A 115343-nucleotide genomic window follows, 5' to 3' on the forward strand; every position below is an offset into this window, starting at 1 on the left:
TCGGGCATGCCGGAGTGATCCGGATGGCATTTGCCTGGGCGCTGCATGTGCCGCTGGCGCATGCCTACCGCATCGAAGTGGCGAATGCCGGGCTGACCCGTCTGCGTTTCGACGGCGATCGCGCGAGCCTGGTCTTTCACGGCGGCAGTCTCACCCCGCGGTGATCCGTCGCGGCTTCCTGGGTCTGTGCCTGCTGATAGCCGCGTCCGCGCAGGCCGCAACCCTTCGCCTGCACGACGATGATGGACAGACGCTTGAATTCAGCCGGCCGCCCCAGCGTATCGTCTCGCTGGCGCCGCATCTCACCGAGCTGCTGTTTGCCGTGGGCGCCGGATCGCAGGTGGTGGGCGTGGATGCCGCCAGCGATTATCCGAAAGCGGCACAGTCACTGCCGCGTGTCGGCGATTTCAGCCGCATCAACTTCGAGCGCATCCTGGCGCTGAAGCCCGATCTGGTCGTTGTCTGGGTGGGCGGCAACCGGGCGGCAGACATTCATCGCCTGAAACAGATGGACATTCCTGTATTGCAGACCCAGGCGGCCCGGCTCGATGACGTGGCACGCCTGTTGCGCCTGATCGGCCAGGTGAGCGGCCATGCCGGGGAAGGGGAGGCGGCAGCACGGGATTATTCGGCACAACTGGCGGCGCTGCGGGTCCGGCCCGGCCAGAAGCCGCCGGTCGGCGTGTTCTACCAGGTATGGGACCGTCCGCTGATGACGGTGGGAGGTACGCACTGGATCACCGATGCGCTGGCGCTATGCGGCGTACGCAACGTGTTTGCCGACCTGCAGGCGTTGTCGCCTGTGGTGTCGCGCGAAGCCGTGCTGCAGCGCGCGCCGGCGCTGATCGTGGGTGGCACCGATGCACCCGACATGCGCCGGGTATGGCAGCACTTCACGCGCCTGCCTGCCGTGAGAAACCAGGCTTTCGTCCGGGTGGATGCGGATCGCCTGCACCGTCCCACGCCGCGCCTGATCGAAGGTGTGGCCGAGCTGTGCGCGGCGGTCGAACCTTATGTCCGGTGACGCGACTCGGTTGGTTTGCGGTTGGGGCAGTTTTCCTTGATGCAGTCGGCGTAGATCTGCAGCGAATGGTCGTGGATGGCAAATCCCCGTTCCTTGGCGATGCGCGTTTGGCGTTTCTCGATTTCGCTGTCGTAGAACTCTTCGACTTTGCCGCACTGCAGGCAGACCAGGTGGTCGTGGTGATCGCCCTGGTTGAGTTCGAACACGGCCTTGTCGCTGTCGAAATGATGCCGCATCAGCAAGCCAGCCTGCTCGAACTGGGTCAGCACGCGGTAGACGGTGGCGAGGCCAATATCCTGGCCTTCATCGGAGAGCAGGCGATACACCTCTTCGGCAGTCATGTGTCGCTTGTTGCTCTGCTCGAACAAATCGAGGATCTTCAGGCGCGGCAGTGTGGCTTTGAGGCCGATGTTCTTGAGATCGGACGGATTGCTCAATGGGGTCTCCAGAACGGGAACGCGAATACGCTATGATACGTTTTCCAACCGCCCAAACCTTTCCGGTTTCCTGGCTATGCGTCAATTCCTGATTTCTGCCCTGCTTTTAAGCCTGCTTGCGGGCTGTTCCAGCCTTCACATCGGTCCCCACCACATCGATGTGCAGCAGGGTAATGCGCTCGACCAGGAAAACGTCGCGCGCCTGAAGACGGGGCTGAATCGTTCCCAAGTCCGCTTTCTTCTCGGTACGCCGCTGATCGTCGATCCGTTCCGTACCGACCGCTGGGATTACGTGTACCTCTATTACAAGGCAGGAAGACTGACCGAGCAAAAGCACATCACCCTGATCTTCGAGGGCGATACACTGGCACGCATCGAGGGCGACTTGCCTGAACCGTCGGCACAGCCCGCCCCGCCGGCCGTTGAGCCAGAGCGACAGCCCGCATCCATGCCTGCGGCGATGCCGGCCCCTGCTGCGGTGGCGTCAGCCGAAGAACCCGTAACCCGGCCTGCAGCAGTTGCTGCCCAGCCAGCCCAGGCACCGACCGCACCTGCATGGGTGGCCGCCGCGCCCGTCGCGGCGCCTGCCGCACAGGCGGCCCGGGCCGAACCCGAGCCACCGGCATCCGAAACCAGCATCGTGCCGCCGTTGCCGAGCCCGAAGGATGCACCGGCCTATGTCGATCCCCGTCCGGTTCCCGAACTGAGCCTGAAGTCGGAAACCGACGTGTCGCAGATCAAGCCGGATGCCGTACCGCCTTTTCCCGAGCCTCATGCAGCAGCAGCCAGCGACGATCCGGTACTGAAATCGGTGCATGCCTGGGCCGATGCCTGGATGCAGCACGACAGCGCAGCCTACTTTGCGGCGTATGACGCCAGCTTCGTTCCGGAGGGTGGCAGCCGTGCTGCCTGGGAGGCACGCAAGCGCAAGATGCTGAGCGGAACGGGCCGCATCGAGGTGAGAATCGATTCGCCTTCGATCGAACGGACCGGCGANGGGGCCGCCACGGTGAACTTCAAGCAGTACTACCGCTCAGGCACGTATCACGACACTACTGTCAAGCAGCTGCGCATGATCGAACGCGACGGCCGCTGGGTGATCGTGGAGGAAAAAGTGCTGTCGACCCTGAAAGGTGGCCAGCCGTGAGCGTGCGGATTGCCCTTGCCGGCGTATCCGGACGGATGGGGCGTGCCCTGCTCGAAGCGGTGGAGGCCGATCCCGGCTGTACGCTTGGTGCAGCCATCGACCGTCCCGGCAGTCCATTGGTTGGACAGGATGCGGGCGCCGCCTGGGGCGCGGCCAGCGGAGTGCGGGTGACGGATCAGCCCGCCGCTGCCCTGCACGGGATGCATGCGCTGATCGACTTCACCCGCCCCGAGGCCACCTTCGGTTATCTCGATGCCTGCGTCGAGGCCGGCGTGCCGCTGGTCATCGGCACCACCGGCTTCGACGAGGCCGGAAAAGCGCGTATTGCGGCGGCGGCGCAGCGGATTCCCGTCGTGTTCGCGCCCAATATGAGCGTCGGCGTAAACCTTCTGATGAAGCTGGCCGAACTCGCTGCCCAGGTGCTGCAGGATGGCTACGACATCGAAATCATCGAAGCGCATCATCGCCACAAGATTGATGCGCCCTCCGGTACCGCACTGGGCCTGGGGCAGACAGTTGCACGGGCGATCGACCGCGACCTGGCGAGTTGCGCCGTCTATGGGCGCGAGGGTGTCACCGGCGAACGCGACCCCAAGACCATCGGCTTCGCTACCGTGCGCGGCGGCGATATCGTCGGCGATCACACGCTGCTGTTCGCCGGCATCGGCGAGCGCGTCGAGCTCACCCACAAGGCCAGCAGCCGCGCCACCTTCGCCCAGGGCGCGCTGCGTGCCGCCAAGTGGCTGCAGGGCCGCGCGCCAGGCCTGTACGACATGCGCGACGTATTGAATCTGAATTAACCGCTTTAATTAGGAACGCACCATGAATGCCGTCAAGGTCTACAGTACCGGTACCTGTCCCATTTGCGTCAAGGCCAAGGCCTTTCTCGACAAGCGCGGCATCGGCTACGACGAAGTCCGCATCGATCTCGACCGCGAGGCGATGAAGGAGTTCGCCGTCGTCACCAACGGTGCGCGCACCGTACCGCAGATTGTCGTCGACGGCACCTGCATCGGCGGCTTCACCGAATTGACCGAACTCGACATGGATGGCGGCCTGGATCATCTGCAGCCCTGAACGGGGCGACAGGCGCGCGGGAAAGCGTGCTTAAGCATTGAAGCCGGGTCGCGAATCGACTATAATTGCGGCATTCAAGTTCAGGCGGGTTCGCGCAAGCGGCTCGCCTGAATTTTGTTACATACGTCGCGCTCATTCGTCTTGCGGAGTCCTCCTTGTCACGTGCCCAGCCCGCCATCCTTGTTCTAGCTGACGGTTCGGTATTTCGCGGCCTGTCCATCGGCGCCGACGGCATCACAACCGGTGAAGTGGTCTTCAACACCGCATTGACCGGCTATCAGGAAATTCTCACTGACCCCTCGTACTCGCGCCAGATCGTGACGCTGACCTATCCGCATATCGGCAATACCGGTGTCAATGCCGAGGACGTCGAGTCGGACCGCATTCATGCGGCAGGTCTGGTTGTGCGCGACCTGCCACGCCTGCATTCGAATTTCCGCGCCGGCCAGTCCCTGGCCGACTACCTCAAGAGCCAGAACATCGTGGCGATCGCCGACATCGATACGCGGCGGCTGACCCGCGTCCTGCGCGAAAAGGGGGCACAAAACGGCTGCGTCATGGCAGGCGCGGTGGACGAAGCCAAGGCGCTCGAAGCCGCGCGGGCCTTCCCGGGCCTGGCCGGCATGGATCTGGCCAAGGTGGTGAGCGTGTCGGAAGCCTATGAATGGAACGAGACCGAATGGAAGCTGGGGCGCGGCTACGGCCAGCAGGCCACGCCGCGTTTCCATGTGGTGGCTTTCGATTACGGCGTCAAGCGCAATATCCTGCGAATGCTGGCCGAGCGCGGCTGCCGTCTCACCGTGCTACCGGCCACGGCCACCGCTGCCGAAGCGCTGGCATTGAAGCCGGACGGCATTTTCCTCTCCAACGGCCCGGGCGATCCGGAACCGTGCGATTACGCGATCCGGGCGATCGGCGAACTGGTGGCGGCGAAGATTCCCACGTTCGGCATCTGTCTGGGGCATCAATTGCTTGCGCTCGCTTCTGGCGCCAAGACCGTCAAGATGAAGTTTGGCCACCACGGCGCCAACCACCCTGTGAAGGATCTCGAGAGCGGCCGGGTGGCGATCACCAGCCAGAATCATGGCTTCGCGGTGGATGCGGCGACCCTGCCGGCCACCTTGCGCAGCACCCACGTTTCCTTGTTCGACGGTTCGCTGCAGGGGCTGGCCCGTACCGATGCCCCCGTGTTCAGTTTCCAGGGCCACCCGGAAGCCAGTCCCGGCCCGCACGACATGAGTTATTTGTTCGACCGATTTATTCAGCTGATGGCTGACCATGCCCCAGTACACTAATTATGCCCAGGCGCAGTGATCTAAAAAGCATTCTCATCATCGGCGCCGGCCCCATCGTCATCGGGCAGGCGTGTGAATTCGACTATTCCGGCGCGCAGGCGTGCAAGGCGTTGCGTGAGGAAGGCTACAAAGTCATCCTCGTCAACAGCAACCCGGCGACGATCATGACCGATCCGGACATGGCCGACGTCACCTACATCGAGCCGATTTCCTGGCAGGTGGTCGAGAAGATCATCGAGAAGGAACGTCCCGACGCGCTGTTGCCGACCATGGGCGGGCAGACCGCGCTCAATTGCGCACTCGACCTGGCCAAGCATGGCGTGCTGGAAAAATACGGCGTCGAGATGATTGGCGCGTCGAAGGACGCCATCGACAAGGCCGAGGACCGTGAGAAATTCAAGGCGGCGATGACCAAGCTTGGGCTCGGCTCGGCGCGTTCGTCGATCGCCCATAGCATGGAGGAAGCGCTGCAGGTGCAGGCCGCCCTCGGTTTTCCGACCATCATCCGGCCGTCGTTCACCATGGGTGGTTCGGGCGGCGGTATCGCCTACAACAAGGAAGAGTTTGTCGCCATCTGCGAGCGCGGCCTGGAAGCGTCGCCCACGCACGAGTTGCTGATCGAGGAATCGCTGCTCGGCTGGAAGGAATACGAGATGGAGGTGGTGCGCGACAGCAAGGACAACTGCATCATCGTCTGCTCGATCGAGAACTTCGATCCGATGGGCGTCCATACCGGCGATTCGATCACGGTCGCGCCGGCACAGACCTTGACCGACAAGGAATACCAGATCATGCGCAACGCGAGCCTCGCGGTGCTGCGCGAGATCGGCGTGGACACCGGCGGCTCCAACGTGCAGTTCTCCATCAACCCGGCCGATGGCCGCATGGTGGTGATCGAAATGAACCCGCGCGTATCGCGCTCAAGCGCGCTGGCGTCCAAGGCGACCGGCTTCCCGATCGCCAAGGTGGCGGCCAAGCTGGCGGTAGGCTACACGCTCGACGAATTGCAGAACGACATCACCGGCGGCGCGACCCCGGCCTCGTTCGAGCCATCGATCGACTATGTCGTCACCAAGGTGCCGCGCTTCGCGTTCGAGAAATTCCCGCAAGCCGACGACCGTCTGACCACGCAGATGAAATCGGTGGGCGAGGTGATGGCGATGGGCCGCAGCTTCCAGGAATCGCTGCAGAAAGCCCTGCGCGGGCTGGAAGTCGGCGTCGACGGTTTCGATCCCAAGACCACCGACCGCGATGAGATCGAAGCCGAGCTGATGTCGCCCGGCCCCGAGCGCATCTGGTACGTGGGCGATGCCTTCCGCGTCGGTATGAGCCTCGCGGAAATCCATGCGGTGTCGAAAATCGACCCGTGGTTCCTCGACCAGATCCAGGGCCTGATCGAGCTGGAAACCTCGCTGGACGGACGGGCGCTGATTGACCTCGGCCGCGACGAACTGCGCGAACTGAAACGCGCCGGCTTCTCCGACCGTCGCCTGGCCCGGCTGCTGAATACCGACCAGCATGCGGTGCGTGCGCGCCGCCACGAACTGGCATTGCACCCGGTGTATAAGCGGGTCGACACCTGCGCGGCCGAGTTTGCTACGCAGACGGCCTATATGTACTCGACCTACGAGGAAGAGTGCGAGGCGCACCCGACCGATGCCAAGAAGATCATGGTGCTCGGTGGCGGGCCGAACCGCATCGGCCAGGGTATCGAGTTCGACTACTGCTGCGTGCACGCCGCCCTGGCGCTGCGCGAAAACGGCTTCGAGACCATCATGGTCAACTGCAACCCGGAGACCGTGTCGACCGACTACGACACGTCAGACCGATTGTATTTCGAGCCGCTGACGTTGGAAGACGTGCTGGAAATCGTGCACATCGAGAAGCCCTTCGGCGTGATCGTGCAGTATGGCGGCCAGACGCCGCTGAAGCTGGCGCGCGACCTGGAGCGCAACGGTGTCCCCATCATCGGCACCAGTCCCGACATGATCGATGCGGCCGAAGATCGTGAGCGTTTCCAGCAGATGCTGCACGATCTGGGCCTGAAGCAGCCGCCCAACCGCACCGCGCGCAATCCCGACAGCGCGATCCGCATGGCCGAGGAAATCGGCTACCCGCTGGTGGTGCGTCCCTCCTATGTGTTGGGCGGCCGCGCCATGGAGATCGTGCGCGAGGAGGCCGACCTGCGCCGCTACATGACCGAGGCGGTCAAGGTGTCGAACAAGTCGCCAGTGCTGCTCGACCGCTTCCTCAACGACGCCATCGAGGTCGATGTCGACGCGCTGTCCGACGGTGAGCAGGTGGTGATCGGCGGCATCATGCAGCACATCGAGCAGGCCGGCGTGCATTCGGGCGATTCGGCCTGCTCGCTGCCGCCGTACAGCTTGTCGCAGGAGGTGCAGGACGAGTTGCGCCGCCAGACGGTGGCGATGGCGAAAGCACTGAAAGTCGTTGGCCTGATGAACGTTCAGTTCGCGATCCAGGGCGACGTCGTGTATGTGCTGGAGGTGAACCCGCGTGCCTCGCGTACCGTGCCTTATGTGTCCAAGGCGATCGGCGCGCCACTGGCGAAGATCGCCGCCCGCGCGATGGCGGGGATCTCGCTGAAGACGCAGGCGTTCGAGAAGGAAATCATNCCCCCGTATTTCTCGGTGAAGGAAGCGGTCTTTCCGTTCCGCAAGTTCCCCGGTGTGGACACCATTCTTGGCCCGGAAATGAAATCGACGGGCGAAGTCATNGGGGTGGGCGACAATTTCGGCGAGGCCTTCGTCAAGTCGCAGCTGGCGTCGAGCTCCGAACTGCCCAAGCCGGGCGGGCGCGCGTTTGTTAGCGTGCGTTCGGGCGATCGTGACGCCGTGATCGAGGTGGCACAGATGCTGCACGACTTGGGCTTCAGCGTGGTCGCCACCCGCGGTACGGCGCAGGCGATCGAGTCGGCCGGCATCCCGGTGGCGATCGTCAACAAAGTCAAGGAAGGCCGCCCGCATATCGTCGACATGATCAAGAACGGCGACATCGACTTCATCGTCAACGTGGTCGAAGACAAGAAGGCGGTGAAGGATTCCTATGCCATCCGTGCCGAAGCGCTGGCGCGGCGGGTCGTGTACTTCACCACGCTGGCCGGCNNGCGCGCCGCCTGCATGGGCATGCAGCACGGCAACGAACTGAAAGTGTATTCCCTGCAGTCGCTGCATCAGCGGCTGCACTGATCTAGAGGCAAGCTTGTGAACAAATTTCCCTCACCGTCGTCGGCGCCGAGAAGCTGCGCGTTGAATTGCAACACCTGAAAAGTGTGGAACGCCCCGCTGTGATCCAGGCGATCGCCGAGGCGCGCGCCCAGGGCGACCTGTCGGAGAACGCCGAATACGACGCCGCCAAGGAAAAACAGGGATTCATCGAAGGCCGCATCGCCGAACTGGAAGGCAAGCTGTCGAACGCGCAGATCATCGACCCGACCACGCTGGATGCAGACGGCCGCATCGTATTCGGCGCGACGGTCGAACTGGAAGACGTCGAATCGGGCGAACCCGTCACGTATCAGATTGTCGGCGACGACGAGGCGGACATCAAACAGGGCAAAATTTCAGTCTCGTCTCCCATCGCCCGCGCGCTGATCGGAAAATATGCGGGCGACAGCGTGGATGTCCAGGCACCCGCTGGCGTACGCCAGTACGAAGTGCTGGACGTCCTGTACAAATAGCATGCGCCGTTTCTGGGACGGTCTTGCCGGCGGATTACTGGTCCTGTGGATCGGCGGCATGTGGGCGACCGGCTACGTCGCCGCGCCGCTAATGTTCGCCAATCTGGGCGACAAGCAGCTGGCCGGGATGCTGGCCGGCCGGCTGTTTGCGGTGATGGCGTGGATCGGTATCGCCGCCGCGGCCTACCTGCTGATCTACCGGTTTGCCCGCGATGGCGCCGCGGCGCTGAAAACCTTGTTTTTCTGGGCGGTGGCGCTGATGCTGGCATTGACGCTGGCCGGCCACTTCGGCATCCAGCCCATCATGCAGAGTCTGAAGGATCAGGCCATGCCGCATGCCGTGATGCAAAGCGTGTTTGCCGACCGCTTTGCCCGCTGGCATGGGGTATCGAGCATTCTTTATCTGATTCAGAGTGCGTTGGGGCTGTTGCTGGTCTGGCGCTCGGGGCTGGCGAAATAAGTCCCTTCAGACAGATTTCAACCCGGCAGGACGATCACAGGCTTGCCGGCAGAGCGATAAATCACCAATATCTTGCCGATCTGTTGCACCGGCGCGGCCCCTGTGGCTGTACAGATTGTCTCCAACCAGGCGCGACGCGTGTCCGGCTCGTCGCTGGCCGCCTTGATCTTGATCAGTTCGTGCGCATCGAGTCCGCGTTCGATTTCCTTCAATACGGCTGCGGTCAGCCCCTGGTTACCGATCATGACCACCGGCTGGCGGCTGTGGGCCAGGCCCTTGAGGAATTGCCGCTGGGCGGGCGTGAGTGGTTTCATTGCATCTTCCTTAAACTGAGCGCGGATTGTAGCCGATAGAGATGGTGCAGAAAGCAAAGCGAACCAAATCGGGCAGTGCCTGGATGCACGAGCACGTGACGGATCCCTACGTCAAGAAAGCGCAGCAGGATGGTTACCGTTCGCGCGCCGCGTATAAGTTGCTGGAAATCGACACGCGCGACCATCTGTTGCGGCCCGGCATGACGGTGGTGGATCTGGGTGCCGCACCCGGCAGCTGGTGCCAGGTGGCCGTGCAGAAGATGAGAAAGCAGGGCAGGGTCCTGGCAATCGATCTCTTGCCGGTGGCGCCGATAGCGGGCGTCGACACCCTGGAAGGCGATTTCACCGAACGGACGGCACTGGCTTGGCTGGAAGAAAAGTTGCACACTGGGCGGGTTGACCTTGTTTTAAGCGATATGGCCCCCAACATCAGCGGAGTGATGCTGCGCGATCAGGCGCGACATTATGAATTGTGCGAGTTGGCGCTTGATTTCGCGGTGAACTGGCTGAAACCAGACGGGGCTTTCCTCGTCAAAGTGTTTCAGGGGTCGGGTTTGAGGATTTTCGTGCCCGAATGCGACAGGCATTCGAACAGGTGCTGATCCGCAAACCCGACGCATCGCGCGACCGTAGTACCGAGGTTTATTTGCTGGGACGCCGCCCTGTTGCAGCGCGGGATGGCGAGTCGTGATGATGCCGTGACAAGCTGGCAGTATAGGGTTTAGAATGAGTCTAAACGTGCTGGATTCAGCACCAAGGAGTAAACGTGAACAATTTGTCCAAGAACATCGCCATCTGGCTAATCATTGCGGTCATCCTGATGACGGTGTTCAATCAGTTCGGAGCGCAGCGCACCTCGCAGTCGCAGATGCCGTACTCGCAGTTCATCGAGGAGGTGCGTCAGCAACAGATCTCCAAGGTGGTGATTGAAGGTAATGTGCTGAAAGGCGAGCGTAGCGATGGACAGCGCTTCACCAGCTATGCGCCGAGCGATCCGTGGATGGTCTCCGACCTGCTGAAAACGGTGTTTCAGTCGAGGCCAAGCCGGAAGAACAGCCCTCTTCCTGATGAGCCTGTTCATTTCGTGGTTCCCCATGCTGTTGTTGATCGGCGTCTGGATCTTCTTTATGCGCCAGATGCAGGGCGGCGGCCGTGGCGGTGCCTTCTCGTTCGGCAAGAGCCGGGCGCGCCTGCTCGATGAAAATGCCAACCCGGTGACCTTTGCCGATGTCGCAGGCTGTGACGAGGCGAAGGAAGACGTCGCCGAGCTGGTGGATTTCCTGAAAGATCCGTCCAAGTTCCAGAAACTGGGTGGACGCATNCCGCGCGGCGTGCTGATGGTGGGGCCTCCTGGTACCGGTAAAACGCTGCTGGCCCGCTCGATTGCGGGCGAGGCCAAAGTGCCGTTCTTCAGCATTTCGGGTTCCGACTTCGTCGAGATGTTCGTCGGTGTCGGTGCTGCGCGCGTGCGCGACATGTTCGAGCAGGCGAAGAAGAATTCGCCCTGCATCATCTTCATCGACGAAATCGATGCGGTCGGTCGCCAGCGCGGTGCCGGCCTGGGCGGCGGCAACGACGAACGCGAGCAGACACTCAATCAGTTGCTGGTCGAGATGGATGGTTTCGAGGCGAGCGTTGGCGTGATCGTCATTGCGGCGACCAACCGCCCCGACGTGCTCGATCCGGCGCTGCTGCGCCCGGGCCGTTTCGACCGTCAGGTCGTCGTCGGTCTNCCCGACATCCGTGGCCGCGAGCAGATCCTGCTGGTGCACATGCGTAAGGTGCCGGTGGCGCCCGACGTGCGGGCCGATATCCTGGCGCGCGGCACNCCCGGCATGTCAGGGGCCGACCTGGCCAATCTGGTCAACGAAGCAGCCTTGTTTGCCGCGCGCCGCAGCAAGCGTCTGGTGGACATGGAGGACTTCGAGCAGGCCAAGGACAAGATTTTCATGGGTGCCGAGCGCAAATCCATGGTGATCACGCCCGAGGACAAGAAAAAGACGGCTTATCACGAGTCCGGCCATGCCGTGATCGGCATGACGCTGCCGGGTTGCGATCCGGTGCACAAGGTCACGGTGATNCCCCGTGGTCGTGCGCTGGGTGTGACCATGTCCCTGCCTGAACTGGACCGTTACAGTCTGTACCAGGATCAGATGTTGTCGCAAATCTGCATGCTGTACGGCGGACGAGTGGCCGAAGAAATCTTCGTCGGCAGCATTTCGACCGGTGCATCGAACGACTTCGAGCGGGCAACCAGCATCGCCCGCGACATGGTGACGCGCTACGGCATGTCGGATGCGCTGGGCCCGATGGTGTACGGCGAAAACGAGGGTGAAGTCTTCCTCGGACGCTCAGTGACCACGCACAAGAACATGAGCGAGGCCACCATGCAGAAGGTCGATACCGAAATCCGCCGCATTCTGGATGAGCAGTATGCCCGGGCCACGAAGATCCTGACCGAGGGGCGTGACAAGGTTGAGGCGATGACCGCCGCCCTGATGGAGTGGGAAACGATCGATGCCGAGCAGATCAGCGACATCATGGCCGGCCGGCCGGTACGTCCGCCCAAGCCGGCGGCCACGCCCCAACCGCCGGCGAACGGGGGCGACAAACCCAGCGCGCCCGCTCCGACCGCCCAACCTGCCCAGGAAACCTGAGCGGGGACACAGCGTTACCCACTACAATAGAGGGGCTTTGGCCCTCTTTTATGTCTGTTCTCCACACCGGTTCGCATCGCCTTCTGCTCTCTCGCCCCCGCATCATGGGGTCGTCAATGTCACGCCCGATTCATTNNCTCGGACGGTGGGCAGTTGCACGATACGCAGGCTGCGATTGCCCATGCGCTCAAGCTGAGCGAACAAGGCGCCGATATCCTTGACGTCGGTGGGGAGTCTACCCGCCCCGGCGCGACAGCAGTACCGGTCGATGAGGAAATCGGGCGCGTGGTGCCGGTGATTGAGGCGCTTGCCCGCGAAGGTTGCCTGGTATCGGTGGATACCAATAAGCCAGAGGTGATGCGTGCAGCGCTCGCTGCCGGGGCGGGGATGGTGAATGATGTCGCTGCCTTGCGGGCGCCAGGTGCGATGGAGGCAGTGGCGGCGTCGGGAGCCGCCGTGTGCCTCATGCACATGCAAGGCGATCCTCAAAGCATGCAGCAGTCGCCCCGTTATGCCGACGTGGTGAATGAGGTGAAGCAGTTTCTGCGGGCCAGAATACAGGCCTGTGAAGCCGCAGGGATCGCACACGAGCGGCTGGTGATCGATCCGGGGTTCGGCTTCGGCAAAACCCTGCAACACAACCTGGCGCTGTTGAAGCATCTGGTAGAGTTGGCTGAGCTGGATGTGCCGATACTGGCCGGCTTGTCTCGCAAGTCGATGCTAGGCTCCCTGACAGGGCGTGCCGTGGATGAACGTGAATTCGCCGGCGTGGCGGCGCACCTGATGGCGGTGGCGCAGGGTGCCCGCTTGCTCCGGGTACATAATGTAATGGCCATGCGCGATGCATTGGCCATCTGGAATGCAGTGGAGGAATACGGGNNGATGGGACGTAAATATTTCGGTACCGACGGCGTACGGGGAAAAGTGGGCGAATCGCCCATTACGCCCGAGTTTGTGATGCGTCTGGGCTACGCCGCCGGTCAGGTTTTGGTGGCCGACCGTGGCAGCCTGCCACCGAACGAGCACCCAACCGTACTGATCGGCAAGGACACCCGTATTTCAGGCTATATGCTGGAAGCTGCGCTGGAGGCCGGTTTTACTGCAGCCGGGGTGAACGTGCTGATGACCGGGCCGATGCCGACACCGGCGGTAGCCTATCTGACTCGGGCACTGCGTCTGCAGGCCGGCGTGGTGATCTCGGCGTCGCACAACCCATTCGAGGACAACGGCATCAAGTTCTTTTCTGCCAGCGGCCAGAAGCTGCCGGATAGCGTGGAGGAGGCAATCGAAGCGCGGTTGGACAGTCCGATCGTGACCGTCGAAGCGCGCCAGCTGGGACGTGCCCGCCGCATCGAGGATGCTGCAGCGCGTTACATCGAGTTCTGCAAGAGCACCTTCCCCAACAACCTCGATCTGCGCGGGATGCGCATCGTGGTGGACTGTGCCAATGGCGCGACCTATCACATTGCGCCGCATGTGCTGCACGAGCTNGGGGCCGAGGTGATCGCCATCGGCAATGAACCGAATGGCTTCAATATCAACGACGAATGCGGCGCCACGCATACCAAGGCGCTGTCCGACTCAGTGCGCGCCCATCGCGCCGATCTGGGCATTGCGCTGGATGGCGATGGCGACCGGCTGATGATGTCGGACGCTCAGGGACGCGTGTATGACGGCGACCAACTGGTCTACGTCATCGCTCGTCATCGCATCCAGACGGGCTACATGAANGGGGGCGTGGTCGGTACGCTGATGACCAATCTCGGTACCGAACATGCATTGGCACGCATCCAGATTCCGTTCGAGCGTGCCAAAGTGGGTGACCGTTATGTGCTCGAGCGACTGCATGCCAATGGCTGGACGCTGGGCGGAGAAACCTCCGGCCACATTCTGTGTCTGGACAAGCACACTACCGGCGATGGGATTGTTTCAGCCTTGCAGGTGTTGCGCGCACTGCGTGAGACGGGCGAAACGCTGGATGCGTTTACCGCGGATCTGGAGACCTATCCCCAGGTGATGATCAATGTACCGGTGGCCAAGGGCTTCAAGCTGGATATGGCATCAGCGGTCAGCGCATCGGTCGCCGAGGCGGAGGCTGCATTGAACGGCAGTGGCCGGATTGTCCTGCGCGCATCCGGGACCGAGCCGCTGATTCGTGTGATGGTGGAAGGGCGCGACGCCGATCTGGTTCGACATACGGCTGAAACAATTGCCACGGCCGTCAAGGCTGCAGCCACGAGCGGGTGATTTCCCGTCCTGAAATATATCTGTAATATTCGCCCGTTAGTATGGCGACGTCGCCCCATGCGGCAACGTCAACTACTACCGGAGATATTACACATGCGTACACTCAATAAACTGGCTCAAGGGACGCTGGCTGCGGCCATGGGTCTGGCTTTCAGTGTGGGTGCCTTGGCTGCCGACATTACCGGCGCAGGCGCAACCTTCCCCTATGCTGTTTACACGAAGTGGGCTGAGGCATACAAGACCGCTACGGGCAACCAGGTCAACTACCAAGGGATCGGCTCGTCGGGCGGCGTCAAGCAGATCAAGGCCAAGACCGTTGATTTTGCCGGTAGCGACGCGCCGGTTCCGGTCGCCGATCTGGAAGCGAACCATCTGGTCCAGGTTCCCACCGTGATGGGTGGCGTGACCATCGTCATGAATGTCCCCGGTTTCGAGTCCGGCAAGCTGAAGCTGGACGGCGTGACCGCAGCCGACATTTTCCGTGGCGCGATCACCAAGTGGAACGACCCTGCCATCGCCAAACTGAATCCCGGCGTCAAGCTGCCGGATCTGGCCATTACCGTGGCACACCGTTCGGACGGTTCCGGCACGACCTATGCGTTCTCCAACTACCTGGCCAAGCAATCGATGGCATTCAAGCGTGATGTCGGTGCCGGCAACACGGTGAACTGGCCTGCCAACGGCGTGGGCGGCAAGGGCAACCCGGGCGTTGCGGCCAACGTGCAGAAGATCAAGGGTGCGATCGGCTACGTCGACATCGCCGACGCCATGAAGAACAATATGAACTTCGTGGCGCTGAAGAACCGTGCTGGCAATTTCATTGTTCCGAATCAACAGTCGGTTGCCGATGCCGCTGCGGGTGCCGACTTCCATGTCAAGGGCATGGCCCCCGATCTGCTGGATCAGTCCGCCAAGAATGCATGGCCCATCACGACGGCCACTTTCATGTTGGCCTATGAAAAGGGCGATGCCGCGAAGCAAAAAGGCGTAGTCGACTTCTACACCTGGTCGCTGAATAACGGCCAGAAAATGGCGGCTGAGCTGGGTTTCGTGCCCCTGCCGCCCAATGTTGTGAAGATGGTTGAAGCGGAAATGAAAAACATCAAGTAATGCATTAGGTTTGACCTGACTTGATGTTGGCCGGGGGCGTCTACCCCGGCTTTCTACGAAAGCGGCTGCTTCAGGCGGCTGTTTTCGCAGACAAAAATCGAATCGATAGGCACCCCACAGTGAGTGAGCCCAGCGCAACCGCCGGAATCGATCTGCACGCCAAGCAGGTCCGGAAATTTCGGCTGCAGGACAGGTTTTTCCATCATTCCACGCAGATTTTCGCCTTTGTTGTGCTGGCGGCGCTGGTGGGTATTCTGGTATCGCTTTCCATCGAAGCCTGGCCCAGCCTCAAGGCGTTTGGTCCGTCTTTTCTGTGGACCAACATCTGGAGCGTGCCAGACGATAAATTCGGCGCACTGGCTGCGATCTATGGCACGGTGACGACGTCTGTTCTGGCTTTGCTGATAGCGGTGCCGGTCAGTTTCGGGATCGCGCTGTTCCTGACCGAAACCTGTCCGCTCTGGCTGCGTCGCCCCCTGGGGACGGCGATCGAGTTGCTGGCCGGGATTCCCTCCATCGTATATGGCATCTGGGGATTGTTCGTGTTTGCACCGTTGTTCGCCGACCATATCCAGCCGCCTTTGCAGGCGTTGCTAGGCGACGTTCCGATCATCGGCGGCTGGTTCTCTGGCCCGCCCATTGGGGTCGGCATCCTCACCGCCAGCATCGTGCTGGCCTTGATGGTCATTCCCTTTATTGCGTCGGTGATGCGGGATGTGTTCGAGACCGTTCCGCATGTACTGAAGGAATCCGCCTATGGCATCGGCTGCACCAACTGGGAAGTGGTGCGCAACGTCGTACTGCCTTATACCCGTGTGGGCGTCATTGGTGGCATCATGCTGGGACTGGGCCGCGCGCTGGGCGAAACGATGGCGGTCACCTTCGTGATCGGGAATGCCAACCGTATCAATGGCAGCCTGTTTGCACCCGGTACCTCAATCGCGTCGACACTGGCGAATGAGTTCGGCGAGGCCACGCCCGGCCTGCATATTGCCTCTCTGTTCGCGCTGGGTCTGGTGCTGTTTGTCATCACCTTTATCGTGCTGGCCATTTCGCGCTGGCTGATCAGCCGCAGCATGGGCTCCGAAGGTCTGTAAGGCGCGCATGATGAAACTGTATACCCGTCGCATCTGGGTCAACCGCATTGGCATCACGCTGTCCATGGTTGCGATGAGCCTGGGGCTGATCGCGCTGCTATGGATTTTGTGGACGCTGTTTTCAAAAGGCTTTGCCGCCTTGAACTGGGACATGTTTACCCAGGACACGCCGGCGCCGGGCTCCGAAGGCGGCGGCTTGCGTAACGCCATCGTGGGCAGCGGTCTGATCCTGCTNTTTTCCATGCTGATCTCGACCCCGATCGGCATTCTGGCGGGGATTTATCTAGCAGAGTTCGGGCGCGTCTCCAAGTTTGCGTCGTTCACCCGTTTCATGACCGATATCATGCTGTCGGCGCCGTCCATCGTCATCGGTCTGTTCGTGTATGCGCTGTTTGTAACGACAACCGGTGGTTTCTCCGGCTGGGCAGGGTCGCTGTCACTGGCGTTGATCGCTATTCCAGTGGTGGTGCGAACGACCGAGAACATGCTGAAACTGGTGCCGACCAGCTTGCGCGAGGCGGCCTTTGCCGTGGGTGCGCCACGCTGGCAGGTATCGCTCAAGGTGACCCTGCGCGCGGTCAAATCCGGCGTGGTGACCGGCATTCTGCTGGCCATGGCACGGATTACCGGCGAGACTGCGCCGCTATTGTTCACCGCGCTCAACAACCAGTTCTTCAGTACCAACATGGACAAACCCATGGGCAACCTGCCTGTGGTGATTTACCAGTTTGCCTTGAGTCCGTACGACAACTGGGTCAACCTGGCCTGGGGCGGCGCACTGTTGATCGCNTTTTTGGTGCTGGCGGTCAACATCGGCGTGCGCGTGGTTTTCCGCAATAAAGACAAACGTTAATTTCCCCGGAGCTTTCTGATGCCCGTTCAAGCCATGCCTGCAGGCGAAAATATTGCTTTGCAAGTCCGTAATCTGGATTTCTTTTATGGCGATTTCAAAGGCCTCAGCAACGTCAATCTGGACATTGCCCACAAGAAGGTAACGGCCTTCATCGGGCCGTCCGGTTGCGGGAAATCCACGCTGCTGCGTACCTTCAACCGTATGTACGACCTGTATCCCGGACAGCGTGCCGAAGGCCAGATCCTGTTCCATGGCAAGAACCTGCTGGATAAAGGCCAGGATGTGAATCTGGTGCGTGCCCGGATCGGCATGGTTTTCCAGAAGCCGACGCCGTTTCCCATGACGATCTACGAAAATATTGCCTTCGGTGTACGGCTGTATGAGCGCATGTCGAAAAGCGCCATGGACGATCGTGTCGAATGGGCACTCAACAAGGCGGCACTGTGGGGCGAAGTGAAGGACAAGCTGCAGCAGAGCGGCCTGTCGCTGTCCGGCGGCCAGCAGCAGCGGCTGTGTATTGCGCGCGCGGTGGCGGTGAAGCCCGAAATCGTGCTGCTGGATGAACCGACCTCGGCGTTGGACCCGATTTCCACCGCCAAGATCGAGGAACTCATCAACGAACTGAAAAGCGATTACACCATTGCCATCGTCACCCACAACATGCAGCAGGCCGCGCGGATTTCGGATTACACGGCATTCATGTACCTGGGCGAACTCATCGAATTCAACGAGACCGGCACCATTTTCATGCGCCCGGGCAAGAAGCAGACGGAAGACTACATCACCGGCCGTTTCGGTTGATTGCGCCGCGCAGCTTAGGCCGAGCGGTTGACCGTCGGGCGCGTAGCGCTTACCATCGCGCACTTTTGTTTGGCAGATTCCTGCTGTGGATAAGACTATGCGCAAGAAGCTCGTAGCCGGTAACTGGAAAATGCACGGCAGCCTGGCTGAAAACGCCGCCCTGCTGGCTGCAATCAAACCCGCTTTGACCGGAATCGAGGCCGCGGTATGCGTGCCTTTCCCTTATCTTGGACAAGCGCAGGCCGCACTCGCCGGATCGTCGATTGCCTGGGGTGCGCAGAACGTGTCCGAACAAGCCAAGGGTGCATTCACCGGTGAAGTGTCGACCTCGATGCTGCTGGATTTCGGCTGCAAGTATGTGATCGTCGGACACTCCGAACGTCGCAGCCTGTATGGCGAATCCGATGAACTGGTTGCAAGCAAATACATGGCCGCGCAGGCAGCCGGCCTGACNCCCATCCTGTGCGTAGGCGAATCCCTGGACGAGCGCGAATCCGGCGTGACCGAAGCGGTCGTGGCGCGTCAACTCGATGCCGTGATCAAGGTCGCCGGTGTGGCGTCCCTGGCCCGGGCAGTGGTGGCTTACGAGCCCGTATGGGCGATTGGGACCGGCAAGACGGCCACGCCGGAGCAGGCACAGGCCGTCCACGCCTACATTCGTGCCAAAGTCGCAGCGCTCGATGCGGGCGTGGCGGCACAGCTGATCATCCAGTACGGNGGTAGCGTNAAAGCCGCGAATGCGGCAGAATTAATGGCTCAGCCGGATATCGATGGCGGACTGATTGGTGGCGCTTCACTGGTTGCCGACGAGTTCATCGCGATTTGCCGGGCCGCCGCCAAGTAAGCGTTGTCGAGTAAGAATCAAGCATGGAAACACTGGTCTGGGTCGTTCACGTTATTGTTGCCATTGCGCTGATCGCGCTGGTGCTCCTGCAGCATGGCAAAGGCGCGGACATGGGCGCGGCATTCGGCAGCGGCTCGTCGGGAAGCCTGTTCGGCGCCAGCGGCTCAGCCAACTTCCTGAGCCGGAGTACTGCGATACTGGCAAGCCTGTTCTTCCTGACCAGTTTGGGTCTGGCATATTTCGGACTGCAGCAGCACAAACCGGCTGCTAGCGTGCTTCAACGCGTGGTTGTTCCTGCGCCGACGCAGGCTCAGCCTGCAACGCCTGCACAGGTGCCGGGCAAGGATGCCGGTTCGAAAGCGGGGACATCCCGCAGTAATAAGCAGTACCTGTCTGGGCGCATGCCCTTGGCCGACGTGGTGGAATTGGTAGACACGCTATCTTGAGGGGGTAGTGACCTAGGTCGTGCGAGTTCGAGTCTCGCCGTCGGCACCATCAAATTTCCTGATTTGTTCATTAGCGTTTGCTATCGAATAAATTGTTGATTATTAAGATAAAAATACCAATTTTTCGGCTTGACAGTCGATGCTCTGCACTAATACACTCGGGTCATAATTACTCAACAGCCTGACACAGGCGTAGTTCGGAGGAACCCGGTGCTGGAGAATTACCTCCCATTCTGTTGTTCATTCTGGTCGGCTTGGCTTTTGGGATCGGCCCAATCATCGCTGGTGGCCTGCTGGCACCGCACCGCCCCGACAGCGAAAAACTCTCCCTTACGAGTGCGGATTCGAAGCGTTCGAGGACGCGCGCATGAAATTTGATGTGCGCTATTATCTAGTTGCCATCCTGTTCATTCTGTTCGACCTGGAAATAGCCTTTCTCTTTCCCTGGGCCATTGTTCTGGAGGAAATCGGTCTGGCAGGTTTCATTGCCATGATGGTATTCCTCGGCATCCTGGTTGTGGGCTTCGTCTACGAGTGGATGAAGGGTGCCCTTGAGTGGGAATGATCTGAATTATGGGTATTGAAGGCGTCCTCGAGCAGGGTTTTGTCACCACCAAGGCCGATCAGCTCATCAATTACATGCGTACCGGCTCGATGTGGCCGATGACTTTCGGTCTGGCCTGCTGCGCAGTGGAGATGATGCAGGCCGGCGCCTCGCGTTACGATCTCGACCGCTTCGGCATCGTGTTTCGCCCAAGCCCGCGGCAGTCCGACGTGATGATCGTCGCCGGCACCTTGTGCAACAAGATGGCGCCAGCCCTGCGCAAGGTCTATGACCAGATGGCCGAGCCGCGCTGGGTGATTTCCATGGGCTCGTGCGCCAACGGCGGCGGCTATTACCATTATTCCTATTCGGTGGTGCGCGGCTGTGACCGCATCGTGCCGGTGGATATCTATGTTCCGGGTTGCCCGCCGACAGCAGAGGCTTTGCTGTTCGGNCATCATCCAACTTCAGAACAAGATTCGCCGTACCAACACCATCGCCCGCTAACACANCCCCTCATGTCCACGAAGCTGGAGTCACTTTCCCTTTGTCTGCAAAATCTGCTTGGCGATACGCTCGTGCAAACTGTCGAGCGATTGGGTGAGCTGACGTTGATTATCAAACCGCAAGCCTATGCGGCCGCCATGCGTACCTTGCGCGATCATCCCGACTGTCGTTTCGAGCAATTGATCGATTTGTGCGGCATGGATTATTCCGATTATGGCGACGGCGCCTGGGAAGGTGCCCGCTTTGCCGTGGTGGTGCATCTGCTGTCGGTCTCGAACAACCAGCGCGTGCGGGTCCGTGTGTTTTGTCCCGACGACGACTTGCCCGTGGTGGCATCGGTGGTCAATATCTGGCCATCCGCCAACTGGTTCGAGCGTGAGGCCTTCGATCTGTACGGCATTGTCTTCGAAGGGCATCCCGACCTGCGGCGCATCCTGACCGACTACGGATTCATCGGCCATCCGTTCCGCAAGGANTTTCCGCTTTCGGGCAACGTCGAGATGCGCTACGACCCGACCCAGCAGCGCGTGATCTACCAGCCAGTATCGATCGAGCCGCGCGAGATCACCCCGCGCATCGTGCGCGACGAAAGCTACGGGGAAGGGCGCTGATGGCCGAGATCCGCAACTACACGATGAACTTCGGTCCGCAGCATCCGGCTGCGCACGGCGTGCTGCGCCTGGTGCTGGAACTGGACGGCGAGGTGATCCAGCGTGCCGATCCGCACATCGGCCTGTTGCACCGCGCGACCGAGAAGCTTGCCGAGCACAAGACCTTCATCCAGTCGGTGCCCTACATGGACCGCCTCGACTATGTGTCGATGATGGTCAACGAGCACGCCTACGTGATGGCGATCGAGAAGCTGCTCGGCATCGAGGTGCCGGAGCGCGCGCAGTACATCCGCGTGATGTTCGACGAAATCACCCGCATTCTCAATCATCTTCTGTGGCTGGGTGCGCATGCGCTCGACGTCGGTGCGATGACGGTCTTCCTGTATGCCTTCCGTGAGCGCGAAGACCTGATGGATTGCTACGAGGCCGTATCGGGTGCCCGCATGCACGCGGCCTATTATCGGCCCGGCGGCGTGTATCGCGACCTGCCGGATATGATGCCGCAATACCAGGCGCAGCACACCCGCAACGAAGCGGCGATGAAGTCGATGAACGAGAACCGCCAAGGCTCTCTGCTCGACTTCATCGAGGACTTCACCCGACGCTTCCCGACCTATGTCGACGAATACGAGACGCTGCTGACCGACAATAGGATCTGGAAGCAGCGCACGGTGGGCATCGGCGTGGTGTCNCCCGAGCGTGCCAAGGCGCTGGGCTTCACTGGCCCGATGCTGCGCGGCTCGGGCGTCGAATGGGACCTGCGCAAGAAGCAGCCGTATGAGGTCTACGACCGCATGGATTTCGACATTCCGGTCGGCACCAACGGCGACTGCTACGACCGCTACCTGGTCCGGATCGAGGAAATGCGCCAATCCAACCGCATCGTCAAGCAGTGTATCGATTGGCTGCGCAGAAACCCGGGCCCGGTCATCGTCGACAACCACAAGGTGGCGCCACCCGATCGCCTGTCGATGAAGCAGAATATGGAAGAGCTGATCCACCACTTCAAGCTGTTTACTGAAGGCATGCACGTGCTGGCGGGCGAGGCCTATGCCGCGGTGGAGCATCCCAAGGGTGAGTTTGGCATCTACCTGGTGTCCGACGGCGCTAACAAGCCCTATCGCCTGAAGATCCGCGCACCGGGCTACGCGCATCTGGCGGCGCTCGATGAAATGAGCCGTGGCCACATGATCGCTGACGTCGTCGCCATCATCGGCACGCAGGATATCGTTTTCGGGGAGATCGACCGCTGATGCTGTCACAGGAATCACTCGCGTTGATCGATGCCGAAATCGCCAAGTATCCAGCCGACCAGAAACAGTCGGCGGTGATGGGCGCGCTGCGCATCGCGCAGGCCGAGAAGGGCTGGCTGAAGCCCGAACTGATCGAGTACGTCGCCGACTATCTGGAGATGCCGGCGATTGCCGCCTACGAGGTGGCGACCTTCTACAACATGTACGACACGCAGCCGGTGGGCCGTCACAAGATCACCGTGTGCACCAACCTGCCGTGTGCGCTGATGGGGGCGAACGAGATCGCGGAACACCTGAAGCGGAAGCTCGGCATCGGCTTCGGCGAGACCACCGAGGACGGCCGCTACACGCTGAAGGAAGGCGAATGCATGGGTGCCTGCGGCGATGCGCCGATGTGCCTGCACAACAACCACAAGATGCATACCCACCTGACGACCGAGAAGGTGGACGAACTGCTGGACAAGATGGAATGAGCCTTCTCACGCCCACCCACCAGGTCTGCAGCTGGACCCAGGCGCTCGACGATCCGGCGTCGCTCGCGACCTATGTCGCCAACGGCGGCTACCAGGCGTTGCGCCGCGTGGTCACTGAACAGGTATCGGGCGACGCCATCATCGCCGAGCTGAAGACCAGCGCGCTGCGCGGACGAGGCGGCGCGGGTTTTCCGACCGGCCTGAAGTGGAGCTTCATGCCGCGCGCGTTCCCGGGCGACAAGTACATCGTGTGCAACAGCGACGAGGGCGAGCCGGGAACGTTCAAGGATCGCGACATCCTGCGCTACAACCCGCACCAGCTGATCGAAGGCATGGCGATCGCCGGCTATGTGCTCGGCGCGCGCGTGGGCTACAACTACATCCACGGCGAGATCTTCGACTGCTACGAGATCTTCGAGCGCGCATTGCAGGAGGCGCGCGAAGCAGGTTATCTCGGCGACAAATTGTTCGGTACCGACTTCAACTTCCAGTTGCATGCCCACCATGGCTACGGTGCCTACATCTGCGGCGAGGAAACCGCACTGCTCGAATCGATCGAAGGCAAGAAGGGGCAGCCGCGCTTCAAGCCGCCATTCCCCGCAAGCTTCGGCCTGTATGGCAAGCCGACCACCATCAACAACACCGAGACGCTGGCTTCGGTGCCGTGGATCGTCCAGCATGGCGGCCAGGCTTTTCTGGAACTCGGCAAGCCCAACAACGGCGGGCCCAAGCTNTTNTCAGTCTCGGGCCATGTCAACAAACCCGGCAACTACGAAGTTCCGCTCGGCACGCCGTTTGCCGAATTGCTGGAAATGGCGGGCGGCGTACGGAATGGGCATAAACTGAAAGCCGTCATTCCCGGCGGTTCGTCCGCTCCCGTGTTGCCGGCCGACGTCATGATGGACTGCACGATGGATTTCGATTCCATCGCCAAGGCGGGTTCCATGCTGGGCTCGGGTGCGGTCATCGTGATGGACGAAACGGTGTGCATGGTGCGCGCGCTGGAACGGCTGTCCTATTTCTACTTCGAGGAATCCTGCGGCCAATGCACGCCTTGCCGCGAAGGAACCGGCTGGATGTACCGGGTGATCCACCGCATCGAACACGGCCAGGGCCGGCCCGAAGACATGGAATTGCTCAATAGCGTGGCAGGGCGGATCGGCGGCCATACCATCTGCGCCCTGGGCGACGCTGCGGCGATGCCGGTGCAAAGCTTCCTCAAACACTTTGGCCGCGAGTTCGAGCACCACATCGAACACAAGCGATGCATGCTCTGAACGGAATTTAACGATGGCTACGCTCAATATCGAAATTGACGGACGCACGCTGCAAGTCGAAAGCGGCGACACCATCATGGATGCGGCGAATCAGGCCGGCATCACGATTCCACATTTCTGCTATCACAAGAAGTTGTCCATCGCCGCCAATTGCCGCATGTGCCTGGTGCAGGTGGAGAAGGCACCCAAGCCCCTTCCTGCCTGTGCCACGCCGGTGACCGATGGCATGAAGGTCTACACGCGCTCGGAATACGCCATCAACGCGCAGAAAAGCGTGATGGAATTCCTGCTCATCAACCATCCGCTGGACTGCCCGATCTGCGACCAGGGCGGCGAGTGCACGCTGCAGGACTTGGCCGTAGGCTATGGCGGCTCATCGTCGCGCTACCAGGAAATCAAGCGGGTGGTGCGCGACAAGAACCTTGGTCCGCTCATTGCCACCGACATGACGCGCTGCATTCATTGCAGCCGCTGCGTACGCTTCGGCCAGGAAATCGCCGGCGTGATGGAACTCGGCATGCCGGGCCGCGGCGAGCATACCGAGGTGATGCCCTTCCTGGAAAGCCAGGTGGCGTCCGAACTGTCGGGTAACGTCATCGACTTGTGCCCGGTCGGCGCGCTCACCAGCAAGCCGTTCCGCTACACGGCCCGCAGTTGGGAACTGTCGCGCCGGCCATCGATCAGCCCGCACGACAGCCTTGGCTCCAACCTCGAAGTCCACGTCAAGGACAACAAGGTGATGCGCGTGCTGCCGCGCGAGAACGAGGACGTCAACGAGTGCTGGCTGGCCGACCGCGACCGCTTTTCCTATGAAGGCCTCAACACGGCCGAACGCCTGACCCAGCCGATGGTCAAGCACAACGGCCAGTGGGTGGAGACGACCTGGCAAGCTGCACTCGAGTTCGTCGCGGATAAATTGAAGACGATTCCTGCTGAGCAGATCGGTGCATTGTCGACGCCATATCGACCGGCGGAGGAGCTCTTCCTGCTGCANAAACTGATGCGCAGCATGGGCTGCGGCAATGTCGACCACCGTCTACGACAGTCGGACTTTTCGCTCGATGACAAGGCACATGGCGGCTTCTGGCTGGGCATGCCGGTGACCTACATGTCGCGCCTCAATCGCATGCTGGTCGTGGGCTCCAACCTGCGCAAGGACCACCCGCTGATGGCGCACCGCATCCGCGAGTCGGTGCGCTGGTATGGCCAGCTGAACCTTATCAATGCGCACGAGGACGAATTCCTCGGCAAGGTGCACGCCAAGCGCATCGTCGCACCGTCTCAGCTTGCTGCTGCATTGGCCGGCGTATGTCGTGCGCTGGCCGAACTGAAAAGCCTGCCGGTGCCGGACATCGCCATGCACGGCGTGGCCGACGACACCGCACGCAAGATGGCCGAGAGCATCGCGGGCGGCGAGACGCGCGCGGTGTTCCTCGGCAACATGGCGCAGCATCACCCGAGCTATTCCCAGATTCATGCGTTGGCGCAGGAAGTGGCACGGCTCGCCGGCGCCAGTTTCGGCGTGCTGGGCGAAGCGGCCAACAGTGTCGGCGCAGTGGCGGTCGGTGCGATTCCGGGATGTGGCGCACTGGGGCAGCCTGCCGTCAAAGGCCTGAATGCCCAGCAGATGTTGGCCCAACCACTGCGTGCCTATCTGCTATTGAGCGTGGAAGCTGAACTCGACACTCATGATCCGGTCGCGGCGATGGCCAGTATCAACGCGGCGGAATTCGTCGTGATGATGTCGCCCTACAAAGGCAAGTCGCTCGACTACGCTGATGTGTTGTTGCCGATCGCGCCGTGGACCGAAACCTCGGGTACCTTCATTAATACGGAAGGCCGGGTGCAGAGCTTCAGCGCGGTGGTGAAACCGCTCGGCGAAACCCGCCCGGCATGGAAGGTGCTGCGTGTCCTGGGCAACCTGCTCGGATTGGCGGGATTCGAGCACAACGATTCCAAAGAGGTGTTGCGCGATGCGCTGGGCGACACGCCTCTGGGCTCGGTGCAGGCTTTCCTCGACAATGAAGTCAATGGTGTCAGGGTGGAACCGCCTTCGTCCGGCGAGGGGCTGGAACGTGTCGCCGAAGTGCCGATCTATCAGACCGACGCCGTGGTCCGTCGCTCGCCCTCATTGCAGATGACGCTGGATGCGTCGCTTCCGGTGGCGCGAATGAACAGCCGGTTGATTGCGAAGCTGGGGTTGCAGGAAAACGGCCGCGTCTCGGTGCGCCAGACGGCGAGTGCGCTGACACTCAAAGTCCAGCGCGATGATTTGCTGCCCGACAACTGCGTGCGCATACCCAGCGGCCACCCGTTGACGGCCGGACTGGGCCCGATGTTCGGCCCGATCACGGCGGAGCCGGTCTGATGGAGAACGTGGGCATGGACTGGGCAGCCATTCAAACCGTCGTCTGGACCTTGATCAAGATCCTGGCGCTGGTAGTGCCGCTGATGCTGGGCGTGGCCTACCTCACCTACGCGGAAAGAAAGGTCATCGGCTGGATGCAGGTTCGCATCGGCCCCAACCGCGTCGGCTTCCAGGGCCTGCTGCAGCCGATCGCCGATGCGGTGAAATTGCTGATGAAGGAAATCATCATCCCGTCGGGGGCCAGCCGCGGCCTATTCATCCTCGGTCCTATCCTGGCAATCGCCCCGGCACTGGCAGCGTGGGCGGTGATTCCGTTCACCGACACGCTCGTGCTCGCCAACATCAATGCAGGACTGCTGTATGTGATGGCAATCACCTCGATGGGTGTGTACGGCGTCATCATCGCGGGCTGGGCGTCCAACTCCAAATATGCCTTCCTCGGGGCCATGCGTTCGGCCGCGCAGATCGTATCGTATGAAATCGCCATGGGTTTTGCACTGGTCGGCGTGCTGATGGCGGCACAATCGCTCAATCTCAGTGACATCGTGCATGGCCAGGCGGGTGGTCTGCACCACTGGTATATCTGGCCGCTCTTCCCGTTGTTTATTGTCTACTTGATATCCGGTGTGGCCGAGACCAACCGTGCGCCATTCGACGTCGCCGAGGGCGAATCCGAGATCGTCGCCGGTTTCCATGTGGAATATTCGGGCATGGCCTTCGCGGTGTTCTTCCTTGCCGAATACGCCAACATGATCCTGATCGCCGCGCTGACCACGCTGATGTTCCTCGGCGGCTGGCTGTCGCCGGTGACTTTCCTGCCCGACGGCATCGTCTGGTGGTTGCTCAAGACGGGTTTCGTGCTGTTCCTGTTTCTGTGGTTCCGCGCCACCTTCCCGCGCTATCGCTACGACCAGATCATGCGGCTGGGCTGGAAGGTATTCATTCCCATTACCCTCGTCTGGATCATCGTGGTCGGCGGCATGATGCAGACACCGTATGGGTACCTCTTCCATTGAGCGCGCCATGATCCTAGAAACCGCAGTTGACCGCTTATCATGTCTCAAAGGCCAGATGGGAGCTGAGTTCCGTGCCTTCGATGCGGTTTGTCATCGGTTTGGGTACGCTGCGCACCCGCTGCCGTGTCCAGACAAGCGCCTTGCTTTGTCGCTTCTCCTTGCCTACCCCGGTAGGCAGCGTCGTCGCTTCGCGCCAGCCACTCGCCTGAACGCACCATCGAGTGCGTCCAACTACGGTTTCTAGGATGAAACGGATCACCAATTTCTTCGGCAGCCTGCTCCTGATCGAACTCCTGCGCGGCATGATGCTCACGGGTCGGCATCTGTTCGCCCGCAAGATCACGGTGCAGTTCCCCGAGGAGAAAACCCCGCAGTCGCCGCGTTTCCGCGGCCTGCACGCACTGCGCCGCTATCCCAACGGCGAGGAGCGCTGCATCGCCTGCAAGCTGTGCGAAGCGGTCTGTCCGGCGCTGGCCATCACCATCGAGTCGGAAAAGCGTGTCGACGGCACCCGCCGCACGACGCGTTATGACATCGACCTGACCAAGTGCATCTTCTGCGGATTCTGCGAGGAATCGTGCCCGGTCGATTCGATCGTGGAAACGCGCATTCTCGAATATCACGGCGAGAAGCGCGGCGACCTCTACTACACCAAGCCCATGCTGCTCGCGATCGGAGACCAGTACGAAGAGCAGATCGCGCGCGACCGCGCAGCTGACGCCAAGTACCGCTGAAACCAGACAATGAACTACACGACAGCGATTTTCTATTTCTTCGCCGCCATCCTGGTGTTCGCGGGGCTGCGCGTGATCACGTCGCGCAACCCGGTGCACGCCGCGCTGTATCTGGTGCTGGCATTCTTCACCGCGGCCGGGCTGTGGATGCTGCTCGAAGCCGAGTTCCTCGCCATCACCCTGGTGCTGGTCTACGTGGGGGCGGTGATGGTGCTGTTCCTGTTCGTGGTGATGATGCTCGACATCAACCTGGAAAAACTGCGTGAGGGTTTCTGGGACTACCTGCCGCTGGCGGGCTTCGTCGCCGTGCTGCTGGTTATCGAAATGGCGCTGATCCTCGGCAGCCGCCACTTCGGCCTCGAGGTGATGGGGGCCCCGGCGCCGCATGCCGCCGATTACAGCAACACCAAGGAACTCGGGCGGGTGCTTTACACCGAGTATGTCTATGCGTTCGAGCTTGCGGCGGTGATCCTGCTGGTGGCGATCGTCGCTGCCATCGCACTGACGCTGCGCCGCCGCAAAGACAGCAAGTACATCGACCCCGCCGAGCAGGTGAAGGTCAAGCGCAATGACCGCTTGCGCATCGTCAAGATGCAGGCCACGCAGAAGCCGGACACAGGGGAGGGCAGTGCATGATTTCCTTATCGCATTACCTGGTGCTGGGCGGCATCCTGTTTGCCATCAGCGTGCTAGGCATCTTCCTCAACCGCAAGAACGTGATCATCCTGCTAATGGCGATCGAACTGATGCTGCTCGCGGTGAACATGAACTTCATCGCGTTTTCGCATTACCTCGGCGATATCCACGGCCAGATCTTCGTCTTCTTCATTCTCACCGTCGCCGCAGCGGAATCGGCCATCGGCCTGGCGATCCTGGTGGTGCTGTTCCGCAATCTGCACACGATCAACGTCGATGACCTCGACCACCTGAAAGGCTGATGCGCGTGGACATGCAGACGCTCTATCTCGTCGTGCCGCTGGCGCCGTTGTTCGGCGCGATCGTCGCCGGCCTGTTCGGCAGACTGGTCGGACGCACCGGCGCCCACATCGTCACCATCGCCGGCGTGGCGGTCTCGTTCATCGCCTCGGTGCTGGTGTTCCAGGACGTACTCGCCGGCCATACCTTCAACGGCACGGTCTACACCTGGATGAGGCTGGGCGACCTGCGATTCGAGGTCGGCTTCCTGATCGATGCGCTGACGGCGATGATGATGCTGGTCGTCACCTTCGTCTCACTGATGGTGCACGTCTATACCATCGGCTACATGCACGACGATCCGGGCTATCAGCGCTTCTTCAGCTACATCTCGCTGTTCACCTTCTCGATGCTGATGCTGGTGATGAGCAACAACTTCCTGCAGCTGTTCTTCGGCTGGGAAGCGGTGGGACTGGTGTCCTACCTGCTGATCGGCTTCTGGTACACCAAGGAAACGGCGATCTACGCCAACCTCAAGGCCTTCCTGGTCAACCGGGTCGGCGACTTCGGTTTCATCCTGGGGATTGGATTGGTGCTGGCGCATTTCGGCTCGCTCGACTACGCCACGGTGTTCGCCAAGGCGCCGTCGCTTGCCCGCGAAACCATCCCGCTGTGGCCGGACTCTCCGTGGATGTTGATGACGGTCATCGGCATCCTCCTGTTCATCGGCGCGATGGGCAAGTCGGCACAGTTTCCGCTGCACGTCTGGCTGCCCGACTCGATGGAAGGCCCAACGCCGATTTCCGCGCTGATCCACGCGGCGACGATGGTTACCGCCGGCATCTTCATGGTCGCGCGCATGTCGCCACTGTACGAGCTATCGGACACGGCGCTCAGCTTCATCATGGTGATCGGCGCGATCACGGCCTTGTTCATGGGCTTCCTCGGCATGGTGCAGAACGACATCAAGCGCGTGGTGGCCTATTCGACCCTGTCGCAGCTCGGCTACATGACGGTCGCGCTGGGCGCGTCGGCCTATTCGGTCGCGGTATTCCATCTGATGACGCATGCTTTCTTCAAGGCCTTGCTGTTCCTGGCTGCCGGTTCGGTGATCATCGCCATGCATCATAACCAGGACATCCGTTACATGGGCGGTCTGAAGAAATACATGCCGATCACCTGGGTGACCTCGCTGATCGGCTCGCTGGCGCTGATCGGCACACCTTTTCTGTCGGGCTTTTATTCCAAGGAAAGCATCATCGAAGCGGCCAAGATGTCGCATCTGCCGGGCGCGGGGTTCGCCTATTTCGCCGTGCTGGCGGGCGTGTTCGTCACCGCCTTCTATTCCTTCCGCATGTATTTCCTGGTATTCCACGGCAAGGAACGTTTCCATCAAGGACATGGGCATGGCAACGAGCCCGATGCGCACCACGGCCATGCCGGCGCCGGGCATGATGGGGCGCATGGCCAGGGCCATGACGTCCAGCCGCACGAAACGCCGTGGGTGGTTACCGGCCCCTTGCTCGCGTTGGCGCTGCCCTCGCTGGCGATCGGCTACATGACCATCGAACCGATGCTGTTCGGCGACTTTTTCGGCAGCGCGATCTACGTTGCCGACCGCCATCCGGTGATGCACGAACTGAATCAGGAATTCCACGGTGCCATGGAAATGGGGCTGCATGCATTGGCGACGCTGCCGTTCTGGCTGGCCGTGGCTGGCGTCGGCCTGTCGGCATTCTTCTACCTCAAGCGCCCGGATATTCCGGCGGCCATTGCGCAGCGCTTCAGCTTCCTGCACCGGATGCTGCTCAACAAATACTGGTTCGACGAACTCTACAGCTGGGTATTCGCCAAAGGCGCACGTGCGCTCGGCGGCAGCCTGTGGCGGCGTGGCGACCAGAACGTGATCGACGGCTTTTTCGTCAACGGGGCGGCGCACCTGGTCGAACGCTTCTCGCGCCTGGTCAAGGCCTTCCAGTCGGGCTACATCTACCACTACGCCTTCGCCATGCTGATCGGGGTGTTTGCCCTGGTGACGTGGTTTGCGCGCTTGAACTGAGCCATGCTGAACAACTTCCTTTCCCTCGTCATCTGGGTTCCGATTCTGGCCGGGGTGATCGTGCTTGCCACCGGCTCCGACCGCAACGCGGCACTCGCACGCTGGCTGGCACTGGCCGGTGCGCTGCTGGGCCTGATCGTGGCGATTCCGCTGGCCAGCGGATTCGACACCACCACCTCGGCGATGCAGTTCGTCGAGAAGGCCGCGTGGATCCCGGCGTTCAACATCCATTACCATCTGGGCGTCGACGGCATCTCGATGCCGCTGATCCTGCTGAACAGCTTCGTCACCGTGCTGGTGGTGATCGCGGGCTGGCAGGTGATCCAGGACAAGGTCGCGCAGTACATGGCGGCCTTCCTCATCATGTCCGGCCTCATCAACGGCGTGTTCGCGGCGCTCGACGGCATCCTGTTCTATGTCTTTTTCGAAGGCATGCTGATCCCGCTGTACCTGATCGTCGGCGTTTGGGGCGGGCCGAACCGGGTCTATGCCGCGTTCAAGTTCTTTCTCTACACGCTGCTCGGCTCGCTGCTGATGCTGGTGTCGATGATCTATCTCTACTTCCAGTCCGGCGGTAGCTTCGACATCCTGACCTGGCATACCACCGCACTCGGCATGACGGCCCAGTCGCTGATGTTCTTCGCCTTCCTGCTGGCGTTCGGCGTCAAGGTGCCGATGTGGCCGGTGCACACCTGGCTGCCTGACGCCCACGTCGAGGCGCCCACCGGCGGCTCGGTGGTGCTGGCAGCGATCACGCTCAAGGTCGGCGCCTACGGCTTTCTGCGTTTCATCCTGCCGATCCTGCCGGACGCCAGCCACGAATTCGCCTGGTTCGTCATCCTGCTGTCGCTGATCGCGGTCGCCTACATCGGCCTCGTCGCCCTGGTGCAGGCCGACATGAAAAAGCTCATCGCCTATTCGTCGATTGCGCACATGGGTTTCGTCACCCTCGGCTTCTTCCTGTTCAAACCACTCGGCCTGGAGGGCGGCTTGGTGCAGATGATCTCGCATGGCTTCGTCTCCGCCGCACTGTTCCTCTGCATCGGCGTCATGTACGATCGGCTGCATTCGCGCCAGATCAAGGACTACGGCGGCCTGGTGAACAGGATGCCGGTATTCGCTGCGCTCTTCATGCTGTTCGCCATGGCCAACGCGGGTCTGCCGGCCACCAGCGGATTCGTCGGCGAATTCATGGTCATCATGGCTTCAACCCAGGTCAATTTCTGGTTCGCCTTCATCGCCGCCACCACGCTGATTTGGGGCGCAGCCTACACGCTGTGGATGTACAAACGCGTGGTGTTCGGCAGTGTCACCAACCCGCACGTCGAGGAAATGCGCGACCTCAACGCGCGCGAGGTCCTGCTGCTCGGCGTGCTCGCCATCCTTGTGCTGGTCATGGGGCTCTATCCCAAGCCGTTCACCGATGTCATGCATGTGTCGGTAGTCGACCTGTTGGCGCATGTCGCCCGAAGCAAACTGCCTTAAGGTTCAAAAATGCGCCACGCCCTTATGCAATTCGCGCCTGTTTTTCCTGAGATGTTCGTGTTGGCCATGGTCTCGCTGATCCTGGTGGTCGACGCTGCAGCCAGCGACGGAAAACGTTATCTGGCCTACCTTCTTTCACTTGTCACGCTGGCTGGAGCAGCCTTTCTTACCCTCCGTGATTTTTCCACCCTGCCAGTGCTGACGCTGGGCGGGCTGTTCATCGACGATCCGCTGTCCGACGTGCTGAAGCTGTTTCTCTATCTGACAGTGGCCGTCGTGCTGGTGTATTCGCGCGATTACCTGCGTCAGCGTGGGCTCTACAAGGGCGAGTTCTTCGTGCTGGCGTTGTTCGCGCTGCTGGGCATGATGGTGATGGTGTCGGCCAGCCATTTCCTGACGCTGTACCTCGGCCTCGAACTGCTGTCGTTGTCGCTCTATGCCATGGTTGCGTTGCAGCGCGACTCCAGCGTGGCAACCGAGGCCGCGATGAAATATTTTGTGCTGGGTGCGCTGGCGTCGGGCATGCTGCTTTATGGCATGTCGATGGTCTACGGCGTCACCGGTTCGCTGGGTCTNGGGGATATCGCCATCGCCCTACAGGACGGCACGGACCTGCGCATTCCGCTGGTGTTCGGCATCGTCTTCATCGTGGCGGGCCTGGCGTTCAAGCTTGGCGCGGTGCCGTTCCATATGTGGATACCCGACGTCTATCATGGCGCGCCGACCGCGATGACATTGTTCATCGGCTCCGCGCCCAAGATCGCCGCATTTGCCTTCGTGATCCGTATTCTGGGACAGGGGCTGGAATCGCAAGTGAGTGATTGGCGCGGCATGCTGGTGATCCTGGCGGTATTGTCGATGGCGCTTGGCAACATCGCGGCCATTGCGCAAAGCAACCTGAAGCGAATGCTTGCCTATTCGACCATTTCGCACATGGGCTTCATGCTGCTGGGCATCCTCGCCGGTTCGCAGAACGGCTATGGCGGCGCGATGTTCTATGTACTGGCGTACGCGCTGATGAGTCTGGGCGGTTTCGGCATGATTCTGCTTTTGTCGCGAGCCGGTTTCGAGGCTGATCGGCTGGAGGACTTCAAAGGCCTGAACCGCCGTAGCCCGTGGTTGGCGTTCATGATGCTGCTGCTGATGTTCTCGATGGCTGGCGTGCCGCCAACCGTGGGATTCTATGCCAAGCTGTCGGTGTTGCAGGCCGTAGTCGAGATCGGCTATGTGTGGCTGGCGGTGGCGGCAGTGCTGTTTTCGCTGATCGGCGCGTTCTACTATTTGCGCATCGTCAAACTGATGTACTTCGACGCACCGCACGATGCGGCCCCCATTGCAGCGAGCCCCGATGCCCGTGTCGTCATGTCGATCAACGGACTGGCCATTCTGGCGCTGGGGATCATGCCGCAGCCGTTGATGGCAGTATGCATCCACGCCATCCGTGCGTCTTTCTGAGCCGGGATATTTGAACCAAATCGTGCCGGGGCGGGTCTGCTCCGGCGTTATCTAGCTTTTCGGATCCACCGTGAATTTCTCGACTACCCTGCTGCTGATCCTGGCGTTCATCGCTGCCAACCTGCCTTTCCTCATCGAGCGGATCTTCTTCGTCATACGGCCCAAAGCAGGCGCGAAAAATTTTGCTTGGCGGCTGTTGGAACTGGTGGTGCTGTTTTTCGTGGTNGGGGGCATCGCGCGCCTGTTGGAAGGCAAGCTAGGCGACATTCAGCATCAGGACTGGGAGTTCTATGCGGTCAACGCCTCGCTGTTCGTGGTGTTTGCGTATCCCGGCTTCGTCTACCGCTATCTGTGGCGGCGGCGCGGCGCATAGACGCATAGGAATGGGCACACTGGAATTCAAACTGCGCGGCGAACACGTCGCGCTTTGCGATCTGCTCAAACTCAGCGGTATCGCCGACAGCAGCGGGCAGGGCAAGCACCTGATCGCCAACGGCGATGTCACCGTCGACAGCCAGCCCGAAAGCCGCAAGACGGCGAAAATCCGAGCGAACCAGACGGTGCGGTGCCTAGGGCAGACCGTTCGGGTCGTGGCCAGCCAAGCGTAGTCTTAAGCGAGAATCCAAGTCCGATCCACTACGGGCCGTCTTTTCTGAAAAGATCGACCCGGATGGGCATATGGAAAGTTGCCCCACTTGGCGACATATGGCGATTGAATCCCGAGCGTACGGTTTCGTGAAGCGCAGGGGATAAACGATGCTCGGTGTGGGTCACCTTGAGTATCCGATTCTCGAACTGGCTGAAATCGTCGAAGTGCATCGGTTGCAGAAAAANAGTCTGTGATACGAGCGATAGCCGCTGAGTTGTAACGGCTTTCATTTCTGCCGCGAAAGCGGCTTCCCTCACCACTTTCTCGTCGTGGAACAGCCGCAGGATCTCGTTGAAGTCGCCGGCATAGACGGGTTCCGAGATGTATGCCAGGCCACCCGGTTTCAATACCCTGTGGATTTCAGAGAAGGTATCGTCCATCCGTTCGATCGGAACGTGGTGTAGGGATTTGAACATCAGGACGATGTCGACGCTCGAATCGTCTGCCGGGATGCTTTCTGCACCGCCAAACGCGAATTGGACGTTGCCCGGTTTTTCCGCTGCCTGATTTTCGGCGAGCTGCATGACATCGACTTCCAGGGCAAGCACCGAGGCAGCCGTTTGGGCGACCAGGCGGGTCTTCTCCGCCTTGCCGCAACCGAGTTCAAGCACTTTTGCGCCAGGCAGCGGCAGGCATTCCTTGAGGATGTCGCCTTCATCGGCAATGCGAAGGGCGTTCGGGTCTGCAATACGCATTTCGCTGGCTTTCATGTCGTGGTCTCGATTGCGTAATCCGGTGTTGATCGTACAGGTCCAAGGCCGATCAGGCTGTCCATGCTGCGGGTTGGGCATGCCAAGTTGTCCTGGTACGCGACTTACAGGAAGCAGAAGGTATAACGCCCGGAATCGAAATCGACAGCCAGGCGCGCCCCACGGTTGAGCGCATAGTCCCAGGATCCTTTTGTGGCGCAGCCTTCGTGACATTCGCTTACCCCGGCCGGCGATTCGAGATCGCGCTCGCGATCGTACCAACTCAACAACATGGTGTCGTCCCCTAGGTGATGGAGGGCGATGGCCGTCGCCAATTTGAGCGCGGCATCGAAGTCGAGACCGAGCTCAGCGGTATCGAGGCGAAGCGACTTCATGGCGAGGTATCCGTCAGTGCCTTCAAGGCATAAAGCATGTCGAGCGCCGCCTTTGGCGTGAGAGTGTCGGGGTCGAGTTCGCGCAACTGGTCGAGTGCAGGATGGGGAGGCGGCACGTTGTTGGGGAGATGGGCAGCAAACAGGTCGCCCTGCGGGCCGGGCTGCAGCTGTGCGTCCTCAAGTTCGCGCAGATGGCGCCGCGCAGCATGGATCACCGGGCTGGGTACGCCAGCGAGACGGGCGACCTGGATGCCGTAGCTCTGCGAGGCCGGGCCTTCTTCCACCGCGTGCAGGAACACCAGGTCGGCACCGTGTTCCTTGGCGTCGAGGTGCACGTTGGCGAGTTGACGGAACTCCTGTGCCAGTTGGGTCAGCTCGAAATAGTGGGTGGCGAACAGGGTGAACGCACGGGTAGCGGCCACCAGGTGACGCGCAACCGCCCAGGCCAGCGCGAGGCCATCGAAGGTGGAGGTGCCGCGACCGATCTCGTCGAGCAGGACGAGACTGTTGGCGCTGGCGTTGTGCAGAATATGCGCGGTTTCGGTCATCTCGACCATGAAGGTCGAACGTCNCCCTGCCAGATCGTCGGAGGCGCCGATGCGGGTGAAAATCTGGTCGATGTCGCCGATTTTCGCCGAGCTGGCCGGCACCCACAGCCCGCAGCAGGCCAGCAGTGCAATCAGCGCCGCTTGCCGCATGTAAGTCGATTTGCCGCCCATGTTGGGACCGGTGATCAGCAGCATCTGCCGCGTACGGTTGAGCGTGACGTCGTTGGCGATGAAGTGGTCGACTTGTGCCTCGACCACGGGATGGCGGCCGCCACGAATGAGGATGCCTGGCTCACTGGTGTAATCGGGCGCACATAATTTCAACGAAGCGGCGCGTTCGGCCTGGCTCGCCAGTACGTCGATCTCGGCCAGCGCGGCGGCAATTGTAAGCAACGCCGGCACATGCGGCGTCAGTGTTTCCAGTAGCGCCTCGAATAATGCTTTCTCGCGTGCCAGAGCCCGGTCCTGCGCCGACAGCGCCTTGTCTTCGAAGGCCTTCAACTCCGGCGTGATGTAGCGCTCCGCGTTCTTGAGCGTCTGCCGGCGGCGGTAATCGTCCGGCACGTTTTCCGATTGCGCGCGGCTGACTTCGATGTAGAAACCGTGCACCTTGTTGTATTCGACCTTGAGGCTGCCGATGCCTGAGCGCGCGCGTTCGCGGGTTTCCAGTTCGAGCAGGAAGGCGCCCGCGTCGCGCGTCAGGGCGCGTAGTTCGTCGAGTTCGGCGTCGTATCCATCGGCGATGACGCCGCCTTCACGCAGCACGCTGGCGGGTTCGGATTGGATGGCTTGCGCGAGCAGGGCATGCAGATCGGGACGGGCGGCGAGTCGGGCTTGCAGTGCCGACAGGTGTGCGTGGTCGTCGGGCAACGTGGTGGCAAGTTCGGGCAGCTGCGCCAGGGTGTCGCGCAGGCCCGACAGGTCGCGCGGACGGGCGCTTTTCAGGGCGATGCGGCCACTGATCCGCTCCACGCCGGCGCAGCTTTTCAGTAGCCGGGTAAGGGTGGCAGCGGTGTCGGGCAGTTCGGCGAGCACGCCGATTGCATCGCGCCGCTGGATCAGGATTCCGCGGTCGCGCAGCGGATGGTGCAGCCAGTGACGCAGCAGGCGCGTGCCCATGCCGGTGGCGGTGGTATCGAGTACCGACAAGAGGGTTGGCGCCGCCTCGCCACGCAGGGTTTCGGTGAGTTCCAGGTTGCGCCGGGTGGCGGCGTCGAGCTGCACGAAGTCGTTGTCGCGCTCGGCGTGGATGGCCTGGATATGCGGTAGCGCAGTACGTTGCGTACTCTGGATATAGTCGAGCAGCGCGCCCGCGGCGGCGATGCCCAAAGCCAGATCGGCGACACCGAAGCCGGTGAGATCGCGGCTGCCGAATTGCTGCGCCAGGCGGGTCTGTGCGCCGTCCACATCGAATTGCCACGGTGCCAGCCGACGTACCGCACAGGCGGTGCCCTCAAGAATGAAGTCGTCCGGCGCGAGGATTTCCGCCGGGCGCACCCGCGCCAGCAGGGCGGACAGGGCCGTGGCGTGGATTTCGGTGACCTGGAAGCGCCCGGCGGCGAGATTGAGCCAGGCGATACCGAGCCTGGCTGGACCGGGCGCGATAGCCAGAATCAGCGTGTCGCGTGTTTCGTCCAGCAGGCCCGAATCGGTCAGCGTGCCTGGCGTCACGATGCGCGTGACCTGACGTTCGACCGGGCCTTTCGACGTTGCTGGATCGCCCACCTGCTCGGCAATCACCACCGATTCGCCCAGTTTCAGCAACCGTGCCAGGTATTGCTCGACACTGTGGTAAGGCACGCCGGCCATCTTGATCGGCGCGCCCGCCGAGGCGCCGCGCGTCGTGAGCGTGATATTGAGGAGTCGCGCCGCTTTTTCGGCATCCTCGAAGAACAGCTCGTAGAAGTCGCCCATGCGGTAGAACAGCAGCATGTCGGGATGGTGTGTCTTGATCCCGAGGTACTGCTGCATCATCGGCGTGTGCGTAGATGAGACTTCTTTACTCATTAAAAACAATCATTTGTCTTGTTTTAGTATTTTTATTGGGGCAAATTTGGGGCAATTTGAACGAGTTNTTTCATGCCCTGCCAGATGCGCCCCAGCTCTCTGGNGGATTCCGAATCTATCCAGCGACCATAGACCTTCACGAGCATCGAATAGTCACTGTGCCCCATCTGGTTGGCGATGAAGGCAAGATTACCCCGTGCGGTGAGGTTCCAGCAGGCGTAGGTGTGGCGGGTCTGATAAGGCGGGCGATGCCGTACCTCGGCGCGCCTGGTCAAGTTGGCCCATTTGGTGTTCCATGCGCTTGGCACGTACCACGCGTTTACGTCGGTCTTGCGTGCCTGCGTCTTCGGCGACAACAACAGCCGGGCGCGATCAACGCGAGACTCATGACGATTCAGCCAGACTTCCAAGTCCATCGCATCGCGCGTCAGTGCATCTTCGATTAGGACTTTGAGTGCAGCTTGTGCCGGCGGGAACAGCAGGATGGTACGTTCCTTGTTCGTCTTCGGAATCTTGAAGGTCAGCGACTGTGTGACTGAGCGCCTCACCGTCAGCTTGCTCAGATCGGTGGCAATGTCCTCCACAGCGAGCCCACACAACTCGCCCGGCCGCAGGCCTGTGTAGAACGCGAGTGTCACCGAGGCCGCGTCCATTGGGTGCAGGCAACCCTTCGTGATTAGCGCGTTGTACTCCTGATAAGTGAACGGGTCCGGGTCCTTGTTGCTCTTGGTGAAGCGCGTGCAGTTCTTGGCCAAGCCTTCAGCGCAGAAGTGGTTCTGCTCGCACCAGTAGAGAAAGCCCGCGAATGTTGCGAGGTAGTGATTCACTGTCGAAACTGCGCGCGTCTCGATCAGATCGACTCGCAACTGTTGGATGTCGGCAGGAATAAGCGCATCGGCAAGCCGGTCCCTGCCGATGGTGTTCAAGCAGGAGTTCAGTGCTACCTCGTAGCGATTCTGTGTTTCGGAAGTGATGTCCACGGCCTTGAGCGGCATGTACCGTTCGTACAGATCGCCGAGACGTTTGCCTGCCGTGCCGGCTTGGTCGCCTTGCCTCGAATGGGGAAANNACTCAGCCTCGTTGTAGGTCCCCGTCTTGAGCGCATACATGGCGGCGCTGCGAAGGCGAGACGCATGTTTCAGGTTTGCCTTGGTTGGCTCGATACCCAGCGTGTGGCGATGGCGCACTCCCTTGTGCATGAACACCACGCGAATCGACTTTCCATGCACTTCGATGCCTGGAAGGTTGCTGCTTATCACGGTATCCATTTGCGCCGCCATCATTACTCTCCCGAAATTACTCCTGGTTGTTTCTGTCGCTGGCTTGTTGCTTGCGATTTTCTCGTGCGGTCTTGAGCGTGAATAGCTCAAACAGTCCAGGGTGCATCTTGCGATCCCCTGCCTCCCACTGCTGCCAAGTGCGCAACGATGCATGCACCACGGCACCGGCTTCCGTTTGCGTCAAACCTGCTGCGGTTCTGGCCGCACGAATGTCATCAGGCTCGGGGGCGTGGCAGTTGTCGAAGCCGAAATGTTGTTGCGTCGGTTGAGCGAGTGTGGCATCGCGTGAGTCCATGTGCGCCATCACGCCTCGCAGGACAAGATACCCGCGCCGACTGTTGGCAGTCGGCGAAATGATACGCTCATTGAGCGTATAAATCAACGATGGCGCCGCAGGACTGCTCCAAGCAGAGAAGAGCAAAAGTGTGGCTAACGTGAACGACTGACCGGTATCAATGCGCAGCCAGTTGCCTGCCGCTCTCCACCCAGCGCTCAAACTCTTCCAAGTTCACAAGAATGCGGCCATCCGGTGCTTTGCGCCAGATACGGCCTTGCGACCAAGTGCCGTTCTTGACCTTGTGGCGTACCGCGTCTTCGCTGTATCCAGTGATCTCTGCGAATCGGTTGATCAGCACCCATCGACTTGGGTTGCTCATGTTTCGCTCCATGGGTGCGCCGGTTCGGCTCGGTTTGAGACCGTTGTCGGCAATTTCACTGTCAGCAGATATGGTCTCGCCGATCCCCGTTTCCGAAAACCCGCTCGGGCGTGCATGGGCGTACGCCGGGCATGGGTGGTAATTGCGCATTCACATTCAGGCTAGGCTGGTGTTTTAGGCAGAGTCGAATGTCTGAGCGCTATTGATTAGATGCAGGTTTCGGCCGCGATGCTGGCTCTCCTTCCGCGGCCGATTTTCTGAATCCCCGATCCCGTGCCATGAATGATTCCAGCATGTGCGGGATCAATGTGGCGGCATCGACCGGTTCGCCGTAGGTCTGCGCATGTAGGGCGGCGTAGCGCTCTAAATCGGCCTTGAGCGTGACCGTCAGGGCGACAGTGACTTNTACAGTCTCGGTTTTCGGCAGCGGCCCCAGCCGCAGCTTCCCATTTGGTGTGTTCATTGTGACGAACCTCTCTGGAAGAACAGCGGCTGATACGGCCGCAGAATCAGATCCTTGTTCACAATCACGCGCATCGGAAAACCAGGCCGGATGGTTAGTGTTGGCTGGATGCTCAGATTGCGCTTTGTAATCTCCTGACCGACCTGGTTCACGGTGTCCTGAGCGCTCTGGCGAACGGCGACGGTGACGCTACCGGTACTGCCGTTGTTGTTGGGTGCTGCCAGCTCCGCACCGACGCCGAGCAGCGTGGACAACGCCGCACCGGCAAGAATGCGATCCCAATGCCAATCGACGCCATCCTCCAGCCCGGCATAGCCCGCTGGGTCGATGCCAGGCAATCGGTCGAGCGAAATCGACGAAGTATCAGGCAGGATCAAGCGCGTCCACACCAGCAGTACCCGTCGCTGACCGAATGAAACCTGGCTGTCGTAGCGGCCGATCAGCCGCGACCCCTGCGGAATCAGCAGAAAGCGACCCGTGGCCGTGTCGTAGACCGCCTCGGTGACATTGGCGATGACCTGCCCTGGCAGGTCGGAGTTGATGCCCGTCACCAGCGCCGCCGGAATGATGGTGCCCGCCATCACTTGGTAGGGCGAGGCTGGCGGTTGCAGGCTGGCCGGATTGCGGGTGGTCGTATCGCCGCCATTGGCGACGAAGGCCTGCTTCTGCTCCTGCCGATTCTGCGCAGCCGTCGGATCGGTTGGTTGTGCCGATATCGAAGCCATCGGATTGAAGGCTTGATTGCCCGATGCCGGCTCGGGTTGGATTGCGGCCACGGTGGTTGCCGGTGCCGCCTTTGTTGCACTACTGCTGCGGAAGAACACCGACGAACGCGCCGCATCCTCGGCATCGCCCGGCTGTGCGATGCGGCCGGGTTGCGCGGNGGTGTACGCGCCCGTGTTCCCTTGGTTCTGCGCATGCACGATGGCCGGCCCCAAGTCGCCCGGCAATGGCTCACCCAACATCGGCACTCCAGGCTTAGCCATTGGCACCACTTTCGTATAGTCCTTGGGCAACTGGTCGAGGCTATCGGCCCGTGAGACGCGATCCACGTTGTACAGCTCGGTGGCCGGGTTGCGCTCACGCTTGTGCGGCTGCAAGGACCAGAGTGTGGCGCCCAGTATGACGATGCCGAGCGCCCCTGCAAGCACGGCCAGCATGCGCCGATTAAGCCGCGTGACCGGACGCGGCGAAGCGCGCAGAGCCAAGGCGTCCGGGTCGGCCTTATTTGTCCCAGTCGACGGCGTCTGCGGCGTGGCGGGCGTGCTCATGCTCAATGCCTCCGCGCCGTGCTGGCCATGCCATCGGTGCGTTCGATGCGCACGACGGCGGCCTTGTCCACACCTAGCCGCAACTCGGCGGCACCGAACAGCCGATCCACCACGTAATAGGNGGAGCGGAAGCGGTAGTTCACGAGCTGGCCATCGCCCTGCTGCCCGATCACGAATAGCGGCGGCAGCTCGCCCTTCGCGATGCCAGCAGGGAACTGGATATAGACCCGCTCGCCGTCGTCGAACGCGCGCAGTGGCTTCCACGGTGGGCTGTCACCGGAGATTGCATAGCGGAACTTGATCTTCTCCAATGACAAGCCCGAATCCACCGGCGCTGCCGCCTGAGCCTGCTGCGCCTGCTTCTGCAAGGCCAGCATGCGGTCCTTCGGGTAGTCCCACGATGCCGACGCCATCCACGCCTGTGGTGTCGAAGATAGTTCGAGCAGGTAGGTGCGGCGGTTGGTGGTGATGACGAGATTCGTCTTCAGCCCGACGCGCGTGGGCTTCACGAGGATGTTCACGCGCAGGCTGGCGCCCGTGCCGCTCGCGGTATCGTCCACGATCCAGCGCACCGTGTCGCCGGCTGAGACCGTCACCAGTTCTTCACCTTCCTGCAAGGTAATCACGGTGACGCGGCCAGGGCTGGTGTAGACCTGATATAGCGCGCCGTCCGCGTAGGGCCAGACCTGGATCGCGTTGATATAGCCCTCGCGGCTGGGCGGCACGCGCGCCTCCGCATTGGCGCGTGCCACGCGAGCCTTCTCGTCGGGCAATTCGGCGACTGGCTTGTCCTCTGGCGTACTCGCCAGCGGCTTCAACTGTTCCGGCAGCGGCAGTGGCTTTGGCACTTCGACTACCTCGATGGGCTTGGGCAACTCCGGCAGCGCGTGCGCCGCGATGGGTTCGTCCAGCGTGATGTCTGGTGGCGGCTTGCCGTGTGTGGCGCAACCACTGACGGTTGCCAGGGTGGCGCTCAGGATCAACGGCAAAGCGTAAATGCGGATTTTGGGTTTCATGGTTTCTTTGCTCCTTCGGTCGCGTCGAGTTCACGGCTCCAGGAAATGCCGTTCACGTAAATTCCTAGGGGTTCTTGCGCAGCCTCTCTTCGGTGCGCGGCGGTTGCAGCACGATGGACAGCACGGCGGTCCAGCGTTCGGTGCCCGAGGGCGAACCGTTCACATAGCTGCGCTCGATCCAGCGCACCTGGAACGATGAGTCGCTGGCGCGTACCACGCTGGTGATCTCCACGGACGTCGAGGTCTGGCCGATGCGCGCGAATGGATCGTTGGTGCGCGCGTAGTCGTTCAACATTGCCGCGCCCATGTCGGTGGCGTAGTCGTAGGCTTCGAGCCAGTTCTGCCGCACGACGATGGGGTCGATCGACAGCGAGCGCACGTCGGTAAGAAAACGCGCCAGGTGGTAGGCGATCTGCGCATCGTTGGGCTTGTATGGCGTGGCCGCTTCACCGACTGCGCGCACCTGACCACCGGTGGCCACCTCGACCACATAAGGCGTGACGATGGACTGCGCCGAACGCCACACCAGGCCACCCGCCATCAACAAGGCGAGCGACAGGCAGCCGAAGGCCATCAGCCGCCAGTTCTTCGCCTGCACGCGCGCACTGCCGATGCGCTGGTCCCAGACCTGCGCGGCCGCCTGGTACGGGGTGACGGGTTCCGGTGTGTCCGCGTAGCGCACCTGGGGTCGTTTGAATCGCATGAACTGATCTCCGGTATTCAATCTTTAGTGGTTCGAATCGTCGCGCAGGCTCGGGCTGGCACCGCCACCGCCGTGATCGCCCGAACGCAGGGTGTGAGCCGCCGTCGTGGCGGCATGGCTCACCTGCTGTTTGCGGCGCATTTGTTTGGCCCAGGCGGGTTCCGCCGCAGNGGGCCTGGCTTCGGCTGCATCGGCTGATTCGGTGGAACTGGCTGCCGCCGCAGGCGCAGCAGCGTCAGCGACGAAGTTCGCGACGCGATCCTTGACCGCCTTGGCACCGGCTGCGACGCGCTGGCCGACAGCACCGGCGCCGCTTTTGGCCACATTGGCAAGGCCTGCGCCGGCGGCACGAACCCCAGCGCCACCCGATGCCGCGGCACTAGCCCGGTAGGCGGTTTTCGCGCTGCTTGCCATAGCGCTGCTTGCACGCCCGGCCGACGCTGCTCCGCCTATGGCCGCGCGTGCGGAACCCGGCGCCATGCGCGCACCCGCCGCTACTGCTGCACCGCCGGTGGCGACAGCTGCGCCTCCAGCCACCGCCAAACCGGCCGCACCCAGCGCCGTGCCGGCCGCCGCACCCGCACCGAGTTGCGGTGCGCCGGACACCAGCCCGGTGGCAATCCCCGGCCCGAAGATCCCCAGTCCCAGCATCGCCAGCGAGGCGAGCATGATGGTCAACGCCAGGTCGATGGAGGGCTCAGTGTTGGGAGGGGTCTGGAACTGTGCAAACAGTCCCGTGCCGATGCCGACGATCACCGCCAGCACCAGCACCTTGATGCCCGATGACACCACGTTGCCCAGCACCCTCTCGGCCAGGAACGCGGTCTTGTTCCACAACGCAAACGGCACCAGCACGAAGCCCGCGAGCGTGGTCAGCTTGAATTCAATCAGCGTGACGAAGAGCTGCACGGCGAGCACGAAGAAGCTGACGATCACCACCAGCCAGGCGAGAAACAGCACGGCGATGACATCGAGGTTCGCGAAGACCTCGGNGAAGCCGGTCAGGTCGCTGATCTGCGCCATGATCGGCTGTGCCGCATCGACGCCGACCTTGGCCAGATGGCCCGGCTGCAGGAACTGCGCCTGCGTCAGCGTGGAACCCGACGCCACCAGCCCGAGTCCGGCAAACGAATTGAACAGGATGCCGGCCAGGGTGTTGAAGTTGCCGATGATGAACGCGAACGCGCCGACGTAGAGCGTCTTCTTGATCAGCCTCCCGATCACGTCCTCGCCGCCCATGGCCCAGAACAGCCCGGCTAGCGTCATGTCGATCACCACCAGCGTCGCGGTGAGAAACGCCACCTCGCCATGCAGCAGGCCGAAACCCGAGTCGATGTAGTGCGAGAAGACATCGAGGAAGTGGTCGATGACCGACAGATCATTCATGGCTCAGTCTTTCGGTGCAGAAGCGGGTGCAGCCGGTGGCGCCGCCATGTACGGCGTGCCGCTGCCCATGAAGCGCCGCCGCGTGGCCTCACTCGCCCTGTTGCACAGGGCATCACCCACCTTGGTGTGGTCGGCCTTGCAGTGCGCGCGGACTTCCTTCAGGCGATCAGGATTCGCCATCAGCGATTCGACGGACTCGGCGGGTTCCGGGTTGCCGCACGCGGCCAGCAGGACGGTGCAGGCGGCGGCGATGAGAAGGGTTTTCAGGGTCACGTTTTCTCAATTGCCGTAGTAGTTGACGCTGTACGGCGTATAGGCGTGCCGCCGCCCTGGAAGCGCTTGCGCACCTCATTGGCGCGCTCCTGGACCAACACCTGCCGAGCCTGTTCCAGCGCGGCGGCCCGGCTCTGGGTGATCTGGAGTTGCTGCGCCTGGATCGCCTGCCGGGCCTGCAAAGCCAGCAACTGGTTCGTCGCCTGGGTAGCCTGCAAGGCGCCGACCGCCGACTGGCTGCGGTTCACCAGGTCAGTCAGGGTCTGCTCGTCCACCGCAAAATTCTGCACCGCCTGCGCCTGCACCTGGGTTGCCGTGCGCAATGCGTCGAGTGATTTCATCCAGCGCTGCTGCGCATCCAGTGCCATCTGGCTGCCGGTCGTGGATGCGGTGTAGGAAGCCGGGTAGAGCTGGGCGAACTGGGTCTGCAATTGCGTGACATTGAACGCCAGCCCCTGGCCCTGCTGGATCAACTGGTTAGTCGCGGACAGCGCAGATTGCAGTTGATTGAGCGCGCTGATGGGGAGACTGGTCAGGTTCTTAGCCTGGTTGGTCAGCATCTGCGCTTCGTTCTGCAGTTGCTGGATCTGGTTGTTGATCTGCTGCAGGGCGCGGGCAGCTGTCAGGATGTTCTGAATCAAGTTGGCCGGATCGATGACCACCACCGTCGCCTGTACCGAGGGCATCACGGTCATGAGTACGGCGGCGGCGATGGCAAGAAGGGTTTTCTTCATGGCTGCTTCTCCTGGGGAGTGAAGGGGAACGACGGGATCAGATCGGCGGCCCAGTCGAGGCCACGATGGCGCAGCCAGACGGCTGCGAAATCCGCGGGCGGCACCGACGCGGAAATGGCGTCGATGGCGCGCTGGTCTTCGGGCTTGGCCGCGCCAGCGAACGCCAGCGTCACCGGCCCGAGTCCGAGGTCGAAGACGCGGTTGCCGAGCCGTGACTGGTAGTAGTAGTCGCGCTTGGGCTGGGCGGTCGCCACGATCTCGATCTGTCGCGCATTGAGGCCGAAGCTCTCGTAGATGACGCGAATCTGCGGCTCGGTCGCCTGCGGGTTGGGCAGGAAGATACGGCTCACGCAGCTCTCGACGATGGCCGGCGCAATGCTGGAATCCTTGATGTCCGCCAGAGATTGTGTGGCGAAGATCACCGACACGTTCTTCTTGCGCAGCGTCTTCAACCACTGCCGGATGCGCGCGGCGAACACCGGGTCGTCGAGGAACAGCCAGGCTTCATCAAGGATCAGCAGTGTCGGGGCACCGTCGAGTCGTTCCTCGAAGCGTGCGAACAGGTAGCGCAGTACCGCCAGCGCTGCCGCTTTGCTGTGCATCAGTTCTTCCATCTCGAACGCCTGCACGTCGGCGCAACCGAGCCGGTCATGGTCGGCATCGAGCAGCTTGCCGTGAGCGCCGTCCAGCACATAGGGTTGCAGCGCCTGGCGCAGTGCGTTCGATTGCAGCAGTACCGACAAGCCGGTCAGGGTGCGCTGACCGAGCGGCGCGCTGGCGAGACTGTTCAGCGCCGACCACACAGATTCCTTCTCGGCCGGCCCGACAACCACACCTTCGTGAATCAAAAGACCTTGGACCCAATCCGCCGCCCAGGCGCGATAACCCTCCTGGTCGATACGGGCTAACGGCTGGAAGGCGATGGCGCCGTCCGCGCCCAGGTCGTAATGCTCGCCACCCAGCCCAAGCACGGTGGCGCGAATCGAACGCCCCATGTCGAACGCGAAAATGCGCGAGCCGGCATAGCGACGGAACTGCAATGCCAAGGTGGCCAGCAACACCGACTTGCCCATGCCGATGGGACCGACCACCAGCGTGTTGCCCACGTCGCCGATGTGTGTGACCAGCCGGAACGGTGTCGCGCCATCGGTGCGCGTCACGATCAGTGGCGGGCCGTCGAGATGTGTATTGCGCTCTTGTCCGGCCCACACGGCGGAGACCGGCATCATGTGCGCGAGGTTCAGCGTCGAGACGATGGGCTGGCGCACGTTGGCGTAGGCGTGCCCCGGAATCGACGACAGCCAGGCATCGACCGCATTCAAGGTCTCGGGGATCGTCACGAAACCCCGGCCCTGGATGGTGCGCTCCACGGCACGTAGCTTCTCGTCGGTGGCAGTTGCATCGGCATCGATCACCGTCACGGTGGCCGTGACGTAGCCGAACGACACCTGGTCGCTGCCAAGTTCCTGCAAGGCGGCGTCGGCGTCCACTGCCTTGTTCGACGCATCGGAGTCGACCAGCGGGCTTTCCTGCTGGAAGACCGTCTCGCGCAGCAGCGCGACGATATTCTTGCGCTTGGCGAACCACTGGCGGCGCAAGCGGCTGAGTTCCTTCTCGGCCTCGGCCTTGTCGAGGCACAGAAAGCGCGTGCTCCAGCGGTAGGCAAAGCCCAGGCGGTTGAGGTCGTCAAGCAAACCCGGCCAGGTCGAAGTCGGGAAGCCGCGTACTGACACCACCCGCAGATGCTGGCTCCCGAACATCGGCGCAAGGCCACCCGTCAATGGCTCATCAGCCAGTAGCGCATCGAGGTGCATGGGAATTTCGGGCACGGCCACCGGATGCCGACGGGTGGATATGCAGGCGTGCAGATAGGTTAGCGTCTGGCCATCGTCGAGCCACGCGATCTCCGGCATCACCCCTTCAAGCAGGCCGAAGAAGCGTTCGGTCTCCGACACGAAGCCATCCAGCCGCTCGCGCCAGTCCATGCCTTCGACCTTGCTGTTCTCATACAGCAGCTTCGCGGCGCGGGCCGTCGATTCCTCGGGTGGCAGGTACAGCAACGTCAAGTGATAGGCGCTCTCGAAGTGGCTATCGGCTTCCTCGAAAGTGGCCCTGCGTTCTTCATCGACCAGCCAGGAGAGCGGCTCGGGGAACACCGACTCCGGATAGTTAGCGGCCACGCGCCGCTCGGCTTCCACGAACAAAGCCCAACCCGATCCAAGCCGACGCAGTGCGTTATTCAACCGCGCGGAGGTCGCAACCAGTTCACCCTGCGTCGCGCTGTCCAAATCCGGCCCGCGAAAGCTTGCCGTGCGCTGGAGCGAGCCATCCTTGTTGAGTACGACGCCCGGTGCGACCAGTCCCGCCCAGGGCAGCCAGTCGGCCAACAGCGCGGGGCGCTTGCGGTATTCGGCGAGGTGCATCATGGGATCGCCCTCACAAGTCCAGAAGTTGACGGTGCTTGATGTGCCGCGCGAAGACCGCCATGAACTGCGCATCGAGTTTCGCGCCCCACACGGCCAGCGAGTGCCCGACAATCCACAGCACCATGCCGGGCAGCCAGAGTTGCAGCCCGAGCCCTACGGCGGCGGCCAGCGTCCCGTTGGCAATCGCCACGGTGCGCGGTGCGCCACCCAGCAGAATGAGTTCAGTCAGCGAGCGGTGTAGCGGCACCTCGAAGCCGGCTGTATCAGCATCTGGCGTGTTCATACCAGCCACGCTCATGCCAGCACCGCGCCGCCGCTGAAACTGAAAAAGGTCAGGAAGAACGATGACGCGGCAAACGCGATCGACAGACCGAACACGATCTGCACCAGCTTGCGGAAGCCGCCGCTGGTGTCGCCGAAGGCCAGCGTCAATCCGGTGGCAATGATGATGATCACCGCGATGATGCGGGCCACCGGTCCCTGGATCGAGTCCAGCACCGATTGCAGCGGTGCCTCCCATGGCATGTTCGAGCCTGCGGCATGCGCGGGAATCGCGATAGCCAGCAGCAGCGCGGCGAGCGCCACGAATTGCAAGGCAGGTTTTACGGAAATGCGTGAAGTCGTCATGACGGTTCTCCTGGAGTTGATGAAAGTAAAGGGACGCAAGGCATCAGCTCGGCGCTGAGCTGATAGCCGTGGTTGTCGAAGCCGATGACGCGGGCGATTTCCTGCACGCGGCGCGCATGGCCGCGCCCGGCGATGTAGACGATGACGTTGACCGCTTCCGCGATCAGGGCGCGTGGAGGGGTCACGGCGACTTCGAGGATCAGTTGTTCCAGCCGCAGCAGCGCGCNCGCGGCGGAACCGGCATGGACGGTGGCGATGCCGCCCGGATGGCCGGTGCCCCAAGCCTTGAGCAAGTCCAGCGCTTCGGCGCCGCGTACCTCACCCACGACGATGCGGTCTGGCCGTAGCCGCAGGGTCGAGCGCACCAGCTCGGCCATGGTCACGACACCCACACGAGTGCGCAGGGGTACGTGGTCGCGCGCAGTGCATTGCAGTTCCACCGTGTCTTCCAACACGATCACGCGGTCGCTGGTGGCCGCGATCTCGTCGAGCAGGGCATTGGTCAGTGTGGTCTTGCCGGTGCTGGTGCCGCCCGCGATGAGGATGTTCTGGCGCGCGCGCACCGCGTCGCGCAGGAATTCCGCCTGAGCCTCGGTCAGGATGCCATCGGCCACGTAGGCGTCGAGCCGGATCAGACCGACCGCGCGCTTGCGCAGCGCGAAGACCGGCCTCGGCGTCACGGGTGGCAGGGCGCCCTCGAAACGTTCCCCGGTCTCCGGCAGCTCGGCGGACAGCAGCGGTTTGCCGGCATGCACCTCGGCGCCCACGTGGGCGGCGACCAGGCGGATGATGCGTTCGCCATCGGCGGGCGTGAGACTGACACCCAGCGGTTCGCGGCCGCTGCCCAGCCGATCCACCCAGAGCGAGCTGTCGGGATTCAACATGACTTCCACCACGTCGGGGTCGTTCAACGCCTTGGCGATGTCCGGCCCCATCGCCGTGCGCAGCATGAGCACGCGACGCTCCAGCGCCAGCGAGGCCGACAAGCCCTGATCGTGCGCCGCGCCGCTCATGACGGTGTTCCAGGGTCGTCTGTTGACGACACGGTGTTGGCGTTCTCCTGCAAGCCGAAAAACTGGCTCTGATCGGGCTGAATTTCTTCGACCACATCCTTGACCAGACTGCGTCCGCGCAGCAGGTGCCGGCCGAGTTGTTCGACGAACTGCTCGAAACGTGCGCGGCCCTGAGCGCGTGCTGCTTCCTGATGCGCTTCCGGCACCGGCGTGCTGACGGTCAGGAAGTAGCGCACATACAGCGCCATGGTCTCGATCAGGATGTTCTGGTCACGCTCCAGCTTGTCGAACTGGCGCGACAGCCGGTCCAGCCGCTTGGCGATAGCGGCTTCGCGCTGGTCGCCGGAATCCGGGGATAGGAAGGAGGCGAGGGCCGCCGCGACGATCGAAGACTTGGACAGGCCTTTCATGGCCGCCAACTCGTCGAGCCGCCTGGCGTGGTCGGGCTCGATGAAGAGGTTCAGGCGCGCGCGACTCATAGCGCGGTCCCATCGTCAGGATCGAGCGCCGCCAGCCGCGCGGTGCGTTGCAGGCGCGGGTCGAGTTGAGCGGGCAGGGGTGGCGGCAGGTCGTCGTCATCGAGCAGGGCCAGATCGTCCACCGCGTGTTCGGGTTTCGGCATGAACGCGACTTCGGCCAGTTCCGGCTGCTGCTGGTGCCCGCCGTCGTCGATGGCCTCACCATGTGCGGGGAAAACCAGACCAGGAATCGATGCGGCAAGGGTGGCCAGTCCGGTCCAGTCGTCGGGCCGTGGTGCCGGCACATCGGCATAGTGCCCGTGCCGTAATTGCGGTGGTGCCTGAATGCGCGTCTTGAAATTCGCGTCCAGGTAGTAGCGAATCTTCTGGGCCTTGATGGGTGGATGGCCGGACACCATCACCACTTCGTCGTCGGGCGGCAACTGCATCACCTCGCCGGGTGTGAGCAGTGGCCGTGCAGTTTCCTGGCGCGAAACCATCAAGTGTCCGAGCCACGGGGCCAGCCGGTGGCCCGCGTAGTTGCGCTGTGCGCGCAATTCGGTGGCCGTGCCCAGCGCCTCTGAAATGCGTTTGGCCGTGCGTTCGTCATTGGTGGCGAATGTGATGCGCACGTGGCAGTTGTCGAGGATGGAATGGTTCTGACCGTAGGCCTTGTCGATCTGGTTGAGCGATTGCGCGATCAGGAAGGCGCGCAGCCCATAGCCCGCCATGAAGGCCAGAGCCGACTCGAAGAAGTCCAGCCGACCCAGAGCCGGAAACTCGTCAAGCATCAGCAACAACTTGTGGCGGCGCGCGATGCCGTCGCTGCCGTCGAGCGACTCGGTCAGGCGTCGCCCGATCTGGTTGAGGATCAAGCGGATCAGCGGCTTGGTACGGCTGATGTCAGAGGGCGGCACCACCAGGTACAGCGACACGGGAGAATCGGCATCGATCAGGTCGGCGATGCGCCAATCGCAGCGCGAGGTCACTTCGGCTACCGTGGGGTCGCGATACAGGCCTAGGAAGCTCATTGCGGTGGACAGCACACCCGAGCGCTCGTTGTCGCTTTTGTTCAGAACCTCGCGTGCGGCTGATGCGACCACGGGATGCGGTGCATCGCCGAGATGGTGCGTCGTCATCATCCGGTGCAGCGTCAGCTCGAAGGGTGAGGCCGGATCGGACAGGAAGTTGGCGACGCCGCGCAGCGTTTTGTCCTCGCTGGCGTAGAGCACGTGCAGGATCGCGCCGACCAGCAGGGCGTGCGAAGTCTNTTCCCAGTGGTTGCGCCGCTCCAGCGCACCTTCGGGGTCCACGAGGATGTCGGCGATGTTCTGCACGTCGCGTACTTCGTGCATGCCGCGCCGCACTTCGAGCAGCGGGTTGTAGGCGGCCGATTTTGCATCGGTCGGGTTGAATAGCAGGCAGTGCGAGAAGCGCGAGCGCCATCCGGCGGTCAAATTCCAGTTCTCGCCCTTGATATCGTGGATCACAGCCGAACCGGGCCAGGACAATAGGGTAGGAACCACCAGGCCGACATCCTTGCCGGACCGTGTTGGCGCGAAGGCCATTACATGCTCCGGGCCGTCGTGACGCAGATAGTTCTGATCCTTGCGGCCGAGGAAGACACCGGACGGACCGATCAGCCCGGCCTTGTGAATCTCCGCTGGTTCGGCCCAACGTGCCGAGCCGTATGTCGTGACCAGCTTGGACTGCCGTGCGCGCCACACAGATAATGCGATGGCGACAAAGGCGGAGATTAATCCGCTGCACGCGGCGATGGCGCCGCCGCGTAGGAAAATGTCAGGCGCGTAGGCATCGAAGAAGTACCACCACTCGAACAGCTGCCACGGATGATAGATCGGCAGCCCGATCAGATCGAACCAGGGAGCGCCCAAGCGTAGCTGGTAGCCGAGTTGTGCAGCGGTCCACTGGGTGGCGCCCCACATCCCGGTGATCACGATCCCGAACACCGCTAGGATCTGACCGAACAGCACACTGGTTCCCTGCATCTCGACCTCCAAATGGCCCTATCGCTCCATCTGCGGCGATGTGCCTAAGGCGTGAGTGGAGGGCAGGTTGGCGCTGGTCAAAGACTGTTATCGGAGGGATTGTGACGAGGAAAACAAGATTTCATGCGGTGTCACACTCCCTATAATCCGGGCGAGTAACAGCGTATTTCGTCGTGTATGGTTTTGCTGCTGCTAGCTAGCTGTGAGCCTGGAGCACGGACTGTTCGCGGCGCTCAGTTGCGGGTCGGGTAGATCCGAAGAAAGGGTGCCCCTTGCCCGGGTTTTGTCATTCAGCACTAAAACGCCGACGATATTCGCCGGGCGTCAGGCCGACAATCCGGGAAAAGACCTTCCGGAAGGCTGCAGGATCGCTGTAACCGACTTCCCAGGCGATGCTGTCAATGGGCAGCCGGCTGAACTGCAGCATCTCGCGTGCCTTGCCCACACGCAGCCGCTGGCAATACTCCCTCGTCGTCATGCCGGTCGCCTTTTGAAAGCGGCGCAGGAAGGTCCGCTCCTCCAGTCCTGCCTGCTCGGCGAGCGTTGCAAGCACGATGTCCCTGGCATCCGTTGCCTGGAGCCAGTGCTGCACCTTGAGCACGGCCGTGTCGCCGTGGGTCAGCCGCGGGGAGAAAGGGCTGTAGTAGCGCTGTTCGCGCCCCGNGGGATCGACTAGTAGTATCCGCGCAGTCTCGATCATGACCGTCGGCCCGAGAAAACGATCGACCAGCCTCAACCCCAGATCGGTCCACGCCATTGCGCCACCGGCAGTGATGATGTCGCCATCGTCGATGATGAGCTGATCGGCATCCATGCGCGCTTGCGGGAACCGGGCCTGGAACTGTTCGATATGAAGCCAGTGCGTAGTCACTGTGCGGCCCGCGAGCAGGCCGGTCTCGCCCAGCAGGAAGGCCCCGGCGCAGACCGAACCCAGCGTGACACCCGCGCCATGGTGGTTACGCAGCCAGTCCGCAAATGGAGCGGCAGCTTCTGGCGACAGCGGCTCGCCCAGGCCGGGCGGCAGAACGAGGACGGACAGCGTGGCCTCGCCATCCGGGGCTGAATCGAAGATCCTGACAGGTACTTTGCCCAATGTGTCCAATTGCCAATGGCTGACGCGCAGTAGATTGGAACCCTGCGTCCGGCGGCTAGAGGCGATCCTACCCGCCAAGCTGAATAGGTCGGTTAACCCCAACACCGCCGCCAGTTGCGCTCCTGGGTACAGCACCAACCCGATTTCGACGGGTTCATCGTGGGCCATGTCGTTTTTGCCACCAATAATGTCGATAACGCCACTTCGCATTGTGCGATCCGCGCCCGATCATGTCGACTCTATTTTGTTTCATCTATGCATAGGAGAACGTCATGAGCAAACGTGCGGTCGTCGTCGTCGATCTGCAAAACGAGTATTTTCCTTCCGGCAAACTGCCTCTGGTCGGCATCGAGGACGCGGTAACCAACGCGGCCCGTGTCATCGCGGCCGCCCGCTCGAACAATGATCCAGTCATCCACGTCCGGCATGAATTTTCCACTTCTGATGCTCCCTTCTTCGTTCCGGGAACGGAAGGCACGCAGATTCATCCTGCTGTTGCACCCATTGAAGGCGAGCCGGTCGTCCTGAAGAACTATCCGAATTCGTTCCTCAAGACTGATCTGAAGCAGATGCTCGATGCAAAGGGTATCGAAGAAGTCGTGGTGATCGGTGCGATGAGCCACATGTGCATCGATGCGACCAGCCGAGCCGCTTCGGACTTGGGTTACAAGGTTCTCCTGGTTCACGACGCTTGCGCGACGATGGACCTTGAGTTTGGCGGACAAGTGGTACCCGCGGCACAGGTCCATGCTGCTCTGATGGCCGCCTTGGCATTCGCCTATGCCACGATTACGGAAACGGACGAATACCTCGCGCGATAGCCCTCTCGAACTGATGCGTTATAGCCGTAGCTCAATTGGGCTACGGCTCGCAGCGGCGCTTCCAAGTCTGCGGCATGATCCCGTTTACCCTGTCACCTGATCAGCTCTTTGCCTCGCGCATCGTACCGAGACCATGATGGCTGAGCTTCTGATAGATCGCACGCTGCGTGAGGTTTAACGCCGCGGCCATTGCCCTGACATCACCACTGGTCTGTTCCTGCAAAGATTCCAGGACCCGCCGCTCGACCTCGTCGGCGGCATTCTNTTTCAGTTGTCGCAGGTCGGCCGTCTCGTTCAACGGCACATGCCCAAGGCGAGGCGCCAAATCGAAGCTGATACGTTGGATCACAGACCCCTCGGAAAACAGGAAAGAGCGTTCGAGGACATTTTCCAGTTCGCGGACATTGCCAGGCCACGCATGTTCCTCCAGACAGCGCATCGCGGCCGGAGACAGCTCTTTGACCGCAGTCTGGTAGCGGTCCGCGAACCGCCGCAGTAGCATTTTGACGAGAGGCGCTATGTCCTCGCGCCGCTCACGAAGCGGTGGTATGTGCAATGGCACGACATTCAGGCGGAAGAACAGGTCCTTGCGGAACTCGCCGCGCTCAACCAGTTCGGCGAGATTGCGATTGCTGGCAGCGATGACCCGCACATCGCAGGCTATTGGCTGGTGCCCGCCGACCCGCTCGAAGCGTCCCTCCTGCAACACCCGTAGCAATGACACCTNGGCCTTCGGCGACAGGCTGTCGACTTCGTCCAGAAACAAGGTGCCTTGGTCAGCGAGTTCGAACCGGCCCTGCCGCTGTTGTTTGGCATCGGTGAAGGCGCCGCGCTCATGGCCGAACAGTTCGCTCTCGACCAGATCTGCCGGGAGGCTACCGCAATTCACCGCGACGAAGGACTGGTTCAGGCGCGAAGACATGCCATGGATGGATCTGGCCAGGATTTCCTTGCCGACCCCGGTCTCGCCATTGAGCAGAACGGTCGCACGGGTGTCGGCAATCCGCTCCACCGCGCGCAGCAGGTCTCGCATTTGCCCGCTGGTGGCGATCAGGCAAGGGCGTGTCGAAACATCCGCGTTCATCTGTCGCGTGGGATCCTGACTCCACAGTGTATGCAAACGCTCCTCGATAACCTTTTGCAGCTCATCCGGTGCGCGTACCTCGGCGATCACCTGATAGCCATCGCTGAAATACTCGTCGCCGAGCACCTCGGACGCGGCCGATGTGTCCAGGTGGATACAGATATCGCAGTGGTCGCTACCAAGCGCGATGCGGCTCTTCAGTTCGACTTTCGCGTAGCCGAAATTACGCGCCGCGATGCCGCCGAAGATGCTGGAGGTCATATGGCACAGCCCCGGGGCTGAATGCACCAACTCGCCGAATGGACATCGATGGGCATGGATATGCACCCTTCGCTTGTCGCTGGAAACTACCGCAAATTCGCCGCCAATGCTGTTCTTGATGTTCACGATCAACTGTGCATATTGCTCGGGCGCCAGTGCGCCGCGCAAATCTTCTATCGCCCGGTAGCGTTCCTCCAGACAAGCACTTGCCTTGAACACAATCTGATGAATAAAAGACTGCAGACTGGTGCAACTGGAAAAGGGAGCTATGTCCCGGGCTTCATCAATGAAGGTATGGAGAAACTCCTCGGGGGTCAGGTTTGACATTTGTAAGACTCCTCGTCGCTAAAGCTAAAACGTCTTCTGGATGAAGCGCCACTTCAGTGAGTGTAGTTACGCTTCACATAAATGGCTTGGGTTACGTTGTAAGTGGTTGATTTCGCAGGGCAGCGTTGTTGGCATTCATATTGCTGTGCAGGAACTGCGCCAGACGACATTTGCCGGTCTGGTAGGAAGCAATGGGAAAGCAGCACGGCAATAACTGAATCCAAGTCAAGGAGGAGAAGATGATGATGAAAGAGTGATTGGCAGCGCGCTTATCGGTTCAATACTCTGCGTAGCGAGCGCTTATGCGGAAGAGGGGCCGTGGCTGGTGCGTCTTCGCGCCCTCAACATGCACGTCGATAACGATAATTCCAGGACTGCTGTTGTTCCAGCCCTGGGTAAGGCCGAGATGGAGGATAAATGGTTTCCAGAGGTGGACGTGACGTANTTTTTCACAAAGAACATTGCGACGGAGTTGATTCTCACCTATCCGCAAGAGCATGACGTCACTTTTGCCGGCACTAAGATTGGCTCGGTTACACACCTCCCGCCCACATTGACGCTGCAGTATCACTTTTTGCCGGAGGGGCCCGTACGGCCATACGCTGGCGTGGGTCTGAATTACACCCGGCTTACGAGCGTCAAGCTCAATGCCGCGCCAGCGCTTGGTGTTGATGCCCCAATCGATGTGGATCGCAACAGCTGNGGGCTGGCCGGGCAGGTGGGGGTCGATTTCAAGGTGGCGCCCAACTGGTTCATCAATCTGGACGTCAAGTACGTAAAGATCGAAGCAAAAGACATTCGCATCTCTGGTGGCGCGCTGGCTGGCACCAAGGTGACCGATCTCGACGTGAATCCGTGGTTGACGAGCATTGGTATCGGGTATCGCTTCTAGGAAGTCCCTGGCGTCACCTTTTCATTTTTGGCCGGTCATGAGACAGGCATTCCAGGAAGGAGTGCCAGCGTGACCGGTCGTTCCGCTTTGATGAGCTGGAAAACAACAGAGAGAGCAACACAACATGGCACACATCGTTATTCTCGGGGCGGGCATCGGAGGCATGCCGATGGCGTTTGAAATGCGCGAAAGCGCGCGAGCCGGGGACCGTATCACGGTCATCTCCAATACGCCCACCTTCCACTTCGTTCCATCGAACCCGTGGGTGGCGGTGAACTGGCGCAAGCGTGGCGACATCGAGCTGCCGATCGAGCCCATCCTCAAGAAGAAAATATCGTTTTCATTCCGGTTGCCGCGAAGCGCGTGCATCCCGCCGACAATCGGGTTGAGCTGGAGAATGGCTGCATTGTTGATTACGACTATCTGGTGATTGCCACCGGCCCCAAACTGGCCTTCGACGAAATCGAGGGCCTGGGCCCCAACGGCCACACCCAGTCCGTCTGCCACGTCGACCACGCCGTCACCTCCAACGACAACTGGCAGGCCTTCGTCAAAGACCCCGGCCCCATCGTCGTCGGCGCCGTCCAGGGCGCCTCGTGCTACGGCCCCGCCTACGAATTCGCCATGATCATGGAAACCGACCTGCGCCGCCGCAAGCTGCGCGACAAGGTACCCATCACCTTCGTCACCGCCGAACCCTACATCGGTCATCTCGGCCTTGGCGGCGTGGGCGACTCCAAGGGCATGATCGAATCGGCCTTCCGCGACAAGCACGTCAAATGGATCTGCAACGCCAAGGTCACCAAGGTCGAAGCCGGCAAGATGTTCGTCACCGAGGTCAACGACGACGGCAGCGAGAAGAAACAGCACGAGCTGCCGTTCAAGTACTCCATGATGCTGCCCGCCTTCAAGGGCGTGGACGCCGTCCTCGGCATCGAAGGATTGACCAATCCGCGCGGCTTCATCGTCATCGACCCGTACCAGCGCAACCCCACCTTCAAGAACGTCTTCTCCGTCGGCGTATGCGTCGCCATTCCCCGGTCGAAGCCACTCCGCTGCCGGTCGGCGTGCCCAAGACCGGCTACATGATCGAATCCATGGTGACGGCCACCGCGCACAACATCCGCTCGCTGCTGGACGGCAAGGAGCCTGTCGAGAAGGCCACCTGGAACGCAGTCTGCCTGGCCGACTTTGGCGACACCGGCATTGCGTTCGTGGCGCTGCCGCAGATTCCGCCGCGCAACGTCAACTGGTTCTCCGAAGGCAAGTGGGTGCATCTGGCCAAGATTGCCTTCGAGAAGTATTTCCTGCGCAAGATCAAGAAGGGCAACGTTGGGCCGCTCTACGAAAACCTCACGTTGCGCGCGCTGGGGATTTCCAAACTCAAGGAGTAGTCGTGTTGCGCCAGGAGACATTCATGTCGAGGAGGAAGAAGATGAGAGTAGTTAGCAGGGCGTTCAGTACGATCAGTGTGGCGGAAGTGATTCCCGTCTATCCGTATGAGCAGGCAGTCGAGGTTGCAGGCGCCAAGATTGGCCTGCCGGAACGTTCGATACCTTCCTATACATGCGTGGGGCCGGGCTACATGCACTCGCAAACTGCTGGAAAGCTGCCATGAGCCTGCTTGCTATGATCCTTCTCGCCAGTGCTGCCGGCGGGCTGTTGTCCGTGCTACTGGCGAGCGTGGCTTTGAACCTGAAGGCGGAGTGGGTGCCGGTGATGGTGAGCTACGCCATCGGCGCCCTGTTGGGGGCGGCCTTTCTTGAAATCCTNCCCCACGCCATGGAGCATTCCGGCGGTTTCGAGACTCTCAGCGGCGCTGTATTGGCCGGCATCTTCGGCTTCTTCATCCTGGAAAAGCTGGTGCTCTGGCGACATTGCCACACCGAGCATTGCGAGGCCCACGGTGCGCCAGTCGGCGGCGATCATCACCATGATCACGGCCGCTCGGGGCTGATGATCACGGTGGGTGACACGGTGCATAACTTCGTGGACGGCGTGATGATAGCCGCCGCCTTCCTGGTGGACGTAAAGCTGGGGCTGGTGACGGCTTTCGCCATCGCCGCCCATGAGATACCCCAGGAACTCGGAGATTTTCTCATTCTGCTCCATTCCGGGTACAGCAAGGTTCAGGCACTGATGCTGAACCTCCTTTCCAGTGCTGCCATGCTGCTGGGCGCTTTGCTGGGCTATTTCCTGTTGGCTCCTCTGCATGCCCTGCTGCCGTACATGCTTGCCTTGGCTGCCTCGGGCATGATTTACGTGGCGGTCGCCGATTTGATTCCCGGGTTGCACAAGCGGGTGGAACTGATGCACACAGCTCAGCAAGCCTTGCTGATCGGCCTGGGGGTACTAACCGTCTGGGGGGTGGGGTCNCTCGCCGAGGGATGGATAGGCGGCCAGCTTTGACGGCTCTGGCAAGGAATTTTCCTGACCATCGGACGAGAGCCGTGGAGCTTGGTTTCCGCATGTTCGGCTAACGAATGCCACGAAATGGAAATTCGCCATCTTCGGTACTTTATAGCTGTCGCGGAAGAGCTGCATTTTGCGCGTGCTGCGCAACGTCTACACATCGAGCAATCCCCACTCTCACGCGCAATCAAGCATCTGGAGCATCGCCTGGGTGTACAGTTATTCGAGCGTACGACACGTACTACACGACTAACTTGGGCTGGGCAGATATTTCTCGACGAAGCAAGGCATGTCCTATTTACCTTGCAACAGGCTATAGCGAGCGCCAAAGCTGCGGCCAAAGGTTATCGAGGTAAGCTGCGCATCGCGTTGTCAGATGACATTGACCCGGTACGACTTTCCGTTCTGTTGGCACAGTGCCGCGAAGAAGAGCCCGATGTAGAAATTCGGTTGTTTGAGGTGCCTCTGGCCCAACAGTTGGTGGGGTTGCGTTACGGCTTGTATGACGCTGGATTCACTCAGACTCTCGACGAGCCCGATGGGATTGTCTCTCAGGTCGTTTGGAGCGATTCACTCGTAGTTGCGGTACCCGCGCGCCACCCATTGCTCGCGCATACGGATATTCCGATCGAGGAAGTGCTTCGTTACCCATTGATACAGTGTCACCCACAGAGCTGTGAGGGGAGTCATCGGCAGATCCAGCACTATCTGCGTACATTGCGAGCAGCCCCCGTCATCGCCGAGCAAGTGGCAACCTTCGATTTGATGATGGTGTTTGTGGCAGCTGGCTTTGGAATAGGCTTGGCAAACGAGTCGCACACGAATACTTGTCGTCACCTGGATGTTGTGACACGCCCACTTTCAGGGAATAGGTTGGCGGTGGAAACTCGTCTGCTGAGACTCGACGCGGAACCCTCCGCTCCTCTGCGTCGTTTCATCGATCGCATTGGCTCGTTGCAACTAGGAAGCGCAATGCGGAACTAACTACAAATCCAGCCGCATTCCCGCGAGATGCTGCCTAGACGTTCTGCCGACACGCGCCTAGATTTCTTGGAGCACCACAAATTTGATGGTGTTGCGGTTTCATCTTTGGGGCGGCCAGTTCATGCTCCTGGCCGGCTTATTTGGCTGATTTGCGATAAGCGGCGGCGTCGATATGGTAGTTGCGCAATTTCTGATGAACCGCCCGAGGCGTGATGCCAATCTCACGGGCTACAGCGCTTACATTACCGGCTTGACGCTGTAGCGCATCGCGTAGAGTCTTGATCTCGATATCCCGAACCGCACCCTGCCTGCGCCTGCGCAAACCATCCGCTTGCGACAGACCGGTCTCATCCGGGAGCTGCACGCCGAGTTCATCGATGACTTGCCCTCGGGCGAACAGGAACGCGCGCTCCAACACATTTTCCAGTTCGCGCACGTTGCCAGGCCACTCGTAGGCCATGGCCTGTCCCCAAGCTCGGCTGCCCAATACTTTCCGGGGCCGCTGATAACGCGCAGCCAGACGCGGCAGCAGGTGGTTGATCAGCGCGGTGATGTCTTCCCGCCGATCCCGCAGGGAAGGAATATGGATGGGCACGACGTTCAGCCGGTAGTAGAGGTCCTGGCGAAAGCCATCCCCAGCTAGAAGTTTGTCCATTGGCGTATTGGAGGCAGCGATGATGCGCACGTCCGCGTGCAATACTTGTTTGCCGCCCACTCGCTCGAATTCGCCTTCCTGCAGCACGCGCAGCAGATTGGCTTGCGACAAGAGTGGGAGGCTATCGATCTCGTCGAGAAACAGCGTACCGCCCGCTGCCCGCTCGAACACGCCCTGGCGCATTTCATGCGCCCCAGTGAAAGCCCCTTTCTCGTGGCCGAATAAGGCGCTCTCGCTCAGGTTGTCCGGGATCGCTCCGCAGTTGACGGCGACGAACTTCCCGTCGCTTCGGTTGCTGAGTGCGTGGATGGCGCGGGCGACTATTTCCTTGCCTACGCCGGTTTCACCGTTGATCAAAACATTGGCCATCGTTGGGGCCACTAGTTCAACGGCTTCCAACGCCTCGCGCATGGCCAGCGAATCGGCCACGATCTCAGGTCCGCCACGACAGCCACTCGGCTCGTCTCCAGTCGCAGGACGCCAGATCCGCGCCATTTTCTCCGCTACGCGTACAGTCACGTCTTCCAAGGCCATGCGAGACACGATGGCGCCATCCTCGCTGACGTATTCGTCACCGTATTTGTCGCGGGCCGCATCCCGGTCGATATGGATCAGCACCTCGCAGCAACCATCATTGTTGGCAATGCGTCGACGCAACTCCACCTTGGCGTAGCTAAAATTACGGGCGGCAATGCCGCCGAAGACGGACGACGTCATGCGGCAGAGCTCTGGGGCCTCTTTGACCCGGTCGCCGAAGGGGCAGCGGTTGTTCATTACCCGGATGGCTCCCGCCTCGTCCGCAGCTGGCGCAAATCCCCCGCCAATCTGGTTCTTGATGCTGACGACCAGGGCCGTGTATTGATCGCGGCTGATTTCACCAGATAGGTCGAGCTGTTGGCGGGCATGGGCCTCCAGACAGCTGCTGGCGGTCAGCCCCAGAACCTGGATATGGTTGTGACATGCTGCGTCCTCTTGCGGCAGTTGTCCCGCGAGCTTGACGCTCTGCGTGACGAACATTTGCAGAAACGAGAGTGGGCTAAGCTCGGAAAGCAATACGTGAGACATGGACGATCCTTCAGAAAGACGAGGGCACTGCGGGGCGGCGATGTCGCAATGTGCACGGCGGAACCCACAGCCCGTTTTCATCCTAGCAAGACAGGCTAGATGTGCAGGAAATACCGCCCAAAAGGCGTATTTTCAATCCGTCTTGACCGTACCCGTCGTACGGGGTGCGCAACAACTACAGCCCTGCCCATGGCCATTTGGGCCGTCCTTCGTCCTAGAGGTCAGCAGCGAGCGCATAGCGAGCTCACGACCCGCGCCATTTGGCCATGCATGGCCGGCGCTGTGAGAATAGCCTTCTCAGCCCGACCACCGCAGTTGGGACAATCCGGCGCGGGCTCGCTCATGGCGTGGCTGGCTTCGAACGGTGTCTCGCACCGCAAACAGCGATAATCATATGTCGGCATATGAACTCCCGGTTAATTGGGTACACATAAGGGTGGACGCACCGCCTTTGAGCGATGCGTCCTACTTCTTCTTAGGGCTTGCGAGTACGCCCTAAGGGCCGATCAGCTCCACCGCGNGGGTTGTTTCTGATTCACTCCGAAGTCCGTGCAACGGACGTCAGGCACGCGACCTCGCACCTTGGCATCCAACGTGGGCGCGCGCAGGCGGCGGGTCTCCACCTCCCACACCCAGCCACTGACCACAACATCCTTGGGAATCAGGGNGTGGTTGCGAATCGTCTCGATGGTGCGCATGCAGGTCATATCCACATCGTCCATCATGCCGATCCACTTGGCGAACCCGCCCTTGTCCAGCTTCAGCTCGGGCAGGGTCGGGTCCAGCGTCAAGTTGTCGATGTCCACACCCTTTTCCTTCAGCATCCGTTCCAGGTCGTTGGCATTGGCGGACAGCATGCCGCATTGGGTGTGCTGAACAATGACGATTTCCTTGGTGCCGAAGAAATTGCAGGTCAGCATGGCTGAACGGATCGCATCATCGGTGACGATGCCGCCAGCATTGCGGAAGCAGTGGGCATCGCCGCCGCCAGCAGGGCTGTCCACTCGAATCCCCAAGGCCTCGTCGACCGGCAGGCGCTCGTCCATGCAGGCCAACACCCAGAGGCTGCTGTCGTTGTGACCTTCCGGGCCGTAGCGGCGCCGCAGGGCCCAATGGTCGTAGGAAGCAGTCCGCGCGTTCAGTTTGTCCTTCAGTGTTGTCATCTTGCGTCTCCATTTAAAAATTGAGTTAAAGCGGTTATCCGACACTCGGCTACGAAAGTTCCGATTGGATGATCTCCAGTGGCGGATTCCGCGTACGGTGCTAAGCAACCTATGTGCCATCCGTGTTTTTCAAATGAAAACATGTAGATACAGCATTCTCAAAGGGTTGGTATGGGACTATGCGCTTCCCGAACAGGTGACCACCGAGGCTGGAAAACCCCGCGGCATGGGGCCATGGAACGGAGCGAACAAATACTTCCTTGTAGGAAGTGACTGTGCGTGCTTGCCCGCATCATTCTTCTTTTGGAAGGCCTCCGGCGTGCCCCGAGCTTGCTTGGTTCTTTGAATTAGGAAGGGTGAGCTGCTGAAAGCTGACTATTCTAGTGCTGAGGCGGCCGTCAACCATTGTTGATGGGAAAGGAAGTGTTGCTTCTGAACTGTGAAGCTGCTCTTTTTATAAAAATTGCCAGTATTTTTCAAATAGTTATGTTTTTTTCTCCTTTGCGTAGAGAAATCAGAATTCACTTGAATCCTGATTCAAGTTTATTAAGTAATTGATATTGCTTGATTAGTTTAGTTGGTTCGATTTGTGCTTTAAGTTGCCTTGACGGGCATCCTCCTGTATCAACTCCTCATGCCCGTTATTCTTCGGCGGGCCCACTCGGGCCCGCCTTTTTAGGGGCTACTGGCTCCCATTCCAGGAGCTATAACAAGTTGGCTTCAGGAAGGAGCTTCTTGCTGCAATTAGCCAAACGAACCCATCGGCCCCGGGTAAGTCACTTCTTCGAGTTTCCCGGTGTCAACATCATAGATAAAGCCACGCACGGTGCTCGCGTCGGGTCCACTCGTGGGAATCCATGGATGGTTCAGAATCGTCGACATGCCACGGCGCACGTCCCATTGCAGTCTCTCCGTGCTTTNTTCATTGCGCGGCGAATCCAGCGGCTCGATCTGCCCGCGGAACGGATGAAAGGCCACGGGAGATGACGACGCTTTTCCTGTCGTTGTGAACGGACGGCCAGTTGCCTGCCCCAGCACTTTTTCAGCCGCAGGGTCACCTTCCAGCCCCGCCTTGAGCAAGTCGTCAGTGAAAGCGAGCATTCCGCAACGCGTGTGATGAATGAGGATGATCTCGTTGGTGTTCAATAGATGATGGGAAATGATCAGACAACGAATAGCGTCTTCTGTCACCACGCCGCCGGCATTGCGAATGATGTGTGCTTCACCAGTCTGCAGGCCGAGAAGATCCTCGACATCGAGCCGGGCGTCCATGCAAGCAACAACTGCAACATGCCGGGATGGCTGGATCGGTTGCTTCCCGGGATAGACTGCTTTATGCATCGTTTGGCCGCTTGCATATTGCTTATTGTTTTCCAGGAACTGATCGGTATTTGAGTTTGCCATTGGTTTCTCCATAGATTGCGTAAGTGGCAGCGAATCGCTGGCCAATTTGTATTGAGCAAACAAGGTGCCAGATAGCAGTTATAGTAAAATCAAATACTTAGTTGTGTTCCATGGCGAAATTGTGAAGCGCCGGTTCATCTTATGAAGTAATCCTTCAGTATGGGGTTGGTGGCCAGTTATACTGGTTCGCTATTTTTCGTTACGCGATCGAAGGACCACGTTGCCGTCCAATCTCCCATGCCACGCCAGTGCCGCGCGGCGTCGCGGCTAACATTTGTCCAAGCCGCTGCTCGATCACAGGCTTCCAGGGCACTAAACTGAACTCCTTGCCGTCATCCAGCATTGCGAAGCGTCCGCTGGCGAGTTGCACATTGCGGCGGTAGATCCCAGTCGCACGTTCACCATCTATCAGGGGTCGGTGCTCTAGGCCGGTTTCCGCTGAGATGGTTTGGGCTGCGCTATCTATCTCGCGTCCACGCAACGTCCCCAGCAGATTGCGCGCCAGGATCACGTGCTGTCCGTGTCGCTCGGCCAACCCTTGTTCAACCAGGAAATCCGACCGCTGCCGCAGTGCTTCGCGCACGTCACCGCCGAAACCGTTGTTGGCGATACCGCTGGCACCGCCGATCAACTGCTGGTCCAACCAGGTCGCGCCGATCGCGCGAACTTGCCGCTCAATGGGCAGGTGCGAACGCAATTCCACCGACACGCCACCCAGCCGTTGTGCATCGTATTGCCGACCTCGCTCGGGCAGGTCCTTCGGCACCTGCCAGACCCCTTCGGCCACGCGCTTGACAATGCCCGCCCGCCGCAGCGCTTCCAGTCGGCGCACATGGGCATCAACCACCTCCTTGGGGTCGCGCATAGGCGTCGCCTGGGCCGTGGCCGTCGTCAGGTGATGGTCGGTGCGGTACAGGCCATCGACCGCGAGCGCGGCGATGTTTTTGTCGGCCGCGCGAATCTCGGCCGACCCGCGTGCCTCCACCACGGACCCCACCGGGTACTGCTGCAGCTCCGCCTTGGCATACAAGGCGATGTAGTGCGCCTTGCCGTCGGTGCCATCGACCACGAGATAGCCCCGGTCGTACAACTCGTCGGCCATGCCTTTGGCGGCTACCCGACCGACCACCGACCGGGCGTTCTCGCCAGCATCGAACACCGCCATGTCGCGCGGCACACCGCTCATGGCCCGTTGCATCGTGCGCACGATGTCGCCACGTTCACCCATCGTCCGCAGAACCTGTTCTGCATCGGCGTGGACGGCCCACACGCCGGGCGACGGCTCGTGCGCCAGCCCCATGTGCTGCAAGCGTTGCAGTCGTCCGATCAGCAGCACGCGCTGCTGCCTGTGCGATGGATCGCTGGCAGGTTGATTCATGTGAATAAGCCCGCCTTGCGCTTCACGTTGCAGCGTGCGATCCAAACTGGTCCAGCGTTCCTGATCGACCTCCCGCCGCAGGCTCTGTTGTATCTCCAGCTCGGTGCGCGGCCCTAGCCATTCGGTCGCCAGTTCGGCGGCTCGGTCGCGCATCCCTTGCGCGATATAGTCTCGCGAAATGATCAAGTCCTTGCCGGTGCCGTCCTTGCCGCGCAGCACGATGTGGGTGTGCGGGTTGTCGGTGTTCCAGTGATCGACGGCCACCCAGTCCAACCGTGTGCCAAGGTCGGCTTCCATGCGGCTCATCAGGTGGCGGGTATAGCGGCGCAGGTCGTCGAGCTGCTCGGCGTCCTCGGGCGAGACAATGAAGCGGAACTGGTGCCGATCCTCCCGTCCGCGTTCCTCGAAGGCGACCAGATCGGCGTTGTCCGTTATTGATCCATAGGCCTGGCCCGGTTCGCCATCGTGGCCCACGCCATCGCGTTCGATGTAGCGCAGGTGCGTGGTGGTCGAGCGTGATCCGGCTTGCTTGAGATTCACCAGCCGGGTCTTGATCGTGACGCGCCGTGAGCCAGGCTGCGCGGAGCGGCCGGTGAAGCTGGCGGCTACATGCCCGCGACCAAGGCGTGCGCCGGGCCGGATGCCCGACCTGCGCACCGACCTGCCGCCAGCCTTGCTGACCTCCTTCAAAACCTGCGACACGAACTTCTGCTGGCGGTTCTTGGGTGCGCTGGGGCGGACGCGAAAACGGTCATCGTCCTGCTTGCTCATGGCATGAACTCCAGCGCAGCACTGCCAAGCCCAGCGGACAAAGCACGCCATTCGATCAGTGCCGGCGCCGACTTCGTGCCGCACACGGCACATTGCCACCCAAGGCGCGTGCCGCGCCAACCCACGTGCAGGCAAGGCTGTCGACGCGACGGAGTGCCGCGTCCTTTATCTTGCCCTCCGTCTTTTCCGATCGCTGACGCGACCGGCCTCGACGGTCAGGCTGCGATCGTCTGCACGGGTGAAGCACCACAACCGCAGGCGGTGGTGCAAGCGATGTGCAGCGGGGCTGCACGTTCATGGTGTGTCCCACGTCCATAAGGGCTGCGCGCTGCCGATCACGGCGGAGACAGCAATGGGACCGAAGTACCGGCTGTCAAACGATGCCGGATTGGTTGCACTGAGCAGGAACAGCTCGCCGTCGCGAAGCGGTCGGCATTGCTGCCAGGCTGACAGCGGACGGTCACGACCATCGACTCTATGGACGCCAGCGACCGCCACGCCGTCGATACGAACGATGTGCTTCTCGATGCACACCTGCTGCGGTGACATCGCGCCGATGCGCTTGAGCAGCGGGACGTGCTCAGGCAGGTAGCCACGCTGCGCAGCCAGCGCGGCGGCCTCTGACGGAAGCCGAGCGAGCACGATGCTGTCGACGTGCAGCGAGTCAGGCGGGCCGATGCGGTACCAGCCGCGCGGCACGCTGTCACTTGGGTTGTAGACGAGGCGCGCAACGGGCGTATGGTCGGACGGCCAGGCGAGCGCAGCAATGCCAAGGACGATGAACAGTACGACGACCCAGCGATGGACGCGGGTGTTCATCGCAACACCTCGCCCGCGAGGTAGGCCGCATGCCGTTCGGCGGTGTAGGCCGGCAGTGGCAGGCGCGCGGTCAGCCGGTTGCCCAGCGTGCGCCAGTACGCGGGCGACACCGCTGCCGGATCGAAGCCGAGCGTTTCGATGGCGTCGATATGTGGCAGCACTGACTGCAGTTGCTGTTCGCCTTCGGCACGCAGCAGCAGGCGCGCGCCCGGTTGGATGCCGGCGACGCGCTGGATGTCATCGAGCGGTGAGCAGGCCTGCAAAATCATGAGCTGCCAGCGCGTCGTACCGTAGTCATTGGACTCCCAGCGCACGCGACAGAACACGGTCGCCGGTGTGAAAATCGCACTGCGCCGCCAGCGGTCCAGTCGCAGCTCGCGCAGCGGATGGCCGAAGCGCAGATAGAGGTTGATCCGGTGTTCGACGAACGCCAGCGACACGCGCGTCAGTGGCGTGTCGTTCGCAACGCTCGATCGCACGGTGCGCGGCGTGGGAAAGCTCTCGCTCGCGGTCTGTTGGGCTGCGTTCATTGCGGCTTCTCCGGGAATTCATCTTCCAGCAGTGCACGCAGCATCTCGGCGACCGTGATGCCGCGTGTGAAGGCCTCGATCTTGATGCGGGCGCGCAGCGCCGGCGTCACGTCGAGGGTCAAGCGGGCGGTGTAGAGATCGGTTTTTCCGATGTCTGCACCATCGCCCTGGCGCACCCAGGCGTCGGCCTGCGGATTGGCTGGCGGACGCGCACCGATGGCGACGCGTTTCCCATTCTTCATGGCGCCATCCTCAATACTTCAGCGGCGAGCGCCGCGATCTCGCGCGCGGCATTGCTGTCTGCGTCGAGTTCGCGGGCGAGCTGACCCCTGGCCACGCTGTCGGCGAACACGATACGCTGGCGAACCTCCGACAGCAGCGATGGCAAAGGTTGATCGGTGAGCGCATTGCGTGCCTCGCGCCCGATCACCGTGGTGCTGACCCGCCGGTTGATGACGAAGGCCGCGCGCAGCGCTGGCCGGAACACCTGCGCTTCGCGAATCAGCGACACCATCTCGGCGCTGGCCCATACGTCGTAGGGACTGGGCTGAACGGGAATCAGCACCAGGTCCGCCGCGAGCAGCGCGGAGCGCGCGAGGGCGGCAATTCGGGGTGGGCCATCCATGACGATGTGATCGCAGCGCCTGGCCAGTTCTGGCGCTTCCTGATGCAAGGTTTCCCGTGCCAGACCTACGGCGCCGAACAGTCTTGGCAAACCATTCTGACTGCGGCGCTGGGTCCAATCGAGTGCCGAACCTTGCGGATCGGCATCGAGCAGGATCACCGAACTGCCTTGCATGGCCAGCTCACCCGCGATGTGCGTGGCGAGTGTCGTTTTTCCGACCCCACCTTTTTGGTTGAGCAGCGCGATGATCATGATGCGCTGCCTTTCGCGCGCCGGTTTATCCACAGCGCGCGGGGTCTNNTTATCGTTAGTTTTATAGATTCAAAGTTAGAACCTAAGTTAAGAGACACCGAAATCCGCGCCGAAGAAGGTGTTTCGGTCGATCCGTACTCCTGATGGCACGACAGCACTGCGCCTGATAGCACGAGGATTTCTACGCCTGATAGCACGAGCGGATTCACCGCTTTTCCACAGGCACGCTGATGACACCCTGGCTGGCACCAAAGCTGCCACCGGGTCGAAGCGGTGCCGTGGACGGCACGGCGCGGAAGGTCAACACCTCCGGCCCATGCCTCGGCCGCAGGATGGCGAGCGCGTAGCCCGGNCAGGGTTGCCGCGCCACGATGCGGCGCAGGTCGTAGGCGAAGTCGGTGAAGCGCGCCAGGCTCCCGGACTTGCGGTGCAGGTGCGGGAAATCGAAGCGCCAGCCGTCGCGCTGCCAGCCGCCATGCTTGCGCACTAGGCGGTACAGCCAGCGCTCGATGCCGCCGGTCAGGCGGAAGTAGTTGGCGTCGATGGTCAATACCAGGCTCTCTTCGAGCACACCGGCATAGAACCAGTCCGGCAGGATCAGCTCGATGCCCAGCGGCCGGCCCAGGCCGTCGGCGCGTTCCTTCCACTCGTTGATCCACGAGAAGCGGTGCAGACGCCGCGCATTGGGTTGGCGAATGGAGGTGGCCACGCTGGTGGACTGCAAGCGATCCAGGGCAGCCTTGAGACGCTGATAGTCGCGCAGCGACGTGCCGCGACCGATGAAGCGCAGGATTTCGTAGGGTGTGGCCGCCATCAGCCGAGACGAGCGAATGCCCGCATCGCGCGCCTCGACGATCTGGCTGGCCGCCCAGATCAGAATGTCGGCATCCCAGATGGTCGCCAGGCCATGTTCGGCCGTGCCTTCTACGCGCACGGTCACGTCGCCGGCGCGAAAGTCGATTGGCACGATGCGCTTGCTCTTGGCGAGCGAGAAGAATGGATAGGCCATCAGGTCCTGCACATCGCGCGCCGGCAGCTCGCCCGAGAAGGCATGGAACAGTTCGAGCTGCTCGCGCTGCAGGTCGCGCCCGATGGTCATCGGTGATGGTGCCCATCGCCGATCAGCGCGAGCCGGGGCGCGCGGCGTGTTGTTCGGTGTACTGTGGATCGGAGGTCATCTCGAAGCTGCGCGCGTCGGCCCATGCTTCGAGGTCGGCGATGGCGTACATCACGCGCCGGCCGAATTTGCGAAAGCGCGGCCCGCCGCCGATGACGCGCTGTTTTTCCAGCGTGCGCGGCGACAGCCGCAGGAACTCGGCGGCTTCGTTGTTCGTCAGGTAGCGCGCAGACTGCGTGGTCTGGGCAGACTGCGGGATGGCAGCGGGTACGGGATACGGCCGTAACGGTGCGGGTCTCATGGCATGGGCCTCCATCGGTCAAGATCGGCGACGAAGCAATCGCCGCCGGATGGAAGCAGTCTCGGGAAAGTCAGGCGTTGTGCGCAGGGACGTTCTGCGCCGCCGAGCTNNAACGTCCCCGTGATGCGCTGCCGGGTTGCAGTAGGCGGCGGTAGCCGCCGTCCATGAGCGTCTGCCCGCGCCGGGTCAGACGGCGAACCTGGGCGCGCAGATCGCTGTCGTCGTACCAGCGTTCGGCGACGGCGGTGATGCCGTACAACACTTCGGCCACGCCGCGCTGCGAAGCACCAGCCAGCGTGCCGTCGAGCGCCTGCAGGGTCCGCATGTGGAGTATTGACGTGCGACCTGGTCGACCTGTGGCGAGGGCGGTGCGCTCCATCGTTGCGGGATCGAGCGCTGCCAGCTCGGCTTCGATTACGCGCCAGCGCTCGCGAAGCTGGCAACCGGCGCGGACGGCATAGGCGTAAGCCATGCCGTCTTTCAGCGCGGGAGAGATCGCCATGCGCAGCATGCGGTCGACGAGCTGGGTGGTCAGCACCAGGCGCTTGCCGTCGTGCGTCAGGTGCTTGCGGCCGGGGATGCGCCAGAGCTGGAACAGCAGCGCATCGGTCGTTGGATCGGCATCCGGATAGACTTGGACGACCGAGGAGGGATCAGGGAACCAGTCGGGGTGCGCGTCGCGCGCATCGCGCGTGGGGTCTTCCAGCAGGCGCAAGCACCAGCGATGCGCCTCGTACTGAGGACGGCGTCGGTGGCGTTGCCAGACGCGCCGGTATTCCGGGTTGCGCCGCAGATATTCCCAAGCCAGCGCGGGTCCGTCCAGATGCAGGACGTACAGGTATGCGGCGCTTGGATGCCAGTGAATGGCGCTCGAATCGGCCATGGCGAAGCCTCCTTTCGGATGGAAGGAAATCAATCGACAAGCTGGCCGACAACGGGCCGGGCATTCGCACTATTTGCGACTGCATTGCGCCGTTGCTGTACTGAGTGGCAATCAATGCAAAAAGTCTGGACCCAGACCCAGGAAGACGCAATGCGAACCGTTGTGGCATCGCATGGAGTGGCCCGTCAGCGACGGGCCATCGGGGGTCGATCAATCGTTGATCGATCCGTCGGCCCGAGCCAGCCGAGCGTATTCAGATAGCCGCCGCCTTGGCGTGAAATACAGATCGCGTGCAACGGCCAGGTTTCGTGGCCCGCGAATGCTTTCCAGGACGGAGAGCCGAACGTGGCCGAGTTCCGGCATGCCCATACCGAGGTCGATCAGGCCGAAAGCGGTGTCGCAATCGCCGGGATCGAGTTCGGTCAAAAGCCAGGTCGCGTGCGCGTCCAGAGTGAACAGCTTGACGACCGGCAGCGGGTCGCACTTCTCGCCGCGCGCGGCGGCGGCGCCATTGTCCAGTAGTTGGGCGCGGTGCTCGTCGGTGATGAGTGGTTTCATGGTCGCTGCGCGCAAGTGGCCACGATCAACGGGGCATTGGTTCTGCGCAAACGTGCTGATGCGCCAAAGCGTGACAGTGAAAATGCGCTGCTGCGCCAAATCGCCAAAGCGGATTCCACCGAATCCGTGGATGCACGAGTCGACGAATGCGTAGGGACGGAACCTATGGTTTCAGAAAAACGGTTTTCAGCATAGACACACCCGTGACAAGTTCCAGCCGGAAAGATTGTCAAATGAATACTATAGATTGTAGCCCTATAGGGCGCCATCAGGTGTCATCGTCGTTTTACAAGAAACGANNTTTGATGACATCGAAGAACTCATTTCCTGCGGCGCTCAAGATGGTCAGAAAAGCCCGTGGCCTCAGCCAGGAAGCTTTCTCGGACGTGTCGAGCCGCACGTACATGAGTTCGCTCGAACGCGGCCTGAAAAGCCCGACCTTGAGCAAGGTCGCCGAGCTGTGCGAGGTCATGGACGTGCATCCGCTCACGCTGCTGACGCTGGCCTATGGCGCCGACAGCAAGGGGGTGGACAAGCTCATCGAGCGCGTGCGGCGCGAACTGACTGCCCTCCAGGCCGAAAAGGACAAATAGGCAAGAAAAGGGCGCTGCCAAGCGGCAGCGCCCGCGTGACGGCTACGTCACGATCCGTTCCGCGGCCCGCGCTTCGCGCGCATACGAACTGATCGGCTTCGAGGCTGTAAAGTGCAGATCCCGCTCGACCGGAAACCCGAGTCGGCCGTGCAGGGATTGTACTTCGGCCAGGCTCACATAACCCAATTCCTGAAAATTGGCATTGGGGTCGCATCTTTGCCGGTGCTGCGCGGACGACGCTGCAGGGCCTCGGTGCCGAACTGGCTGCCACGGCAGCAGGTACGTATGGATCAGCATGCCATCACAAGCCCCTGATAGACTAGGCAAAGAATGCTTACGCGGAAAAAGGAGGCGGCAAGTGGCAGAGTCGAGCAGCGAGGATAGGCTAGAGCTTCGGTTTTCTCACAACATAATCGAACACCTGGATCTTAAGCTTTATCAGAACAAGCCCACGAACGTTTTGGCGGAGCTCGTTTCCAATTCTTGGGACGCTGATGCTAAGCGCGTGTGGGTCACTTTGCGAAATGCTGCGGACGATACGCCAGCCTCAATTGCCGTCGCCGACGACGGAGAGGGAATGAGCAAAGCCGACCTTGCCACTAAATATTTGATCGTTGGCAAGCCTAAGAGGAACAAAAATACGCCGTCCGAAACCAGCCCTGGAGGCCGTGTTTTGATGGGACGCAAGGGTATTGGGAAACTCGCACCTTTCGGAGTGGCACGCACCGTTGATTTGCTGACGTGCAAAGCGGGGCAGATCTCGTGGCTGCGGTTTGACTACGATCAGATTCGCGGTGAAGGTGAAAATGCTGAACCCGGCGAACTGGCGACCTATCGTCCGATCTTGATATACAAAGAGTCGTCACTGGAAAGCGTTGACTCGGAGAAGGGCGGCGAGGAAAAGGAAACCGTAAAGGCATTCCTCAAGAATGTCGGTGAGAGCGTGAGCAAGTCGGGCACCTTAGTTCTGGCGTCACGGTTGACACTCAAGCGTCAGATAAACCCCGCAACCTTGAAGGAGTCTCTGGGGCGAAGATTCACCGTTACACTTGCAAGATCAGACTTCGATGTCCGCGTGAACGAGCAATCCTTGTCAACCAAGGATGTGTTCCCTGATTGGGATTTGCGCATTCCAGAATCGGGCACTACGGAAGAGGATGTGCAAACTCCTGATGGGGTGAAGAAGGTCAGGTATTGGGTCGGGTTTGTTAAAGAAGCGACATGGCCTGCAGAGCAAGCGGGTGTTGGGATTTATGCGCATGGCAAGATTGCGCAGGATCGTCCTTACTTCTTTGAGGTCAAAGGCGTCGAGGTCTTCACGCGATACATGTATGGCGTCATTGAGGCGGACTGGATTGACGAACTCAATGAGGATGCAATCTCAACCGATCGAACTTCCATCGATTGGCAGAACGAGGCCTTCGCCAATCTGAAGGTTTGGGGTGGGAAGATGGTGAGGAGTTGGGTAACCGACTATCAAGCTCTTCGCAAAGAGCACGCTCTCGAGGAAAACTCGAAGCTGATCGATGAAGCAGTTGAGAGAAATACTGGTCTACAAATTCGTCCAACTGAGAAGGCGCACCTTCTGGGTCTTCTCAACGAAGTTACTCCGCGCCTAACCAAGGACCCTGAGCCAAAGGCAAAATTCGTTGAAGCAGCTATGCGCGCATGGGTGCACGATCCTGCCCGTCGATTGATTAAGAAGTTGTGGGAAGAGGCTGCAGACATTGCGCCGGACCAATTCGTTGGCACTGTGATGCGCCTCGCGGACGAACTCGTGCCGGAAAGTCTCTCGCTGGCGGTAGTCTTCTCGCAGCGCGTTTACGCCCTGCACAAGCTTCAAGATCGCATCGCGCATGGGAAAGAAACCAACCTTCAAGCACTAATTGAAGAGTTTCCATGGATTCTCAGCCAGGCATATGAGCGATTCTTTGCGCGCAGGGAACTTAAGACCATTTGCGAGGAAGCGGAAAAGAACGGCGAGTTCACTATTCGGCCGGTATATGCGAACACGGAGCAGGCGCAGAAGACAAAACCTGATTTCGTATTCTTGGGAACTCCGGAGGAGCGCAACATACTCGTCGTCGAATTGAAAAGTCCAAATGAGACCGCTGGTCACATTGAACACGAACAGCTGTATAGCTACGTCAGTTATTTGACAGGCCGATTCGCTTCGTCGACGGTGGAAGGAATATTGGTCGCACGCGANTTTTCTCCTTCCATTGGCAGGTTGAAGACCGAACTTATGCAGCACCTCGACTGGGACACGTTGCTCAAGAAGTCTAGACGGAATCACATGGAACTGTTGGCCGCCTTGCTCGGCGGGGTGGAGGCCGATTCCAATGACTCCCGCGTGCAGCAGATATGCGAGCTGGGTGGGGAACCGGTGCGCGACTTCCTCAAAGACATGGCGGCCGTCGATGACAGATTCCAAGGTTTCGTGAAGAAGCTCGAGCCGAAGCTCGCGGTGTAGCTTTTCGAGGCGAGCCTGAGGAAGTAGGCGTGTGATACAAAACATAGGATAATTGGCTTTCAATCCTAGGGTTTGTATCGATGAAGCCCACGCCTCAATCCCTCACGCAACGTGATCGCGTCATGACGTGCCTGCGCGCCAGGGGATGTCGCGCATGAGCGAATTGATTGCCTCCGGCGCCACCTCGGCAACTGTTTCGCAACTGGAGCGCGATGGTTTGATCGTGCGCTTAGCGCGGGGGCTGTACCAACTGCCGGACGCGCCGCTCGACGTGAATCACTCCCTTGCCGAGGCAGCTAAGCTCGTGCCAAAGGGCGTGGTCTGCCTTACGTCGGCTCTTGCGTTCCACGAGCTCACGGATCAGCTTTCTGCGAAGATCTGGGTGGCCATCGGTACCAAGGACTGGCGCCCCAAGACCACTTATGCGTGAAGTTCGAACGCCAAGCAAGGCCAAGGCTGGTGCCGCAGCTCTGCCATACACTCAGGTCTCACTAGAGACCCGTCGTCGCATGTTGGCCGTGAAAGGGCGCGACACGGCGCCTGAACTGCGGGTGCGCTGCGTCCTCCATGGCATGGGGTATCGATTCCGACTTCACCGGAAGGGTCTTCCCGGCACACCCGACATCGTCTTGCCACGCCATAGGAAGATCGTGCTCGTTCACGGCTGCTTCTGGCATGGGCATGAGAATTGCAAACGCGCGACGCGCCCCGTCAATAATGCCGTCACGTGGTCGGCCAAGATCGAGGGCAACCGCCGACGAGACCAGCGAAACATCGACGCGCTCAGCGCGCTGGGATGGGACATTCTCGTGGTGTGGGAATGCGAGGTCCGAGACACACCTCGTCTTGAAGCATGTCTACGTGCGTTCCTAGAAGGCTAGTGAGCGACCGTTAGCCCCGTGCGAGTGCTACCGCGCTTCCACTTTGTTTGCTTGACGGCTTAGGGCGTCCTGCCGGCTTCGCATAGTCGAAATATTCACGCGGGTCTTTGCGACCGTCCTTCTTCGAGGCTGCGGCAAGTTTTGCCCACCCCTTGACGATCCGTTCGTCGCTGAAAGCCATGGGCGCACGAGCCCATTCGCGCTTCAATATGCCTTGCAGCACTTCTCCGTGCAACTTCGTGAACGCGGGTGGCACGGCCTCGCCGATCATTTCGCGCACGTTGGTGTGGCCAAGCTTCTTGAGGGCGTCACCCCACTTGAAGTCGCTCGGGAAGGTCTGGAGAAGCGAACACTCCAGAGGACTGAGTAAACGATTCTGCGTTGGGTGGATCGTGTAGTCGCTGCCGATGTGCCCGCTTGCTGTAGTAACGGTAGCAGCAGGGCGGTTGGCATACATCCGGCGATAGCTGCTCTTGAATCCCTTGACTAGTCGATAGCTACCGTCGTCCTCTCGAACGATCGGCCGAAGAAGTGGCTCCGCGCACTTCGGACAAGTGACGGTCTCGGGCAAAACCTTAACAGGTCCACAGTGGTGGCAAACTTCGTTGTCCCACGCGCTGCGACCCGAGCCACTGGGAATTGCGGCGACCATCGCGTAGATGCGTTCATCCCACACGGGAACGGAGTGAAATCCGTCGTATTCCTCAGAATGGGCGGCCTCAGGCGTAGCTGCATCTAGATCAGGCAGCGCGAATGTCGCGAGTGCGTCCGCGAGTGACACCGGTGTTGTACTGCCAATGTCGGGGGCATGCGTCGCTCGCGGAAACGGTGTCCTGCCGATGCGTAGCAGCTCCTTAAGCCCAGACAGATCCCTGCGTACGAATGTTAGGAATGCTCTATTGCGAGACTGAGGAACGCCGAAATCGCAGAGGTCCGCGACGAGTGGGAACGCAACGTAATGATCAGCCAGCGACGTGATGAGGTAGTTTGCGGCAGAAACCGGCTTCTTGTCCTTCGGGTGATACACCTTGCGAGTGAAAAATGCCGGCACGTTCTCAACCACGATGAGGGAGGGCATCAACTTCAATGCGACATTGGCGATGACGGTGACTAGCAGGTTGCGCTCGTCCTTAGAGCCGGCATCGGGGTCGTCATGACTGCCCATGCCCGATCGCGCAGAGCTCATGCCTTGGCAAGGTGGGCATGCGCACAGCAGGGCAGGGCGCGCTTTCCCGCGCGGGCGCGGTATTTTTAATCACAGTCTGCCACGTCTTGCGCAAGTCACCTGGAACGCCTTCAGCTCCGGGATGATTGAGCAGGCAAACGTCGAGGCGCCGCGGGTCTAGTTCGGCCATCACGTCGAAACGGAATCCGGCCTCGCGATAGCCGACGTCGCCCGCACCGCAGTTGGAGAATAGGCTGACTGCCCTCAGCTTGCTCATGCCTTCTTCCTCTGGCGTTTCTCAGTCCCTAGATCATGAATGTCCAGGAACTGCTCATGCACCTTCTTTGCTCGGGTCAAGAAGTCGCGCCATGACATACGTCTCACTCGGTTCGATTCGACGAAACCGCCGAAAGCATGTCGATTGGAACTCTTTTTCAGTTTCTCGCCGTCCGCTACGAGGTCAATACGCCATGCCCTGTAAAACTCTGCCACGGTCTCTTGGTTCTCTTTGAAGAATTGTTCGAATGCGTCGACGTAGTTGATCAGTCGGTCGAAGTCAGTGTCGTCAAATGCGTGCCCCGCTTNTTTGATCTCGACGATGTGTAGGAGGCCGTCAATGCTGACCAGTGTGAAATCCGGGCGCTTGGCTTCCTTGTCGATGGCAAGAACCACCTCAGTACCGTGGGCTCGCTTCCAGAATCTCTCGAACGCATGCTTGAAGTTCTTCAAGCTCTGGTTTTNTGTGATGACGGTCCAAGATGGTTCGATGAGCCAAGGTGCTTGCGCTATAAGCGCTTGAAATTGATTCTCATCCATCGACTCGTCGATGATCTGCTGAAGGTCTTTGATCACCCGCACGCGCTGAGCAGCAATCTGAGCGTAGGAGGCCAGCTCCGCGATCTGCGCCTTGCTGAAGATGTCAAGCATCTGGTCTATCGAAGCTTCACCCTTCGTCACCTGATTCGTGAATTCGTGAAAAGCTTCCATTAGTGCTTGGTGCGGCGCGACGGAAAGGATGATTTGTGAAAGATCCTCGACGTAGACATCGTCACTGAGTTCATCCTCGGCAGCAAAGCCACCGAATTNTTTGGCAAGGTCGATGGCAACGCGCGCTACTTGCTTGTCGCCAAACCGCTCGCGTGCCTTGTCTTCGATGCCGGACTTCCGAAGGAACTCGTCGCGCACGCGAATCCGGCGCGGTTCGCGCGAGGTGCGAGCAATCTCCTTGATCAGCTCGGCTCCCCAACGTCGAAGTTCTTCGCCGTAGTCTGAGGACCAAAGAATATCCTGGCGGTCAGTTCGAACGAGGTCATCGCCATTGTCGAGATCAAGCCATTCCGCTTCGACTTGGCCTACTAAGTAGGATCGCATGGCGAACTCGCCAGTAAAGCCGGCGGGTTGATTGAAGTCACGCGTTACACCCACGATCTTACCGCGGGCGTAGATGCGTACGCCCATCATCTCTTCATTCTTGTACGCCTCTTTGGCCATGCCGAGCCAGCCTGACACCGGCAATGTGGAGCCGTTGTCGGTGATGACGGGGCGGCTGGTCAGGTCGATCCTTGAACCTGGCAGCAGTGGTATGTCCAGCGGGTTGACCTTAACCGGCTTAGCTCCGTCAGTGGCAGTGTCGGCGATGAGAATCTTGAAGTCCGGATTCGCGAAGGTAAATCGCACGGCCAACTGGCGCAAAAACGTTTCCTGATCTGGAACGCGTTTCGGGAGGAAGGATGTCAACCTGATGCGGGTTCCAGACTTCTTACTCCAGCCGCGGTCTTCGCTACCGGCTTCGAGAGGAACCGCCTCGTCATCATCCGTGACGATTTTGTCGAAGTCCATGAAGAAGTGAGTGATGGAATAACCGTCGTTTGTTTTGGACCCACCGGCGGACCACACTTCGATACGGCGACAAATCCCGAAAGGTGCAAGTTTCCCGATGCCCTTGCGACCCATGACGGGCCGCTTCTTGGTACGCGACCTGGCGCCATCTTCCGTCTTGCGCATACGGCGGTCGGCACCAACTCGCAAATAGAAGTCGATTGCCTCATCGGNGGTCATGCCGTGGCCATTGTCTTCGACCTCGATCATATAGCCGAGATCTTTCAGCTTGCCTCCGGCCTGTGATGCCAGTTGGCGGTTGAGTGGGAGACGGACAGTGACGGTCTCGGCGTCTGCATCGTAGCCATTGGAGATCAACTCCGCGACTACCGCGCTGGCCTTGTCGTAGAGCTTGACGCCAAGTTTGTCGACGGTGAGGCGCGAGATGCGAAGCTGGTAGGAAGATGCCTTGGCCGTAGCTTTATTCGTAGCAGGGGCTGTCCGGCCTGGCTTGCTGCCGTTAGCCGTCACTGTTCGGCGACTAATTGTGGCCATTGGCACCTCCGGTTTGAAGCGGCCAATCCCGAGGCCACAAATCTTCTTATGCTGCCCTCGCACACATACGGGGCACGCGGTATTATCGCATCATCTCCGAAAGGGAGGTGCTATGTCCAGTGGGATGAGGAAAGGCCGCCGAGAGACCCCGAAAGGCCGGACCAGCCATGTGGTCAGGCGCGCTTTTTCGATGCAGGAAACCGACGCGCAGCTCATTGAAGCACTGCGCGTTCGCTGTGCGAAGCAGGGCATGTTGATGAATCAGAGTGAGGTGGTTCGTGTGNNGGGTCTTCGCGTGCTCGCCGAAATGAGTGACGAAGAGCTCAGGCAGAGGGCAGGAAAACTGGAACGCCTGGCGCTACCTCGGCCGAAAACATCAAAATGAGTGCGCTATAGAGAATTGACTTCAATGTCTATCGATATCGTCCTGCTTAAATTCTCCCCCAGATATCGGCCCTTTTTCAAGCCTGCGCGGCGGGGTGGGCGTCAGCCGACCCCTGGAGGCAAGCGAAGCGCAGCTTTTCGCCAAACCAAGGGCACAGCAAAAAGGGGCAAAGCCCCCAGAGCTACAGCAGCCCACGTTCAGCAAACGACAGGATGGCGCTGCCAGCGACGATCAGGTGATCCAGCACCCGCACGTCCACCAGCACCAGCGCCGACTTCAGCGTCTGCGTCAGCATCTCGTCGGCGCGCGATGGCTCGGCTGCACCCGACGGGTGGTTATGCACCAGCAGCAGCGCAGCGCTATTCCTGGCCAGTGCCTCCTTGACCACTTCGCGCGGATACACCGATGTCTGGCTCACCGTGCCGCGAAACATCTCGACGTAGTCGATGACGCGATTCTGCGCATCCAGGTGGATGACGCCGAACACCTCGTGCTCCAGCGCCCCCAGCTTGACCCGCAGGAAGTCGCGCACCACCTGCGGCGAGGTCAGTGCTTCGCAGCCGCGCATCTGCCCGGCGAGCACACGTTGTGCCGCCTGCAGCACCTCGTCGGCATTGGCTGGACGGTAGTCGCCCGCGACATCGCGAACGAGAAGGGAAGAATCGAGGGNAAGAGAAAGCTGCGACATGATCGTGCTCCGGTTCGTATCAGGCGGAATTGCCTGGAACCGGCGAAACACGCCGCAGCGCAGCAGTCAGGGGTCGCAGACGGCCGCATGGACGCAAGCGATCAACCGCAGGGCAGGGCGCGCAGCCCTTGACGGCGAGAACGGCGTGGTACGTTGAAGGGAACAGCAAGGCCGCCCCTCCAGTACCTTAAGGGCAAGCGGAGCGCGCAGGCCCTCAAGGGCCGGAGGTGTCAGGGATCAAAGCCGAATGGCCGCGATTCGGCACGAGGCGCGGGGCAGCGCCCGCGAGTCCGACGGCACCACGTGCCGGGACGCTAGACTGTCCTGGATGTTTTGTCCGAAGTAACACTCCATTTTCGGACAAACTAAGTGCGGTTAGCATCCATCTGGGGTATCGATTTGTGCCATCCCAGCATACAGCCACACCGAGCGCCCCAACTCATACGCAAAAACCTTGTCATTGTGTCTGTTTTTGCATATGATCCGGGAATGGCTTCCCTTGACCAATTCGTTGATGACCGGCTTCTCCATGGTCGTGCGCATTTCAACCGCGAAGAGGCGCTGGCTGCGGTCGACCTGAAACCTGGGGCCCTGACCGCCGCGATCACCCGCCTGGTGAAAAGAAAGCGGCTGGCCAACCCTCGCCATGGCTTCTATTTGATCCTGCGTCCCGAGGACCAGCTGACCGGCGCCCCCGACCCCGCGCGTTGGATCGATCCTTTGATGAAGCATCAGCGTCTCGACTATCGTATCTCGCTGCTGCGTGCTGCGGCCTTCCATGGTTCATCGCACCAGGCCGCCATGGTCTTTCAGGTGGTTGTGCCTAAGCAGTTGCGGGACTTCGAGATCGGACGCCACCGCCTCCAGTTTCTCTACCAAGCCCCCAAGGCCTTCGCAGAGCTCAATCAGCCCGATTGGCTCGACCGGATGAAGAGCGATGCCGGTTTTGCCCAAGTAGCCGGCGTCGAGCTGACGTTGCTGGATTGCGCACGCTACTTCCACAAGGCCACCGGTATCAATGGGGTTGCGCAGATCGCCAAGGACATTGGAGCCAAGGCTGAGCCGCGTGCGCTCGCCAAAGCGGCCGCTGCCTATGAAAACTCGTCCGTGCGACGGTTAGGCTACCTGCTCGAACGGGCAGGGCACACGAGACAAGCCAACGCGCTGGCATCCTTCGTCAAGAAGGCCAAAACGGCGGTGCCGCTGGATCCTTCCGTCAAGCCTCTCATTGAATCCCTATCCGAGCTTCACCAGAAAGATGCCAGGTGGAAACTCGTAATCAATGAACCCGTGGAGATCGACTTTTGATTCCGAGTTCCTACATCCAGGCCTGGAGCACGCAAGCCCCTTGGCCCGACGCGCGGCAGATCGAGCAGGACCTGATCATCAGCCGCGCGTTGTGCGACCTGTTCAACGCGCCGGTGCTGAAAGACAAGATCGCTTTCCGCGGTGGTACCGCGATCAACAAGCTGTTGTTCAAGCAGCCCCTGCGTTATTCGGAAGACATTGATCTGGTGCAGACAAAGGCTGAATCCATCGGCACGACGGTCGATGCGATCCGCGAAGCCCTGTCATGGCTTGGCAAGTGCAATCGCGAGCAGGCGGGACATTCGATGCACCTGGTGTTCAAGTTCACGCCCGAAGCTGATCCGCAGGCGACGCTGAAGCTCAAGGTTGAGATCAATACCCGTGAGCATGAACATCTGCTCGGCATCAAGTCCTATCCCTTCGCGGTGGAAAGCGACTGGTATCAGGGCGAGACCAAGATCGCGTCCTTCGAACCCGAGGAACTATTCGGCACCAAGCTGCGTGCATTACTGCAGCGGCGTAAGAACCGCGACCTCTTCGACCTGCACCACGGACTCGACCAACTCGCCATGAATCGGGGCAAGCTCATCGCCTGTTTCGAACACTACCTTGCGCTTGAAGGAAAACCCATCACGCGTGCCGTCGCCGAGCAGCGTATGCTGGAAAAGCTCACGCGCAGCCTGATCGAGGACATCGCGCCATTACTACCGGCCGGCGTCCGCTTCAACGACGACGATGCGACGCAGGCTTTCGAGCGCGTCTGGAAGGAACTCATCGTCCGCATCAAGGGCGATGCGTGGAAACTGACCGACAAAGTGCTCGAAGAACTGCGCGCAAAGAAATATCCCGGCCTGTTGAGCCGGTAACCGATTTGGCGATAGCTGTCGATCAATGCAGTTGGACGAAGCCGATCCCTGTACCATTTACCTTGACCCGTACGTTTTGAGGCCTCTCAATTGTCGCCTCTCTTGAAATCCGAGTGGGTAAGCTGACGTCATATTGACCAACCTGGATGAGTGAATTCATGACTGCCAAGCTGTTTGAAACTGCCCTTGGAATTGCCCCGCCGTGGACGGTGGCGTCGGTCGACTTCGACGAGTCGGCCAGGACCTTGACCGTGCTGATTGACTTCAAGGCTGGCAGCCGCTTCAAGGTCTCGGGCCATGAAGGCGTGCATCCGGTGCACGACACCGTGACCAAGACCTACCGGCACCTGAACTTCTTCCAGCATGAGTGCCATCTGCAGGTGCGCACGCCGCGAGTGAAGCTGCCCAATGGTTCGGTGCGACTGGTCGAGCCTGACTTTGCCGGGCGGCTGAATGGCTTCACGCTGCTGTTCGAAGCCTTCATCCTGATGCTGGCGCGCCAGATGCCGTTTGCCGCCGTGGCGCGCATCGTGGGCGAATCGTCCCACCGGGTGCTGGCGGTGTGCCAGAAGTACGTGGAGATGGCCTGCGGCCTGGCGGATCACTCCGGTGTCACGGCGCTGGCCATTGACGAGACCTCGCGCGCCCGAGGCCACAGTTATGTCACCCTGGCCGCAGACGCCGAGGCCAGGCGCGTGCTGTTCGTCACGGAAGGGCGCGACGCCCAGACCATTGCGCAACTGGCCGAGTATCTGGGCGACCATGGCTGCCCGGCCGGGAACATCGCCTCGGCGAGCATCGACATGTCGCCAGCCTTCATCGCCGGAGTCAGCCAGCATCTGCCCAATGCCCGCATCACCTTCGACAAGTTCCACGTCATCGGCCACGCCAGCACGGCGGTGGACAAGATGCGCCGCATCGAGCAGCGCACCGACAAGTCCCTCAAGGGCATGCGCTGGACGCTGCTCAAGGATGCCTCCCGGCTCAAGCCCGAGGCTGCTGCCGATCTTGACGCACTGATTGCCAGGATGACTGTCAAGCGCACGGCGCGCGCCTGGGTCTACAAGGAGCAACTGCGCGAAATCCTTGATCGCAAACAAATCAACGTCGTGCGCGCCATGCTGGAACACTGGTGCACTTGCGTCATGCGCTCCAAGGTCGAGCCGATGAAGGAGGTTGCCCGGATGATCCGATCCCATCTGGAAGGAATCGTGGCCTGGGCTCAGACACGGCAGACCAATGGATTTCTGGAGGCGATCAACGGCTTGTTCCAGGCCGCCAAGCGGCGTGCCCGTGGCTTCACCCGCATCGACACAATCAAAACCGTCATCTTCCTGATCGCCGGCCGTCTCGATTTCCACGCCATTAACCCTCATGCAGAACAACCCACTTGAAATTCAACAGAGCCATATAGCCCTTCCATCCAGTGACATCCGGATATTGGATCAGCCGGCGCGGAAGGCTTATCTTGAAACCATTGTTGACGGTATTTTCGATATTGCCGACGACACTCGCAGAGTAGTTGGTATCGGCCGGGTTGGTATTGAGTGCACTATTGGAGCAAGTGTTGGTGAGTTTGCATTTCTGGTTGTTCCAGTCGGTGCTGTTATTGATCTGCAGGATTTCAATGTTCTGCTCATTGGCGAATTGCAGGCCGCGTGTGGTGGAGACGGCATCTAAGTTCGCTATTTCTTGCCAGATGTAAGCTTCGTAAGCAGAAGAGGCGTAACCGCCCAGTTTGAAAGCACGCTTGTCCGAGCTGTTCGGCGTGTCGAGCCGAGAACCGCTATAGACAGGCCCACCAGGCCAGTCGGTGAGAAAGCCCTTGCGGTAAATTCCATAGGGCAGATCAAACAGATAGTTGACCTTGACCTGAGCGGAGGTCAGGCCAAGGCCAATGCCGCTTGTACCGGATTCACCAAAGAGCTCGCCTGCCCGTTTGTATGCATCGGCTGTATAGCGGCTGTACTTGCTGGCCGCAATATTAAGGAATTCACCTTCGATGCCGTCGCGATCTGCATTAACGTTACTGTTATTGGCCTGCACGTTGGCCAACAGTTGCGCCGAGCGCTTGGTGAGGTAGGCGTCGGAGGTGTGGTGAGCGTAGGCATGCAGAGCGTGCAGGTTGGCAGCTTGGATGCCAAGGCTGAATGCATCGTTTACAGTCGCGTACGTATCGAGTTCGTCCAGCATCACCTTCATGTATAGCGCGTTGTCGATCGAACATAGCGTTGTGGTGCCGCTCCCTGCATCCTTGACCTGTTCCACACCCTCCAGCTTCAGAACCGGCACCATATTCACCGTGTTCGAACAAGTCGGCTGGGCACCAGGGTCGACCGCGTTAAACCATGTGTCGAAGGCGATCTGGTCGCCAGCTGTCGCACCCTTGAAAGAGAGTGTCAGGCGCTTGGTGGCCAAATCAACGAGGTTGAAGGTTTTCTGGTTGAGCAGATTGCCAGCCAATGGATCGGACGTAGCGCTCTTGTTGCGCACAGCCACTTCCAGTCGATAACGGTGACGCCCCGGCAGTACTGCGGTTTCGGCCGAGCCACCCACTGTGCCGTCCCAGCTGGTGTATTGCAGCACTTCATAGGGCGGCACGATGGGCAGGATGTCGAAGTGCTGGCGCTTAGTCTCGGCCTTGTAGGGAACGTCTTCGAGCGTGTTGTTGGCGTAATTCGGCGCTTTAGTCTTGGCATGCGCCTCGACCTCGCTTTCGAAAGCTTCCTGCGGCAGGCGGTAGTTGCCGTTGGCATCGAGCCGGCTAGCCAGCCAGTTTCCGTAGTTGAAATCGAAGCTACCGTCGACGTTGATGCCAGCCTGATAGCGCCGGTCCTTGTAGGAGGGTCGAGCGGCACCCAGCGGTGGCCGGAGTCGTCGAGCCCGGTGCCGCGATAAGCAGTGTAGGGCAAACAAGCCTCGACCCAGACGTGAGCAAAGACGATACCTGTGCCATCGGTATAGTAAGTCGCCGCGGGATTACCGTTGGTGGCCAAGACTGAGGCGGCTGCCTGTGCACTCTTGGCCCCGATCCAGCGCGCGCCTCGCCCGTCTGCGCTCAACGCGGCATTGTCCAGCACGGCGATGTTGCCGCGCACGTAACGCACCGGAATGTTGGACACGCGTAGCAGCGCGGCCAGCAGGCTGGCCTGGTCGGTGGCGCCACCCGACTTGCTCCAGAGGGTGGCGACCGCGCCTTTCATGGAGCCGTAGTAAGGCTCGAACCTGATGTTCTGGTTAACCCACTCGAACATACGGACCGGGTTGTAATCGAGTTGCTTGGCCAGCGCAACGATATCGGGATGGGTAAGGGGCGCTTCGGCGGTGTCGGCAAGATCGGCCGCAGTGTAGCCGCAAGCGGCCGCCTCGGCCGGTGTGTCGCGCAGCGCCGTCTTGATGAAACCATCGCGCGGGGCGACCTGAATGAAGCCATCACGGCTGGCGATCCTCTCCTGCATCAGCCAGTAGGCGTCGGCGACGAAATGCGGGACGGATTTGGCGGCCGGCAGATTCATCGGCTTAATCGCTTTGGCTTGACGGACGTTAGGCTGTGGCAGGGGAATGACCGGTCTGGCTGCGAGCCAACCTTTGATGCGACTGGCGACACGTTTGGCGCGAACATCGAGATTAGTGCTATCGGCCTTGGAGAGGTCATCCATGTCCTGGGTAATGGCATTGAAGCGAGTAAGCAGCTTCTGCTTGAAATTCAATGCCTGATCCGCTTCTGCAAACTGCCCACGCACCCTTAAGGTTTCCGCTTCGCGATCGAGGCGAGACAGCAATTCGTAGCGCAGGGTAAGCATCTCCTGCCGCTTGGCGGCGGCTTCGGCACGGCGGCTGGAAAGTTCGTTCCGCACGTCGGCATCCTGGGCGCTTTTCTTGCCGATCTGCGCGGCGGAACGTTCGCCCTGGCCGGCCAGTTCCAGTTCCTCTTGCAGATGGCGATCCAGCGCTTCCACTATCGGATCCGGATGCCCACGCTGTCCGTCGCGCACCGCCTGCACGGCTTGCGCTGGCAAGGGCGCGACATCCTTGTGGGGCGCGGCGATCGCTGTAAAGGCCGCAAGGCTCATGGCGGCAGTCAGAATCAGGCGACTCAGAGTCTGGCAAGACATGGGTGGCTCCCTTGATGATCTTTTCTTGTGTGATACAGGTGTGTATGTCAGGCGGCGCGCATGGGATAACGACGCATGGCGCCGAGAAGCCCCGCTCCCAATGCCACCACCGCCCACGGCGGCAGCGGTACGTCTCCATCGGAGGGCGAGGCGTCCGCCACGTCGATGCGTCCGATGACCAGGGTCTTGGCGTTGGTGGTGTCGGTGACTTCGTAATCGAATGCGTAGCTGCCCGTCGTCGAGGGCGTGCCTGTGATCTGGCCGTTGGCCGCCATCGTCAGTCCGGGCGGCAAAGCACCATTGACGCGCACGAAGGTGAACGGGCCGTTGCCGCCCGAGCCGGAGAGGGTGTGGCTGAAGGGTTCACCGAGTACACCGCTGGCGCTGAACGACGTGGCGTTAATCCCGGGCACGGCATTGGCGTTCGGGTCGAGCTGGTTCTGGGCGTCGGCGACCATAATCTGGGTACCGAGTTGCTGTTCGACCACATCCGTGATGCCATCCTGATCGCTGTCGGTGAGCTGCGTGCCCACTGCGACAGGCAGCGCGGCCAAGACGCGTGCGGTGACGAAGGGATCGCCTTTCCAGCTGCCGTCGGCATTCTGCTGGGCGGCCAGCCAGGTGCGAGCGTTGGTGATCGCGGTAGTAGAGGCGCTGTCACCCTCAGCGGAGAATAGGACCAGTGCGCGGATCGCCAGGGCGGTAGCCACCGGCGAGGACGCTTCCAGATTGCCCGTTTGCGGATTGCGTTCGGCAAAGCCGCTGTCCGCGTTGGCCTGGGCGATGAGCCAGGTCTTGGCGCTGGTCATGGCGGTATCGATTGAAGCAGGTGCCGTATTCGAGTTACAGCTGGTTCCACCTGTCGATATCCGGCCAGCCTGCATTTGCTTTTTGAGCTCGTACAACATAAATGCGGTTGCTGAGAGAGAACCCGACGAGGCATGCGCAGGCTGACTGCTTTGCGGTAGAGCTTGCGGCCATGCACCAAACCAGGGAGAAACGGCAAGTTGTGCCGGGAGAATATTGCAGAGCACTGTGAACTTCAGTTCATTGGTATCCCCTGTGTAACTCATGCCTGCGCTGCGGAGCGCGCCATAGCCCAGTGCCGTGTCGGTTGTGCTTGCGCCATATCCCGGGTAGGCGCCCCAGGTCGCTCTGCCAGAGCCTGTACTACCTGCTTGTGCAGCCACGGTGTTACGCTCGTCGCGGATCGTGCCGGCAATGGTTGTGGCGTCGCGACCCGCCGAGGCCAGCGCGGACGCCTGCCACGCGCGCGAATCCAGGCTGCCGCCCGGGGCGTTGGCAAGCCAGGCTAGGGCGCGCGCGTATTGCGGCGACCGCGTCATGCCGGCCGCGAGCATCGCGTCCACCGCAGCCGAGGTGGACTGCACCTCTAGGCCCTGCAGGCCCGCGAATGACCCATCGCCCTTCTGAGTTTCAATCAGCCACTTGACGCCCTTGGCACGGGCGTCGTCGACAGTCGCCTGTGCCGTCGAGGCAAAGGTCATGGCGAGCAATAACGAACAGGTGATTTTTGTGGTTTCACGAGCCTTCTCCCAAGGGCTGACGTCAGGAAGGCTACGTAACTGATGTGACGCCTGGTCATGGTCTATGCAACGTATTTATGAGCCGATTCCACTAAGACTAAAGTTGTATGGACGGAACGCCAGTTCTGTGCTGGAAATATGGTGGGAGGATCACCTGCCCCGGAAAGCCAGATTTCTTCTGGAGTTTCCGCTGGCCATACCGAACGCACCGAGTCGAGTTGCGACCGGGCCTCTGGCGCGAACGCGCCGAATAAAATTCAGAGCCACGTTGGAGATTGGCGTTGCGAGTTGTAACGGCCCTCGGCTAGGCCGGATCGAAACCTATTACTGCATGGCAGTGCTACCCCAGCTTCTTCACTGGCTACCAAAGGTAACCATCTTCCTTGGTGGGTTCAGGAGAGCTTTCGATGTAATACAACTGTTACGCAAACCGCTTATTGTTTATCGGTTTACACGAAGCCCCTTTGGCCTACGATCCAATCCGGTCCCGATGCAGAGTACGAGTTACGCCGACATACTAAATGCCGAGGAAGCAGATCGTGCCCGGCGTCGTCATCCTCTGCGTCTGGTACTCATTTTCTCGTTGTCTTTTTGCCTTGCAATACGCGTGGGGATTGAGCCGGGGCACCTGGCTGGAACATGTGGTCATCGATCAAGCCACCGTCATACCTGCCGCATGGATCATCGATCAGATCTGGCCTGCCTTCCACGTCATCCCAGAGGGTCATCGCCTGATCGCACCCATGGGACGCTTAAATGTCCTGAATGGCTGTGAGGGACTGGAGATCCTGTTTTTGCTGGTAGCGGCGCTGATCGCCTACCCGCTCGCCTGGCGCAGCCGCTGGTTGGGTATCGGCCTGGGTACTCTGCTGGTGTTCTCCCTGAACCAGACTCGCATCGTCATTCTCTGGCACGCCTACCTGAGTAATCGGGACTGGTTCAGCGTGCTCCATGGCACGGTGCTGCCGCTGATCATGATTGCGTGCTGCTTCATCTTCTTTCTGGCTTTTCTGTCCCGCCATGGCACACCCGACGAGTAAAGCGGGTGGCATCACGTTGCGTTTGCTGATCTGGCTGCCGATCCTACTCTGGGCAGCCCGGCAAGGTGGCTGGCATTACACGCACTTTTTCTTGCCNCTCTATCACGACGTGCTTGGCATCATGCTCAGTGGCTTTGATATCCGGCCATTCACGATCATTCGCGGGCATGAGCAGCTCATCAAGGCGGACTATGCGCTTCCGCACATGATGGTGATCGGCGGGCAAGTCCTGCCCCATGTGGAGGGAAGTGTCCGGCTCCCTCTCTACTTTGTGCTCACCCATCCGGTCATGCTAACCGCGGCAGCACTGACCTGGCCGGATCTGAGCTGGCGTGGCCGGGGCATGCGCCTACTGGCGAGCCTGCCGGTCCTCCTTGTTCTGGAAGCGATCGATATTCCTCTGGTCATGTACGGCACGATCCACAGTGCGGTCATCCAGGCTTATGACCCTCTGACCTATCTCGCCTCCAAGCCCATAGACTGGGGCGAACTCATGGAAGGAGGTGGGCGCTTTGCGCTGTGCATTGCCGGAATGTTTGTGGCAGCGGAGTTGCATACGATGCTGAACAGGCGAGGTTTAGACGAGGCACGGCCTGGGCGCCCTCCCCAGGAAACGGAAAACACGCAGTATCAAGAATAATCTGAATTGCAGGTGGCAGTCTTTCAGCTGAGAGGATACTGCCTCCAACCGAAGCTGCTCGCCCTGCATCGCAGCTTACTTGGGATTGCTGAGGGTGCCGGTCGCAAAGTAGGTCGAGGGCGGCTGGCAACTATTCGGTGAACCGGTAATGGCGCGGGTGTAGAAGTTGACTGGGGTCGTGTAAACGTTCGCCAGGTCAGTCTGCAGGTTCCCCGTATTGACGAGGGGAACAGCACCCGGACTGACCAAGAGGGAGGGTGCCATGACACCTGCGGCCCAAGGTTCGGCGGACGTACTGAGCTGATTGGTGAGCAGGAACTTGGTGTTCACGGAGCGGAGAACGACGGGGTTGCTGAAGCCGGCGGTCAAGGCAGTAATCATCTTGCCTACATCACCTGACGGCGTGCCCGTATAGTTGAGCGTGGCCTCAGTCCAGAAACCATAGCGGCCGAGCGCGACGTTGAGGTTGGTGGNGGAAACGCCATCGATCTTGATGAAGCGCATATCGGTGTTGGCGTCGCCGACGGCCGGGGTTTGTACACTCATTAGGCCCACGGCCCAACGGTGATTGGCGTTGTGGTTTTGCAAGCAAATCTGTACATCACTGGCCGTGCTACCTTCATGCACCGTGGAGGTCCCGGCCGGAGGGGTGGCGAACGAGCAGGCGTTGGCGGCCGTACTGGATTCGCCATCACTGGAAGGCATAAACGTTATCAAGCCCGTGGCGCAGGGTGTATTCAAAAAGAAAATTTTTGCGGCCGTCTGTGTCCCTGACGCATCAATGCGGCGAACGATATAGATGTTATTGTCCCCCGACGGATTGGTCAGTCCGAATTCGCTCCAGTCCACGGCGTTGCCAGTGAAAATGGAATTGATCTGCTGGTGATTCAGTGTGGGCATGCACTGCTCGGTTTCGTCCCCCACGGCACAGCTACTTGGTAGGGTACCGCTGGCGATTTGGGCTGCCTGCATGGCATTGCGCAATTCCAGGGTCACCGGTATGCCGAAGACCACCACATTGAGCAAAGCATCGTGTAGGGCGTGCAACTGGGCACCGGTTACACCATAAACGGCTCCCGCAGAGACCAGCATGGTAGGCTCGACGTCGGAAATTCCCATGTCGGGTGCGGCGGCAGAGGTAAGCGTAAGTGGGCAGGTGTATTTGTTGTATCCCGGCAGTGCAATTCGGGTGCCGCNCCCGGGATTGGTGGGGTCCACATACTCTGACGTTGCGGGCACAGCGGTGGCGCTTCCGCAACCGCCCTTGAAAGCGCTATTGAATACGTCCAGGAAGGGGTAACCAGTTTTGGAGGCGAGCGCGCTGAGGTCAGCAACGGAACTGCCGTTCTTGACGATGACCAGATTGCTGTGGGCCAAGCCAGAAATTTTGCTGGTGTCGGGTGTGCACAGTAGGGCGAAGTTGCTGGGGTCAGACGTGGTCAGGTGTGCCAGCGAGCCACTCACGCAGTTGTTCTGGGCGAAGGCGATCAATTGGTTGGTGGTAGCCGAAGAGCCTGAAATGCGCACGATCGAAGTGGTCGCGCTGTTCAGGTCGGACGGCGACAAGGCAAATGCCTGGGTAGCCATACCAGCGCATGCGATGGACACGGCAGCACTAAGGATATTGCGTTGCATGATCGGGCCTCTCATCGATGTTTTATGTCACTGGCTATAGATCCAATCCCGCCACAACTAAAGAGCTTTCTTGATGGTCAAGAAATCTGCCCGGTCTGGATATAAGAGAGGCTACGCAGTCGGTATGACACTCAGTAAAGGCTCGTTCATCGTGTTTATGAGCCGATCTCACTACAACTAAAGTTGTATGGACGGGACGTGATTTTTATGAGTTGGCGTCAGTCTGACTCCGTGCGTCGCGCGATCCACCACCAGGTACTTGCACCCAGCAGCACCCNCAACCCCAATCTGCCGCCGGATTGCATGAACTGGTTCCAGGCCAGGAGCGGCGAGAAGTCGTTCAGCTTCACGTCGTAGGCAAGTGAGTCCCATGCGATTGCGTGGAGCGTGACCGGCAGGTCGATGACGAGGAAACCCAGGGCGAACACCGCAGCGAGGCCAAACCTGGCCAAGCAGATAGCAGGCTGCCCGGGTAATGCCGCCGCCATGGCAGGTGCGATCACCAGCGGCTGGAGCAGACTCCCGACCGGCGTGGTGACCCATACTGCACCTCGTGGGTCGGGCACAACCACGCGCCCACCCAGGAAGAACGCCTTGGAAAAGCCCAGTTGCAGGCGTATCACGGTGTCCTGCCAGTTGTGTTCGACGCCGAGGAACAAGACGCCGAAGCGGCCATCGATCCAGCCCAGCAGGGTATGGGTGATCGGCAGAAGGGCCTCGACCAGCGCCGTGCCCCAGACCGAGGCCGCAGCTAGGGTAAGCACGAAGCCGAGGATCAGCGCCAGCGCAAATCGGCCTGGACTAGGCCAAACGGGTGCGGTGAAGGACGGCATAAAAATACAGGGCGACCGCCGCGATCAATACTGCAGGCAGGACAGTGGTATGCAGCAGGTCGAACAGGCTGCGTTCGTTGCGGAAGGTGTAGAACAGGGCGAGGATGCGCGCCTGGTTCAAGACGAAGATCAGGACCAGCCCCAGCGCAAGACCGGTCAGCCTTTGTTGCCACCCTAGCCGGACGGCGGAGAAGGCGGCAACCAGCAGGAACATGATCTCGGTGCCTTCGCAGCCATTGAGGATGTTGAGGCCGCCGCCCGGCGCCTTGATGCTGGTGGCAACCGGCTGGGCGTGGGCTTCCGGCGAGATGATCTGGATCAAGGCCGCCGCCGGCTTGACGGTGGCCTCATGGACGATGAGGCGTTCGACCCAGGTGCCGCGGACCGCATTCCATGACCATTGCAGGACGGCGAACACACCAACAAAAATCGCCAGGGTCAGCCATAACGGATAGGGCGTCTGTGGCCGCGGCGTGTCGCAGTGGCCATCCGGGAGGTAAGGTGCATCGCCGTGAACGGGTATGAACATGGCCACAAATGGTGCTCTGAATGGCGCTATGCTCTATTCCGGTTATGACAAAAGTATGAACGTTGCCAGCTTTCCACCCTCGGTGTGGCGCGCGCCGAGGTGTTACTTCAAGGGAGACGGATGGGCACCACCTTCCTGGCGGGGATCCGGGCGACCTTGATAGCCCCCATGATCGGAGCGAAAAACAGCGCCGGCCCTTCCTTCATAGCTGTGAGCACTTCGCGGAGGAACGCTTTCATCTTGGGGCCTCGGGAGGCTGCCTGTATGCAGTACGTTATGACCCAACGAGGCGGCTGCGGATCACCTTTTAGGTGATCCCTCTTGAAGGCTGGGTGTCCACAGCCATATCAGTGTGGCCAGTTAATGGACTCAGGCTTGAGGATTTCCTTGCTTCACTTGGAGATAACCTCCCAGCCTGGATTGGCCGCCAACCACGCGTCGCAACCCCGAACGGGTAGGCGCAGTCTGGAGTTTCGGTATCCTACCTCGACGTAGCCTTCCTGCGGAGCAGTCCGCTCGCTCAGAAGGTTGGCGGGGGCTGCAGGAGATCCATCCGGGGCGCCAATCCTCGGTTTCGCCAGCGGCTTTGCAAGCGCGTCCGCCATCTCAGGAAATAGCAGCGCCAGCAGGCTGTCATACTTGCGGCTCCGTTGATAAGCTCGCTCTCCAGCATCAAGGCTGTGCAGCACTCCTTCTCGCCACTTAGCGATCTTTGCGGCCTGATGAGGCGCGAGCGTTGGCTGGTATCGCCGGATCGCGATCAGGTACAGCGTGTGCCNACTGAAAATGAGACGCCCCTCCTGAAGAATGGCGTTGATAACTTGCCAGGCCGTGGTCAGCTGGTAGCCGACGGCACGGTTTAGCTTGATTGAGAGGATCCGCTCCAAGAGGTTGCCCCGCCAGCCATAGAGGTCGCGGTCCTGAGCTTCGAGATAGCCGTGCACGGCAAGGCCGTCGGCGCACTCAGCAATTCGGCCGAAGGCCAGATCCACGTCGGGCCGTAGGCTGGCATCACCCTCCATTTGCTCGCGGAGCGCGGCGTACTCTAGAACAGCGTCAAGATATTCCCTGGCCCATTGCTCAGCAGGTATCCGCTGCATCTCCCGGCGTCGCCGATCGCTCTCCAAAAGTTCCTGGATCTGCTGGTTCGCCTCGTTAACTGCGGCCGCAAGCTCCTCCTCGAGCCTGGCCGTTTCCTCGGCGAGTCTGGGGTGATGTAGCCATCGCTTGCCGGCGGCCTCCTCGACGACCAACCTTGCGAACTCTGTTTCCGTCACGATGCCGCCCATCCGAGAGATGTCAATTTCGATCGCGGGTACGTTCTGCGCCCGGATGCGCTCCATGCGCTCATCTGAAATGGTGTTGGTGACCGTGATCTCGACCAGGATCTGGCTCGCCGGCCAATCTGGAGCGGCGATGGTGGTGGCGACGACGTCCGGCCGGATTCTACCTAGCGGTTGCTCCAGGGCTACCGCCTCGAGGTTGACGACCCGCCCGAGCACCAAGAACTGCCTGGACAGGACGTCGCCGTCGTCTGTAGCCGCGTCCAATTCGGCTGTCAGGTCAGGCAGTCTGATGCGCTTCTCGCGCTCTAGGATTTCTTTGGCCTTGAGGTGCAGAAGTGTTTCACGTCTCGCTGCCGGGCTAAGCCCTTCCGGCAGATCCGCGCCTTCCTCTATCCAGTCGAGAGCCGCGCGCGCGGATTCCTGCGCTGCTGCTTCCGCATCCTGCTCGAGCTTCGCGTCGTTCCAATGCGAACACCAGATTCCGTTCTCCACCAGGAGACGGAGGCGCTTCCGGATCTCGCTGGGAGGCATGGCCGCGATAGTTGGATCGTCAACGACCAAGCGAATCGTTGGAATTAGGGTTTCAGATGCGCCGGCCGGGACTGCACTGACACTTCCTGTCAACTCCACTCGCAGCCGTCTGCCATCATCGAGTGTCAGGATGCCGCTGACCTTGTCCTGAAAGGCGAGGTCCCGGACGCGGACACGCTCGGCCGGCGCCTCGACCCAGGCCTCGTAGTACTGCCCACTGAGGCCAGCGATGCGACGGGACTGGCGGCGACGTGGCAGTTCGAGAAGATCCGTGCCCTTTAGCACCTCCAACGCCGCCGCGCGCGCTGCAAGGACGAGGCAGGNAGTCCTTTCGGCACCTTCCGGGTGCCTGAAGTGGGGACGGCGGATAAACGATTGCTTGCCCGCATTGACCGCCACCAGAAGCAAACCGCAGCTGAGGCACTCGCAGTTGCAGTGCTTGCCACGCTGCTGAGCGCTCAACTCGCCGATATACCGAGGCTCGTCCGTGGCACGGTCGCGAGCCCACGCCATGACGAGATCGCCGACTGGCGCGGTGGGCATCTCCTCGGGCTCGGAGACGATCCATTGCGAGGGCAGGGGGTGGTTGCGGTCTACAGGGCTCGTCACGGTCCAGGCTGTCTCAAGGTCGAACTGAGTTTAGCAAAGCTTTAATTCGCATGGGTGACGTCGCTGGAATGCAGCTTTGGGCCAGTTTGCGTAGTAACACCCCTTAAAGTCTGTAGCAAGGCGAAGACCGAGGTCCCCTCGGCAAGATCTGCGAGAAATCCAACATTCCTGTGTCCCGCAAGGGTACCGGGCTGCGCGCGCTGCCCAGAAGCCGCCAACCCGGCTCGCGCTGCCGGCACGCGGACTTGTGCCAAAATGAAACAGTAACTATTGGCCAGGCGGAACTGGTATTGGTTCCCCGCAGGATTCGTCTTTATAGGGCCTCTCTTGAAATCCGAGTGGGTAAGCTGACGTCATATTGACCAACCTGGATGAGTGAATTCATGACTGCCAAGCTGTTTGAAACTGCCCTTGGAATTGCCCCGCCGTGGACGGTGGCGTCGGTCGACTTCGACGAGTCGGCCAGGACCTTGACCGTGCTGATTGACTTCAAGGCTGGCAGCCGCTTCAAGGTCTCGGGCCATGAAGGCGTGCATCCGGTGCACGACACCGTGACCAAGACCTACCGGCACCTGAACTTCTTCCAGCATGAGTGCCATCTGCAGGTGCGCACGCCGCGAGTGAAGCTGCCCAATGGTTCGGTGCGACTGGTCGAGCCTGACTTTGCCGGGCGGCTGAATGGCTTCACGCTGCTGTTCGAAGCCTTCATCCTGATGCTGGCGCGCCAGATGCCGTTTGCCGCCGTGGCGCGCATCGTGGGCGAATCGTCCCACCGGGTGCTGGCGGTGTGCCAGAAGTACGTGGAGATGGCCTGCGGCCTGGCGGATCACTCCGGTGTCACGGCGCTGGCCATTGACGAGACCTCGCGCGCCCGAGGCCACAGTTATGTCACCCTGGCCGCAGACGCCGAGGCCAGGCGCGTGCTGTTCGTCACGGAAGGGCGCGACGCCCAGACCATTGCGCAACTGGCCGAGTATCTGGGCGACCATGGCTGCCCGGCCGGGAACATCGCCTCGGCGAGCATCGACATGTCGCCAGCCTTCATCGCCGGAGTCAGCCAGCATCTGCCCAATGCCCGCATCACCTTCGACAAGTTCCACGTCATCGGCCACGCCAGCACGGCGGTGGACAAGATGCGCCGCATCGAGCAGCGCACCGACAAGTCCCTCAAGGGCATGCGCTGGACGCTGCTCAAGGATGCCTCCCGGCTCAAGCCCGAGGCTGCTGCCGATCTTGACGCACTGATTGCCAGGATGACTGTCAAGCGCACGGCGCGCGCCTGGGTCTACAAGGAGCAACTGCGCGAAATCCTTGATCGCAAACAAATCAACGTCGTGCGCGCCATGCTGGAACACTGGTGCACTTGCGTCATGCGCTCCAAGGTCGAGCCGATGAAGGAGGTTGCCCGGATGATCCGATCCCATCTGGAAGGAATCGTGGCCTGGGCTCAGACACGGCAGACCAATGGATTTCTGGAGGCGATCAACGGCTTGTTCCAGGCCGCCAAGCGGCGTGCCCGTGGCTTCACCCGCATCGACACAATCAAAACCGTCATCTTCCTGATCGCCGGCCGTCTCGATTTCCACGCCATTAACCCTCATGCAGAACAACCCACTTGAAATTCAACAGAGCCTTTATAGGCAACTAAAGAAAACTACAGGCCGAATAGAGAGAGTCCCCGCTGCCTGCGTTCGACCAGAAGCAGAGGTTAATTCGATAACGGCGATTGTCTTTTCATCGGCCTTTGCTGCCTTTCGACTGGCAGGTCATGTCTGTCAGCAATGTATCGTTTAGCCGCCTCTAGCGCGGCGATGGAGGGTAAGTGCGCTGTATGTACGGGCACCATGCGTTTCTGGGTACCCCTATGTCCAAATGGTGGCCGCGTATGTTCATCAACGCGTTCTTGTATAGCGCTACGAAGCCGGCCTCCAGTTCCAGTGGCGCAGAATCGGGCGCTGGCTTTCCCACCAGAATGCGAGAGCGACGATGGCGAGTTCCACGGCGAAACTCCAATGCAATAGGTAATTGAGCCACCATCGAGCATGGATAGCTGGAATATTGACCAAGGAGAACGGTGTGTCGAGCCAAGGCCACAGCCACCAGATATCGCCAGCCACGCTGTCCAGCAGCAAGTGGCTCCACGCCCCCAGCATGAAGACGCCGCACAGGCGCCACCACGCGTTGTCCAGTCGCCGCCGGGCCAGCAGAAGTAGGAGGCCGGCACTGGCCCAGACCAGAGGTAGATGGGGCCAGTACAGATGGTGGTGGATGCGGCCGCCATCCATCAAGGCACCATATAGTAGGTCGATGTCCGGGAAGACGCCGCCGGCCATACCCGTCAAGACCAGACGTGGCGTCGCTCCGTGACCGACGCGAAGGGCAACCAAACGGGCGGCGAGATAACCAGCGGGCAAGTGAGCAATGAACATGGCTTATTGGCCACGATCTGTAGGGGAAATCGGCATGGCCAGACCGGCCCTGCCCCAGTCCAGCCGGCGGGTTAGGTACATGGTCAGGGCAAGCACGCCGAAGATCAGCCAAGCCCCCATCAGCAGGGCGTAATCCTCGGAAGCCAGCAACTGGTATAGGCCGAAATACAGCAAGCCATAGCCTATGCCCAGGACCGCGGAACCTTTCCAGTTCCCGATCAGGGTCCGGCCGTAGCCGGCAATCATCAGCGTGCAGGCGGCAGCGGCTATCAGGTAGGCCACGGCAAAACCAGTGTGTTCCGACAGTGCCAACAACAGCAGAAAGAACAACACCACGGCGAAACCAATGAGCAGGTATTGCAGGGGATGCACCGGCTTGCTTTTGAGTAGTTCGAACAAGAAGAATCCGCCCAACGTCAGCAACACGAACAGGAAGCCGTAGCGCACGGCCCGGTCGGTCTGCGTGTAAGCGTCCACAGGATCGACGAGGGAAACACCAAGGCTGGTGGAAAGCCAGCCATTGGTGCTGCCGGTCAGTGTGCGGTCGCCGCCGGTGGCGAAATCGTTCACGCGCCAGCGGGCGGTGAAGCCGGATTGGCTGATCTCGCGGGTCTCAGGCAGGAACTGACCGGCGAAACTGGGATGCGGCCAGGTGGAGTGCAAATTGAAATCATTGTTTTCCGCCAGCGGCGCCAAGTCCATGCGGCCACTGCCGGCGATTTCCAGTTCCGCGTCCAGCGTCAGGCCGTGTTCCAATTGCGCCGGATCGAGTGGCACGTGGAAGCCCTGCTCGAACGGGCCGCCTGGAACGCCAGGTTTGGCGTTCAGCGCCTCGCCGCTCGCCGTAGTCAGTTTGATGCGTTTCAGTCCACGCGGATCGCTGACACCAAAAATCAGGTGCGCTTCTTCTATGGTCTGACCGGGCTTGGGCCGATAGCCCGGCATCCGTGCATGCAGCTTGACGCCGGCCAGATAGACCCGCGCTTTGTAAATGCCGCGGTAACGCTCGCTCACATCTAGGTTGCCTTGGCCGCTGAGCTGGCTGGGACGGATGGCGCGGGAACAATTATCGATGACTGTCCTTTGGCGGATTTTCCCCTTCTCGTCGGTTTCGACGAGCGTGCGCGGCTCACTGCATTTCACCCACAACAGCGGCCCCGCCAGCTGCTGCTCACGAGCGTACTGATCGGCGATGGCTTGCACCGCGCCGTCGCGGGTGGCCTGGCGTTCCTGGACCTTCCACTTGACCTGGTTGACGGCGAAGGCCAGGACGAGCGCGAGCAAGGCTAGGGCGAGAAGTTTGAAGCTGAGTGGTTTGTTCATGGCGACTCCCGGTTGAGGTGGGAAGAGCATCCGGTGCCGCCGTGAGGGATTTATGTGAGTCGTGCGTGAATCACGTGAGTTTTGTCGCCGGCAGACACAGGCGCGCTTCCGCGCCGCCCTCCGCGAGATTTCGGAGTTCGATGGTTCCCCGATGCAGCCGCGCCACCTCCTGCACCAGGTTGAGGCCCAGGCCGCTGCTGCGCTCACCGGTGTCGGGACGCGGCACAGAGTAGAAGCGTTCGAACAGGCGTGGCAAAGCGTAGTCGGGGATGCCTGGCCCCAGGTCGCGAATGCAGAGGCAGACTGTTGCTGCAGTGCTTTCCAGACTGAGGGTCAGGCGGCTGCCGGCCGGGCTGAAGTCGATGGCGTTGTCCAGCAGGTTCGCCACGGCTTGGCGCAGCAGAAAGCGGCTACCAACAATGTGTATGGGATGCAGATCAGCTTCGGCGGTCAGCCGCTTGGCGGCCAGAGGCTCAGTGCGGGTGTCCAACACATCTCGCACCAGATCGGCCAGCGCGATGTCTTCCTCTTCGTCCAGGCGGTCACGATTCTCCGCCCGAGCCAGGTTGAGCACGCCTTCGACGATGCGTTGCAGACGCCCGGTTTCACTGGCAATGTTGGTTTCCAAGCGGTGACGCCGCGCGGGGTCGGTTTCATCATGCAACAATTCCACCGCACCACCGATGGCAGCGATGGGGCTTTTCAGTTCATGCGCCAGCAACTGCGAGACCTTTTCCACATGCGCCTTGCCGTCGAGTTCGGCGCGCAGGTGTTCCAGCGCCTCGGCCAGCCGGCGCAGTTCGCTGCGGCCCTCGATGGGAATGCGGTCGCGGGTGCCTGCGGCCACCTCGTTGGCGTAATGCACGAGGCGGCGCATATCCCGGGTCATCCAGAACGAGAAGGCGAGGGCCAGCAGGAGCGCGAGCGCAAACAGGCCCCAGGCGGATTGCCAGGCCTTGGTTTGGGCCAGGTCGATAAAGCTTTGGAAGGAGCGGGAGGGCTTACCTACCGACAGCACGCCGACGATCTGCCCGGACTTGAGAATCGGCGCGGCCACGTACATGACGCTGCTTGAACCGTCGTACTCGTTTTCCCGGCTGGTGCGGGCGCCGTATTGGCCCTTGAGGGTGCGGCTCACGTCCTGCCACTGGGAATAATCCTGACCCACGTCGCGGCCGCGGCTGTCGAACACGACCCGGCCGGCTTGGTCGGTGACGTAGACCCGCAGGTCCGGCTCGTTCTTTAACACGCCGTAGATGCGGGCGTCGAAGCGGCGCTCCTCGTATGCGCGGAAAACGGCTTCGATCCCCGCGACNNGCCGGCTTGGCCGCCCTGCTGACCGGCCATTTCCCCAGCAGCCATCTCGGCCATCAGGTTGGCGGTCTGCACCAGGGTTTCCTCCACCGACTGGCGTACGCCGGGCACGAGCTGGTCGCTGAACAATTTCATCGCCAGCAGCACCGCCACCGCGGCGACCACGACGTAGCCGACGAAAAAGCGGACGAAAAAGTTCAAGCGGACTCTCGCACCAGGCTGTAGCCCAGGCCGCGATGGGTGCGGATAAGGTCGGTGTCAGGCGAATGAGCCGCCAGCTTGGCGCGCAGGCNTCTGATGTGGGTGTCCACCGAGCGCTCCAGACTGGCCTCTGCCAGCCCCGCCGCGTCCATCAGTTCGGCGCGGCTGAACACCTTTCNGGGTCGCGCCGCCATGGCCTTCAGCATCAGGTACTCGGCGCGGCTCAGATCGAGAGGCTGGCCTCGGCAGACGATGCGGGCGCGCTCATTGTCTACCTGGATGAAGACCGGTGCGGCCGCCGCATTCGCACTTACGGCGGCACCATTGCGGCTGCGCCGCAGGACGGTCTTCACCCGCGCCGCCAGTTCCCGCGGGCTGAAAGGCTTGAGCACATAGTCGTCGGCGCCGATCTCCAGGCCCACCACGCGGTCGATTTCGTCGGAACGGGCAGTGAGGAAAATCACAGGAATATCTGAAAAACCGCGCAGCGTGCGGCACACGTCAAATCCGTTGCCATCCGGCAATCCCACATCCAGGATCGCCAGATCGAAGCCGCCCGCTGCCAGCAGGGTAAGGCCCTCGGCCGCAAGCGTGACGTGGCGGCAGTCCATGTTCTCACGCGCCAGGGCGAGGATCACGTTGTCGGCGATGGGCCGATCGTCTTCTACCAGCAGGATGGATGTGGTCATGGGATGTGCATGAAGGTGAGGCATGCACAGTTTAGCCGAGGGCGGCCGCACCGAGCAGCAGTCATCGGTGACAGCGCTTCCGACCGGCCGCTCCGGGTCGGAGTACGCATTCGCCAAAGTAGAAAGTGGCCATTCCGCGGCATTTCTGTCCAATGCAATGGCCGGTGTGCAGCGCATAGCAGACCTGGCTTGATCAGAACGCCACCGGCAGCTTAGGCCGAGCAACGGACGTGCCTGCAGCCCGATGGATTTACGGGGCGGGATAGTATTTCTTGTACGCTTCGCGCCAATCGGCAACGAGCATTCCACGGGCCTGTTTCAGCGTAATGGCTCCGGCGCACATCTCTTTGTGAAGGCGATTCTCCAGCTTGTCCTTCAGGACGGCATTCCATGGGCTGGTGCCGTAGGCTTGCGGCCAGAGGTTGATGACCTCGTCCGCACCGCCAAGCTGACGCTTAGCCTCTTGAAACTTACGTTCGTACACGACTGGCTATGCCCCGGTATGCGGTCCAATTTCGTGGGGCAAATTTGGGGCAATTTGGGCGCCAAACTATGCCCATCTATGCCAATTCGAGCTCTGTGAGGCGATGGTTGTTGTCGCCATAACTTATTGATATTAAATATGAATGCAGATCCATGGCAGCGCGCCAACTCAGTGTCCTAACACAATCGGCGTGTGGGCAGAAGGCTCCTTGGCGATGGACATGGACGGACTGGTGCGTGGATCAGGCCTTGAGTTCGGGCGGCAGGTGCGGGGCGATGACCTGCAGCATCTGGCCGAAGACTTTCGGACTGGCGGCGACGATGTTGCCAGACTCCAGAAAACCTTCGTCGCCCATGAAATTTCCGACCAGTGCGCCGGCTTCCTGTGCGATCAGGCTGCCGGCGGCCAGGTCCCAGGGTTTCAGGTGCATTTCCCAGAAGCCGTCGTAGCGGCCGCATGCCACGTAGGCGAGATCGAGTGCGGCGGAGCCGGGACGGCGCAGTCCGGATGTGGCACGCATCATGTCGCGAAACATGTTGATGTAGGCTTCGGCGAAACTGAAGTCGCGGAAGGGGAAACCGGTACCGATCAGGCATTCGGAGAGTTTGCTGCGCTTGCTGGCGCGGATGCGGCGGTCGTTGAGCATGGCGCCGCGGCCGCGTGTGGCGGTGAAGAGTTCGTTGCGCGCAGGATCGAATACCACGGCCTGAGTGATCTGGCCCTTGTGTTTGAGCGCGATGGAGACCGAATACTGCGGCAGGCCATGCAGGAAATTGGTGGTGCCGTCGAGCGGATCGATGATCCACTGATAATCCTCGCCGTTCTTGGCGTCGGCCGAGCCAGACTCCTCTGCTAAAATCCCGTGGTTTGGATAGGCGTCGAGCAGCGTTTCGATGATGGCGCGTTCGGCCATCTGGTCGACCTCGCTGACGTAATCGCGGTCCTGTTTGCTCCGCACGGTGAGTTGGTCGAGGTCGAGCGAGGCGCGATTGATGATCGCCCNCGCTTTGCGAGCGGCTTTCACCGCCGTATTGAGCATGGGATGCATGGTGTCTGGCTACAGATTCAAAGAACGAACCGCTATTTTACTTGATGACATCAACTTGATGACGCCAGCCGATCCGAAACTTCTCGCCAACATCCGCATCGTGCTGACGCGCACCAGCCATCCCGGCAATATCGGCGCGGCGGCACGGGCGATGAAGACGATGGGGCTGGGCCAACTGGTGCTGGTCGACCCCGCCATTTTCCCCAATAGCCAGGCGGACGCCATGGCCTCGGGCGCGACCGACCTGCTGGCGCAGGCGCGGGTGTGCGCTTCGCTGGCCGAGGCGCTGGCCGACACCACGCTGGCGCTCGGGGTGTCGGCGCGCCGGCGCGACATCGTGGCCGAGGTGCTGACACCGCCCGAGGCTTCGATACGTTTGCTGACCGAGGCGCAGGCCGGCCCGGTGGCGCTGGTATTCGGCAACGAAACCAGCGGCCTGTCGAACGAGGAACTGAGTCTGTGCCAGGGCCTGGTGACGATCGCCGCCAACCCGGAGTACAGCTCGCTCAACCTGGCAGCGGCAGTGCAGGTGCTGAGCTACGAAGTCCGTCAGACCTGGCTGGATCATGCGAGCTGGCCGCAGCCGGAGATGGATACGGCGACCGGCGAAGAGATCGAGAAGTTCTACGCCCACCTCGAAACCGCGCTGGCCGAGCTGGAGTTTCTCAATCCCGGTTCGCCCGGCAAGCTGATGTTGAAACTGCGGCGGTTGTTTGCACGGACCCGGCTGGCGAAGGAGGAGGTGAACATCCTGCGCGGCATCCTGACGGCGGCGCAGGAAGCCAAGCAGGGGACAAACGGCGCGCGGAACCACGGTGCTGAATAGTTGACTAAATTACTCGGATAAAGCATTCTCAAGCGCATGAACCTGTTCAGCCAATTCAAGGAAGACATCGCCGTCGTGTTCGACCGGGACCCGGCGGCGCGCACGACCTTCGAAGTCGTCACCACCTACCCGGGTTTCCATGCCATGGTGATCCATCGCCTTGCGAACAAGCTGTGGCGCATGGAGTGGAAATGGCTGGCGCGCTTTACCTCGCACATCGGCCGCTGGCTCACCGGGATCGAGATCCACCCCGGCGCCACCATCGGCCGTCGCGTCTTCATCGACCACGGCATGGGCGTGGTGGTGGGGGAGACGGCGGAAATCGGCGACGACTGCACCCTCTATCACGGTGTGACGCTTGGCGGCACCTCATGGAACAAGGGCAAGCGCCATCCCACCCTGATGCCCGGCGTGGTGGTGGGAGCGGGGGCCAAGATTCTCGGCCCGATCACCATCGGCGCCGGTGCGCGGGTCGGTTCCAACGCCGTGGTGGTGAAAGATGTGCCGGACAATGCGACGGCGGTGGGCATCCCCGCGCGCATTCTGGACAGCGCGGCGGAGAAGCAGCGCAACCAGCAGGCGGAAAAACTCGGGTTTTCCGCCTACGCCATCTCGGCCGACATGAACGACCCGGTGGTGAAGGCGATTCATGGTCTGATCGACCATTCGGCCCATATCGATCACCGGCTCGAGCTCATTCTGACGCAGCTGCAGAAGCTTGGCGCCGAAATGCCGCTGGGGCAGGACAAGCCCGACGATTTCGACCCGAATTATTTGAACAAAATAGTTGACTAAATTGCTAAGGTAAGGAATAGTTGACTGAAATGCTCGGGAATTTTATAGTTCGGGCGAAATTTCAGGAGAACGAGTCATGAGATTGACCACCAAGGGCCGTTTCGCCGTCACCGCCATGCTGGATCTGGCCTTGCGCGGCGGCAAGAATCCGGTGACGCTGGCCGGCATCAGCGAACGCCAGGACATATCCTTGTCGTATCTGGAACAGCTTTTCAGCCGTCTGCGCCGGCACGAACTGGTCGAAAGCGTACGTGGCCCAGGCGGCGGCTATTATCTTGCCCGCGCACTCGACGACGTCAGCGTGGCCGACATTATTCGCGCGGTGGATGAACCCATCGACGCGACCCAATGCGGTGGCAAGGAAAACTGCCACGACGAGCACCGCTGTCTGACGCACGACTTGTGGACCGGGCTCAACGCCCATATCTACGATTACCTGGACAACGTGACACTGGCCACCCTGGTGGCCAAGCAGGACGAATGCAAGGACAAGGTCTTGCAGGACCGCCGCACATCGAAGATGACGCTGGCAGCTTGAACGATTCAATCAGGGCNAAAACGATGAAGACACTGTATTTCGATTACTCCGCCACCACCCCGGTCGATCCTCGTGTGGCTGANAAAATGATCCCCTATCTGACCGAGCATTTCGGCAATCCTGCATCGCGCTCCCATCCGTTTGGCTGGGAAGCCGAGAAGGCGGTGGAAGACGCGCGTGGCCACATCGCCGCGCTGGTGGGTGCCGACCCCAAGGAAATCGTTTTCACCTCGGGCGCTACCGAATCGAACAACCTCGCGATCAAGGGTGCCGGCCACTTTTACTCGGCCACCAAGGGCAAGCACATCATTACCGTGCGTACCGAGCACAAGGCCGTGCTCGATACCGTGCGTGAAATGGAACGCCAGGGCTTCGAGGCGACCTACCTGAACGTGAAGGAAAACGGCCTGCTCGATCTGGACGAATTCCGCGCTGCAATCCGCCCGGATACCGTGCTGGCTTCGGTGATGGCGGTCAACAACGAAATCGGCGTGATCCAGGATATCGAAGCGCTCGGCAAGATCTGCCGCGAGAAAGGTGTGGTCTTTCACGTCGACGCGGCGCAGGCCACCGGCAAGATGCCGATCGACCTCAGCAAGTTGCCGGTCGACCTGATGTCGTTCTCGGCTCACAAGACCTACGGCCCCAAGGGCATCGGCGCGCTGTACGTCCGTCGCAAGCCGCGCATCCGCCTGGAAGCGCAGATGCATGGCGGCGGCCACGAGCGTGGCATGCGTTCTGGCACGCTGGCGACACACCAGATCGTTGGCATGGGCGAAGCCTTCCGTATCGCCCGGGAAGAAATGGCCACCGAGAACGAGCGCATCCGCATGCTGCGCGATCGTCTCTACGCCGGACTCAAGGACATCGAGGAAGTGCACCTGAACGGCGACATGGATCAGCGCGTACCGCACAACCTCAACGTCAGCTTCAACTTCGTTGAAGGCGAATCGCTGATCATGGCGATCAAGGATCTGGCGGTGTCGTCCGGTTCGGCCTGTACCTCGGCCAGCCTGGAGCCGTCTTATGTGCTGCGTGCGCTGGGCCGTAGCGACGAACTGGCGCACAGTTCGATCCGCTTCTCCATCGGCCGCTTCACCACCGAGGAAGAAGTCGATTACGCCATCAAGCTTCTGCATGAAAAAATCGGCAAGCTGCGCGAACTTTCCCCGCTGTGGGAGATGTTCAAGGAAGGCGTCGATCTGAATTCCGTGCAGTGGGCTGCACATTGATTTGAAGTANNAAGGAGAACTACCATGTCCTACAGCGATAAAGTACTCGACCACTATGAAAATCCCCGCAATGTCGGCTCCTTCGGCAAGGAAGACGACGGTGTCGGTACCGGCATGGTCGGCGCGCCCGCCTGCGGCGATGTGATGAAGCTGCAGATCAAGGTCGGCGCCGATGGCCGTATCGAAGACGCCAAGTTCAAGACCTACGGTTGCGGTTCGGCGATCGCCTCGTCCTCACTGGTGACCGAGTGGGTCAAGGGCAAGACGCTCGACCAGGCGATGGAAATCAAGAACACGGCCATCGCCGAGGAACTCGCGTTGCCGCCAGTCAAGATCCACTGCTCGATCCTGGCCGAAGATGCGATCAAGGCCGCCGTGGCCGACTACAAGCAGAAAAAGGTCTGGAGTAAGCCATGGCGGTGACCTTGTCCGAGCGCGCAGCGCAACACGTCACCAGCTATCTTGCCAAGCGCGGCAAGGGCGTCGGCATCCGTCTCGGCGTGCGCACCACCGGCTGTTCCGGTATGGCCTACAAGCTGGAGTTCGCCGATGAGGTGCCCGAGGGCGACGAGGTGTTCACCAGCCATGGTGTGACCGTGTTCGTCGACCCCAAGAGTCTGGCCTACATCGACGGTACCGAGCTTGACTATGCCCGTGAAGGCCTCAACGAAGGCTTCAAGTTCAACAACCCGAACGTGAAGAACGAGTGCGGCTGCGGCGAATCGTTTAACGTTTGACGTGTAGGTGAGGGGAAAGGGTGAAGGGTGAGATGGAACGTCAACCCTGCGCCTCCCCTTCACGCCTAACGCTTCGCCTGTCATGGATTTCACCCAGACCCATTTCGAACTGTTCGGCCTGCCAGCGACGTATAGGCTGGATCGCGCGAAACTTGATGCGGCTTACCGCGAGCTGCAGAACACGGTTCACCCGGACCGGTTCGCCTCACAGCCGGAAGCAGAACAACGGGTGGCGATGCAGTGGGCGACGCAAGTGAACGAGGCGTATCAGACCCTTCGGCACCCAGTGAATCGCGGCGTGTACCTGCTGAAATTACAGGGGATTGATGCGCTCGACGCCAACAACACCAAAATGGCGCCGGCTTTCCTGATGCAGCAGATGGAATGGCGCGAAGCGATCGATGATGTGCGTGCCGGGAAAAGCATGGACGTGCTGGATGCCCTGTCAGACGACCTGCATGCAGCGCATCGCCGCATCGAAGCGCAACTGGTCGAATTGATCGACACTGCACACGATTACGCCGGCGCTTCCGAAGCCGTGCGCCAGTTGCGCTTCATGGACAAGCTCATCGCCGAAGTCGGCGACGTGTACGAAGAACTCGAAAGTTAAGACATGGCCCTTTACAGATTTCCGAACCCGGCATGTCCACCGCCCCGCATCAGCACCGGCTGGCGGTCGGTATCGATCTGGGCACGACCAATTCGCTGGTGGCTACGGTACGTTCGGGGCTGTCTGTCGTGCTGGACGATGAAGCCGGGCATTCGCTGTTGCCTTCGGTTGTGCGCTACCACGCCGATTGCAGCGTGGATGTGGGATATACCGCTTTGTCCGCGCAGAACCTCGANCCCCACAATACGATCGTGTCGGTCAAGCGCTTCATGGGGCGCGGCCTCGTCGACATCGAGGACATCTCCAGCCTGCCGTATCGCTTTGTCGATGCGCCCGGCATGGTGCAGTTGAAAACGGTCGCTGGTGTGAAAAGTCCGGTCGAAGTGTCGGCCGAAATTCTCAAGGTATTGCGCCAGCGCGCCGAAGCCGCCATGGGCGGCGAGCTNCTGGGCGCGGTGATCACCGTGCCGGCGTATTTCGACGATGCCCAGCGCCAGGCTACCAAGGATGCCGCGCAGCTGGCGGGAATCAATGTACTGCGTTTGCTGAATGAGCCGACGGCAGCTGCGATCGCCTATGGCCTCGACAATGCATCGGAGGGGGTCTATGCGGTATACGACCTCGGCGGCGGCACGTTCGATATCTCGATTCTGAGGCTCTCCAAAGGTGTGTTCGAGGTGCTGTCCACCAACGGCGACTCGGCACTCGGCGGCGACGATTTCGATCAGCGCGTGTTCTGCTGGATGCTCGAACAGGGCCGTTTTTCACCGTTGTCTGCGGGTGATGCCCGGTTGCTGTTGACCAAGGCGCGCGACGCCAAGGAGGCACTGACGGAACACACCGAGGTACGCGTCACCGCAGTGCTGTCGACTGGCGAGATGATGGATGCGACGTTGACCCAGGCCGAATTCAATGCCATGACGGCCAGCCTCGTCAGCAAGACGCTGGCGCCCACCCGCAAGGCGCTGCGCGACGCAGGGCTGACGGCAAGCGAGGTCAAGGGCGTCGTGATGGTCGGCGGGTCGACGCGGACGCCGTGCGTGCGTCAGGCCGTGGCCGATTTCTTCAAGCAGACGCCGCTCACCAATCTCGACCCCGACAAGGTCGTCGCGTTGGGCGCCGCCATGCAGGCAGACGTGCTGGCAGGCAACCGTGTCGGCGACGACTGGCTGCTGCTCGATGTCATCCCGCTGTCGCTGGGGCTCGAAACCATGGGCGGCCTGACCGAGAAGGTCATTCCGCGCAACACCACGATTCCGACTGCCCGCGCACAGGATTTCACCACCTTCAAGGATGGCCAGACAGCGATGAGCGTGCATGTCCTGCAAGGCGAACGCGAACTGGCGTCCGACTGCCGCTCGCTGGCGCGCTTCGAACTGCGCGGCATTCCACCGATGGTGGCGGGTGCGGCGCGCATTCGCGTCACCTTTCAGGTCGACGCGGATGGCCTCCTGTCGGTGGCGGCGCGCGAGCAAAGTAGCGGAGTGGAAGCCAGCGTGCAGGTCAAGCCGTCGTATGGCCTCGGTGACGAGGACATCACTCGCATGTTGAAGGACGCATTCACCCACGCCAAGGATGATATGTACGCGCGTGCGCTGAACGAGCAGATCGTCGATGCGCAGGGCCTGATCGCCGCCACCCGCGCCGCCATGGCAGAAGACGGCGCACTGTTGAACGAGACCGAGACTGCCGCAATAGAAACCAGCATCACCGCCCTTGAAAAACTGATGGCGGGTCCCGACCATCAGGCTATCAAGCGTGGCATCGAAGCGCTGAATGCGGTGACCACAGAATTCGCCCAGCGCCGCATGGACCAGAACGTGCGCCGGGCGATGGCCGGGCAAAAACTGGAAACCTTCGGCTGATCGCCAGACGACTATGTTGAATGCAGATTTCATCGATTCCCTGCGGGTGAGGCTCGAAGCGCATCCGATCTATGCGGCCGTACAGACGCTCGACGACCTGCGTGCGTTCATGCAGCACCACGTCTATTCGGTATGGGACTTCATGTCGCTGATCAAGTACCTGCAATATCAGGTCGCGCCTGCGCGCTGGCCATGGACGCCGAGCGGCGACGCATCGGTGCAGCGCTTCATCAACGAGCTGGTTCTGGAAGAGGAAACCGATATTGCGCTTCCGGGGCAGGATGGGTTTACCAGCCACTTCATGCTGTATCTCGCCGCCATGCGCGAAATCGGTGCCGACGCCGAGACCCCTGGCCGGTTCGTGCAACTGGCCGGTGGGCAGGGTATCGATGCCGCGCTCGCTTCCGGCCTTGCGCCTGCACCATCCGCCGCATTCACCCGTAGCACCTTCGACTTCATCGACAGCGGCAAACCGCATGCCGTCGCTGCCGCGCTGGCGCTGGGGCGCGAACATGTCATCCCTTCGATGTTCCGTGCATTCCTGTCGCGGATGGCCGTAACCGAAACGCAGGCGCCGAGTTTCCATTATTACCTCAACCGCCACGTTCACCTGGATGAGGATTTCCATGCGCCGCTGTCGCTGCGCCTGCTTGCCGCCCTGTGCGACGGTAAGGCCGACAAATGGCGCGAGGCCGAAACCGCCGCCGAAGCTGCTGTCGCCGCACGCCTGCAATTTTGGGACGGCGTACTCGCCGCCCTGCCTAGCCAACACTCCCAAGCTGCCTGACCGAGCCCCAGAACCTCACCATGCCCCAACTCATCGTATTGCCCCACGTCGAACTCTGCCCCGAAGGTGCCGTGATCGAAGCCAAACCCGGCGACACCATCTGCGACACGCTGCTTGCAAACGGTGTCGAGATCGAACATGCGTGCGAAAAATCCTGCGCCTGTACCACCTGCCACGTCATCGTGCGCGAAGGCTTCAATTCGCTGGAGGCTTCCACCGAAGAAGAGGATGATCTGCTCGATAAAGCCTGGGGACTCGAACCGCAGTCCCGGCTATCCTGCCAGGCGCGCGTGAGCGGCAGCGACCTGGTGATCGAAATTCCCAAATACACCATCAATATGGTCAAGGAAGGACATTGATATGAAGTGGACGGACTCCCTCGACATTGCCATCGAACTCGCCGAGGCCCACCCCGAAATCGACCCGCGCACCATCCGCTTTACCGACCTGCATAACTGGGTGATGGAGCTGCCGGATTTCGACGACGATCCCAATCATTCCGGTGAAAAGATCCTCGAAGCGATCCAGATGGCATGGATTGACGAAGTGAGTTGAGGAAGTCCAAAGATGGCCAGTTGGAATGCGCAATGAAAAGGGGGCATGATGCCCCTTTTCATTGCGCTGGATTGTTTCGGAAAGGCATCAGAACTTGAAGACCAGCCCGGCGGAAATCAGGTCAACGTCGGCTTCACCTGTGCCACCATTAAAGGCCGGACTCCCCGCTTCAAAGTAGCGCTCCCATTCCATGCGGAGCCCCACCGATTGGGTGAAGTTGTACTGTGCACCCAGCCCGAGGGACCAAACGACGTCAGTGTCTTCCGCATTGCCGCTGGCGCCGGCAACAGCGCCACTGACGTCGGTCTTCAGAAAATTCATGCCGCCACGGGCGAGCAGGGTGAAGCTCGGGTTCAACGCATACGTTCCGAGCAGTTGCATGGTCACGCCGTGGGTTTCTCGTGTGCCAGTCGGCGCGCTGTAGTCGACTGTTCCCAAATCGACATAGCCAACTTCCATGGAAATGTATTCATTCACTTCCAGACCACCGTATGCTTTCCAGCCGATGTCTGATTTATCGCATGTACCCGTGATGCAGGAATCCGTAGTGGATTGTCCTGCGCTTGCACCGACATAGGGAGCCAGGGTGAAATCGAAAAAGCCGGCGGACGCAGGATTGGAAAGGGCCATGGCCGAGGCGATGGCAGCGGCGAAACGCATTGTGCGCATTTTGTAACTCCTCCAGAAATAAATTTATTGTGATATTGACGAGCCCATATCCGATGAAGCCCGAAACGATGGGGCTGGACAAGGCCGCTGGAAGGTTAATTGATTTTATTGATTTTAGGTAGTCGGTAGCGTAGTGAAGCGGGATGAATCATTTGAAAATTCGGTCCCTGTGCGCATTCGGGAATTGACTTAAACGTAAGGGATAACTACTGGAGTTTTTGGTCTTCCCGTTTGGCTTCGGCCATGGCTTCGGGCTCCAGTTCTTCGGCAGAACGATTCAGCCGGATGAAGACTCCCCAGCCAGCCAGAATGACGCCGACGGAAAACAGGATGCTTGCTGCATAAGGCAACTGTGCAGGATCCTCATGCAGGGCCTTGAATGTTGCGACCAGTCCTTCGATAGCGAGTGCGACCACGACGACGACAAAGAATCGGGATAGGAAACGCCTGACGCGGGTCGGGGCGCTGATATGGGCGGCGCGAATGACTTCTTCTTCGGCAATAGTCTGAGCGATTTGCAGGGCGACCACGGCGGCGGCAAGCAGGCCGACTGCTTCAATGATTTCCTGGGCTGCCGCCTGATCCAGTCCCGAGGTGAACGCGGCCCACCCCATGTGCGCTGCGACTACGACGAGCATGAGGGCTGCGCAGGCAAAAAGGACGGCCATGAGTCCGTGGATGATTGCAAATGCCCGCATGATGGCCTTCATCGAAATATCATGGCACATAAACCGGTAGGACGCGAAGCCTGATTGCGGCATTCCCGTTCAGGAAGCGCGGACGGGGTGCGTGGATGTCTACGTGCCAGATCGTTTGGAGGAAGCCTGATGGCGGATTGCGGGTGTGGCTAGCCGGATGCCGTGCTTTTCTAGCGCATCGGGAACAGGCGTGATCATGCGGAACATGATCCGGAGAGGACCTGCCGGTAGCAGTGATCACTGCCGGCAGGTTGCATCGGTTCGCGGCGCAGGGGCAGAACGGCCTCACCTCTGCGCAGTGAGCGCGTTATTTTTAAGCCTCTCTTGAAATCCGAGTGGGTAAGCTGACGTCATATTGACCAACCTGGATGAGTGAATTCATGACTGCCAAGCTGTTTGAAACTGCCCTTGGAATTGCCCCGCCGTGGACGGTGGCGTCGGTCGACTTCGACGAGTCGGCCAGGACCTTGACCGTGCTGATTGACTTCAAGGCTGGCAGCCGCTTCAAGGTCTCGGGCCATGAAGGCGTGCATCCGGTGCACGACACCGTGACCAAGACCTACCGGCACCTGAACTTCTTCCAGCATGAGTGCCATCTGCAGGTGCGCACGCCGCGAGTGAAGCTGCCCAATGGTTCGGTGCGACTGGTCGAGCCTGACTTTGCCGGGCGGCTGAATGGCTTCACGCTGCTGTTCGAAGCCTTCATCCTGATGCTGGCGCGCCAGATGCCGTTTGCCGCCGTGGCGCGCATCGTGGGCGAATCGTCCCACCGGGTGCTGGCGGTGTGCCAGAAGTACGTGGAGATGGCCTGCGGCCTGGCGGATCACTCCGGTGTCACGGCGCTGGCCATTGACGAGACCTCGCGCGCCCGAGGCCACAGTTATGTCACCCTGGCCGCAGACGCCGAGGCCAGGCGCGTGCTGTTCGTCACGGAAGGGCGCGACGCCCAGACCATTGCGCAACTGGCCGAGTATCTGGGCGACCATGGCTGCCCGGCCGGGAACATCGCCTCGGCGAGCATCGACATGTCGCCAGCCTTCATCGCCGGAGTCAGCCAGCATCTGCCCAATGCCCGCATCACCTTCGACAAGTTCCACGTCATCGGCCACGCCAGCACGGCGGTGGACAAGATGCGCCGCATCGAGCAGCGCACCGACAAGTCCCTCAAGGGCATGCGCTGGACGCTGCTCAAGGATGCCTCCCGGCTCAAGCCCGAGGCTGCTGCCGATCTTGACGCACTGATTGCCAGGATGACTGTCAAGCGCACGGCGCGCGCCTGGGTCTACAAGGAGCAACTGCGCGAAATCCTTGATCGCAAACAAATCAACGTCGTGCGCGCCATGCTGGAACACTGGTGCACTTGCGTCATGCGCTCCAAGGTCGAGCCGATGAAGGAGGTTGCCCGGATGATCCGATCCCATCTGGAAGGAATCGTGGCCTGGGCTCAGACACGGCAGACCAATGGATTTCTGGAGGCGATCAACGGCTTGTTCCAGGCCGCCAAGCGGCGTGCCCGTGGCTTCACCCGCATCGACACAATCAAAACCGTCATCTTCCTGATCGCCGGCCGTCTCGATTTCCACGCCATTAACCCTCATGCAGAACAACCCACTTGAAATTCAACAGAGCCTTTTTAAGCTGTGGCTGATCCAGATAACGTACATCCTTTACCGAAAGCGGAAGGGNGTTGATGTATTTGTATCCCTTGCCTTGGTAATAGGCGATTTCCGNGAAGCCTGCCGGAACCACCGTGACGAATCCGTGCATGTCCTCTGCGCTGAAGCCTGCAGCCTTCATCGCGTTGTTACACATCTTGAATTCGACACCATCCTTTGCCAGTTCCGCCATCTTGTCCATGATCCCCTGGTATTTCGGGTAATTTTCCTTGGCGAAGGCGCGTAACTCAGGTCCGTGGGTAACCACCACGACCTTGCCCTGGGTGATCTTCTGAGTATTCTTGATGAAGTTGTAAAGAATATTCAATTTCTGCGGGTCTTCATAGTTCACGTCAAATACCACGTCCGTGACCGGCATCGTGTGCATGTCGACTTTGGCGGTGCCGTACGGTGCGAATTCCTCCGCGTGCGCCATATAGGCAGCGGGTAAAGCGAGGAACAAGGCTAAGGCCGCAATCTTGGGGGTGAATTTCATACTCGTGTCTCCTTGAATTGTTAGTTGAACAAGCCGGGGCAAGGGGTGAATTACCTGGCCCCGTTTGGCCGTTTTGTACGGCTTTCCATTTCGCGCAGCCACCGCTTCAGATACGCGGCTTCACGCAAAATCTGCTCCGATTCGCCGAGCGAGTTGGCGATCAGACTGATTCCCTGCAAGGCTGCAATCAGGTGCAGCGCCAGTGTCTTGGCATCGCGACTGCATCCCATCAGACGGAATTGGGCTTCGCACCAGGCGAGCAGGAGCTGGAAGGGCCGCGCCGCCTCCGCGCTCATGGGACCGCGTCCTTTGGCAAGTTCGTAGCACAGGCTGCCCACCGGGCAGCCGAACTCCGTATCGCTTTCCCGCTCGTCGACCCAGACGCCCACCAGCGCCTCAAGGCGTAACCGGGNGTTTGACTGCTCGGCCTGTTTCTCCAGAAAGCCATTCAATTCGGCCACCCGGCGTTCCACGACGGCACGCGCGATGTCTTCGCGTGCCTGAAAGTAGTAGTAAATGCTGCCGAGCGGGATGCCGGCCTCGGCCGAGATGTCCGCAAGCGTGGTTTTGACGAAACCGTTGCGATAGACCAGTTCAGCGGCCGTCTTGATCAGATGCTGACGCTTGTCATGTGTGCGTGTCTGCTGGTTCATGGCTCAAATAGTAAGTTATCTAACTTACAAAATATAAC

110 protein-coding genes, 1 tRNA gene and 8 pseudogenes (1 of these 119 only partly in view) are annotated in these 115343 nt (G+C 60.7%); 63 read left to right on the forward strand and 56 right to left on the reverse strand.

Annotation, left to right across the window (positions count from 1 at the left end; translation table 11 throughout):
- A protein-coding gene (locus HZY77_RS02315; protein WP_296818334.1) for a histidine phosphatase family protein crosses the window boundary here: on the forward strand, nt 1-164 show its end. The gene continues 433 nt to the left of window position 1, outside the view; the window shows 164 of its 597 coding nt (coding positions 434-597); its start codon lies beyond the left edge, outside the window; the stop codon is at nt 162-164.
- Nucleotides 161-1024, forward strand: coding sequence for a cobalamin-binding protein (locus HZY77_RS02320; RefSeq protein WP_296818336.1), 864 nt, complete (start codon nt 161-163; stop codon nt 1022-1024). Before HZY77_RS02315 ends, HZY77_RS02320 begins: the two co-directional genes overlap by 4 nt.
- On the opposite strand, the gene fur is transcribed toward HZY77_RS02320, so the two are convergent.
- Nucleotides 1012-1461, reverse strand: coding sequence for a ferric iron uptake transcriptional regulator (gene fur, locus HZY77_RS02325; protein ID WP_296771055.1), 450 nt, complete (start codon nt 1459-1461; stop codon nt 1012-1014). The two genes, HZY77_RS02320 and fur, sit on opposite strands and share 13 nt — an antisense overlap.
- A 76-nt stretch (nt 1462-1537) precedes the next feature.
- On the opposite strand from fur, the gene HZY77_RS02330 reads away from it, so the two are divergent.
- The 7 genes from HZY77_RS02330 to HZY77_RS02360 all read left to right on the forward strand — a co-directional run bounded on the left by HZY77_RS02330 (nt 1538) and on the right by HZY77_RS02360 (nt 9140).
- Nucleotides 1538-2608, forward strand: a complete 1071-nt coding sequence (locus tag HZY77_RS02330) for an outer membrane protein assembly factor BamE (protein WP_296818338.1) — start codon at nt 1538-1540, stop codon at nt 2606-2608.
- Complete coding sequence (dapB, locus tag HZY77_RS02335) at nt 2605-3408, forward strand: 4-hydroxy-tetrahydrodipicolinate reductase (RefSeq protein WP_296818340.1); 804 nt, start codon at nt 2605-2607, stop codon at nt 3406-3408. Before HZY77_RS02330 ends, dapB begins: the two co-directional genes overlap by 4 nt.
- A 22-nt stretch (nt 3409-3430) precedes the next feature.
- A complete protein-coding gene (locus HZY77_RS02340; protein ID WP_296631690.1) occupies nt 3431-3685 on the forward strand; it encodes a glutaredoxin domain-containing protein in 255 nt (84 codons plus the stop codon).
- A gap of 155 nt (nt 3686-3840) precedes the next feature.
- Nucleotides 3841-4980 (forward strand): glutamine-hydrolyzing carbamoyl-phosphate synthase small subunit, encoded by a 1140-nt coding sequence (carA, locus tag HZY77_RS02345; protein ID WP_296818344.1) that lies wholly within the window; start codon nt 3841-3843, stop codon nt 4978-4980.
- 2 nt (nt 4981-4982) lie between these two features.
- Nucleotides 4983-8189 carry a carbamoyl-phosphate synthase large subunit gene (carB, locus tag HZY77_RS02350; protein ID WP_296818346.1) on the forward strand — a complete coding sequence of 1069 codons (3207 nt, stop codon included), beginning with the start codon at nt 4983-4985 and terminating at the stop codon, nt 8187-8189.
- Nucleotides 8190-8212: 23 nt separating this feature from the next.
- Nucleotides 8213-8680 carry a transcription elongation factor GreA gene (greA, locus tag HZY77_RS02355; RefSeq protein WP_296820786.1) on the forward strand — a complete coding sequence of 156 codons (468 nt, stop codon included), beginning with the start codon at nt 8213-8215 and terminating at the stop codon, nt 8678-8680.
- 1 nt (nt 8681) lies between these two features.
- A complete protein-coding gene (locus HZY77_RS02360) occupies nt 8682-9140 on the forward strand; it encodes a DUF4149 domain-containing protein (protein ID WP_296818349.1) in 459 nt (152 codons plus the stop codon).
- A gap of 17 nt (nt 9141-9157) precedes the next feature.
- On the opposite strand, the gene HZY77_RS02365 is transcribed toward HZY77_RS02360, so the two are convergent.
- Nucleotides 9158-9454 (reverse strand): YhbY family RNA-binding protein, encoded by a 297-nt coding sequence (locus HZY77_RS02365; protein ID WP_296818352.1) that lies wholly within the window; start codon nt 9452-9454, stop codon nt 9158-9160.
- Nucleotides 9455-9495: 41 nt separating this feature from the next.
- Here HZY77_RS02365 and HZY77_RS02370 point away from each other — a divergent pair.
- The 27 genes and pseudogenes from HZY77_RS02370 (at nt 9496) to HZY77_RS02500 (ending at nt 34814) form a co-directional block, all read left to right on the forward strand.
- Nucleotides 9496-10145: pseudogene (locus HZY77_RS02370) on the forward strand (RlmE family RNA methyltransferase).
- A 75-nt stretch (nt 10146-10220) separates the two neighbouring features.
- Nucleotides 10221-12111, forward strand: a pseudogene (gene ftsH / locus HZY77_RS02375) (ATP-dependent zinc metalloprotease FtsH).
- A 153-nt stretch (nt 12112-12264) separates the two neighbouring features.
- Nucleotides 12265-12915: pseudogene (folP, locus tag HZY77_RS02380) on the forward strand (dihydropteroate synthase); the annotation flags it as partial.
- Nucleotides 12916-12993: 78 nt separating this feature from the next.
- Entirely contained in the window at nt 12994-14358 is a 1365-nt protein-coding gene (gene glmM / locus HZY77_RS02385) for a phosphoglucosamine mutase (RefSeq protein WP_296820789.1), read from the forward strand.
- 138 nt (nt 14359-14496) lie between these two features.
- On the forward strand, nt 14497-15468 hold the full coding sequence (pstS, locus tag HZY77_RS02390; protein WP_296820792.1) for a phosphate ABC transporter substrate-binding protein PstS: 972 nt from the start codon (nt 14497-14499) through the stop codon (nt 15466-15468).
- A 119-nt stretch (nt 15469-15587) separates the two neighbouring features.
- Nucleotides 15588-16565: a phosphate ABC transporter permease subunit PstC gene (gene pstC, locus HZY77_RS02395; protein ID WP_296631665.1), complete on the forward strand. Its 978-nt coding sequence runs from the start codon at nt 15588-15590 to the stop codon at nt 16563-16565.
- A 7-nt stretch (nt 16566-16572) separates the two neighbouring features.
- Complete coding sequence (gene pstA / locus HZY77_RS02400; protein WP_296818355.1) at nt 16573-17418, forward strand: phosphate ABC transporter permease PstA; 846 nt, start codon at nt 16573-16575, stop codon at nt 17416-17418.
- An 18-nt stretch (nt 17419-17436) separates the two neighbouring features.
- On the forward strand, nt 17437-18219 hold the full coding sequence (gene pstB / locus HZY77_RS02405) for a phosphate ABC transporter ATP-binding protein PstB (RefSeq protein WP_296631660.1): 783 nt from the start codon (nt 17437-17439) through the stop codon (nt 18217-18219).
- A gap of 97 nt (nt 18220-18316) precedes the next feature.
- On the forward strand, nt 18317-19063 hold the full coding sequence (gene tpiA / locus HZY77_RS02410) for a triose-phosphate isomerase (RefSeq protein ID WP_296818358.1): 747 nt from the start codon (nt 18317-18319) through the stop codon (nt 19061-19063).
- A gap of 23 nt (nt 19064-19086) precedes the next feature.
- Nucleotides 19087-19509 (forward strand): preprotein translocase subunit SecG, encoded by a 423-nt coding sequence (secG, locus tag HZY77_RS02415; protein ID WP_296818361.1) that lies wholly within the window; start codon nt 19087-19089, stop codon nt 19507-19509.
- Nucleotides 19474-19558 (forward strand) — tRNA-Leu (locus HZY77_RS02420). Before secG ends, HZY77_RS02420 begins: the two co-directional genes overlap by 36 nt.
- Before the next feature lie 161 nt (nt 19559-19719).
- Nucleotides 19720-20074 (forward strand): annotated as a pseudogene (locus HZY77_RS02425) (NADH-quinone oxidoreductase subunit A).
- Nucleotides 20075-20082: 8 nt separating this feature from the next.
- Nucleotides 20083-20560: pseudogene (locus tag HZY77_RS02430) on the forward strand (NADH-quinone oxidoreductase subunit B family protein).
- 11 nt (nt 20561-20571) lie between these two features.
- Nucleotides 20572-21171 (forward strand): NADH-quinone oxidoreductase subunit C, encoded by a 600-nt coding sequence (locus HZY77_RS02435; RefSeq protein WP_296818364.1) that lies wholly within the window; start codon nt 20572-20574, stop codon nt 21169-21171.
- Complete coding sequence (locus HZY77_RS02440) at nt 21171-22424, forward strand: NADH-quinone oxidoreductase subunit D (RefSeq protein WP_296818367.1); 1254 nt, start codon at nt 21171-21173, stop codon at nt 22422-22424. Before HZY77_RS02435 ends, HZY77_RS02440 begins: the two co-directional genes overlap by 1 nt.
- Nucleotides 22424-22897 (forward strand): NADH-quinone oxidoreductase subunit NuoE, encoded by a 474-nt coding sequence (gene nuoE / locus HZY77_RS02445; protein ID WP_296818370.1) that lies wholly within the window; start codon nt 22424-22426, stop codon nt 22895-22897. Before HZY77_RS02440 ends, nuoE begins: the two co-directional genes overlap by 1 nt.
- The gene (gene nuoF / locus HZY77_RS02450; protein ID WP_296818372.1) at nt 22894-24174 is read left to right on the forward strand and encodes an NADH-quinone oxidoreductase subunit NuoF; all 1281 of its coding nucleotides are present in this window, start codon (nt 22894-22896) and stop codon (nt 24172-24174) included. The genes nuoE and nuoF overlap by 4 nt, the downstream gene beginning before the upstream one ends.
- Nucleotides 24175-24187: 13 nt before the next feature.
- Nucleotides 24188-26542 (forward strand): NADH-quinone oxidoreductase subunit NuoG, encoded by a 2355-nt coding sequence (nuoG, locus tag HZY77_RS02455; protein ID WP_296818374.1) that lies wholly within the window; start codon nt 24188-24190, stop codon nt 26540-26542.
- Nucleotides 26542-27558, forward strand: coding sequence for an NADH-quinone oxidoreductase subunit NuoH (gene nuoH / locus HZY77_RS02460; protein ID WP_296818377.1), 1017 nt, complete (start codon nt 26542-26544; stop codon nt 27556-27558). The genes nuoG and nuoH overlap by 1 nt, the downstream gene beginning before the upstream one ends.
- Nucleotides 27559-27803: 245 nt before the next feature.
- Nucleotides 27804-28292: an NADH-quinone oxidoreductase subunit NuoI gene (nuoI, locus tag HZY77_RS02465; protein ID WP_296818379.1), complete on the forward strand. Its 489-nt coding sequence runs from the start codon at nt 27804-27806 to the stop codon at nt 28290-28292.
- A gap of 9 nt (nt 28293-28301) precedes the next feature.
- A complete protein-coding gene (locus tag HZY77_RS02470; protein WP_296818381.1) occupies nt 28302-28928 on the forward strand; it encodes an NADH-quinone oxidoreductase subunit J in 627 nt (208 codons plus the stop codon).
- On the forward strand, nt 28925-29230 hold the full coding sequence (nuoK, locus tag HZY77_RS02475) for an NADH-quinone oxidoreductase subunit NuoK (protein WP_018508328.1): 306 nt from the start codon (nt 28925-28927) through the stop codon (nt 29228-29230). Before HZY77_RS02470 ends, nuoK begins: the two co-directional genes overlap by 4 nt.
- Nucleotides 29230-31266, forward strand: a complete 2037-nt coding sequence (gene nuoL / locus HZY77_RS02480; protein WP_296818383.1) for an NADH-quinone oxidoreductase subunit L — start codon at nt 29230-29232, stop codon at nt 31264-31266. Before nuoK ends, nuoL begins: the two co-directional genes overlap by 1 nt.
- Before the next feature lie 3 nt (nt 31267-31269).
- Nucleotides 31270-32751, forward strand: coding sequence for an NADH-quinone oxidoreductase subunit M (locus HZY77_RS02485; RefSeq protein WP_296818385.1), 1482 nt, complete (start codon nt 31270-31272; stop codon nt 32749-32751).
- 9 nt (nt 32752-32760) lie between these two features.
- The gene (gene nuoN, locus HZY77_RS02490; RefSeq protein WP_296818387.1) at nt 32761-34206 is read left to right on the forward strand and encodes an NADH-quinone oxidoreductase subunit NuoN; all 1446 of its coding nucleotides are present in this window, start codon (nt 32761-32763) and stop codon (nt 34204-34206) included.
- 70 nt (nt 34207-34276) lie between these two features.
- Complete coding sequence (locus HZY77_RS02495) at nt 34277-34579, forward strand: DUF2818 family protein (RefSeq protein ID WP_296631617.1); 303 nt, start codon at nt 34277-34279, stop codon at nt 34577-34579.
- Between the two features lie 10 nt (nt 34580-34589).
- The gene (locus HZY77_RS02500; RefSeq protein ID WP_296818389.1) at nt 34590-34814 is read left to right on the forward strand and encodes an RNA-binding S4 domain-containing protein; all 225 of its coding nucleotides are present in this window, start codon (nt 34590-34592) and stop codon (nt 34812-34814) included.
- Between the two features lie 28 nt (nt 34815-34842).
- Here the strand turns inward: HZY77_RS02500 and HZY77_RS02505 are convergent, their stop codons facing one another.
- The 20 genes and pseudogenes from HZY77_RS02505 to HZY77_RS02600 form a co-directional block, all read right to left on the reverse strand.
- The gene (locus tag HZY77_RS02505; RefSeq protein ID WP_296818391.1) at nt 34843-35565 is read right to left on the reverse strand and encodes a class I SAM-dependent methyltransferase; all 723 of its coding nucleotides are present in this window, start codon (nt 35563-35565) and stop codon (nt 34843-34845) included.
- Nucleotides 35566-35669: 104 nt separating this feature from the next.
- A complete protein-coding gene (locus tag HZY77_RS02510; protein ID WP_296818393.1) occupies nt 35670-35939 on the reverse strand; it encodes an AF1514 family protein in 270 nt (89 codons plus the stop codon).
- Nucleotides 35936-38494 carry a DNA mismatch repair protein MutS gene (gene mutS, locus HZY77_RS02515; RefSeq protein WP_296818395.1) on the reverse strand — a complete coding sequence of 853 codons (2559 nt, stop codon included), beginning with the start codon at nt 38492-38494 and terminating at the stop codon, nt 35936-35938. The genes HZY77_RS02510 and mutS overlap by 4 nt, the downstream gene beginning before the upstream one ends.
- Before the next feature lie 32 nt (nt 38495-38526).
- Nucleotides 38527-39774, reverse strand: coding sequence for a tyrosine-type recombinase/integrase (locus HZY77_RS02520; protein ID WP_296818398.1), 1248 nt, complete (start codon nt 39772-39774; stop codon nt 38527-38529).
- 16 nt (nt 39775-39790) lie between these two features.
- A complete protein-coding gene (locus HZY77_RS02525; RefSeq protein WP_296818400.1) occupies nt 39791-40156 on the reverse strand; it encodes a hypothetical protein in 366 nt (121 codons plus the stop codon).
- Between the two features lie 70 nt (nt 40157-40226).
- Nucleotides 40227-40430: an excisionase gene (locus HZY77_RS02530; RefSeq protein WP_296818402.1), complete on the reverse strand. Its 204-nt coding sequence runs from the start codon at nt 40428-40430 to the stop codon at nt 40227-40229.
- A 199-nt stretch (nt 40431-40629) separates the two neighbouring features.
- Entirely contained in the window at nt 40630-40893 is a 264-nt protein-coding gene (locus HZY77_RS02535) for a DUF2274 domain-containing protein (protein WP_296818404.1), read from the reverse strand.
- Nucleotides 40890-42164 carry a TrbI/VirB10 family protein gene (locus HZY77_RS02540; protein WP_296818406.1) on the reverse strand — a complete coding sequence of 425 codons (1275 nt, stop codon included), beginning with the start codon at nt 42162-42164 and terminating at the stop codon, nt 40890-40892. Before HZY77_RS02540 ends, HZY77_RS02535 begins: the two co-directional genes overlap by 4 nt.
- A gap of 2 nt (nt 42165-42166) precedes the next feature.
- Nucleotides 42167-43180, reverse strand: a complete 1014-nt coding sequence (gene trbG, locus HZY77_RS02545; RefSeq protein ID WP_296818408.1) for a P-type conjugative transfer protein TrbG — start codon at nt 43178-43180, stop codon at nt 42167-42169.
- A pseudogene (trbF, locus tag HZY77_RS02550) lies at nt 43177-43883 on the reverse strand (conjugal transfer protein TrbF). Before trbF ends, trbG begins: the two are co-directional and overlap by 4 nt.
- 24 nt (nt 43884-43907) lie before the next feature.
- Nucleotides 43908-45269 (reverse strand): P-type conjugative transfer protein TrbL, encoded by a 1362-nt coding sequence (gene trbL, locus HZY77_RS02555; protein WP_296818410.1) that lies wholly within the window; start codon nt 45267-45269, stop codon nt 43908-43910.
- Nucleotides 45270-45272: 3 nt separating this feature from the next.
- Nucleotides 45273-45521: an EexN family lipoprotein gene (locus HZY77_RS02560; RefSeq protein WP_296820795.1), complete on the reverse strand. Its 249-nt coding sequence runs from the start codon at nt 45519-45521 to the stop codon at nt 45273-45275.
- A 27-nt stretch (nt 45522-45548) separates the two neighbouring features.
- Nucleotides 45549-46276: pseudogene (trbJ, locus tag HZY77_RS02565) on the reverse strand (P-type conjugative transfer protein TrbJ).
- On the reverse strand, nt 46273-48702 hold the full coding sequence (trbE, locus tag HZY77_RS02570) for a conjugal transfer protein TrbE (protein ID WP_296818412.1): 2430 nt from the start codon (nt 48700-48702) through the stop codon (nt 46273-46275). The pseudogene trbJ and the gene trbE overlap by 4 nt, the downstream one beginning before the upstream one ends.
- 10 nt (nt 48703-48712) lie before the next feature.
- A complete protein-coding gene (locus HZY77_RS02575; RefSeq protein ID WP_296818414.1) occupies nt 48713-48985 on the reverse strand; it encodes a VirB3 family type IV secretion system protein in 273 nt (90 codons plus the stop codon).
- Nucleotides 48986-48996: 11 nt separating this feature from the next.
- Entirely contained in the window at nt 48997-49329 is a 333-nt protein-coding gene (locus HZY77_RS02580; protein WP_056930151.1) for a TrbC/VirB2 family protein, read from the reverse strand.
- Nucleotides 49326-50342 carry a P-type conjugative transfer ATPase TrbB gene (gene trbB, locus HZY77_RS02585; protein ID WP_363154204.1) on the reverse strand — a complete coding sequence of 339 codons (1017 nt, stop codon included), beginning with the start codon at nt 50340-50342 and terminating at the stop codon, nt 49326-49328. Before trbB ends, HZY77_RS02580 begins: the two co-directional genes overlap by 4 nt.
- A complete protein-coding gene (locus HZY77_RS02590) occupies nt 50339-50821 on the reverse strand; it encodes a CopG family transcriptional regulator (RefSeq protein ID WP_296818418.1) in 483 nt (160 codons plus the stop codon). Before HZY77_RS02590 ends, trbB begins: the two co-directional genes overlap by 4 nt.
- Complete coding sequence (locus tag HZY77_RS02595) at nt 50818-52809, reverse strand: conjugal transfer protein TraG (protein WP_296818420.1); 1992 nt, start codon at nt 52807-52809, stop codon at nt 50818-50820. The genes HZY77_RS02590 and HZY77_RS02595 overlap by 4 nt, the downstream gene beginning before the upstream one ends.
- A 286-nt stretch (nt 52810-53095) precedes the next feature.
- Nucleotides 53096-54112 (reverse strand): GlxA family transcriptional regulator, encoded by a 1017-nt coding sequence (locus HZY77_RS02600; RefSeq protein WP_296818423.1) that lies wholly within the window; start codon nt 54110-54112, stop codon nt 53096-53098.
- Between the two features lie 62 nt (nt 54113-54174).
- Here HZY77_RS02600 and HZY77_RS02605 point away from each other — a divergent pair, with 62 nt between their 5' ends.
- Nucleotides 54175-54723 carry a cysteine hydrolase family protein gene (locus tag HZY77_RS02605; RefSeq protein ID WP_296818425.1) on the forward strand — a complete coding sequence of 183 codons (549 nt, stop codon included), beginning with the start codon at nt 54175-54177 and terminating at the stop codon, nt 54721-54723.
- 100 nt (nt 54724-54823) lie between these two features.
- On the opposite strand, the gene HZY77_RS02610 is transcribed toward HZY77_RS02605, so the two are convergent.
- Nucleotides 54824-56395, reverse strand: coding sequence for a sigma 54-interacting transcriptional regulator (locus HZY77_RS02610; protein ID WP_296818427.1), 1572 nt, complete (start codon nt 56393-56395; stop codon nt 54824-54826).
- Between the two features lie 253 nt (nt 56396-56648).
- Between HZY77_RS02610 and HZY77_RS02615 the strand changes: the two genes are divergently transcribed.
- The 4 genes and pseudogenes from HZY77_RS02615 to HZY77_RS02630 all read left to right on the forward strand — a co-directional run bounded on the left by HZY77_RS02615 (nt 56649) and on the right by HZY77_RS02630 (nt 60683).
- Nucleotides 56649-57287, forward strand: a complete 639-nt coding sequence (locus HZY77_RS02615; protein ID WP_296818429.1) for an OmpW family outer membrane protein — start codon at nt 56649-56651, stop codon at nt 57285-57287.
- Between the two features lie 124 nt (nt 57288-57411).
- Nucleotides 57412-58681: pseudogene (locus HZY77_RS02620) on the forward strand (FAD-dependent oxidoreductase).
- 220 nt (nt 58682-58901) lie between these two features.
- On the forward strand, nt 58902-59696 hold the full coding sequence (locus HZY77_RS02625) for a ZIP family metal transporter (RefSeq protein ID WP_296818431.1): 795 nt from the start codon (nt 58902-58904) through the stop codon (nt 59694-59696).
- Nucleotides 59697-59780: 84 nt separating this feature from the next.
- Nucleotides 59781-60683 carry a LysR family transcriptional regulator gene (locus HZY77_RS02630; protein ID WP_296818433.1) on the forward strand — a complete coding sequence of 301 codons (903 nt, stop codon included), beginning with the start codon at nt 59781-59783 and terminating at the stop codon, nt 60681-60683.
- A 136-nt stretch (nt 60684-60819) separates the two neighbouring features.
- On the opposite strand, the gene HZY77_RS02635 is transcribed toward HZY77_RS02630, so the two are convergent.
- From HZY77_RS02635 to HZY77_RS02690, 13 genes are all read right to left on the reverse strand, one after another.
- Nucleotides 60820-62403: a sigma 54-interacting transcriptional regulator gene (locus HZY77_RS02635; RefSeq protein ID WP_296818435.1), complete on the reverse strand. Its 1584-nt coding sequence runs from the start codon at nt 62401-62403 to the stop codon at nt 60820-60822.
- 221 nt (nt 62404-62624) lie between these two features.
- Nucleotides 62625-62807: a zinc ribbon domain-containing protein gene (locus tag HZY77_RS17700; protein WP_363154209.1), complete on the reverse strand. Its 183-nt coding sequence runs from the start codon at nt 62805-62807 to the stop codon at nt 62625-62627.
- Between the two features lie 102 nt (nt 62808-62909).
- Nucleotides 62910-63611 (reverse strand): carbonic anhydrase, encoded by a 702-nt coding sequence (locus HZY77_RS02640; protein ID WP_296818437.1) that lies wholly within the window; start codon nt 63609-63611, stop codon nt 62910-62912.
- 699 nt (nt 63612-64310) lie between these two features.
- Nucleotides 64311-64970 carry a carbonic anhydrase gene (locus tag HZY77_RS02645; RefSeq protein WP_296818439.1) on the reverse strand — a complete coding sequence of 220 codons (660 nt, stop codon included), beginning with the start codon at nt 64968-64970 and terminating at the stop codon, nt 64311-64313.
- Nucleotides 64971-65169: 199 nt separating this feature from the next.
- On the reverse strand, nt 65170-67119 hold the full coding sequence (locus tag HZY77_RS02650) for a relaxase/mobilization nuclease and DUF3363 domain-containing protein (RefSeq protein WP_296818441.1): 1950 nt from the start codon (nt 67117-67119) through the stop codon (nt 65170-65172).
- Nucleotides 67120-67413: 294 nt separating this feature from the next.
- Nucleotides 67414-67938 (reverse strand): S26 family signal peptidase, encoded by a 525-nt coding sequence (locus tag HZY77_RS02655; RefSeq protein WP_296818443.1) that lies wholly within the window; start codon nt 67936-67938, stop codon nt 67414-67416.
- Nucleotides 67935-68468 (reverse strand): DUF2840 domain-containing protein, encoded by a 534-nt coding sequence (locus HZY77_RS02660; RefSeq protein WP_296818470.1) that lies wholly within the window; start codon nt 68466-68468, stop codon nt 67935-67937. The genes HZY77_RS02655 and HZY77_RS02660 overlap by 4 nt, the downstream gene beginning before the upstream one ends.
- Entirely contained in the window at nt 68465-68710 is a 246-nt protein-coding gene (locus tag HZY77_RS02665) for a chromosome partitioning protein ParB (RefSeq protein WP_296818472.1), read from the reverse strand. Before HZY77_RS02665 ends, HZY77_RS02660 begins: the two co-directional genes overlap by 4 nt.
- The gene (parA, locus tag HZY77_RS02670; protein ID WP_296818474.1) at nt 68707-69345 is read right to left on the reverse strand and encodes a ParA family partition ATPase; all 639 of its coding nucleotides are present in this window, start codon (nt 69343-69345) and stop codon (nt 68707-68709) included. Before parA ends, HZY77_RS02665 begins: the two co-directional genes overlap by 4 nt.
- A gap of 205 nt (nt 69346-69550) precedes the next feature.
- Complete coding sequence (locus HZY77_RS02675; protein ID WP_296818476.1) at nt 69551-70444, reverse strand: replication initiator protein A; 894 nt, start codon at nt 70442-70444, stop codon at nt 69551-69553.
- 22 nt (nt 70445-70466) lie between these two features.
- A complete protein-coding gene (locus HZY77_RS02680; RefSeq protein WP_296818478.1) occupies nt 70467-70763 on the reverse strand; it encodes a helix-turn-helix domain-containing protein in 297 nt (98 codons plus the stop codon).
- A 70-nt stretch (nt 70764-70833) separates the two neighbouring features.
- Entirely contained in the window at nt 70834-71646 is an 813-nt protein-coding gene (locus tag HZY77_RS02685) for a DUF2285 domain-containing protein (protein ID WP_296818481.1), read from the reverse strand.
- A gap of 210 nt (nt 71647-71856) precedes the next feature.
- The gene (locus HZY77_RS02690) at nt 71857-72204 is read right to left on the reverse strand and encodes a DUF2958 domain-containing protein (RefSeq protein ID WP_296818484.1); all 348 of its coding nucleotides are present in this window, start codon (nt 72202-72204) and stop codon (nt 71857-71859) included.
- A 15-nt stretch (nt 72205-72219) separates the two neighbouring features.
- Between HZY77_RS02690 and HZY77_RS02695 the strand changes: the two genes are divergently transcribed.
- Both HZY77_RS02695 and HZY77_RS02700 read left to right on the forward strand, forming a co-directional pair.
- Nucleotides 72220-72399: a hypothetical protein gene (locus HZY77_RS02695; protein WP_296818486.1), complete on the forward strand. Its 180-nt coding sequence runs from the start codon at nt 72220-72222 to the stop codon at nt 72397-72399.
- Between the two features lie 110 nt (nt 72400-72509).
- On the forward strand, nt 72510-72797 hold the full coding sequence (locus HZY77_RS02700) for a helix-turn-helix transcriptional regulator (RefSeq protein WP_296818489.1): 288 nt from the start codon (nt 72510-72512) through the stop codon (nt 72795-72797).
- 42 nt (nt 72798-72839) lie between these two features.
- Here the strand turns inward: HZY77_RS02700 and HZY77_RS17705 are convergent, their stop codons facing one another.
- Nucleotides 72840-72974: a DUF2958 domain-containing protein gene (locus tag HZY77_RS17705; protein WP_363154592.1), complete on the reverse strand. Its 135-nt coding sequence runs from the start codon at nt 72972-72974 to the stop codon at nt 72840-72842.
- 118 nt (nt 72975-73092) lie between these two features.
- Between HZY77_RS17705 and HZY77_RS02710 the strand changes: the two genes are divergently transcribed.
- The 3 genes from HZY77_RS02710 to HZY77_RS02720 all read left to right on the forward strand — a co-directional run bounded on the left by HZY77_RS02710 (nt 73093) and on the right by HZY77_RS02720 (nt 76151).
- The gene (locus tag HZY77_RS02710; RefSeq protein WP_296818493.1) at nt 73093-75270 is read left to right on the forward strand and encodes an ATP-binding protein; all 2178 of its coding nucleotides are present in this window, start codon (nt 73093-73095) and stop codon (nt 75268-75270) included.
- Between the two features lie 154 nt (nt 75271-75424).
- Complete coding sequence (locus tag HZY77_RS02715; protein WP_296818495.1) at nt 75425-75700, forward strand: type IV toxin-antitoxin system AbiEi family antitoxin domain-containing protein; 276 nt, start codon at nt 75425-75427, stop codon at nt 75698-75700.
- A gap of 79 nt (nt 75701-75779) precedes the next feature.
- Nucleotides 75780-76151, forward strand: a complete 372-nt coding sequence (locus HZY77_RS02720; RefSeq protein WP_296818497.1) for a very short patch repair endonuclease — start codon at nt 75780-75782, stop codon at nt 76149-76151.
- A 10-nt stretch (nt 76152-76161) separates the two neighbouring features.
- Here the strand turns inward: HZY77_RS02720 and HZY77_RS02725 are convergent, their stop codons facing one another.
- The 4 genes from HZY77_RS02725 to radC form a co-directional block, all read right to left on the reverse strand.
- On the reverse strand, nt 76162-77316 hold the full coding sequence (locus HZY77_RS02725) for a DNA cytosine methyltransferase (protein WP_296818499.1): 1155 nt from the start codon (nt 77314-77316) through the stop codon (nt 76162-76164).
- Nucleotides 77303-77593: a hypothetical protein gene (locus HZY77_RS02730; protein ID WP_296818501.1), complete on the reverse strand. Its 291-nt coding sequence runs from the start codon at nt 77591-77593 to the stop codon at nt 77303-77305. Before HZY77_RS02730 ends, HZY77_RS02725 begins: the two co-directional genes overlap by 14 nt.
- On the reverse strand, nt 77590-79689 hold the full coding sequence (locus HZY77_RS02735) for an ATP-binding protein (RefSeq protein WP_296818503.1): 2100 nt from the start codon (nt 79687-79689) through the stop codon (nt 77590-77592). Before HZY77_RS02735 ends, HZY77_RS02730 begins: the two co-directional genes overlap by 4 nt.
- A gap of 566 nt (nt 79690-80255) precedes the next feature.
- Nucleotides 80256-80762, reverse strand: coding sequence for a DNA repair protein RadC (radC, locus tag HZY77_RS02740; protein ID WP_296818505.1), 507 nt, complete (start codon nt 80760-80762; stop codon nt 80256-80258).
- Nucleotides 80763-81251: 489 nt separating this feature from the next.
- Here radC and HZY77_RS02745 point away from each other — a divergent pair, with 489 nt between their 5' ends.
- The 3 genes from HZY77_RS02745 to HZY77_RS02755 all read left to right on the forward strand — a co-directional run bounded on the left by HZY77_RS02745 (nt 81252) and on the right by HZY77_RS02755 (nt 84330).
- Nucleotides 81252-82070, forward strand: a complete 819-nt coding sequence (locus HZY77_RS02745) for a type IV toxin-antitoxin system AbiEi family antitoxin (RefSeq protein ID WP_296818507.1) — start codon at nt 81252-81254, stop codon at nt 82068-82070.
- On the forward strand, nt 82067-82936 hold the full coding sequence (locus tag HZY77_RS02750) for a nucleotidyl transferase AbiEii/AbiGii toxin family protein (protein WP_296818510.1): 870 nt from the start codon (nt 82067-82069) through the stop codon (nt 82934-82936). Before HZY77_RS02745 ends, HZY77_RS02750 begins: the two co-directional genes overlap by 4 nt.
- A 158-nt stretch (nt 82937-83094) precedes the next feature.
- The gene (locus HZY77_RS02755; protein WP_296820769.1) at nt 83095-84330 is read left to right on the forward strand and encodes an ISL3 family transposase; all 1236 of its coding nucleotides are present in this window, start codon (nt 83095-83097) and stop codon (nt 84328-84330) included.
- Here HZY77_RS02755 and HZY77_RS02760 read toward each other — a convergent pair.
- Genes HZY77_RS02760 through HZY77_RS02770 form a run of 3 tightly spaced genes read right to left on the reverse strand, consistent with a single transcriptional unit; the run spans nt 84302 to nt 88559 of the window.
- Nucleotides 84302-85429, reverse strand: a complete 1128-nt coding sequence (locus HZY77_RS02760) for a hypothetical protein (protein ID WP_296818513.1) — start codon at nt 85427-85429, stop codon at nt 84302-84304. The genes HZY77_RS02755 and HZY77_RS02760 overlap by 29 nt on opposite strands.
- Nucleotides 85336-87051 (reverse strand): transglutaminase family protein, encoded by a 1716-nt coding sequence (locus HZY77_RS02765; protein ID WP_296818516.1) that lies wholly within the window; start codon nt 87049-87051, stop codon nt 85336-85338. Before HZY77_RS02765 ends, HZY77_RS02760 begins: the two co-directional genes overlap by 94 nt.
- Nucleotides 87052-87098: 47 nt before the next feature.
- On the reverse strand, nt 87099-88559 hold the full coding sequence (locus HZY77_RS02770) for a putative Ig domain-containing protein (protein WP_296818518.1): 1461 nt from the start codon (nt 88557-88559) through the stop codon (nt 87099-87101).
- A gap of 578 nt (nt 88560-89137) precedes the next feature.
- Between HZY77_RS02770 and HZY77_RS02775 the strand changes: the two genes are divergently transcribed.
- Nucleotides 89138-89638 (forward strand): archaeosortase/exosortase family protein, encoded by a 501-nt coding sequence (locus tag HZY77_RS02775; protein ID WP_296818520.1) that lies wholly within the window; start codon nt 89138-89140, stop codon nt 89636-89638.
- Between the two features lie 2493 nt (nt 89639-92131).
- Here HZY77_RS02775 and HZY77_RS02780 read toward each other — a convergent pair.
- Together HZY77_RS02780 and HZY77_RS02785 are read right to left on the reverse strand one after the other, a co-directional pair.
- Nucleotides 92132-92677 carry a hypothetical protein gene (locus HZY77_RS02780; protein WP_296818522.1) on the reverse strand — a complete coding sequence of 182 codons (546 nt, stop codon included), beginning with the start codon at nt 92675-92677 and terminating at the stop codon, nt 92132-92134.
- 37 nt (nt 92678-92714) lie between these two features.
- Nucleotides 92715-93275 (reverse strand): exosortase/archaeosortase family protein, encoded by a 561-nt coding sequence (locus HZY77_RS02785; protein WP_296818524.1) that lies wholly within the window; start codon nt 93273-93275, stop codon nt 92715-92717.
- 2809 nt (nt 93276-96084) lie between these two features.
- On the opposite strand from HZY77_RS02785, the gene HZY77_RS02790 reads away from it, so the two are divergent.
- Nucleotides 96085-97320 carry an ISL3 family transposase gene (locus HZY77_RS02790; RefSeq protein WP_296820769.1) on the forward strand — a complete coding sequence of 412 codons (1236 nt, stop codon included), beginning with the start codon at nt 96085-96087 and terminating at the stop codon, nt 97318-97320.
- A gap of 294 nt (nt 97321-97614) precedes the next feature.
- Here the strand turns inward: HZY77_RS02790 and HZY77_RS02795 are convergent, their stop codons facing one another.
- From HZY77_RS02795 to HZY77_RS02820, 6 genes are all read right to left on the reverse strand, one after another.
- On the reverse strand, nt 97615-98130 hold the full coding sequence (locus HZY77_RS02795) for a metal-dependent hydrolase (RefSeq protein WP_296818527.1): 516 nt from the start codon (nt 98128-98130) through the stop codon (nt 97615-97617).
- Between the two features lie 3 nt (nt 98131-98133).
- Entirely contained in the window at nt 98134-99453 is a 1320-nt protein-coding gene (creD, locus tag HZY77_RS02800) for a cell envelope integrity protein CreD (RefSeq protein WP_296818530.1), read from the reverse strand.
- 70 nt (nt 99454-99523) lie between these two features.
- Nucleotides 99524-100702, reverse strand: a complete 1179-nt coding sequence (gene creC / locus HZY77_RS02805) for a two-component system sensor histidine kinase CreC (RefSeq protein WP_296818533.1) — start codon at nt 100700-100702, stop codon at nt 99524-99526.
- Between the two features lie 262 nt (nt 100703-100964).
- Nucleotides 100965-101657 (reverse strand): two-component system response regulator CreB, encoded by a 693-nt coding sequence (creB, locus tag HZY77_RS02810; protein WP_296818536.1) that lies wholly within the window; start codon nt 101655-101657, stop codon nt 100965-100967.
- 250 nt (nt 101658-101907) lie between these two features.
- Nucleotides 101908-102141 (reverse strand): hypothetical protein, encoded by a 234-nt coding sequence (locus HZY77_RS02815; protein ID WP_296818538.1) that lies wholly within the window; start codon nt 102139-102141, stop codon nt 101908-101910.
- 241 nt (nt 102142-102382) lie between these two features.
- The gene (locus HZY77_RS02820; RefSeq protein WP_296818540.1) at nt 102383-103189 is read right to left on the reverse strand and encodes an inositol monophosphatase family protein; all 807 of its coding nucleotides are present in this window, start codon (nt 103187-103189) and stop codon (nt 102383-102385) included.
- A gap of 58 nt (nt 103190-103247) precedes the next feature.
- Here HZY77_RS02820 and HZY77_RS02825 point away from each other — a divergent pair, with 58 nt between their 5' ends.
- From HZY77_RS02825 to iscX, 11 genes are all read left to right on the forward strand, one after another.
- Nucleotides 103248-104015 (forward strand): RNA methyltransferase, encoded by a 768-nt coding sequence (locus HZY77_RS02825; protein ID WP_296818543.1) that lies wholly within the window; start codon nt 103248-103250, stop codon nt 104013-104015.
- A 36-nt stretch (nt 104016-104051) separates the two neighbouring features.
- On the forward strand, nt 104052-104810 hold the full coding sequence (cysE, locus tag HZY77_RS02830) for a serine O-acetyltransferase (RefSeq protein ID WP_296632427.1): 759 nt from the start codon (nt 104052-104054) through the stop codon (nt 104808-104810).
- A 76-nt stretch (nt 104811-104886) separates the two neighbouring features.
- Complete coding sequence (gene iscR / locus HZY77_RS02835) at nt 104887-105348, forward strand: Fe-S cluster assembly transcriptional regulator IscR (RefSeq protein WP_296632429.1); 462 nt, start codon at nt 104887-104889, stop codon at nt 105346-105348.
- Between the two features lie 23 nt (nt 105349-105371).
- Nucleotides 105372-106580 carry an IscS subfamily cysteine desulfurase gene (locus tag HZY77_RS02840; protein WP_296818547.1) on the forward strand — a complete coding sequence of 403 codons (1209 nt, stop codon included), beginning with the start codon at nt 105372-105374 and terminating at the stop codon, nt 106578-106580.
- A 24-nt stretch (nt 106581-106604) separates the two neighbouring features.
- Entirely contained in the window at nt 106605-107003 is a 399-nt protein-coding gene (gene iscU / locus HZY77_RS02845) for a Fe-S cluster assembly scaffold IscU (protein WP_296818550.1), read from the forward strand.
- Nucleotides 106994-107317, forward strand: a complete 324-nt coding sequence (iscA, locus tag HZY77_RS02850) for an iron-sulfur cluster assembly protein IscA (protein ID WP_296632435.1) — start codon at nt 106994-106996, stop codon at nt 107315-107317. The genes iscU and iscA overlap by 10 nt, the downstream gene beginning before the upstream one ends.
- An 82-nt stretch (nt 107318-107399) precedes the next feature.
- Nucleotides 107400-107927: a Fe-S protein assembly co-chaperone HscB gene (gene hscB / locus HZY77_RS02855; protein WP_296818553.1), complete on the forward strand. Its 528-nt coding sequence runs from the start codon at nt 107400-107402 to the stop codon at nt 107925-107927.
- A gap of 32 nt (nt 107928-107959) precedes the next feature.
- Nucleotides 107960-109792, forward strand: coding sequence for a Fe-S protein assembly chaperone HscA (hscA, locus tag HZY77_RS02860; RefSeq protein ID WP_296818555.1), 1833 nt, complete (start codon nt 107960-107962; stop codon nt 109790-109792).
- A gap of 13 nt (nt 109793-109805) precedes the next feature.
- Nucleotides 109806-110579, forward strand: coding sequence for a DUF3050 domain-containing protein (locus tag HZY77_RS02865; protein WP_296818558.1), 774 nt, complete (start codon nt 109806-109808; stop codon nt 110577-110579).
- Nucleotides 110580-110599: 20 nt separating this feature from the next.
- Nucleotides 110600-110938 carry an ISC system 2Fe-2S type ferredoxin gene (gene fdx / locus HZY77_RS02870; protein ID WP_296656871.1) on the forward strand — a complete coding sequence of 113 codons (339 nt, stop codon included), beginning with the start codon at nt 110600-110602 and terminating at the stop codon, nt 110936-110938.
- Complete coding sequence (iscX, locus tag HZY77_RS02875) at nt 110934-111134, forward strand: Fe-S cluster assembly protein IscX (protein ID WP_026240815.1); 201 nt, start codon at nt 110934-110936, stop codon at nt 111132-111134. Before fdx ends, iscX begins: the two co-directional genes overlap by 5 nt.
- Nucleotides 111135-111221: 87 nt before the next feature.
- Here iscX and HZY77_RS02880 read toward each other — a convergent pair whose 3' ends face one another.
- Both HZY77_RS02880 and HZY77_RS02885 read right to left on the reverse strand, forming a co-directional pair.
- Nucleotides 111222-111803 carry an outer membrane beta-barrel protein gene (locus HZY77_RS02880; protein WP_296656868.1) on the reverse strand — a complete coding sequence of 194 codons (582 nt, stop codon included), beginning with the start codon at nt 111801-111803 and terminating at the stop codon, nt 111222-111224.
- Between the two features lie 206 nt (nt 111804-112009).
- Nucleotides 112010-112513, reverse strand: coding sequence for a hypothetical protein (locus tag HZY77_RS02885; RefSeq protein ID WP_296632463.1), 504 nt, complete (start codon nt 112511-112513; stop codon nt 112010-112012).
- Between the two features lie 368 nt (nt 112514-112881).
- On the opposite strand from HZY77_RS02885, the gene HZY77_RS02890 reads away from it, so the two are divergent.
- The gene (locus tag HZY77_RS02890) at nt 112882-114117 is read left to right on the forward strand and encodes an ISL3 family transposase (RefSeq protein ID WP_296820769.1); all 1236 of its coding nucleotides are present in this window, start codon (nt 112882-112884) and stop codon (nt 114115-114117) included.
- Here the strand turns inward: HZY77_RS02890 and HZY77_RS02895 are convergent.
- Nucleotides 114089-114652, reverse strand: coding sequence for a DsrE family protein (locus HZY77_RS02895; RefSeq protein WP_296818560.1), 564 nt, complete (start codon nt 114650-114652; stop codon nt 114089-114091). The genes HZY77_RS02890 and HZY77_RS02895 overlap by 29 nt on opposite strands.
- A 50-nt stretch (nt 114653-114702) precedes the next feature.
- Nucleotides 114703-115305: a TetR/AcrR family transcriptional regulator gene (locus HZY77_RS02900; RefSeq protein ID WP_296818562.1), complete on the reverse strand. Its 603-nt coding sequence runs from the start codon at nt 115303-115305 to the stop codon at nt 114703-114705.
- Nucleotides 115306-115343: the final 38 nt, after the last annotated feature.

The sequence above is a fragment of the Thiobacillus sp. genome (genome assembly GCF_013693775.1).
Taxonomy (GTDB): domain Bacteria; phylum Pseudomonadota; class Gammaproteobacteria; order Burkholderiales; family Thiobacillaceae; genus Thiobacillus.

Bases quoted from the DNA above. Each gene is read 5' to 3' on its own strand.
- HZY77_RS02690 (WP_296818484.1), bottom strand. From the start codon at position 72,204: ATGAAACCACTCATCACCGACGAGCACCGCGCCCAACTACTGGACAAT.
- HZY77_RS02360 (WP_296818349.1), top strand. From the start codon at position 8,682: ATGCGCCGTTTCTGGGACGGTCTTGCCGGCGGATTACTGGTCCTGTGG.
- HZY77_RS02765 (WP_296818516.1), bottom strand. From the start codon at position 87,051: ATGTCTTGCCAGACTCTGAGTCGCCTGATTCTGACTGCCGCCATGAGC.
- HZY77_RS02485 (WP_296818385.1), top strand. From the start codon at position 31,270: ATGCTGAACAACTTCCTTTCCCTCGTCATCTGGGTTCCGATTCTGGCC.
- nuoL (WP_296818383.1), top strand. From the start codon at position 29,230: ATGCGCGTGGACATGCAGACGCTCTATCTCGTCGTGCCGCTGGCGCCG.
- pstS (WP_296820792.1), top strand. From the start codon at position 14,497: ATGGGTCTGGCTTTCAGTGTGGGTGCCTTGGCTGCCGACATTACCGGC.
- HZY77_RS02725 (WP_296818499.1), bottom strand. From the start codon at position 77,316: ATGGGCAGTCATGACGACCCCGATGCCGGCTCTAAGGACGAGCGCAAC.
- iscR (WP_296632429.1), top strand. From the start codon at position 104,887: ATGAGATTGACCACCAAGGGCCGTTTCGCCGTCACCGCCATGCTGGAT.
- nuoH (WP_296818377.1), top strand. From the start codon at position 26,542: ATGGAGAACGTGGGCATGGACTGGGCAGCCATTCAAACCGTCGTCTGG.
- secG (WP_296818361.1), top strand. From the start codon at position 19,087: ATGGAAACACTGGTCTGGGTCGTTCACGTTATTGTTGCCATTGCGCTG.
- nuoK (WP_018508328.1), top strand. From the start codon at position 28,925: ATGATTTCCTTATCGCATTACCTGGTGCTGGGCGGCATCCTGTTTGCC.
- HZY77_RS02590 (WP_296818418.1), bottom strand. From the start codon at position 50,821: ATGAGTCGCGCGCGCCTGAACCTCTTCATCGAGCCCGACCACGCCAGG.
- HZY77_RS02580 (WP_056930151.1), bottom strand. From the start codon at position 49,329: ATGACGACTTCACGCATTTCCGTAAAACCTGCCTTGCAATTCGTGGCG.
- cysE (WP_296632427.1), top strand. From the start codon at position 104,052: ATGAACCTGTTCAGCCAATTCAAGGAAGACATCGCCGTCGTGTTCGAC.
- iscA (WP_296632435.1), top strand. From the start codon at position 106,994: ATGGCGGTGACCTTGTCCGAGCGCGCAGCGCAACACGTCACCAGCTAT.
- HZY77_RS02730 (WP_296818501.1), bottom strand. From the start codon at position 77,593: ATGAGCAAGCTGAGGGCAGTCAGCCTATTCTCCAACTGCGGTGCGGGC.
- hscB (WP_296818553.1), top strand. From the start codon at position 107,400: ATGGATTTCACCCAGACCCATTTCGAACTGTTCGGCCTGCCAGCGACG.
- HZY77_RS02530 (WP_296818402.1), bottom strand. From the start codon at position 40,430: ATGAGCAACCCAAGTCGATGGGTGCTGATCAACCGATTCGCAGAGATC.
- HZY77_RS02365 (WP_296818352.1), bottom strand. From the start codon at position 9,454: ATGAAACCACTCACGCCCGCCCAGCGGCAATTCCTCAAGGGCCTGGCC.
- creD (WP_296818530.1), bottom strand. From the start codon at position 99,453: ATGAACAAACCACTCAGCTTCAAACTTCTCGCCCTAGCCTTGCTCGCG.
- HZY77_RS02680 (WP_296818478.1), bottom strand. From the start codon at position 70,763: ATGAGACCCGCACCGTTACGGCCGTATCCCGTACCCGCTGCCATCCCG.
- nuoE (WP_296818370.1), top strand. From the start codon at position 22,424: ATGCTGTCACAGGAATCACTCGCGTTGATCGATGCCGAAATCGCCAAG.
- HZY77_RS02720 (WP_296818497.1), top strand. From the start codon at position 75,780: ATGTTGGCCGTGAAAGGGCGCGACACGGCGCCTGAACTGCGGGTGCGC.
- HZY77_RS02785 (WP_296818524.1), bottom strand. From the start codon at position 93,275: ATGTTCATACCCGTTCACGGCGATGCACCTTACCTCCCGGATGGCCAC.
- HZY77_RS02665 (WP_296818472.1), bottom strand. From the start codon at position 68,710: ATGAAGAATGGGAAACGCGTCGCCATCGGTGCGCGTCCGCCAGCCAAT.
- HZY77_RS02880 (WP_296656868.1), bottom strand. From the start codon at position 111,803: ATGCGCACAATGCGTTTCGCCGCTGCCATCGCCTCGGCCATGGCCCTT.
- parA (WP_296818474.1), bottom strand. From the start codon at position 69,345: ATGATCATCGCGCTGCTCAACCAAAAAGGTGGGGTCGGAAAAACGACA.
- HZY77_RS02630 (WP_296818433.1), top strand. From the start codon at position 59,781: ATGGAAATTCGCCATCTTCGGTACTTTATAGCTGTCGCGGAAGAGCTG.
- HZY77_RS02650 (WP_296818441.1), bottom strand. From the start codon at position 67,119: ATGAGCAAGCAGGACGATGACCGTTTTCGCGTCCGCCCCAGCGCACCC.
- HZY77_RS02500 (WP_296818389.1), top strand. From the start codon at position 34,590: ATGGGCACACTGGAATTCAAACTGCGCGGCGAACACGTCGCGCTTTGC.
- HZY77_RS02655 (WP_296818443.1), bottom strand. From the start codon at position 67,938: ATGAACACCCGCGTCCATCGCTGGGTCGTCGTACTGTTCATCGTCCTT.
- HZY77_RS02885 (WP_296632463.1), bottom strand. From the start codon at position 112,513: ATGAAGGCCATCATGCGGGCATTTGCAATCATCCACGGACTCATGGCC.
- HZY77_RS02770 (WP_296818518.1), bottom strand. From the start codon at position 88,559: ATGACCTTTGCCTCGACGGCACAGGCGACTGTCGACGACGCCCGTGCC.
- HZY77_RS02340 (WP_296631690.1), top strand. From the start codon at position 3,431: ATGAATGCCGTCAAGGTCTACAGTACCGGTACCTGTCCCATTTGCGTC.
- HZY77_RS02575 (WP_296818414.1), bottom strand. From the start codon at position 48,985: ATGAACACGCCAGATGCTGATACAGCCGGCTTCGAGGTGCCGCTACAC.
- HZY77_RS02745 (WP_296818507.1), top strand. From the start codon at position 81,252: ATGGCTTCCCTTGACCAATTCGTTGATGACCGGCTTCTCCATGGTCGT.
- HZY77_RS02470 (WP_296818381.1), top strand. From the start codon at position 28,302: ATGAACTACACGACAGCGATTTTCTATTTCTTCGCCGCCATCCTGGTG.
- HZY77_RS02510 (WP_296818393.1), bottom strand. From the start codon at position 35,939: ATGAAGTCGCTTCGCCTCGATACCGCTGAGCTCGGTCTCGACTTCGAT.
- HZY77_RS02605 (WP_296818425.1), top strand. From the start codon at position 54,175: ATGAGCAAACGTGCGGTCGTCGTCGTCGATCTGCAAAACGAGTATTTT.
- HZY77_RS02755 (WP_296820769.1), top strand. From the start codon at position 83,095: ATGACTGCCAAGCTGTTTGAAACTGCCCTTGGAATTGCCCCGCCGTGG.
- HZY77_RS02660 (WP_296818470.1), bottom strand. From the start codon at position 68,468: ATGAACGCAGCCCAACAGACCGCGAGCGAGAGCTTTCCCACGCCGCGC.
- HZY77_RS02715 (WP_296818495.1), top strand. From the start codon at position 75,425: ATGAGCGAATTGATTGCCTCCGGCGCCACCTCGGCAACTGTTTCGCAA.
- trbE (WP_296818412.1), bottom strand. From the start codon at position 48,702: ATGATGCACCTCGCCGAATACCGCAAGCGCCCCGCGCTGTTGGCCGAC.
- HZY77_RS02790 (WP_296820769.1), top strand. From the start codon at position 96,085: ATGACTGCCAAGCTGTTTGAAACTGCCCTTGGAATTGCCCCGCCGTGG.
- iscU (WP_296818550.1), top strand. From the start codon at position 106,605: ATGTCCTACAGCGATAAAGTACTCGACCACTATGAAAATCCCCGCAAT.
- pstB (WP_296631660.1), top strand. From the start codon at position 17,437: ATGCCCGTTCAAGCCATGCCTGCAGGCGAAAATATTGCTTTGCAAGTC.
- HZY77_RS02635 (WP_296818435.1), bottom strand. From the start codon at position 62,403: ATGTCTCACGTATTGCTTTCCGAGCTTAGCCCACTCTCGTTTCTGCAA.
- HZY77_RS02825 (WP_296818543.1), top strand. From the start codon at position 103,248: ATGACGCCAGCCGATCCGAAACTTCTCGCCAACATCCGCATCGTGCTG.
- HZY77_RS02795 (WP_296818527.1), bottom strand. From the start codon at position 98,130: ATGTTCATTGCTCACTTGCCCGCTGGTTATCTCGCCGCCCGTTTGGTT.
- fdx (WP_296656871.1), top strand. From the start codon at position 110,600: ATGCCCCAACTCATCGTATTGCCCCACGTCGAACTCTGCCCCGAAGGT.
- HZY77_RS02700 (WP_296818489.1), top strand. From the start codon at position 72,510: ATGACATCGAAGAACTCATTTCCTGCGGCGCTCAAGATGGTCAGAAAA.
- HZY77_RS02865 (WP_296818558.1), top strand. From the start codon at position 109,806: ATGTTGAATGCAGATTTCATCGATTCCCTGCGGGTGAGGCTCGAAGCG.
- HZY77_RS02890 (WP_296820769.1), top strand. From the start codon at position 112,882: ATGACTGCCAAGCTGTTTGAAACTGCCCTTGGAATTGCCCCGCCGTGG.
- nuoI (WP_296818379.1), top strand. From the start codon at position 27,804: ATGAAACGGATCACCAATTTCTTCGGCAGCCTGCTCCTGATCGAACTC.
- HZY77_RS17700 (WP_363154209.1), bottom strand. From the start codon at position 62,807: ATGCCGACATATGATTATCGCTGTTTGCGGTGCGAGACACCGTTCGAA.